Origin of the sequence: Rhizobium sp. FY34 (genome assembly GCF_005222845.1) — a bacterium.
GTDB lineage: Bacteria > Pseudomonadota > Alphaproteobacteria > Rhizobiales > Rhizobiaceae > Neorhizobium.
The window spans coordinates 236979-347842 of the sequence record NZ_STFZ01000036.1 but is presented as its reverse complement, the minus strand read 5'-3'; the positions used below and the strand labels follow the sequence as shown (position 1 = coordinate 347842).

General features: G+C 60.4%; 114 protein-coding genes, 1 tRNA gene and 2 pseudogenes (2 of these 117 cut by a window edge). 73 read left to right on the top strand and 44 right to left on the bottom strand.

Annotated features, from left to right (window positions below):
• From uvrC to E8M77_RS22820, 5 genes are all read left to right on the top strand, one after another.
• Nucleotides 1-1557: the 3' portion of an excinuclease ABC subunit UvrC gene (gene uvrC, locus E8M77_RS22840; protein ID WP_137132903.1), read on the top strand. The gene continues 483 nt to the left of window position 1, outside the view; only the last 1557 of its 2040 coding nucleotides appear in the window; the start codon falls outside the window, past its left edge; it ends in the stop codon at nt 1555-1557.
• Nucleotides 1558-1649: 92 nt separating this feature from the next.
• Complete coding sequence (pgsA, locus tag E8M77_RS22835; protein WP_137132902.1) at nt 1650-2237, top strand: CDP-diacylglycerol--glycerol-3-phosphate 3-phosphatidyltransferase; 588 nt, start codon at nt 1650-1652, stop codon at nt 2235-2237.
• Nucleotides 2237-2491, top strand: a complete 255-nt coding sequence (gene moaD / locus E8M77_RS22830; RefSeq protein WP_137133086.1) for a molybdopterin converting factor subunit 1 — start codon at nt 2237-2239, stop codon at nt 2489-2491. Before pgsA ends, moaD begins: the two co-directional genes overlap by 1 nt.
• A 7-nt stretch (nt 2492-2498) precedes the next feature.
• Nucleotides 2499-2960 carry a molybdenum cofactor biosynthesis protein MoaE gene (locus E8M77_RS22825; RefSeq protein WP_137132901.1) on the top strand — a complete coding sequence of 154 codons (462 nt, stop codon included), beginning with the start codon at nt 2499-2501 and terminating at the stop codon, nt 2958-2960.
• A gap of 30 nt (nt 2961-2990) precedes the next feature.
• Nucleotides 2991-3527, top strand: a complete 537-nt coding sequence (locus E8M77_RS22820; RefSeq protein ID WP_137132900.1) for a GNAT family N-acetyltransferase — start codon at nt 2991-2993, stop codon at nt 3525-3527.
• Here the strand turns inward: E8M77_RS22820 and E8M77_RS22815 are convergent.
• A complete protein-coding gene (locus E8M77_RS22815) occupies nt 3499-4395 on the bottom strand; it encodes a branched-chain amino acid ABC transporter permease (protein WP_137132899.1) in 897 nt (298 codons plus the stop codon). The two genes, E8M77_RS22820 and E8M77_RS22815, sit on opposite strands and share 29 nt — an antisense overlap.
• A gap of 57 nt (nt 4396-4452) precedes the next feature.
• On the opposite strand from E8M77_RS22815, the gene E8M77_RS22810 reads away from it, so the two are divergent.
• The 3 genes from E8M77_RS22810 (at nt 4453) to E8M77_RS22800 (ending at nt 6453) form a co-directional block, all read left to right on the top strand.
• Nucleotides 4453-5001, top strand: a complete 549-nt coding sequence (locus tag E8M77_RS22810) for a CGNR zinc finger domain-containing protein (protein ID WP_137132898.1) — start codon at nt 4453-4455, stop codon at nt 4999-5001.
• Complete coding sequence (locus E8M77_RS22805; RefSeq protein ID WP_137132897.1) at nt 4998-5498, top strand: hypothetical protein; 501 nt, start codon at nt 4998-5000, stop codon at nt 5496-5498. The genes E8M77_RS22810 and E8M77_RS22805 overlap by 4 nt, the downstream gene beginning before the upstream one ends.
• A 67-nt stretch (nt 5499-5565) precedes the next feature.
• On the top strand, nt 5566-6453 hold the full coding sequence (locus E8M77_RS22800) for a dihydrodipicolinate synthase family protein (protein ID WP_137132896.1): 888 nt from the start codon (nt 5566-5568) through the stop codon (nt 6451-6453).
• Nucleotides 6454-6455: 2 nt separating this feature from the next.
• Here the strand turns inward: E8M77_RS22800 and E8M77_RS22795 are convergent, their stop codons facing one another.
• From E8M77_RS22795 to E8M77_RS22785, 3 genes are all read right to left on the bottom strand, one after another.
• The gene (locus E8M77_RS22795) at nt 6456-7130 is read right to left on the bottom strand and encodes a hypothetical protein (protein WP_137132895.1); all 675 of its coding nucleotides are present in this window, start codon (nt 7128-7130) and stop codon (nt 6456-6458) included.
• Nucleotides 7131-7245: 115 nt separating this feature from the next.
• Nucleotides 7246-7668 (bottom strand): nucleoside-diphosphate kinase, encoded by a 423-nt coding sequence (ndk, locus tag E8M77_RS22790; protein ID WP_042618581.1) that lies wholly within the window; start codon nt 7666-7668, stop codon nt 7246-7248.
• Between the two features lie 146 nt (nt 7669-7814).
• On the bottom strand, nt 7815-8498 hold the full coding sequence (locus tag E8M77_RS22785) for a glutathione S-transferase family protein (RefSeq protein WP_137132894.1): 684 nt from the start codon (nt 8496-8498) through the stop codon (nt 7815-7817).
• Between the two features lie 143 nt (nt 8499-8641).
• Here E8M77_RS22785 and E8M77_RS22780 point away from each other — a divergent pair, with 143 nt between their 5' ends.
• The 6 genes from E8M77_RS22780 (at nt 8642) to E8M77_RS22755 (ending at nt 16447) form a co-directional block, all read left to right on the top strand.
• Nucleotides 8642-9151 carry a DinB family protein gene (locus E8M77_RS22780; RefSeq protein WP_137132893.1) on the top strand — a complete coding sequence of 170 codons (510 nt, stop codon included), beginning with the start codon at nt 8642-8644 and terminating at the stop codon, nt 9149-9151.
• Between the two features lie 48 nt (nt 9152-9199).
• Entirely contained in the window at nt 9200-11083 is a 1884-nt protein-coding gene (locus E8M77_RS22775) for an ABC-F family ATP-binding cassette domain-containing protein (protein ID WP_137132892.1), read from the top strand.
• 471 nt (nt 11084-11554) lie between these two features.
• Nucleotides 11555-13504, top strand: a complete 1950-nt coding sequence (locus tag E8M77_RS22770; protein WP_246659369.1) for a methyl-accepting chemotaxis protein — start codon at nt 11555-11557, stop codon at nt 13502-13504.
• Nucleotides 13505-13730: 226 nt separating this feature from the next.
• Nucleotides 13731-13976, top strand: a complete 246-nt coding sequence (locus E8M77_RS22765) for a type II toxin-antitoxin system VapB family antitoxin (protein ID WP_137132890.1) — start codon at nt 13731-13733, stop codon at nt 13974-13976.
• Nucleotides 13976-14368 carry a type II toxin-antitoxin system VapC family toxin gene (locus E8M77_RS22760; RefSeq protein WP_137132889.1) on the top strand — a complete coding sequence of 131 codons (393 nt, stop codon included), beginning with the start codon at nt 13976-13978 and terminating at the stop codon, nt 14366-14368. Before E8M77_RS22765 ends, E8M77_RS22760 begins: the two co-directional genes overlap by 1 nt.
• 36 nt (nt 14369-14404) lie before the next feature.
• Nucleotides 14405-16447, top strand: a complete 2043-nt coding sequence (locus tag E8M77_RS22755) for a prolyl oligopeptidase family serine peptidase (RefSeq protein ID WP_137132888.1) — start codon at nt 14405-14407, stop codon at nt 16445-16447.
• A gap of 62 nt (nt 16448-16509) precedes the next feature.
• Here the strand turns inward: E8M77_RS22755 and E8M77_RS22750 are convergent, their stop codons facing one another.
• Nucleotides 16510-16914 (bottom strand): host attachment protein, encoded by a 405-nt coding sequence (locus E8M77_RS22750; protein ID WP_137132887.1) that lies wholly within the window; start codon nt 16912-16914, stop codon nt 16510-16512.
• Between the two features lie 288 nt (nt 16915-17202).
• Between E8M77_RS22750 and E8M77_RS22745 the strand changes: the two genes are divergently transcribed.
• Complete coding sequence (locus E8M77_RS22745; protein WP_137132886.1) at nt 17203-18045, top strand: polysaccharide deacetylase family protein; 843 nt, start codon at nt 17203-17205, stop codon at nt 18043-18045.
• A gap of 77 nt (nt 18046-18122) precedes the next feature.
• Here the strand turns inward: E8M77_RS22745 and E8M77_RS22740 are convergent, their stop codons facing one another.
• The 3 genes from E8M77_RS22740 to E8M77_RS22730 all read right to left on the bottom strand — a co-directional run bounded on the left by E8M77_RS22740 (nt 18123) and on the right by E8M77_RS22730 (nt 20770).
• Nucleotides 18123-18716: a nitroreductase family protein gene (locus tag E8M77_RS22740; RefSeq protein ID WP_137132885.1), complete on the bottom strand. Its 594-nt coding sequence runs from the start codon at nt 18714-18716 to the stop codon at nt 18123-18125.
• Between the two features lie 105 nt (nt 18717-18821).
• Entirely contained in the window at nt 18822-19271 is a 450-nt protein-coding gene (locus E8M77_RS22735; protein WP_137132884.1) for a DNA polymerase III subunit chi, read from the bottom strand.
• A gap of 8 nt (nt 19272-19279) precedes the next feature.
• The gene (locus E8M77_RS22730) at nt 19280-20770 is read right to left on the bottom strand and encodes a leucyl aminopeptidase (RefSeq protein WP_137132883.1); all 1491 of its coding nucleotides are present in this window, start codon (nt 20768-20770) and stop codon (nt 19280-19282) included.
• A 394-nt stretch (nt 20771-21164) separates the two neighbouring features.
• Here E8M77_RS22730 and E8M77_RS22725 point away from each other — a divergent pair, with 394 nt between their 5' ends.
• From E8M77_RS22725 to E8M77_RS24325, 9 genes and pseudogenes are all read left to right on the top strand, one after another.
• The gene (locus E8M77_RS22725) at nt 21165-22343 is read left to right on the top strand and encodes an LptF/LptG family permease (RefSeq protein WP_137132882.1); all 1179 of its coding nucleotides are present in this window, start codon (nt 21165-21167) and stop codon (nt 22341-22343) included.
• Nucleotides 22340-23428, top strand: a complete 1089-nt coding sequence (lptG, locus tag E8M77_RS22720) for an LPS export ABC transporter permease LptG (protein WP_137132881.1) — start codon at nt 22340-22342, stop codon at nt 23426-23428. Before E8M77_RS22725 ends, lptG begins: the two co-directional genes overlap by 4 nt.
• Entirely contained in the window at nt 23428-25749 is a 2322-nt protein-coding gene (locus tag E8M77_RS22715; protein ID WP_137132880.1) for an LPS-assembly protein LptD, read from the top strand. Before lptG ends, E8M77_RS22715 begins: the two co-directional genes overlap by 1 nt.
• A gap of 125 nt (nt 25750-25874) precedes the next feature.
• A complete protein-coding gene (locus E8M77_RS22710; RefSeq protein ID WP_246659368.1) occupies nt 25875-26819 on the top strand; it encodes a peptidylprolyl isomerase in 945 nt (314 codons plus the stop codon).
• A gap of 11 nt (nt 26820-26830) precedes the next feature.
• A complete protein-coding gene (gene pdxA, locus E8M77_RS22705) occupies nt 26831-27850 on the top strand; it encodes a 4-hydroxythreonine-4-phosphate dehydrogenase PdxA (RefSeq protein ID WP_137132879.1) in 1020 nt (339 codons plus the stop codon).
• Nucleotides 27850-28680: a 16S rRNA (adenine(1518)-N(6)/adenine(1519)-N(6))-dimethyltransferase RsmA gene (rsmA, locus tag E8M77_RS22700; protein WP_137132878.1), complete on the top strand. Its 831-nt coding sequence runs from the start codon at nt 27850-27852 to the stop codon at nt 28678-28680. The genes pdxA and rsmA overlap by 1 nt, the downstream gene beginning before the upstream one ends.
• 431 nt (nt 28681-29111) lie before the next feature.
• Nucleotides 29112-30506 (top strand): MATE family efflux transporter, encoded by a 1395-nt coding sequence (locus tag E8M77_RS22695; RefSeq protein WP_137132877.1) that lies wholly within the window; start codon nt 29112-29114, stop codon nt 30504-30506.
• Nucleotides 30503-30925: a glyoxalase superfamily protein gene (locus tag E8M77_RS22690; RefSeq protein WP_137132876.1), complete on the top strand. Its 423-nt coding sequence runs from the start codon at nt 30503-30505 to the stop codon at nt 30923-30925. The genes E8M77_RS22695 and E8M77_RS22690 overlap by 4 nt, the downstream gene beginning before the upstream one ends.
• 129 nt (nt 30926-31054) lie before the next feature.
• Nucleotides 31055-31186: pseudogene (locus E8M77_RS24325) on the top strand (16S rRNA (adenine(1518)-N(6)/adenine(1519)-N(6))-dimethyltransferase); the annotation flags it as partial.
• 157 nt (nt 31187-31343) lie between these two features.
• Here E8M77_RS24325 and E8M77_RS22680 read toward each other — a convergent pair.
• The 10 genes and pseudogenes from E8M77_RS22680 to fabD form a co-directional block, all read right to left on the bottom strand.
• Nucleotides 31344-31940: an amino acid transporter gene (locus E8M77_RS22680; protein ID WP_137132875.1), complete on the bottom strand. Its 597-nt coding sequence runs from the start codon at nt 31938-31940 to the stop codon at nt 31344-31346.
• Between the two features lie 479 nt (nt 31941-32419).
• Nucleotides 32420-32860: pseudogene (locus E8M77_RS22675) on the bottom strand (SRPBCC domain-containing protein); the annotation flags it as partial.
• A gap of 20 nt (nt 32861-32880) precedes the next feature.
• Entirely contained in the window at nt 32881-33222 is a 342-nt protein-coding gene (locus E8M77_RS22670; protein WP_137132873.1) for a metalloregulator ArsR/SmtB family transcription factor, read from the bottom strand.
• Nucleotides 33223-33560: 338 nt separating this feature from the next.
• Complete coding sequence (gmk, locus tag E8M77_RS22665; RefSeq protein ID WP_137132872.1) at nt 33561-34232, bottom strand: guanylate kinase; 672 nt, start codon at nt 34230-34232, stop codon at nt 33561-33563.
• Between the two features lie 3 nt (nt 34233-34235).
• Nucleotides 34236-35123 (bottom strand): YicC/YloC family endoribonuclease, encoded by an 888-nt coding sequence (locus E8M77_RS22660; RefSeq protein WP_137132871.1) that lies wholly within the window; start codon nt 35121-35123, stop codon nt 34236-34238.
• Nucleotides 35124-35171: 48 nt separating this feature from the next.
• A complete protein-coding gene (mltG, locus tag E8M77_RS22655) occupies nt 35172-36371 on the bottom strand; it encodes an endolytic transglycosylase MltG (RefSeq protein ID WP_246659378.1) in 1200 nt (399 codons plus the stop codon).
• Nucleotides 36372-36516: 145 nt separating this feature from the next.
• Entirely contained in the window at nt 36517-37779 is a 1263-nt protein-coding gene (gene fabF, locus E8M77_RS22650) for a beta-ketoacyl-ACP synthase II (RefSeq protein WP_137132869.1), read from the bottom strand.
• A gap of 117 nt (nt 37780-37896) precedes the next feature.
• Nucleotides 37897-38133, bottom strand: a complete 237-nt coding sequence (locus E8M77_RS22645; RefSeq protein WP_137132868.1) for an acyl carrier protein — start codon at nt 38131-38133, stop codon at nt 37897-37899.
• Between the two features lie 285 nt (nt 38134-38418).
• Nucleotides 38419-39156, bottom strand: coding sequence for a 3-oxoacyl-[acyl-carrier-protein] reductase (gene fabG, locus E8M77_RS22640; RefSeq protein ID WP_137132867.1), 738 nt, complete (start codon nt 39154-39156; stop codon nt 38419-38421).
• A gap of 18 nt (nt 39157-39174) precedes the next feature.
• On the bottom strand, nt 39175-40119 hold the full coding sequence (fabD, locus tag E8M77_RS22635) for an ACP S-malonyltransferase (protein WP_137132866.1): 945 nt from the start codon (nt 40117-40119) through the stop codon (nt 39175-39177).
• Between the two features lie 246 nt (nt 40120-40365).
• Between fabD and E8M77_RS22630 the strand changes: the two genes are divergently transcribed.
• From E8M77_RS22630 to rplI, 6 genes are all read left to right on the top strand, one after another.
• Nucleotides 40366-41409 carry an aldo/keto reductase gene (locus E8M77_RS22630; RefSeq protein WP_137132865.1) on the top strand — a complete coding sequence of 348 codons (1044 nt, stop codon included), beginning with the start codon at nt 40366-40368 and terminating at the stop codon, nt 41407-41409.
• Between the two features lie 190 nt (nt 41410-41599).
• Nucleotides 41600-42484 carry an RTX toxin gene (locus E8M77_RS22625; protein ID WP_137132864.1) on the top strand — a complete coding sequence of 295 codons (885 nt, stop codon included), beginning with the start codon at nt 41600-41602 and terminating at the stop codon, nt 42482-42484.
• A gap of 300 nt (nt 42485-42784) precedes the next feature.
• A complete protein-coding gene (rpsF, locus tag E8M77_RS22620; protein ID WP_137132863.1) occupies nt 42785-43240 on the top strand; it encodes a 30S ribosomal protein S6 in 456 nt (151 codons plus the stop codon).
• A 25-nt stretch (nt 43241-43265) separates the two neighbouring features.
• Nucleotides 43266-43514: a 30S ribosomal protein S18 gene (gene rpsR, locus E8M77_RS22615; RefSeq protein ID WP_137132862.1), complete on the top strand. Its 249-nt coding sequence runs from the start codon at nt 43266-43268 to the stop codon at nt 43512-43514.
• Between the two features lie 161 nt (nt 43515-43675).
• Nucleotides 43676-44641 carry a DUF2232 domain-containing protein gene (locus E8M77_RS22610; RefSeq protein ID WP_170975972.1) on the top strand — a complete coding sequence of 322 codons (966 nt, stop codon included), beginning with the start codon at nt 43676-43678 and terminating at the stop codon, nt 44639-44641.
• A gap of 26 nt (nt 44642-44667) precedes the next feature.
• The gene (rplI, locus tag E8M77_RS22605) at nt 44668-45243 is read left to right on the top strand and encodes a 50S ribosomal protein L9 (protein WP_137132861.1); all 576 of its coding nucleotides are present in this window, start codon (nt 44668-44670) and stop codon (nt 45241-45243) included.
• A gap of 78 nt (nt 45244-45321) precedes the next feature.
• Here the strand turns inward: rplI and E8M77_RS22600 are convergent, their stop codons facing one another.
• The 3 genes from E8M77_RS22600 to E8M77_RS22590 are packed head-to-tail and all read right to left on the bottom strand — an operon-like array spanning nt 45322 to nt 48467.
• Nucleotides 45322-46374 (bottom strand): HlyD family secretion protein, encoded by a 1053-nt coding sequence (locus E8M77_RS22600; protein WP_137132860.1) that lies wholly within the window; start codon nt 46372-46374, stop codon nt 45322-45324.
• 10 nt (nt 46375-46384) lie between these two features.
• Entirely contained in the window at nt 46385-48016 is a 1632-nt protein-coding gene (locus E8M77_RS22595) for an MFS transporter (protein WP_137132859.1), read from the bottom strand.
• Nucleotides 48009-48467 (bottom strand): MarR family transcriptional regulator, encoded by a 459-nt coding sequence (locus E8M77_RS22590; RefSeq protein ID WP_137132858.1) that lies wholly within the window; start codon nt 48465-48467, stop codon nt 48009-48011. The genes E8M77_RS22595 and E8M77_RS22590 overlap by 8 nt, the downstream gene beginning before the upstream one ends.
• A 357-nt stretch (nt 48468-48824) precedes the next feature.
• Between E8M77_RS22590 and E8M77_RS22585 the strand changes: the two genes are divergently transcribed.
• A complete protein-coding gene (locus tag E8M77_RS22585) occupies nt 48825-50321 on the top strand; it encodes a replicative DNA helicase (RefSeq protein WP_137132857.1) in 1497 nt (498 codons plus the stop codon).
• A gap of 49 nt (nt 50322-50370) precedes the next feature.
• On the opposite strand, the gene E8M77_RS22580 is transcribed toward E8M77_RS22585, so the two are convergent.
• The 3 genes from E8M77_RS22580 to E8M77_RS22570 form a co-directional block, all read right to left on the bottom strand.
• On the bottom strand, nt 50371-50673 hold the full coding sequence (locus E8M77_RS22580; RefSeq protein WP_137132856.1) for an AzlD domain-containing protein: 303 nt from the start codon (nt 50671-50673) through the stop codon (nt 50371-50373).
• Nucleotides 50670-51371, bottom strand: a complete 702-nt coding sequence (locus E8M77_RS22575) for an AzlC family ABC transporter permease (RefSeq protein ID WP_137132855.1) — start codon at nt 51369-51371, stop codon at nt 50670-50672. Before E8M77_RS22575 ends, E8M77_RS22580 begins: the two co-directional genes overlap by 4 nt.
• Nucleotides 51372-51686: 315 nt before the next feature.
• On the bottom strand, nt 51687-52547 hold the full coding sequence (locus E8M77_RS22570; protein ID WP_137132854.1) for an AraC family transcriptional regulator: 861 nt from the start codon (nt 52545-52547) through the stop codon (nt 51687-51689).
• A 98-nt stretch (nt 52548-52645) separates the two neighbouring features.
• Between E8M77_RS22570 and alr the strand changes: the two genes are divergently transcribed.
• The 13 genes from alr (at nt 52646) to cimA (ending at nt 65919) form a co-directional block, all read left to right on the top strand.
• The gene (gene alr / locus E8M77_RS22565; RefSeq protein WP_137132853.1) at nt 52646-53836 is read left to right on the top strand and encodes an alanine racemase; all 1191 of its coding nucleotides are present in this window, start codon (nt 52646-52648) and stop codon (nt 53834-53836) included.
• A 52-nt stretch (nt 53837-53888) separates the two neighbouring features.
• The gene (locus E8M77_RS22560; protein WP_137132852.1) at nt 53889-54146 is read left to right on the top strand and encodes a type II toxin-antitoxin system ParD family antitoxin; all 258 of its coding nucleotides are present in this window, start codon (nt 53889-53891) and stop codon (nt 54144-54146) included.
• Nucleotides 54128-54445 (top strand): type II toxin-antitoxin system RelE/ParE family toxin, encoded by a 318-nt coding sequence (locus E8M77_RS22555; protein WP_348639913.1) that lies wholly within the window; start codon nt 54128-54130, stop codon nt 54443-54445. The genes E8M77_RS22560 and E8M77_RS22555 overlap by 19 nt, the downstream gene beginning before the upstream one ends.
• Before the next feature lie 6 nt (nt 54446-54451).
• Complete coding sequence (gene radA, locus E8M77_RS22550) at nt 54452-55855, top strand: DNA repair protein RadA (protein ID WP_137132850.1); 1404 nt, start codon at nt 54452-54454, stop codon at nt 55853-55855.
• Nucleotides 55856-55984: 129 nt separating this feature from the next.
• Nucleotides 55985-56575 carry a CvpA family protein gene (locus E8M77_RS22545; RefSeq protein ID WP_137132849.1) on the top strand — a complete coding sequence of 197 codons (591 nt, stop codon included), beginning with the start codon at nt 55985-55987 and terminating at the stop codon, nt 56573-56575.
• A gap of 131 nt (nt 56576-56706) precedes the next feature.
• A complete protein-coding gene (gene purF / locus E8M77_RS22540; protein WP_137132848.1) occupies nt 56707-58197 on the top strand; it encodes an amidophosphoribosyltransferase in 1491 nt (496 codons plus the stop codon).
• Between the two features lie 58 nt (nt 58198-58255).
• A complete protein-coding gene (locus E8M77_RS22535; RefSeq protein ID WP_137132847.1) occupies nt 58256-58996 on the top strand; it encodes an SDR family NAD(P)-dependent oxidoreductase in 741 nt (246 codons plus the stop codon).
• 39 nt (nt 58997-59035) lie between these two features.
• Nucleotides 59036-59923 carry a DMT family transporter gene (locus tag E8M77_RS22530; protein ID WP_137132846.1) on the top strand — a complete coding sequence of 296 codons (888 nt, stop codon included), beginning with the start codon at nt 59036-59038 and terminating at the stop codon, nt 59921-59923.
• A gap of 258 nt (nt 59924-60181) precedes the next feature.
• Nucleotides 60182-61927, top strand: coding sequence for a cysteine--tRNA ligase (cysS, locus tag E8M77_RS22525; protein ID WP_137132845.1), 1746 nt, complete (start codon nt 60182-60184; stop codon nt 61925-61927).
• A 198-nt stretch (nt 61928-62125) separates the two neighbouring features.
• The gene (locus E8M77_RS22515) at nt 62126-62605 is read left to right on the top strand and encodes a GFA family protein (RefSeq protein WP_137132844.1); all 480 of its coding nucleotides are present in this window, start codon (nt 62126-62128) and stop codon (nt 62603-62605) included.
• The gene (locus E8M77_RS22510) at nt 62602-63063 is read left to right on the top strand and encodes a GFA family protein (RefSeq protein ID WP_137132843.1); all 462 of its coding nucleotides are present in this window, start codon (nt 62602-62604) and stop codon (nt 63061-63063) included. The genes E8M77_RS22515 and E8M77_RS22510 overlap by 4 nt, the downstream gene beginning before the upstream one ends.
• A gap of 2 nt (nt 63064-63065) precedes the next feature.
• Nucleotides 63066-64025, top strand: coding sequence for a prolyl aminopeptidase (gene pip / locus E8M77_RS22505; protein WP_137132842.1), 960 nt, complete (start codon nt 63066-63068; stop codon nt 64023-64025).
• A gap of 277 nt (nt 64026-64302) precedes the next feature.
• The gene (cimA, locus tag E8M77_RS22495; RefSeq protein ID WP_137132840.1) at nt 64303-65919 is read left to right on the top strand and encodes a citramalate synthase; all 1617 of its coding nucleotides are present in this window, start codon (nt 64303-64305) and stop codon (nt 65917-65919) included.
• An 18-nt stretch (nt 65920-65937) separates the two neighbouring features.
• Here cimA and E8M77_RS22490 read toward each other — a convergent pair whose 3' ends face one another.
• Nucleotides 65938-66804: a methyltransferase domain-containing protein gene (locus E8M77_RS22490; protein ID WP_137132839.1), complete on the bottom strand. Its 867-nt coding sequence runs from the start codon at nt 66802-66804 to the stop codon at nt 65938-65940.
• 136 nt (nt 66805-66940) lie between these two features.
• Between E8M77_RS22490 and rarD the strand changes: the two genes are divergently transcribed.
• Nucleotides 66941-67852, top strand: a complete 912-nt coding sequence (gene rarD / locus E8M77_RS22485) for an EamA family transporter RarD (protein WP_137132838.1) — start codon at nt 66941-66943, stop codon at nt 67850-67852.
• Between the two features lie 13 nt (nt 67853-67865).
• On the top strand, nt 67866-68195 hold the full coding sequence (locus E8M77_RS22480; protein ID WP_137132837.1) for a DHCW motif cupin fold protein: 330 nt from the start codon (nt 67866-67868) through the stop codon (nt 68193-68195).
• Here E8M77_RS22480 and E8M77_RS22475 read toward each other — a convergent pair.
• Nucleotides 68192-68812: a TIGR00730 family Rossman fold protein gene (locus E8M77_RS22475; RefSeq protein WP_137132836.1), complete on the bottom strand. Its 621-nt coding sequence runs from the start codon at nt 68810-68812 to the stop codon at nt 68192-68194. The two genes, E8M77_RS22480 and E8M77_RS22475, sit on opposite strands and share 4 nt — an antisense overlap.
• A 154-nt stretch (nt 68813-68966) precedes the next feature.
• Between E8M77_RS22475 and E8M77_RS22470 the strand changes: the two genes are divergently transcribed.
• From E8M77_RS22470 to E8M77_RS24440, 7 genes are all read left to right on the top strand, one after another.
• The gene (locus tag E8M77_RS22470) at nt 68967-70736 is read left to right on the top strand and encodes a LysM peptidoglycan-binding domain-containing protein (protein WP_137132835.1); all 1770 of its coding nucleotides are present in this window, start codon (nt 68967-68969) and stop codon (nt 70734-70736) included.
• Nucleotides 70737-70868: 132 nt separating this feature from the next.
• Nucleotides 70869-72755, top strand: a complete 1887-nt coding sequence (locus E8M77_RS22465; RefSeq protein WP_137132834.1) for an ABC transporter ATP-binding protein/permease — start codon at nt 70869-70871, stop codon at nt 72753-72755.
• A gap of 137 nt (nt 72756-72892) precedes the next feature.
• Nucleotides 72893-73117: an antitoxin MazE family protein gene (locus tag E8M77_RS22460; protein ID WP_137132833.1), complete on the top strand. Its 225-nt coding sequence runs from the start codon at nt 72893-72895 to the stop codon at nt 73115-73117.
• On the top strand, nt 73114-73437 hold the full coding sequence (locus tag E8M77_RS22455) for a type II toxin-antitoxin system PemK/MazF family toxin (protein WP_137132832.1): 324 nt from the start codon (nt 73114-73116) through the stop codon (nt 73435-73437). The genes E8M77_RS22460 and E8M77_RS22455 overlap by 4 nt, the downstream gene beginning before the upstream one ends.
• Nucleotides 73438-73532: 95 nt before the next feature.
• Nucleotides 73533-74234: a phosphatidylserine decarboxylase gene (locus E8M77_RS22450; RefSeq protein ID WP_137132831.1), complete on the top strand. Its 702-nt coding sequence runs from the start codon at nt 73533-73535 to the stop codon at nt 74232-74234.
• A 16-nt stretch (nt 74235-74250) separates the two neighbouring features.
• Nucleotides 74251-75066 carry a CDP-diacylglycerol--serine O-phosphatidyltransferase gene (gene pssA / locus E8M77_RS22445; RefSeq protein ID WP_137132830.1) on the top strand — a complete coding sequence of 272 codons (816 nt, stop codon included), beginning with the start codon at nt 74251-74253 and terminating at the stop codon, nt 75064-75066.
• 216 nt (nt 75067-75282) lie between these two features.
• Nucleotides 75283-75411, top strand: a complete 129-nt coding sequence (locus E8M77_RS24440; protein WP_281408216.1) for a hypothetical protein — start codon at nt 75283-75285, stop codon at nt 75409-75411.
• Nucleotides 75412-75453: 42 nt separating this feature from the next.
• Here the strand turns inward: E8M77_RS24440 and E8M77_RS22440 are convergent, their stop codons facing one another.
• Entirely contained in the window at nt 75454-76224 is a 771-nt protein-coding gene (locus E8M77_RS22440) for an SOS response-associated peptidase (protein WP_137132829.1), read from the bottom strand.
• Nucleotides 76225-76318: 94 nt separating this feature from the next.
• Between E8M77_RS22440 and E8M77_RS22435 the strand changes: the two genes are divergently transcribed.
• From E8M77_RS22435 to E8M77_RS22405, 7 genes are all read left to right on the top strand, one after another.
• Complete coding sequence (locus tag E8M77_RS22435; protein ID WP_137132828.1) at nt 76319-76789, top strand: NUDIX domain-containing protein; 471 nt, start codon at nt 76319-76321, stop codon at nt 76787-76789.
• Between the two features lie 20 nt (nt 76790-76809).
• Nucleotides 76810-77238 carry a TIGR02301 family protein gene (locus tag E8M77_RS22430; RefSeq protein ID WP_246659367.1) on the top strand — a complete coding sequence of 143 codons (429 nt, stop codon included), beginning with the start codon at nt 76810-76812 and terminating at the stop codon, nt 77236-77238.
• 106 nt (nt 77239-77344) lie between these two features.
• Entirely contained in the window at nt 77345-77602 is a 258-nt protein-coding gene (locus tag E8M77_RS22425) for a hypothetical protein (protein ID WP_137132827.1), read from the top strand.
• A gap of 64 nt (nt 77603-77666) precedes the next feature.
• Nucleotides 77667-78383, top strand: coding sequence for a hypothetical protein (locus E8M77_RS22420; RefSeq protein ID WP_137132826.1), 717 nt, complete (start codon nt 77667-77669; stop codon nt 78381-78383).
• Between the two features lie 82 nt (nt 78384-78465).
• On the top strand, nt 78466-79308 hold the full coding sequence (locus E8M77_RS22415) for a folate-binding protein YgfZ (protein WP_137132825.1): 843 nt from the start codon (nt 78466-78468) through the stop codon (nt 79306-79308).
• Between the two features lie 35 nt (nt 79309-79343).
• Nucleotides 79344-79940 carry an HD family hydrolase gene (locus E8M77_RS22410; RefSeq protein ID WP_137133082.1) on the top strand — a complete coding sequence of 199 codons (597 nt, stop codon included), beginning with the start codon at nt 79344-79346 and terminating at the stop codon, nt 79938-79940.
• Nucleotides 79937-80455 (top strand): tyrosine phosphatase family protein, encoded by a 519-nt coding sequence (locus tag E8M77_RS22405; RefSeq protein WP_137132824.1) that lies wholly within the window; start codon nt 79937-79939, stop codon nt 80453-80455. Before E8M77_RS22410 ends, E8M77_RS22405 begins: the two co-directional genes overlap by 4 nt.
• A 70-nt stretch (nt 80456-80525) precedes the next feature.
• On the opposite strand, the gene E8M77_RS22400 is transcribed toward E8M77_RS22405, so the two are convergent.
• The 3 genes from E8M77_RS22400 to E8M77_RS22390 all read right to left on the bottom strand — a co-directional run bounded on the left by E8M77_RS22400 (nt 80526) and on the right by E8M77_RS22390 (nt 83359).
• Complete coding sequence (locus tag E8M77_RS22400) at nt 80526-81347, bottom strand: ABC transporter permease (protein ID WP_137132823.1); 822 nt, start codon at nt 81345-81347, stop codon at nt 80526-80528.
• Nucleotides 81344-82132 carry an ABC transporter ATP-binding protein gene (locus E8M77_RS22395; RefSeq protein WP_170975971.1) on the bottom strand — a complete coding sequence of 263 codons (789 nt, stop codon included), beginning with the start codon at nt 82130-82132 and terminating at the stop codon, nt 81344-81346. The genes E8M77_RS22400 and E8M77_RS22395 overlap by 4 nt, the downstream gene beginning before the upstream one ends.
• Before the next feature lie 195 nt (nt 82133-82327).
• Entirely contained in the window at nt 82328-83359 is a 1032-nt protein-coding gene (locus E8M77_RS22390) for an ABC transporter substrate-binding protein (RefSeq protein ID WP_137132822.1), read from the bottom strand.
• A 263-nt stretch (nt 83360-83622) separates the two neighbouring features.
• Here E8M77_RS22390 and E8M77_RS22385 point away from each other — a divergent pair, with 263 nt between their 5' ends.
• From E8M77_RS22385 to E8M77_RS22360, 6 genes are all read left to right on the top strand, one after another.
• The gene (locus E8M77_RS22385; protein WP_137132821.1) at nt 83623-86382 is read left to right on the top strand and encodes a DUF2339 domain-containing protein; all 2760 of its coding nucleotides are present in this window, start codon (nt 83623-83625) and stop codon (nt 86380-86382) included.
• On the top strand, nt 86375-87037 hold the full coding sequence (locus E8M77_RS22380) for an HD domain-containing protein (protein ID WP_137132820.1): 663 nt from the start codon (nt 86375-86377) through the stop codon (nt 87035-87037). Before E8M77_RS22385 ends, E8M77_RS22380 begins: the two co-directional genes overlap by 8 nt.
• Before the next feature lie 15 nt (nt 87038-87052).
• A complete protein-coding gene (locus E8M77_RS22375) occupies nt 87053-87898 on the top strand; it encodes an MOSC domain-containing protein (RefSeq protein ID WP_137132819.1) in 846 nt (281 codons plus the stop codon).
• A gap of 102 nt (nt 87899-88000) precedes the next feature.
• Entirely contained in the window at nt 88001-88873 is an 873-nt protein-coding gene (locus E8M77_RS22370; RefSeq protein ID WP_137132818.1) for a DMT family transporter, read from the top strand.
• Between the two features lie 165 nt (nt 88874-89038).
• Nucleotides 89039-90010, top strand: a complete 972-nt coding sequence (locus tag E8M77_RS22365; RefSeq protein ID WP_137132817.1) for a flagellin — start codon at nt 89039-89041, stop codon at nt 90008-90010.
• 102 nt (nt 90011-90112) lie between these two features.
• The gene (locus E8M77_RS22360; RefSeq protein WP_137132816.1) at nt 90113-91333 is read left to right on the top strand and encodes an MFS transporter; all 1221 of its coding nucleotides are present in this window, start codon (nt 90113-90115) and stop codon (nt 91331-91333) included.
• 3 nt (nt 91334-91336) lie between these two features.
• Here E8M77_RS22360 and recO read toward each other — a convergent pair whose 3' ends face one another.
• Entirely contained in the window at nt 91337-92110 is a 774-nt protein-coding gene (gene recO, locus E8M77_RS22355; RefSeq protein ID WP_137132815.1) for a DNA repair protein RecO, read from the bottom strand.
• Nucleotides 92111-92267: 157 nt separating this feature from the next.
• Between recO and E8M77_RS22350 the strand changes: the two genes are divergently transcribed.
• Nucleotides 92268-92660, top strand: a complete 393-nt coding sequence (locus E8M77_RS22350) for a hypothetical protein (protein WP_137132814.1) — start codon at nt 92268-92270, stop codon at nt 92658-92660.
• A gap of 32 nt (nt 92661-92692) precedes the next feature.
• Here the strand turns inward: E8M77_RS22350 and era are convergent, their stop codons facing one another.
• From era to rpoZ, 7 genes are all read right to left on the bottom strand, one after another.
• Entirely contained in the window at nt 92693-93661 is a 969-nt protein-coding gene (era, locus tag E8M77_RS22345; protein WP_170975970.1) for a GTPase Era, read from the bottom strand.
• An 8-nt stretch (nt 93662-93669) separates the two neighbouring features.
• Nucleotides 93670-94389, bottom strand: a complete 720-nt coding sequence (rnc, locus tag E8M77_RS22340) for a ribonuclease III (protein ID WP_137132813.1) — start codon at nt 94387-94389, stop codon at nt 93670-93672.
• A complete protein-coding gene (gene lepB / locus E8M77_RS22335; RefSeq protein ID WP_137132812.1) occupies nt 94386-95129 on the bottom strand; it encodes a signal peptidase I in 744 nt (247 codons plus the stop codon). The genes rnc and lepB overlap by 4 nt, the downstream gene beginning before the upstream one ends.
• Before the next feature lie 87 nt (nt 95130-95216).
• Complete coding sequence (gene acpS / locus E8M77_RS22330) at nt 95217-95633, bottom strand: holo-ACP synthase (protein WP_137132811.1); 417 nt, start codon at nt 95631-95633, stop codon at nt 95217-95219.
• 247 nt (nt 95634-95880) lie between these two features.
• Complete coding sequence (locus tag E8M77_RS22325) at nt 95881-96033, bottom strand: DUF3563 family protein (RefSeq protein ID WP_137132810.1); 153 nt, start codon at nt 96031-96033, stop codon at nt 95881-95883.
• Between the two features lie 144 nt (nt 96034-96177).
• Nucleotides 96178-98415: a bifunctional (p)ppGpp synthetase/guanosine-3',5'-bis(diphosphate) 3'-pyrophosphohydrolase gene (locus E8M77_RS22320; protein WP_137132809.1), complete on the bottom strand. Its 2238-nt coding sequence runs from the start codon at nt 98413-98415 to the stop codon at nt 96178-96180.
• Nucleotides 98416-98535: 120 nt separating this feature from the next.
• A complete protein-coding gene (gene rpoZ / locus E8M77_RS22315) occupies nt 98536-98949 on the bottom strand; it encodes a DNA-directed RNA polymerase subunit omega (RefSeq protein ID WP_137132808.1) in 414 nt (137 codons plus the stop codon).
• Nucleotides 98950-99235: 286 nt separating this feature from the next.
• On the opposite strand from rpoZ, the gene E8M77_RS22310 reads away from it, so the two are divergent.
• The 3 genes from E8M77_RS22310 (at nt 99236) to E8M77_RS22300 (ending at nt 101521) form a co-directional block, all read left to right on the top strand.
• Nucleotides 99236-99814, top strand: coding sequence for an NYN domain-containing protein (locus E8M77_RS22310; protein ID WP_137132807.1), 579 nt, complete (start codon nt 99236-99238; stop codon nt 99812-99814).
• Nucleotides 99815-99940: 126 nt separating this feature from the next.
• On the top strand, nt 99941-101020 hold the full coding sequence (locus tag E8M77_RS22305; protein WP_137132806.1) for a trifunctional transcriptional activator/DNA repair protein Ada/methylated-DNA--[protein]-cysteine S-methyltransferase: 1080 nt from the start codon (nt 99941-99943) through the stop codon (nt 101018-101020).
• Between the two features lie 207 nt (nt 101021-101227).
• On the top strand, nt 101228-101521 hold the full coding sequence (locus E8M77_RS22300; protein ID WP_137132805.1) for a hypothetical protein: 294 nt from the start codon (nt 101228-101230) through the stop codon (nt 101519-101521).
• 80 nt (nt 101522-101601) lie between these two features.
• Here the strand turns inward: E8M77_RS22300 and smpB are convergent, their stop codons facing one another.
• Both smpB and dapA read right to left on the bottom strand, forming a co-directional pair.
• Nucleotides 101602-102078: an SsrA-binding protein SmpB gene (gene smpB, locus E8M77_RS22295; RefSeq protein WP_137132804.1), complete on the bottom strand. Its 477-nt coding sequence runs from the start codon at nt 102076-102078 to the stop codon at nt 101602-101604.
• A gap of 139 nt (nt 102079-102217) precedes the next feature.
• Nucleotides 102218-103102, bottom strand: a complete 885-nt coding sequence (dapA, locus tag E8M77_RS22290) for a 4-hydroxy-tetrahydrodipicolinate synthase (RefSeq protein WP_137132803.1) — start codon at nt 103100-103102, stop codon at nt 102218-102220.
• A gap of 222 nt (nt 103103-103324) precedes the next feature.
• Here dapA and E8M77_RS22285 point away from each other — a divergent pair, with 222 nt between their 5' ends.
• Nucleotides 103325-105397 (top strand): lytic transglycosylase domain-containing protein, encoded by a 2073-nt coding sequence (locus E8M77_RS22285; protein WP_137132802.1) that lies wholly within the window; start codon nt 103325-103327, stop codon nt 105395-105397.
• Nucleotides 105398-105494: 97 nt separating this feature from the next.
• Entirely contained in the window at nt 105495-106382 is an 888-nt protein-coding gene (locus tag E8M77_RS22280) for an alpha/beta hydrolase (RefSeq protein ID WP_137132801.1), read from the top strand.
• A 113-nt stretch (nt 106383-106495) separates the two neighbouring features.
• Here E8M77_RS22280 and E8M77_RS22275 read toward each other — a convergent pair whose 3' ends face one another.
• On the bottom strand, nt 106496-107512 hold the full coding sequence (locus tag E8M77_RS22275) for a porin (RefSeq protein WP_137132800.1): 1017 nt from the start codon (nt 107510-107512) through the stop codon (nt 106496-106498).
• A gap of 634 nt (nt 107513-108146) precedes the next feature.
• On the bottom strand, nt 108147-109133 hold the full coding sequence (locus tag E8M77_RS22270) for a porin (protein WP_137132799.1): 987 nt from the start codon (nt 109131-109133) through the stop codon (nt 108147-108149).
• A 39-nt stretch (nt 109134-109172) separates the two neighbouring features.
• Between E8M77_RS22270 and E8M77_RS22265 the strand changes: the two genes are divergently transcribed.
• On the top strand, nt 109173-109484 hold the full coding sequence (locus tag E8M77_RS22265) for a hypothetical protein (protein ID WP_137132798.1): 312 nt from the start codon (nt 109173-109175) through the stop codon (nt 109482-109484).
• Nucleotides 109485-109517: 33 nt separating this feature from the next.
• On the opposite strand, the gene E8M77_RS22260 is transcribed toward E8M77_RS22265, so the two are convergent.
• Together E8M77_RS22260 and E8M77_RS22255 are read right to left on the bottom strand one after the other, a co-directional pair.
• A tRNA-Ser gene (locus tag E8M77_RS22260) sits at nt 109518-109607 on the bottom strand.
• A 116-nt stretch (nt 109608-109723) separates the two neighbouring features.
• Nucleotides 109724-110864, bottom strand: partial view of an FAD-dependent oxidoreductase gene (locus tag E8M77_RS22255; protein ID WP_137132797.1) — the 3' portion only. 77 nt of this gene lie beyond the right edge of the window; the window shows 1141 of its 1218 coding nt (coding positions 78-1218); the start codon falls outside the window, past its right edge — the gene reads right to left on this strand; the stop codon is at nt 109724-109726.

The following is a 110864-nucleotide window of genomic DNA, read 5'->3' as shown; positions in this document are numbered from 1 at the left end:
CCTGCCATCTACAAGCATCGCGGCGCCCGCGCCCGCAAGGGCGAGTATTTCGGCCCCTTTGCCTCTGCAAGCGCCGTTGGCCGCACGATCAATTCGCTGCAGCGCGCCTTCCTGCTGCGCACCTGCACCGACAGCGTGTTCGAAAGCCGCACGCGACCCTGCCTGCTTCATCAGATCAAGCGCTGTTCCGGCCCCTGCACGCATGAGGTCTCCGATGTTGACTATGCAAAGCTGGTGGACGAGGCGAAGGATTTCCTCTCCGGGCGCAGCCAGAATGTGAAGGCGACGATCGCATCGCAGATGGCATCGGCCTCGGACGATCTCGATTTCGAGCGCGCCGCCGTCTACCGCGACCGGCTGGCCGCACTCTCCCACGTCCAGAGCCACCAGGGCATCAACCCGGCGGGCGTCGAGGAGGCGGATGTGTTTGCCATCCATCACGAGGCGGGGCTGACCTGCATCCAGGTGTTCTTCTTCCGCGCCGGGCAGAACTGGGGCAACCAGGCCTATTTCCCGAAAGCCGATCCGCAACTGACCGGTGCCGAAGTGCTGAACGCCTTCCTGGCGCAGTTCTATGACGACAAGCCGGTGCCGCGGCAGCTTCTCCTCTCCGAAACCGTTGAGGAACAGGACCTGCTCGCCCAGGCGCTTTCGGAAAAGACAGGCCAGAAGATCGCCATTCTCGTGCCGCAGCGCGGCGAGAAAAAGGACCTGACGGATCATGTCCTCTCCAATGCCCGCGAGGCGCATGGCCGCAAGCTTGCCGAAACCGCCTCGCAGGAGCGCTTGCTGAAGGGCTTTGCCGAGACGTTCGGTCTTTCTTATGTGCCGCGCCGCATCGAGATCTACGACAACTCGCATATCATGGGCACCAATGCGGTGGGTGGCATGGTGGTCGCCGGGCCGGAAGGCTTCGTCAAGAACCAGTATCGCAAGTTCAATATCAAATCGACCGACATCACCCCCGGCGACGATTTCGGCATGATGCGCGAAGTCATGATGCGTCGCTTCTCGCGCCTCCTGAAAGAGGAAGGCCTGCCGGATCGCACCACCAGCCAGCCCGGCGGCGAGGATGCAGCAGACGCAGGCTTTCCGGCCTGGCCGGATGTCATCCTCATCGATGGTGGCCAGGGGCAGATGTCTGCGGTTCGCAAGATCCTCGACGAGCTGGGCATTCGCGACGTGATCACCGCCATCGGCGTTGCCAAGGGTGTCGATCGCGATGCCGGACGCGAACGCTTCTTTGCCGATGGGCGCCATGACTTTTCGCTGCCGCCGCGCGATCCGGTTCTGTATTTCGTCCAGCGCATGCGCGACGAGGCGCATCGCTTCGCCATCGGTTCGCATCGTGCACGGCGCAAGAGAGAATTGGTGAAGAACCCGCTGGACGAGATTGCCGGCATTGGCCCCGGCCGCAAGCGGGCGCTTCTGCAGCATTTCGGCACGGCCAAGGCCGTTTCGCGCGCCGGCGTGACCGATCTGATGACGGTCGAGGGCATATCCGAGACGGTCGCCAAGCAGATCTACAATCATTTCCATGAGAACCGCGCGGGCTGATGCACCATAAGGACATCTTTCTGCGCGAAATGGAGTTGACGCTTCGGCTTCCAGGCATCAACTAGACGCATATCCAAGGATACAGATTGACCATGGCATCGCGCGCATACAACATTCCCAATCTCCTGACCTATGCGCGCATCGTCGCCGTCCCGGTGATTGTCGGCTGTTTCTTTATCGAAGGGCAACTGGAAAGCTCCGATGTGGCGCGCTGGACGGCGCTCGTCCTGTTCGCTGTCGCGTCCATTACCGATTATCTCGATGGCTATTTGGCGCGCATCTGGAACCAGACGTCGAATATCGGCCGCATGCTCGACCCGATTGCTGACAAACTGCTGGTGGCCGCCGTGCTCTTGCTGCTGGCCGCCGACCAGACGATTGCTGGCTGGTCGCTCTGGGCAGCGATCACGATTCTATGCCGTGAAATCCTTGTATCGGGCCTGCGCGAATATCTGGCGGCGCTGAAGGTGTCCGTGCCTGTGACCCGCATTGCCAAGTGGAAGACGACGATACAGATGGTGTCGATCGCCTTCCTGCTGGCCGGCCCTGCCGGCGACAAAGTGCTGCCCTATACGACGCAGATGGGCATTGCCCTTCTGTGGTTTGCAGCGCTTCTGACCTTCTATACCGGCTATGATTATTTCAAGGCTGGCGTCAAACATCTGGTGGATGAGGAATGATGGTCAAGCTCGTCTATTTCGCCTGGGTGCGCGAGCGCATCGACAAGCCGGAAGAGGAAATCGAGCTTCCCGACAGCGTCGTGACGGCCCGTGACCTGCTCAACTATCTGAAGACGCTCGGCGAAGGCTATGAGGCGGCGCTGCAATATCCCGAGGTGATCCGGGTTGCCGTCAACCAGGAACATATCGACCATGACGAGCCGATTGCCGGCGCCCGCGAAATCGGCATCTTCCCGCCGATGACCGGCGGGTGAAGACGCCATGACGACGATACCGACTATCCGTGTCCAGGCTGACAGATTCGACCTCCAAATGGAGATCGACGCACTGACCGCCGGACGCCAGGATATCGGCGCCGTGGTCAGCTTCACCGGTCTCTGCCGCGATGAAGGCGGCAGCCTTGAGGCGCTGGAACTGGAACATTATCCCGGCATGGCGGAGGCTGAGATGCGCCGCATCGGCCTTGAAGCCATCGAGCGCTTCTCGTTGCTCGGGCTCACCGCCATCCACCGCTATGGCAAGATTGCGCCGGGCGACACGATCGTGCTGGTCGTGGCCTGCGCGCCGCACCGGCAGGCTGCCTTTGATGGCGCCAATTTCGTCATGGATTTCCTGAAAACCGCCGCGCCCTTCTGGAAGAAGGAGCATCTGGCGGATGGATCGACCGGCTTCTGGGTCTCGGCAAAGGATGCCGATGATGCGGCGCGCGACAAGTGGCGCTGACAGCTGGATGATAGAACGGCGGGAACGGGTATGATTCCGATACTTTTCACTGCCCAATGTATTCTTCGACCGCTGACGGCGCATGACCGGGACGGCCTCATCGACCTTAAAACCGATCCTGCCGTGAGGCAGTTTCTGGGAGGCCCTCAGAAGGAGATGGTAGCCAAGGCAAGCGCCGAGGCACTGATCTTCGGAAATACGCTCAGCCTGGCATGGGCCGTTCGGCTTCGCGAACAGAAAGAGGCGGGTTGCATTGGACTTGTCACTGTCGCTCCTCATCACAATGAGAGCGATCGTGAGCTGTCCTACCAATTTCTGCCGGCTTACTGGGGATTGGGCTTCGCGTTTGAATGCACGCAGGCGGTGCTCCGACACGCTTTCGATATCCTAGGACTGCCCCGCCTGGTCAGCGAGACCCAGGCTGCAAACCGGGCCTCCCGCTCCCTCCTCGAACGGCTTGGCATGCGCGAGGCCGGAACCGTCGAGCGGTTCGGGGAACCTCAGATAATCTACGACATCGTCAATCCGCTGACACCAATCATTTCAGCATCTGCTCCCGCCGGGTGACGATGAGCAGAACAACAAGCCCTGAAAAGACCGCCACATCCCGCCAGATGACCGGGCCATAGCCGCTCCACAGTGTTTCGGCAAAGCCCATCAGGGCTGCACCAAGTGCCGCACGGGCCGGATAGGCATGGCCGCCCGCCGCTGCAATCAGCACAACCTTCAGACCGAAGACGAGGCCTGCGCCGAAATCCATCGTGCCGTAATGGGCGCTGGCAAGAATACCGCAAAGGCAGGCGACGAAAGCGGCTCCAGCATAGGCACTGGCAGCCACAGCGCGGGCGCTGATACCGCAAAGCTCCGAGGCCAGGGGATCTTGCGCCACCGCACGCCACTGGCGGCCCCAGCGACTGATGGCGAGAAAGACGCTGCCTGCACCCACCAACAGCAGCAGAACCGCAACGACCAGAGCCTGAACTTCTGTCAGGCTGACGGTCTGGGCGCCGCTTTGCCAGAGGGTAATTTGCTCGTTGAGGAAGGGCGGCAACCAGAGTTCCCGCGTGCCGGACAGGAGCCGCGCCGCCTCCATCAGTACCAGCGCCAGACCCAGCGAGGCGACGGTGAGCGCATTCGGCGTTCTCGTGGCCAAGGGCGCGACGATCCGCCGGCCGATCAAGGCGCCGCATCCGGTCGTCACGATGATCGCTCCGAGCGCTGCCAGCCCAAGCGCTGCCGGAAAGGTGAGGAAGAGCCGGTTCCAGCCCATATGCGCCAGCAGCAGGAACACATGGCCGGAAAAGGCAAACAGCGCGCCATAGGTGACATCCGCCCGCTTGGTGATCGCAAAGGCCAGCGAATAGCCGAAGGCGAGCGCGGCATAGAGCGCGGCCAGCGGCAATCCGTTCATCGATTGTTGAAGCGCGTAGAACATGAAACCTCCACATGAAATTATAACTATCAAAATAGCTTTTACCAGTTATATTAAGTCATGAGCTTTTCCTGGACCCCACACCGTTTTGCCGGCGGCGCGCTGGCGCTGGATGTCGCCAACAGCGTGATCCTGCGGTTCGACGCAGCGCGCAGTCTGGACCGCTTTGCCGTGCCCGAGCAGTTGCAGACCTTTGCGCCGGCGGCCTGCGAATTTTCCGCCGAGCGCGCTCTGTTTGGCGAGATCGCACCGATAAGGGCTGAAAACGAGACGGCATTCCTGGCCTTGCGGGAGGCCATAGACCGGCATTTTCGCGCAGTCGTAAACCATCAGCCGCAGGCGCTGCTTCTGGCCGATCTTCTGGAACAGGCGGCATTGCTGCTGCGGCAGAACCCGGACGCCAAGGGGCTTGAGGCCGCGACCGTGCATTCGGCGCTGCGGCTTCTGGCACTGCCCGAGCCTGAGCGCCTGAAGATCTGCGGCCATTGCGGCTGGCTGTTTCTCGACCGATCGAAGAACAAGAGCCGTTTCTGGTGCGACATGGCCGTCTGCGGCAATCGCGCCAAGGCGGCCCGCCACTACAAGCGTAAAACAGGAGAAGCGGAATGAAGATGAGGATTGCAATGCTCGGCGCTGTTGCGCTTCTGGCCGCCGCCTGCCAACGCGAGGTGGGCAAGCTGGCGGAATTTTCCGGCCATCTCTTCGTCTTCAACTACCGGCTTTCCAAGGCCAATTACGTGGTAACGCTGCGCACGACCGCGCCCCTTCCGGAAGGCGGTGTGGCGATTGCCCGTTTTGAGAACCCGCGCGGCGGCGACATGCTGGTCAGCGAGGCAAAACTCTTTCCGAAGATGGAGAAGATCGTGCTGGAAAGCCCGGACCTGCAATGTGTGCGCGAGGGGCGATCCTACGCGGTGAAGATCGATCTGGCCGATGCGCAGGGCAAGATTGTGCAACAGCTTGAAACCAAGGTGCTTGCCACAATCGACCAAAGCATCCTGCCGGCCAATTCCATCGTCGTTGGTCCGGCCTATGACATGAACCCGAAGGTGTTCAAGGCCGGCGGCGTAGTGGATCTTTCACCGGTGCAGGATTGCCCGGCCTGAACCGCCGTCTTCACGCCGCGTCGTACCGGTGCTACCACAGACAGCAATTGCCAGATGAGGGTGCAACATGTTCCGTGGTCTCTCCGCCTTTCCGTCCACCCCGACCGATGACAGCGGCATCGTCGATACCGATGCCGTGGCGCGTCTGGCCGAACGACTGGCGGCGGCAAAAGTCGATTCGATCGGGCTTCTGGGGAGTACCGGCGGCTATGCCTATCTGTCGCGGTCCGAGCGCCGGCGGGCGGTTGAGGCCGCTGCCGAGAGTGTGGCGGGGCGCATTCCGCTCATCGTCGGCATTGGCGCCCTGCGCACCGACGAAGTCATGGCGCTGGCCCGCGACGCAAAGGCCGGTGGCGCCGATGCACTGCTGCTGGCGCCCATGTCCTATACGCCACTGACGCAGGACGAAGTGTTTGCGCATTTCGAGGCCGTGGCCGCAGTTACCGATCTGCCGATCGTCATCTACAACAATCCGGGCACAACGAAATTCACCTTCGGGCTTGATCTGATCGTGCGACTTGCAACGCTGCCGACAGTCGCCACCATCAAGATGCCGCCGCCGATCGATGCAAGCTTGGAGGCGGAGATTGCGTCGCTGCGCGCGCGCCTGCCGAACGGTTTTCCCATCGGCTATAGCGGCGACTGGGTCGCGGCAGAGGCGCTTCTGGCCGGCGCGGATGCCTTTTACAGCGTGGTGGCCGGACTTTTGCCGCAGCAGGCCTTGGCCATGACGCGTGCCGCGCAAGCGGGCGACGCCGCCAAAGCACGGCAGATCAACGAGAGTTTCGAACCACTCTGGGCGCTGTTCAAGGACTATGGCAGTTTCCGGGTGATGTTTGCGATCGCCGACAGGCTTGGTCTCTTCAAGGCGGCGCCACCCCGGCCCGTGCTGCCCATTCCCTCTGCCGCCATGCCGCGCTTGGAAGAGGCACTACAGGGTCTTTCAGCCATATAGTGTCAGGGCTTTGCGGCCATCCAGATCACATGCCGTGCACCGCTGCGCTTGGTGCTGGCACGAACGCTCAGGGCTTCGACTGAAAAGCCGCAATCCTTCAACCGGCGGGTGAATTTTTCGTCCGGCCCCGAGGACCAGACGGCCAGCACGCCCTTGGGTCGAATTGCCGTATGCGCCGCACGAAGACCATTGTGGTCGTAGAGGCTGTCATTGCTGGTGCGCGTCAGCCCGTCCGGGCCATTGTCCACATCCAGTAGGATGGCATCGAACTTTCCGGTCGATGCACGGATGAGCCCGCCGACATCGCCGACATGGATCGACACGCGCGGATCATTCAGGCAGCCCTGGAACACCTCGGCCATCGGTCCCCGCGCCCAGGCAACCACCGCCGGCACGAGTTCGGCGACAACAATTTCGGCCTCTGCCGGCAGGACGGCAAGCGCTGCGCGCAATGTGAACCCCATGCCGAGCCCGCCGATCAGCACGGACGGCTTTTTCTGATGCCGGATCCGCTCCTCGGCCAGCACGGCAAGCTGCTCTTCCGAGCCGCTCAACCGGCTGTTCATCAGCTCGTTTGACCCCAGCATGATGGAAAATTCCTGGCCGCGCTGCTTCAGGCGCAGTTCGGACGTATCGCCGGGCACTTTCGCGCTATCGAGCTGGATCCAGGGCAGCATGGGAAGATCCTCGTGAGGCAAAACCAAAACAGGAAAGCCGCCCGCAAGATTTTCCTGCGGGCGGCTTTTTCAAATTGAACTATGCTTTGCCATCCCGGAACCGGGCGGCGCGCAATCAGCCGACGATTTCGGTTTCGGCGAACCAGTAGGCGATTTCCTGGGCAGCGGTTTCCGGAGCATCCGAACCGTGAACCGAATTTTCGCCGATCGACAGGGCGAACTGCTTGCGGATCGTGCCTTCGTCAGCATTGGCCGGGTTGGTGGCGCCCATGATTTCGCGGTTCTTCAGGATGGCATTTTCGCCTTCGAGAACCTGAACGATCGTCGGGCCGGAGGTCATGCCTTCAACCAGTTCGCCGAAGAAGGGGCGTTCCTTGTGAACGGCGTAGAAGCCTTCGGCTTCGCGCTTGCTCATCCAGACGCGCTTGGAAGCGATGATGCGCAGGCCATTGTCTTCGAAGACCTTGGTGATGGCACCGGTCAGGTTGCGCTTCGTTGCATCGGGCTTGATCATGGAGAAAGTGCGTTCGATCGCCATTGCGAGAAATCCTTGGTTGTCTAGGGATAAGTGGGCGGTGTTTAGCCGCCCCGAATCACGAAGACAAGGGGGAGCCGCGAATTTCACGGCTCCGTCATATTCGCGGTTCGTCAGCGGGGGAGCCCGCCACAGCATGCTTGAGAACGTCAGGCGACTGCGCGGCCCATGGCCCCATGCAGATCCAGGCAGCGCTCGAACCAGTCAAGAACCGGATCACCAGCCGGCAGCAGATCGCGCCCGGTGGTGATGCGGGCCCACTGGAACGCACCAAACAGGATATAATCGGCAAACAGCGGGCTTTCACCACCCAGATAGGGCTGGAACTTCAGCATGTGACGCATGGGCTCAAGCTGCGCCCGCAGCGTGACAAGCACATCATCGCGGCCGGCCACGACATCCTCCAACGTGCGGCCAAACAGCGTTTCGCGACTTTGCCGGAAATAGGCCTGGTCAGGCTCGTCCAGCATATCGTGAATGTCCTTCAGCGCAATTCTTGCCAGAAGTGGATGAACGAGCATCTGGGAAAAGCCTTCGACGAAGCGCGCCAGTGCCTTGCCGCCCTCCCCGCCAAACAGCGTCGGGCGATCCGGATAGGTGTCTTCCAGATAGAGCGCGATATCAAAACTGTCGCGGATCAGTATCTGGCCATCCTTGAGGATCGGCACGGTCTTCGAAAATCCGTTTTCCAGCGTCGGGACCAGGGTAAACGGCACCGGCTTTTCGACGAAATCCAGCCCCTTATGGGCAAGCGCCATCGATGCCTTCCAGCAATGCGGTGAAAAGGGGCGGCTCTCGTCACGTCCGCAAAGCGAATAGAGAAGTCTGGTCATGGCAGGTAGCCTCATTGCAAATGGAGGTCATTCAACCGCGCAGGGCATAGAAGATCAAATCAGGAAATTTCATCGGAACTATCACCCCTTTTTGACCGCCACCGTTGTAAGAACAGATCTCAACCAATGACGGGAGAAAGATGATGATCAATCATTTCCGAATGTTTGCCGATTATAACTGCTGGGCCAATGCCCGCATTTACGATGCCTGCGGCCAACTGAGCGACGAGGAGTTCCGCGCAGACAAAGGCGCATTCTTCGGCTCTGCCCAAGGCACCCTCAACCATATTCTTGCGGCAGACCGGATCTGGCTGAAACGCTTCACCGGCACCGGCGATGTGCCGACATCGCTGGGCGCCACTCTCTATGAGAATTTCGCCGACTTGCGCGCCGCCCGTGCCGCAGAAGACCAGCGCATCGTCGACTGGTTGGACGGCCTCACCGATGCCGATCTCTCGGCGATCATTTCCTATACGCCCGTGACGACGCCGAATAAGATCGCGCTGCCGCTTGGACCGCTCCTGTCCCATGTCTTTAACCACCAGACCCACCATCGCGGGCAGGTTCACACTATCCTGACCACGCTCGGACAGCCCTCCGCGGTGCTCGATCTCGTCTATTTCCTGCTTGGTGATGGCAAGCGCTGGCAATAGGCGCCCGTCTCTCTTGCATCGCAGCACGACTTCGGCCAAAACCGCGCCATGATTACCATCAATGATCTTTCCGCGCGTATCGCCGGCCGCCTTCTTCTCGATCACGCCAGCATCAGCCTGCCGACCGGCATCAAGGCCGGTCTTGTCGGCCGCAATGGCGCAGGCAAGTCCACGCTGTTTCGCGTCATCACCGGCGATATGGGCTCCGAAAGCGGGTCCGTATCACTGCCCAAGTCCGCCCGCATCGGCCAGGTGGCGCAGGAAGCGCCGGGCACCGAAGACAGCCTGATTTCCATCGTGCTGGCCGCCGACAAGGAACGCACCGCGCTGATGGAGGAAGCGGAAACCGCGACCGATCCCAACCGCATTGCCGACATCCAGATGCGCCTCGTCGATATCGACGCGCATTCGGCCGAAGCCCGCGCCGCCAGCATTCTGGCCGGCCTTGGTTTCAATTCGGACGCTCAGCTTCGCCCGGCCTCGGCTTTTTCCGGCGGCTGGCGCATGCGCGTGGCATTGGCGGCGGTGCTGTTTGCCGAGCCCGATCTGCTGCTGCTCGACGAGCCGACCAACTATCTCGACCTTGAAGGCACGCTGTGGCTGGAGGACTATATCCGCCGCTATCCGCATACGGTCATCATCATCAGCCATGACCGCGACCTTCTGAACAATGCCGTCAATGCCATCGTGCATCTCGACCAGAAGAAGCTGACCTTCTATCGCGGCGGCTATGACCAGTTCGAGCGCCAGAAGGCCGAGAACGACGAATTGCAGATGAAGTCCAAGGCGAAGAATGACGCCGCGCGCAAGCATCTGCAGAGCTTCATCGACCGTTTCAAGGCGAAAGCCACCAAGGCCAAGCAGGCTCAGAGCCGCGTGAAGGCGCTGGAGCGCATGGGCACGGTGGCGGCTGTGATCGAAGACCATGTTCAGCCGATCACCTTTCCCGAACCGGAAAAGCAGCCCGCGTCGCCGATCATCGCCATCAATGGCGGCGCGGTCGGCTATGAGCCAGGCAAGCCGATCCTGAAGAACCTCAACCTGCGTATCGATGCCGACGATCGCATCGCGCTCTTGGGCTCGAACGGCAATGGCAAATCCACCTTTGCCAAGTTCATCTCTGGCCGCCTGGCCCCGGAAAGCGGCGACCTGCGCCTGGCCCCCAGCCTGAAGATCGGCTTTTTTGCCCAGCACCAGCTGGATGATCTCGTGCCGGAAGACACGCCGGTCGAACATGTGCGCCGCCTGATGCCGGCCGCGCCGGAAGCCAAGGTTCGCGCCCGCGTGGCACAAATGGGCCTTGCGACAGAAAAGATGAACACCGCCGCCAAGGATCTGTCGGGTGGTGAAAAGGCCCGCCTGCTGATGGGGCTTGCAGCCTTCCACGCGCCGAACCTGCTGATCCTCGACGAGCCGACCAACCATCTGGATATCGACAGCCGCCGCGCGCTGATCGAGGCGCTGAATGATTATGATGGCGCCGTCATCCTGATCAGCCATGATCGCCACCTGATCGAGGCAACCGTCGACCGGCTCTGGCTTGTCAATGACGGCACGGTCACCACATTCGAAGGTGACATGGAAGAATATCGAGATCTGATCGTCTCATCCGGTAAAAAAAAAGAAGAAAAAGTTGATATAGGTCTCGATGCCGGAAAAAAGGCCGAGCAGCGCAAGGCCAATGCCGAAAAGCGGGCCTCGTTGGCGCCATTGAAGAAAAAGATCAATGAAGCCGAAGCCTTGACGGCAAAGCTTGAAAAGCTGATCAAGGCGCTTGATGCAGAGCTTGCAGATCCGGCGCTCTATGAGAAGTCTCCGGCAAAGGCTGCCGACAAGGCAAAGCAGCGCGGCGAGGCAGCAGCCAAGCTTTCCCAGGTAGAAGAACAGTGGCTTGAACTGTCTGCGGAGTATGAAGAGGCCATGAACGCTTGAAGAGACTGGACAGTCTCTTGGCGTAATCCGAGCAGTATTCTACAATTACGCCCGTGCGGCCATTGAAACTGCGTGGCACACCGCGCTTCATCCGGCTTCGCTTACACTTATTCGAATATAATTTTATCTTTTCGTATTTTTAGCACAATCTTAAGTACAAGCCCCACATCATTATAGCGTATTTGAAAGCAGATACACGGATCCCGTGCCGATCACCCAGGCGCGGCACCGATGTTTTCGCTCGCCTGGCAGACCATGAAACGATCATCACGTACACATGAAAGCCGCGGTCGTCCCGTCCGCGGAAGATGACGCATGGCTGCCGATGACGGAGGACGGCATACGGCAGCTGCCGTTCCGCTTCTTCCACCGCATGGAAGTGGCAGATGCGTGCCATTTCATCTCGGATTTAGGGCCGGCCGTCATGAAGACGGTATGCCCCCTTTCTGGATAGGCAAGATGCTCCGTTCAATGTCTCTGAAGACTTCACTCACCTCCGCATTTGCACTTTTGCTGCTGCTCCTGGTCTTGCAGGGAGGATTTGCGCTCTCTTCGATGCGTGGCATCTTCACCAATGTCGATGGTCTGGCCAATGATGCCGTTCCAAGCGTCGATATCACCAACCGGCTGAATATCTCGATCGCCAATCTGCGTGGCCTCCAGACACGTCATATCCTGACGACCGAGCCGAAGGCTCTGGATGAAGCCGACAAGGTGCTGGACAAGGAGGTCAAGAAGCTGAGCGACCGGATGGCGATCTATGAGCCGATGATCCATATGCCGCAGGAGCGCAGCGCGTTTGAAGGCTTCAAGCTGGCCTCGGCGGAATATCTACGGCTGCATGAACAGCTCGTCGCCCTGTCCCGCGCCGGCAAGAAAGTGGAAGCCTCCGCCCTGCTGACCGGCGAGATGGTCAAGAGCTATGAACGGATGGACGACTTTGCCGATCAATTCCGCGATGTGAACGTGGCCGAGGCAAAGCGCATGTACGAAGACAGTGCCGACCAGTTCTGGCAGTCGATCATCCGCAACGCCGTCCTGCTGGCAGCCGGTGCCCTGGCCGGCATTGCCGCCATGATCTTCGTCTCGCGCGACGTATCGCGTCCCATCGAACGTATCACCAGGCTGATGCGCCGACTGGCCGATAGCGACCTGACCATCCAGATACCCTATCTTGATCGCAAGAACGAGATCGGCGAGATGGCTGGAGCCGTCGAAGTCTTCAAGACAAACGCCATTCGCGTGCAGGCGCTGAACGCCCAGGAAGAGCGTATGCACCAGAAATGCGAAGATCTGCGCAATGCGATTGGCGGCATGGTCGCGGCGGCCGTCGAGGGCGATTTCACCCTGCGCATGAACCAGGACTTCGGATTTGCAGACCTCAACGCCTTTGCCGGGTCTATGAATGAACTGGTCGAATCCATCGACACCGGCCTTGGCGAAACCCGTCGCGTCATCGGCCTGCTTGCGGATGGCGACCTGACCGGCAGCATGCGCGGCCACTATACCGGCGCCTTCGCCGAACTTCAGCACAATGTCAACAGCACGATGGATACGCTGCGCGCCATCATCAGCGAAGTCAGGCATTCGATCGACCAGATCAATTCCGGCTCCGGCGAATTGCGATCGGCCTCCGACGATCTGGCAAAACGCACCGAGCAGCAGGCGGCCGCACTGGAGGAAACTTCTGCGGCGCTCGAGGAAATCACCACCGCCGTTCGTCAATCCACCGAGCGTGCGACAGTCGCGACGCGCAAGGTGGATGATGCCCGCCGCAGCACGGACAATTCCAGCACTGTCGTCGGCGATGCTATTTCGGCCATGCAAAGGATCGAGCAGGCCTCGGGTCAGATCGGCCAGATCATCAATGTGATCGACGAGATCGCCTTCCAGACGAACCTTCTGGCGCTGAATGCTGGCGTCGAAGCCGCGCGTGCCGGCGAAGCTGGAAAGGGCTTTGCCGTCGTTGCGCAGGAAGTGCGAGAACTGGCGCAACGGTCCGCCGGTGCGGCAAAGGACATCAAGGCACTGATCACCAAGTCCAGCGAAGAGGTTGGTTCGGGCGTGCGTCTGGTTACCGCCACCGGCGAAGCCTTGGCGCAGATCCGCCAGCATGTCGAAGGCATCAATGACGAGGTGCACCAGATCGCCTCGACATCTGCCGAACAGTCGAGCAGTCTGCAGGAGGTCAATTCGGCCGTCAGCCAGCTGGACCAGGTCACACAGCGCAATGCTGCCATGGTGGAAGAAACCACTGCCGGCACCAATCGACTGGCGGATGATGCCTATAACCTGTCCATACTGATCGCCCGCTTCAAGCTGGAGCAAGGCGAGCGGCGGCTTCAGCCCATGCCGGCCAATACCAATCCCGCGACATCTGCATCTCGAAAGCTTGCGTCAGGCGGCGCAAGGGCGCGTTAAGATCAAGCATATAGTTCCGACATTTGCATCGCTCACCAGCATTTTCGCGGGCAAATGTCGGAACCACGATCAATGCCATGATTTTATTGGGATTTTCGAATTCTACATTTGATCGGCGAGCGTTCCGCAAGCGGATATCGACTATGAATTTCAATCCACCAGCACCGTCCTTGTTGTGGCGCTGAATATACATTACCTTCTTGGCGTATATTCACGAGGTGACGCCATGCCGCTCTATGTGCGCGATGAACAGGTGAACCAACTCGCCGAACAGGCCCGCAAGATCCTCAAGGCCCCGACCAAGACGGACGCCATCCGCCAGGCTCTCGAGCGCGTGGTGAACGAGGAGGAGCAGCGGGTGCCGCTTGCCGAGCGATTGGCAAGGATCAAGCAGCGTTACCAGAGCATGGGAAGCGTCGATCCCAATTTCGATGAGAAGGCATTCCTTGACGAGATGTGGGGCGATGTCTGATGTTCCTCGATACATCCGCCATCATTGAATATTTCCTCGATGGGCCGGACTATGAGCGGATTTCGACCGCCCTGGCCACGTCCCCAATGCCTTTTTTCACATCGCCAACCGTGCTGTTTGAAGCAACCTCCGTGCTTGCCGGCAAGCGACAGATTGGCGTGGATGAGGCCACCGCGCTGATCGAGGCATTCCTCGCCGAACTGAACGCCGAAATTCTACCGGCAACGCGCGAAACGGCCATCGCCGCGCTCGATGCATTTTCCCGCTTCGGCAAGGGGCGTCATCCGGCACGCCTTAATTTTGGTGATTGTTTTTCCTATGCAGGTGCCAAGGCGGCAGGCGCCGGTCTCTTGTATGTCGGCGAGGATTTTCGCCGGACGGACCTCGCCTGAGCCAATGTCAGTCATCAATTGCAGAGGAGCAGCGCCATGGATCTCTTTCTCGAAAAGGACGACGATCCGCAGACGCTGGACTTCGTGCGCGCGCGCAACGCCCTGTCTGAAACCGCCCTTCAATCGCCGGAGTTTGAAGCGGACCGCGATGCGATCCAGTCCATGCTGGAGCGGGAAGACCGGCTGATCGTGCCGTCTCGCCGTGGCGACTGGCTGTTTGATTTCCGCCGCTCTCGTGACAATCCTCTGGGCCTGTGGCGCCGGCTGCCGGCCGACCAGCCCGCCACACCGGATGCAGCCTGGGAAACCGTCTTCGACGTCGACGCCTTCTGCGTGGCTGAGGGAAAACGCTGGATCTTCGGCGGCGCGAAGACCTGCCCCTGGGAGCCGACGCGCGTGCTGCTGATGCTGTCTGACGGCGGATCTGACCTAACACGCCTGCTGGAATTTGACGCAGAGGAAAAGCGCATCGTGCCCGGCGGCTTCGATACGCCGGCCGTTCGCTGCCATGCCAGCTGGCTGAGCCGCGACGAAATCTGCTATTTCGGCTCGATAGACGAACGCTCCGCCACGCAGTCCGGCTGGCCAAGGGTGGGGCGGCGCCTGAAGCGCGGCCAGAACCCGGCGGATGCGGCCATTCTCTATGAGGCGGCCAAAAGTGATGTGACCGGCCATGCCTTCGTTCTGGATCCCGCTCTACTGGGCAGCAAGGAGCAACGACAGATCCGCGTGTTTACTGCCAGCCATGAAATCGGCAAGACCAGTGTCCATGCCGAGGATGCAGGCGGACAGTTGCGGCGGTTCGACCTGCCGGTGGATATCGATTTCGACCTCAACCACAGCCATATTCTCTGGCACGCCAAATCCGATGCTGAGGTTGCGACCGGCAGCCTCGTGCTGCAGGGGTTTACGCCGTTTGGCGCGGCACCACTGGAAGAGACGCGCCGCACTCTCGTGCCGGCGGCCGCTGGCCGTTCGATCCGCCAGTTTGTGCTGTTGCGCGAATGGGCCGTCTATATCGTCGAGGATATGCTGCAGCCGCGCCTCTATGCACTCGATCTGACAATACCCAATGCAGAACCTCTGGCAATCGACCTGCCGGCAGGCGTTGAATCGCTCTATGTCTCGCCCCTCTTTTCAAACCTTCATCTGGGAGATGACACGCTTTGGGTGGTCGGCCAGGGTTTCCTGATGCCGCCGACCCGCTATGAGCTGCGGCTACAGGACCGCCGTGTGCCGCCGGCGCTTACCCCGCGGCAATCAGCCCCGGCCTATTTCGATGCGGACGGCATGCAGAGCACGCTGCTGGAGGCGGTATCTGAGGATGGCACGAAGGTGCCCTATCGTCTGGTGCTGCCGAAGACATGGACCATGGGCGAACTGCCGGTGCTGATCTATGGCTATGGCGGCTTTTCCGTCTCGCTGGGGCCGACCTATTCCGGCGTGACGGGCCGTTTTCTGGCGGAGGGCGGCGCCTATGTGCAGGCCTATATCCGAGGCGGCAGCGAGTTGGGCCCCGATTGGCACAGAGCCGCCAAGCGCCACGGGCGGCACAAGGCATTTGAAGATTTCGTCGCGATTTCGCGCGATCTCGTCAAGCGTGGTTATTCGACACCGGCGCGCATCGCCTGCACCGGCGGTAGCAATGGCGGGCTGCTGACGGGTGTGATGCTGACGCGCTATCCGGATGATTTCGGCGCCATCTGGTGCCGGGTGCCGGTTCTCGACATGACCCGCTTCCACATCTTTCCGGCCGGCAAGGCCTGGATGGATGAATATGGCAATCCGGACGACGAAGCCGACCGCGCCTATCTGCTCTCCTATTCGCCGCTGCACACGATCAGGCCGGCAGCAGATACCACCTACCCTGCCATCTATATCGAAAGCTCCAGCAATGACGACCGCGTGCATCCCTCGCATGCAAGGCGGTTTGCCAAGGCGCTGGAGGAGGCAGGCCATTCGCCGCTGTTTCACGAATATGGCTCTGGCGGACACGGAGGTGCGGGCAATTCCGCCGAAATGGCCGCCCGCACGGCCATGGGCTACAGTTTCCTGCGGCAGACCATCATGAAAGCTTGATCGGCTTTTCCCCTTGCGCGGCGGCTGAAACGCCGTGCAAGGGATCGCTTAAACGTTAGAGATCAGGCCGCAGCCAGCGCCTTTTCGATATCCTGGATCGAATGACCGGTGAGGTCCTTGTCGAGTTCGCCAATCAGCACATCCGACAGCGACTTGTGATAGACCTTGCGCATTTCGCCGAGCGTGCGCGGCGAGGCAATGATGACGAGGTTCTTGATCTTGCCGCTCAGGACCTGCTTGTTGAGCATATCAACAACACCGGAGCCAAAGGCATCTTCGTTCTGCTGGCGGTCATCCGGGTTGGCCGCGCTGCTGGGATGGCGGGCGCCGGACGAAATGGTCGAGGCGTCGATCTCATCGGATGCCATGGCCTTCAGCTTGGGATGCATGGCATCGCCATCGTTCTGGAAAAGGCTGAGCTTTTCACCGTCAGCGACGGCAATGACTGTGTTCTGCGGAAGGTGCATCGGAGTTCTCCATGGTATCGAGCGCCTGTACCCATTGCGGGAATGGCACTGCCTGGTGCAGTTGGCACTGTAACCCTTCAGCCTTCGATGTGTTCCCTCACCGGCCAGAATTGCCACTGCCAGCGCGGCTCGACGGAGATGTCGGCAAACTCTTGTCCTGTCTGGTTGCGGAGACGTTCTATTGCAACGCTCTAAAATGAGTGCCTCCTATACTCCGCGTTAACTATGTTCGTTGAAAGTATATCAACCTTCGCCCGTTGATTCCCTTTCATCCAGAGTTCCCGCCCCATGTCATGTCGCGTTCTGTGTGCCGCAGCCGTCCTTGCTGGCCTTCTCACCTCCTGCGCCGGTCGCCCCATGGGTGAAGGCGGAACGCTTGTCTCAGCCTTTGCGCCCTCGCAGGCTCGCGATGCGACCGACAAATTCGATGCCGATCAACCGGTCGCACTGACGCCTGTCGCCTGGGGCCGGGTCAATAATCCCGCAGCGCTTGCCGGGCGCACAATCGAAGTCGCCTCGATCTCCGACATCGTGCTGCGCGACAAAGAGGTCGTGTTGACCTTTGATGATGGCCCGATGCCGAAGAAAACCGAGAAGATCGTCGGCATTCTCGACGAATATGGGGTGAAGGCGACCTTCCTGATGGTTGGTGAAATGGCAAAGGCGCATCCCGACATTGCCCAGCTGGTGGCGCGCCACGGCCATGCGATCGGCAGTCATACCTATCGCCATCCGAACCTGCGCAGCCTGTCCTTCGAGGCAGCCCTTGCCGAGATCGAGAAGGGCCAGCAGGCGGTGCGCCTTGCCACGCACCAGGAGCCCGGTTTCTTCCGCTTCCCCTATCTCGCCGATACGAAGAAGCTTCGCAGCGCAACCTCAGCCGAAGGCATGGTGGTGCTCGATGTGGAAATCGATTCGAAGGATTATTTCAGCGTATCGCCGGCTGCTGTCGCCACACGCACGATGAGCGCGCTTCGCGCCCATCGCAAGGGCATCATACTGCTGCACGATATCCATAACCGCACAGCCGCCATGTTGCCCGCGCTTCTCACGCAATTGAAGGCTGAGGGCTACAAGGTCGTCCACCTGCACCGGGCAAGACCGTCTCTGATGATGGCTTCGCTCGATTGAGTGATTGATTGCGGATGAACGCAAAACGGCCCTCCCGAAGGAAGGCCGTTGTTCATCTCATTGTCCTTGGGAACCTATCAGGCCTTGAAGCCGCCGCGTACCGCAGTCTCTGCCAGCGGCAGGCGCGGGCTTGGCATTTCGCGGCCCTGCAGCGCTTCCGGCAGAAGCGAGGCTTCGCCCTGCTTGCCGATGGCGACGGCTGCATGCAGCACATGGCCTTCCGGCAGGTTCACGGCCTTGGCCATGGCGGCCTTGTCGAAGCCGGCCATGGCATGCGAGGCAAAGCCTGCCATATGCGCCTGCAGCGCCAGATAGCCCCAGGCAGTGCCGGCATCGAAAGTGTGGCTGCCGTTCTCGGATGCTTCCGTCTTGCCGGGCGCAGTGAAAGTCGTAGCGCTGGCGACGATGACCAGGGCCGAGGCCTTCTGCGCCCAGCTCTGGTTGAAGGGAATGATGGCGTCGAGAATGGGCTGCCAGCCGTCATCGCCGCGCAGGGCATAGATGAAGCGCCAGGGCTGGGCGTTGAAAGCGGACGGCGCCCAGCGGGCGGCTTCGAGCAGGCCGAGCAATTCTTCTTCGCTCATCGTTGCCTCGGTAAAGGCACGCGGCGACCAGCGGGCGGTAAAGACATCGGCGACAGGGTGGTCGGCGGTGCGGATAGGTGCGGTCATGAGATCAAGGCTCCATTGTGCGATGCCATGAGCTAGCAAGCCGTTTCGCACCGCACAAGAGCTTCCCATGGCGCAATCATCACCGAGCGTTTCAAAGCCCTGGCTTCACGCCTTCTTGACCCAGCGCCCTTCCGGCGATTGCTGCCAATAGGTCAGGCCGTGGCCCTGACTTTTCAACCGCTTCCACTCGGCGCGCGCACCTTCCAGCTGGGCGGCATCATAGCCGTCGAACATGAAAACCACACGCTCATAACCAGCCAGATCCGGCGGCTCGGCACCGTCCACCAGAAAGCGGACGGTCGCGCCATTGGCATTGTCTCCGGTCACGGTGAGAAGCACCGGCTGCTCAGCCGGCATCTCCCCACGATCGGTACCATGCGGCAGAAAGCTCTCCTCGCGATAGGTCCACAGATGCTGGTCGAGCAGGTCGCGGCGTGCCTCCCCCACCGTCTGCAACACGACGCGCCAGCCCCGCTCGACGCTCTTTTCGAGGAGAGCCGGCAGCGCATCCTCGAGCTTCGATTCGGTCAGGTGGTAGAAGAGAACCTCGGTCATGGTCCGGATCAGGCCTCGTAACGATCGCGGACCAGCTGGTCGAGCAGGCGTACGCCATAGCCCGATCCCCAGGACTGGTTGATCTCGTTGAGCGGTGAGCCCATGGCGGTGCCCGCCACATCCAGATGCGCCCAGGGTGTATCGCCGACAAAACGCTTCAGGAACTGAGCAGCTGTGATCGATCCGGCATAGCGCCCGCCACTGTTCTTCATATCGGCGAATTTCGAATCGATGATCTTGTCGTAATCCTTACCGAGCGGCATGCGCCAGAGCGTCTCGCCACTTTCCTCGCCGGCAGCCAGAAGCGCATTGGCCAGTTCGTCATCGTTGGAGAAGAGACCGGCATGCTGGGTGCCGAGCGCCACGAGGATGGCGCCGGTCAGCGTGGCGAGATTGATCATGATCGACGGCTTGAAACGCTCCTTGCAATACCAGAGCGCATCCGCCAGCACGAGACGGCCTTCGGCATCCGTATTGATGATCTCGATCGTCTGGCCGGACATGGAGGTGACGATATCGCCCGGACGCTGGGCATTGCCATCCGGCATGTTTTCCACCAGACCGAGAATGCCGATGGCATTCACCTTGGCCTTGCGGGCAGCAAGCGTGTGCATGAGGCCGATCACGGCGGCTGCGCCACCCATATCGCCCTTCATGTCTTCCATATTGGCGGCAGGCTTGATGGAAATGCCACCGGTATCAAAGACCACGCCCTTGCCGACGAAGGCGACAGGGGTTTCGCCTTGCGTGCCGCCCTTCCACTGCAGGACAGCCAGCCGCGGCGGACGGGCAGACCCTTGCGCCACGCCGAGAAGCGCCCCCATACCCAGCTCGCGCATCTCGGTTTCGGTGAGGATCTCAACCTCGACGCCCAGCGTTTCCAGCGCCTTGGCATGACCGGCAAATTCGACGGGTCCAAGCACGTTCGGCGGCAGGTTGACCAGTTCGCGCGCCAGGTTGACGCCAGCGGCCACGGCCTGAGCCGCCTCGAAAGCGGCTGCCGCTTCGGCATGAACGGCAGTAACAATCGTTACATCTATGGATTGAGGCGCCTTGTCATCGTCATCGGCCTTCTTCGTCTTGTAGGCATCGAAGGAATAGGCGCGCAACAACATGCCGAGCGCCAGATCGGCGGCCTTTTGCGCCGTCACGTCCAGACCGGGCGCATCGAGAAACACGGTGACGCTTTTGGCGCGCTTGAAAATGCTGGCGGCCTTGCCGCCGGCGCGCAGCCAATCATAGGATTTCAAGTCATCCACCTTGCCGCAGCCCAGAACCACCAGCCGCCCGAAGGGCGACTGATGCGGCGCGACGATATCGAGAACCGTCAGCCGCTTGCCCGAAAAGCCGGCAATGCCGGAGGCCCGCGCAATCACGGCAGCCGGATCGGCCACGGCTGCACCGGCGGCAGGGCCATCGCCCACGAGCGTGAGGAGAATACCGAGGTCAGCCTCATGTTGGGATGCGGATGCAAAGCGGATGGTGAAATTCGAGGACATTTTTTCTCCGGAAGACAGAGGCTGGATATTTCAACGACGTCTATCGCATATCTGGGACAGCCAGCGTTCGGCGCAAGGGCCGATTGCCTGTTGCGCCAGGAGCGCCGCGATCTCGTCACGATGGGGTGCCAGTAACCGGCAGAGAGCACCGAGAAGCGAGGCATATCCCGTTTGGCATTGCACGGCCAGTCGTTGCGCATATTTTAGGGAGCCTGTTTCGAACCGATTGCGGGCACATTCAGAATGCCCACAGACTGCATCACCTTCAAAATGACACAGGGCTAAAAAAAACGGTGGCGGGGCACAGCTTTGTGAGCTCCTCTCTGTCGCCATCCTCCTCCAAATTGCTTAAGACCGCAGATATTGTCGGCAGCACCACAGCCACCGGAACAGAATGAAGATCATCGAAACGTACATATTTCGGCGCGCGCTCCAGATGTTTCTGGTGACCCTGTTGCCGGTGCTGACGATCATCTGGACGATTCAGGTGCTTGGGCGAATCAATCTGGTGACCGACACCGGCCAGTCGATCGGTGCCTTCATCACGCTTGCTACCTTCATCCTGCCGACGATCATTCCGGTCGTTCTGCCGTTCGCCATTGTGATCGGCGTCACCCAGACGCTGAACACGATGAACAATGATTCCGAATTCGCTGTCATCGATGCCGCCGGTGCGGCGCGCTCGATCATCTACCGGCCGGTCATCGTACTCGCCATCCTCATGGCTGGCGTGTCCTTCATCACCACGAATTTTCTCGAGCCTGCCTCACGTGTGCGGGCCCGCGAAATGGTGGCTGAAGCCTATGCCGACCTTCTGTCTTCGGTCATCGAGGAGAAATCGTTCCGCAGCATTGAGGATGGTCTGTTTGTGCAGATTTCCGAGCGCCATTCCGGCCGTGTGCTGATCGGAATCTTCATGGTGGACTACCGTGACCCGGCCTGGGATCTCATTTATTATGCGCGCGAAGGCTCGATCGATCCGAGCGGCAAGACGCTGACGATGCGAGACGGCGAAGTGCATCGCAAGTCCGCCGACGGGCGAATCTCCATCGTCAAGTTCGTCTCCTATGCATTCGATCTGTCGTCGATGACCGAATCGACGGGCACGTCCTCGATCTATGCGAGCGACCGCAGTCTCGCCTTCCTCATCAACCCGGATCCGACGGACAAGACCTTTCTCAGCCAGCCGGGCAGTTTCCGCTCGGAACTGCATCGCCGTCTGTCGGACTGGATCCTGCCGATCGTCTTTGCGCTGGTATCGCTTGTGGTCGCCGGGAGCGCCCGCTCAAGCCGTGCCGCGCGGCTGCATCCGATGGTCGCGGCACTATCGATCTGCTTCATGATTCGCTGGCTGGCCTTCTATCTCGGCAATCTGGCCACCTATGATGCTGCCATCGTTCCGCTGATCTACGGCATCCCGGTCGGCATCGGCGCGCTTGCCGTCTTCATGCTCGCCACAAATCGAAGGCTTGAATTGCCGGCTTTCCTGACCAACCGCACGGCGCGCTTGATGCGCAAGGCGCAGGCCAGCATTGAAAAGATCGGTCCCGGACCGACAGGAGGCGCGGCATGATGTCCCCGACCCTCTTCCGCTATTTTTTCAAGCGCTACATCGTGACCGCCTGCTGGTTCATGATCGGCGTATCGGGCATCATCTTTCTCGCCGATTTCAGCGAGACGAGCAGGCGCATGTCGGCTTTTGTCGGCTATACCGTGCCCGGCGGCCTGCTGATGACGGCGCTGCGGCTGCCGCTCATTCTCCAGCAGACCGTACCGACGCTGACGCTGTTCATCGGCATGACGACGCTGATAGCTCTCAATCGACGTTCCGAACTGGTGGTCGCACGCGCCGCAGGCCTTTCTGTCTGGCAGTTTGCCATGCCGTTCATAGCCGGTGCCTTCATGGTCGGCGTCGCCTCGACTGTCGTGCTCAATCCGCTGGCGGCCTGGGGACAGGATCGCGCCACCTCGATCGAGACCGACTGGCGCAAGGCAAGCAATGCAGCCAAGGCATCCAACTTCCTGCCATGGCTGCGCCAGATCAGTGATGATGACGACACGATCATCGGTGCGAAGAGCTTCGATAACGGCGGACGGCAGCTGTATAATGTCGTGCTGTTCCACTTCGACAGGAACGGCCAGGTGGTCCTTCGCCAGGATGCGGAGTCGGCCATCTTGGAGCATGGTTACTGGCAGCTTAACAACGTGCTGGAAACCCGCTCCGACTCCGCACCCCGGCGCCTTCCTACGGCGCAGGTTCGTACCAATCTGAGGCCGGAATTCTTGGAAGAATCGCTTTCGAAGCCCGAGGCCGTTGCTTTCTTTGACATTTTAAGAAAAATTGACGTAGCGCGCTCATTCGGCATTTCGACGAAGGCGCTGGAGACGCAGTTTCATTCGCTCTTGTCCTTGCCACTGCTTCTGGTGGCAATGACGCTCATCGCCGCCACCGTTTCCCTCCGCTTCAGCCGCGTTGCACAATCGCGCTCGGTGATTCTGGGTGGAATCGTTTGCGGCTTCGTGCTTTATGTTGTGACGGTGCTTGTGAAAGCATTCGGGAGCAGCGGGGTTGTTCCTCCCTTCGTGGCGGTCTGGATTCCAGTCGTCGTCGCGATGGCACTCGGGGCAACGATTCTGCTTCATCAGGAGGATGGCTAGTGGCGGTAATTGACCGCGGGAATATCAGACGGCTTATTGCGGCCCTGCTGACCGGCACGGCTGTGTGTATCGCAGTTGCTTACCCGTTTCCCGTTCTTGCCCAGGGGTCTCCCCTGGCACCTGAAGTCGCCGACGGAGCAAAACTGCTCCTGCGGGCGAACGAACTTACCTATAACAAGGATGCCGAGCGGGTGACCGCTGTCGGCGGCGTGCAGCTGGTTTACAATCGTCACCGCATGGTGGCCCAGCGCGTGGAATATGACCAGAAGACTGGCCGCGTGATGGCGACCGGTAATATCGAACTCGTCGAGCCCGACGGTAACCGCATCTATGCGGATTCGCTGGATGTGACGGACAACTTCTCCGAAGGTTTCGTCAATGCGTTGCGCGTGGAGACGACCGACAATACCCGCCTGATCGGTGAAAGCGCCGAACGACTTCCCGACGACAAGATGGTGCTGAACAACGGCGTCTATACCGCCTGCCTTCCCTGCGCCGCCAATCCCGGCAAGGCGCCTCTCTGGCAGGTGAAGGCCCAGCGCGTCATCCGCGATGGCCAGTCCCACACGATTCGCCTGGAACACGCCAGGTTTGAGCTCTTTGGCATGCCGATCGGCTACCTGCCCTTCATCACGGTTCCCGACGAAACGGTCGAGCGCAAGTCCGGCTTCTTGTTTCCGCGCATGGCCATGACCGACAAGCTCGGCTTCGGCATGACAGTGCCCTATTATCACGTCTTCTCGCCCAGCATGGACGCGACGATCAGCCCGACCTATTACACCAAGCAGGGCCTTCTGCTGCAGGGCGAGATCCGCAACCGTTTCGAGACGGGTGACCATACGCTGCGCTTTGCCGGCATCAGCCAAAAGAGCCCCAGTGCATTCGACGCGGGAACCAGCGATGCCCGCGCGGAGCAGCGCGGCATGATCGCCTCGACCGCGACATTCGAGATCAATCCGCGCTGGACCTTCGGCTGGAACGTAATGGCCCAGACGGACAACAACTTTTCCAAAACCTACAGGCTGAACGGCGTCAATGCCAGCCCGTACACCAATGAGATCTATCTGACGGGCATCGGCGCCCGGAACTATTTCGACCTGCGCAACTACTATTTCGACATTCAGGACACTGACCACGAGCGCACCGCCGAAAAGCAGCAGGCCATCGTATACCCGTCACTCGACTATACCTATTACGCGCCGGACCCGGTGGCTGGTGGTGAATTTTCGATCACCACCAACTTCACCAATCTGTCGCGCAGCCGTGACGATTTCTACACGGAAGGCAATTCGACACGCTATCGCGGCGTCGAAGGCGGCTACACCCGTTTCACTTCGGAAGCGGAATGGAAGCGCACTTTCACCAGTGACGAGGGGCTGCTGCTGACACCGCTTCTGGCCGCGCGGGGTGACGGCCTGCGCCAGACGGATACCGGCGTACCAACATTCAACGGCGTCAGCTATGACGGAAACTACTCAGATTCCAGCGGCAACAGCCGCTACATGGTCACCGCTGGCCTGGAGGCCCGCTTCCCGATCCTGATGTCGACCGCGACCAGCACGCATATCATCGAGCCTATGGCGCAGATCTTTGCCCGTCCCAACGAGCAGCTCGCCGGCGCACTGCCCAACGAGGATGCGCAAAGCTTCGTCTTCGACGCGACCTCGCTGTTCGAGCGCGACAAGTTCTCCGGCTATGACCGGACCGAAGGCGGTACGCGCGCCAATGTCGGCATTCGCTATAGCGGCTCGTTCGACAATGGCATCGGCCTTCGCGGCATTGTCGGCCAGTCCTACCAATTGGCCGGTATGAACTCCTTTGCCACGTCCGACCTGGTCAATGCCGGTGCAGATTCGGGCCTGGAGACCGATGTGTCGGACTATGTCACCATGGCGGCCATCGACCTACCGAAGGGCTATAGTATTCAGGGCCAGGGCCGTTTCGACGAAAAGACGCTGGAACTGCGCCGGGCGGATGCTTCGTTCAGCTACAATCTGCCGCGGGTCAGCGGATCACTGGTTTACACGAACATTGCCCCGCAGCCGGAATATGGTTCCACGGATCAGAGCGAGTATCTGAAGGCGACCAACTCGGTGCGAATCAACGAGAACTGGTCCGTGACGGGCACCGCCACCTGGGACATGAACCGGGATGACCTGATCCGTCGCGGGGTTGGCTTCACCTATGCCGACGAGTGCACGATCTTCACTGTGGCCTATTCGGATGAACCGGCCAGCACCGACGCCAATGACTGGACGGTGACGGCACGCCTGACCTTCCGCACAATCGGTGAAATTGCGGTCGGGACAGAGACCGAATAGCGGGGTTGCCACGCTGCATGCCCGGATCGTCATTGTTTCGCCGCATGAAGTATGCAATCGAAACGGCAGATTGAAATTCGCGACAGCGGACGGCCTTTGGGCCGTCCCTGCATGAGGAGGGGAAAATGATGTTTGCAAGCGTCGCATTGCGCCGTGCCGCCCTTGCCGCCACGGTTCTCGCTGCATCTTTCGTGGTCGAACCGGCAGCACATGTTGCCATGGCCGCCAGCGAAGTGGTTGCCGTCGTCAACAAGACCCCCATTACCAATACGGATGTTGCCAAGCGCGCCGCCTTCCTGCGCCTGCAGCGCAAGGGCGGCAATCTGCCGAAGATCGCGCGCGACGAACTGGTCGATGAAGCGCTGAAGCGCGAAGAAATCGCCCGCGTTCGCATGTCCGTCAGCACCGAGGATGTGGATCGGTCGTTTGCGCGCTTTGCCGCAAGCAACAAGATGACAGCCGAGCAGATGACCAAGGTTCTCGATCAGGCCGGCGTGACCGCCGAGCATTTCAAGGCCTTCATCGCCGTGCAGATGAGTTGGCCGCGTCTGGTCAATGCCCGTTACGGCAGCGGCAAGATCTCCTCGGAAGAACTGGTCAAGCGCATGATGGAGAACAAGGAAAAGCCGGTCACCACCGAGTATTTCCTGCAACAGATCATTTTCGTCGTGCCGGATTCCAAGCGCGCCGCCATCCTCAACAAGCGCAAGGCCGAAGCGGAAAAATCGCGCAGCAGCTTTCCGGGCTGCGACCAGTCCAAGGAATTTGCCAAGACCATGCTGGATGTTTCCGTGCGCAGCCTTGGGCGCGTGATGAAGCAGGAACTGCCGGAAGAGTGGAAGCCTCTGGTGGAGAAGGCTTCGCCGAACGGTACGACGGGCACCCGCGTGACGGAGCGCGGCGTGGAATTCATCGCCATCTGTAAGCAGCGCCAGGTTTCGGATGATACCGCCGCCGAAGTCGTGTTCCGCGCCGAGGATATCGGCAAGGAAAAGCAGTCTGGCGAGAACCCGAACGAGGTCAAATACCTCGAAGAGCTGCGCAAGAAGGCGCAGATCGTGTTTCCCTGATCGGATTGCAGATGCCGAATTTGCCGCTTGCCCTGACCCAGGGCGATCCCGCCGGGATTGGTCCTGACATTTCCATTTCCGCATGGCTGCGCCGTGCGGAGCTTGGCCTTCAGCCTTTCCTCTATATCGGCGATCCGGTAGCGCTTGCCGCCCGCGCCCGCATGATCGGCGTTGATGTGCCGATCCGCGAGGCGACGGCCGAGACGGCCTGGGATCTTTTCGATACCGCCCTGCCCGTTTTCTCCGTGCCGATCGGCGCGGAAATCGAGGCCGGCCGTCCGCATGTGGCCTCGGCCCGCAGCACGATCAGCGCTATCGAGACTGCGGTGGCGCTCTGCCTTGCCGGCAAGGCTGCGGCAACCGTGACCAATCCGATCGCAAAATCCGTGCTCTACGAGGCTGGCTTCGGCTTTCCCGGACATACCGAATTTCTGGCGGATCTTGCCTCCAAGGCGACCGGCAATCCCTGCAGGCCGGTGATGATGCTGGCCGGACCGAAACTACGCACCATTCCGGTGACCATCCATATTCCGCTGAAGGATGTAGCCTCGACGCTGACAGAAGACCTGATCATCGAGACCTGCCGCGTCGCCGACCATGATCTTCGCACCCGCTTCGGCATGGCGCAGCCGCGTCTGGCCGTCGCCGGCCTCAACCCGCATGCGGGCGAGGACGGAGCAATCGGGCTTGAAGACCGCGATCTCATCGAACCGGCCATCAGCATGCTGCGCGCCGAAGGCATCAATGCCTTCGGGCCTCTGTCTGCCGATACGATGTTTCATGACGAGGCGCGGGCCCGCTATGATGTGGCGATCTGCATGTATCACGATCAGGCGCTGATCCCGGCCAAGGCGCTGGGCTTTGACGATTCGGTGAATATCACGCTCGGCCTGCCCTTCATCCGCACCTCGCCAGACCATGGCACGGCCTTTGGCCTTGCAGGCCAGGGCATTGCGCGCGAAACGAGCCTGGTGGCGGCCCTGAGAATTGCCAGCGAGCTTGCGGGCCATGCTGCCGGTTCCCCCCGCTGATGGCAACGCTGGACGGACTGCCGCCGCTGCGCGATGTCATCGATCGCCATGGACTGGATGCGCGCAAGGCGCTTGGCCAGAATTTTCTGCTCGACCTGAACCTGACCCAGAAGATTGCCCGCACCGCAGGTCCGCTGGAAGGCGTCACCGTGTTCGAAGTGGGGCCAGGACCGGGAGGCCTCACCCGCGCCATCCTGTCGCTTGGGGCCCAAAAAGTGATTGCGGTGGAGCGCGATGCGCGCTGCCTGCCGGCTCTGGCCGAGATCGAGACCTATTATCCCGGCAGGCTCGAGGTGATCGAAGGCGATGCGCTGAAGACCGATTTCTCGGCGCTGGTGCCGCAAGATGGCCCGGTCAGGATCATCGCCAACCTGCCCTATAATGTCGGCACGCAACTTCTCGTCAACTGGCTTCTGCCGCCGGTCTGGCCGCCCTTCTGGCAGTCAATGACGCTGATGTTCCAGAAGGAAGTCGGCCAGCGGATCGTCGCCAAGCAGGATGACAACCATTACGGTCGCCTCGGCGTGCTGGCCGGCTGGCGAACGGAAGCCCGCATGGCTTTCGATGTGCCGCCACAGGCCTTTACGCCGCCGCCGAAGGTGACCTCCACCGTGGTGCATCTGACGCCGCGCGAGACGCCCTTGCCCTGCGATGTGGCAAAGCTGGAGCGCGTGACGCTGGCAGCCTTTGGACAGCGCCGCAAGATGCTGCGCCAGAGCGTCAAGTCGCTGGGCGGCGAAGCGCTGCTCACCCGCGCCGAGATCGATCCGGCGCGCCGGGCCGAAACGCTGTCGATCGAGGAATTCGTCCGGCTCGCCAACCTGATCTGAGGCAGACAGGCTCGGATTTGAAGGCCTCTCCGGGGGCAAACTCCTGAAACATAGCGGGCTGATAGCTGCTTCGGGTCGCGAGATTCAGAGCTATGCGACCGGATTTTGCGGCAGGCCGTCAGCTTTGCGCCAGAAGCGGGCTATTCACCGAAGGATGTCGAATGGTAGCGCTTGACCCGTTGAAGGTCGTCGTCCACTGGGCGGTCAAGAGGCAGCCGCCCTTGGGCCGCGTGCAGAATTCTCACGCACGCTCCTATTGACAATCTGTGAGTTTGCTGGCTTTTCTCGCGAAGGTTCCGAGCACCTGCCGCCTGCAGACGCAAGTCACGGTAAAGCCCGGCATATGACGATTTTTCTCACCCTCGAAGCATTTCGTCGGTGGCAATGCAGGCTCCCATCACAGTCGAAATGCCTCTTTGGAGGAGTGAGTGATGTCTTTGCGACAATCGCCCGAAAACCGTTTTTTGACTGCCTCGCCCAGCAGAATTTTTGCCGCAACCGCACTGCCTATGATCGCCATCATGGTGATGAACGGGATGCTGGGTATTATCGACGCCGTCTTTCTGGGACATATCGTCGGTGCGGACGCGATGGCGGCCGTCGGCATGGCCTTCCCAGTTCTGATGCTGACGATCGCGCTTTCGACCCTTGTTAGCGGGGGAATGTCCAGTCTGCTGGCTCGCCAGCTCGGCGCCGACGACCGTAACGCGGCCAACGCGACCTTCGCCGGTGCGCATGGACTTGCGTTGACGATCGCTTCAATGCTGATCGTGATCTTCTGTGCGGGCGGGTGGGGCTTCTCCCTGCGCATAGCGGGCTCCGATGGCGCGGTTGCCGAAATGGTGTGGATTTTCCTGGCAATCACCATATTCGGAACCCCGGTACAATTTCTGCTGGGTATTCATACCGATGCCTGGAGGAACGAAGGACGGGCCGGATTGATGGCGCTGATGTCGCTTGGGGTCACGCTCATCAACATTCTGCTGAACTACATCCTGGTTGCGGTGCTGGAGCTCGGTGTTGCGGGTTCGGCCACTGGCACGGTTCTGGCGCAGGCGCTGGGACTGGTGCTTCTGGCCGGGCTGCGCCCGTTTCTTGGGGGCATGATGCCGCTCAACAGTCTCTGGCGGAACCGATGGACCGGTAGTTGGAGGCGTATTGTTGCGCTGGGTGCCCCCGTCAGTCTGGGTTTTATCGGAATGGCGCTTTCGGCCGCCAGCGTGGTTCTCGCCCTCCGTATAGGAGGCGCCACCGATTACGCCACGACTATTGCCGCCTACGGCATCGTGACACGCATTTTTGGTTTTGCCTTCCTGCCAATCATGGCGATCGCGATGGCGATGCAGAGCATCGTCGGCAACAATGTCGGTGCGCGTCTCTACACTCGCTCGGATGCGGTCCTGCGGATCGCTGCGGCAACAGCATTTCTCTATTGTTTTGCAGTCGAGGTTTTGTTGCTGAGCAAAGGCACAGTCGTCGGAGCAGCCTTTGTCGCTGATCCGGATGTGATCGGCGAGGTCGGCCGATTGCTTCGTCCCATGGCAGCCGTCTATCTCTTTTCCGGGCCAGTTCTTGTGCTCGGGCTATATTTCCAAGCCATCGGCCAACCGGCCCGCGCGGCTCTTCTGACCATGGTCAAGCCGCTTATCCTGTTGCCTGTCTTGGTCACGATCGCTGCGGCAATGTTGGGCGCGGATGCGATTTGGTTCGCCTATCCTTTGGCCGATGGCGTGGCCGCAGTCATCGCAACTCTTGTGCTCGCCGTCGCCCTGAATGCGCGGGGAACCGCCGGTATCGGGCTCAAGGCCCTGGGGAGCATGTCATGACAGTCAGAAACATCGCAGAAGCCAAGGCGCATGCAAAATCTCTGAGGAATGCACTTGCCGCCGACGGCACCGTGTTGGGCCATGCCCAGGCACTGGAACTGGTCGCCCGGCAGAACGGCGCGCGCGACTGGAACACCTTGTCCGCCCGCCTCGCTAACGCTGCTCCTCCTCCGTTCCATTTGCACCAAAGGGTGCAGGGTCGGTATCTTGGGCAATCCTTCAAGGGCGAAATCAGCGCATTATCATCCTCGGGCTCGCTCTATTCCGTGACTGTCCGTTTCGATGAACCGGTGGACACGGTCACCTTTGACAGCTTTTCCAATATGCGCCGAGTGGTAAGAGCTACGGTGGATATCAATGGAACGTCCGTACGCAAGACATCAAACGGCACACCGCATCTGATACTAAGCGCATTATGAACCCCGGTGAGTTGGCCGCGTCCGACTTTTGCGGTGGCCAATGACCGCTTCGGGCCGATTGTGTTGAAAAACTCGGGTGTTGCCTACTGGTCGAATTGCTGATTCAGTTCGAATATCGAAAGTGGAGCGAAGCAGACGCTGCGCCAGAGCGTCAAGTCTCTGGGCGGCGAAGCGCTGCTGACCCGCGCCGAGATCGATCCGGCACGCCGGGCCGAAACGCAGTCGATCGAGGAATTCGTGCGCCTCGCCAACCTCATCTGAGGCATAGACAGGCTCGGGTTCGAAGGCCTCTCCGGGGGCAAACTCCTGAAACATAGGTGAGCTGATAGCTGCTTCGGATAGCGAGATTCAGAGCTATGCGACCGGATTTTGCGCCAGGCCGTCAGCTTTGCGCCAACAGCGGTCATCCTGCCTTTCCTTAAAGCTGTGTGATCCATTCATGACCGGGATACATCGCCTCCAGCCAACTTCGTAGGTCGGCTTTTTCCTGAACGTGAAGCTTCGGCAACGCAGCCTGGAAGTCTGCTGCATCTTTGGGACGAATGTGTTTTGCCTTAAACATAAGGACGAGCGCAGGAGCGAGATAAGGAATTCCGGAGGGTGTTTCTCGAACGACAGTCGACCTGGGCAACCGGAACGATGGGTCGCGCTTATAAATCCAGATTTCGGGGGTGCCATGTTCGAGCATCATGTCTATTCGCCAGCAAGCGTTGGCCGTGTCGGCTCCCCACAATTGGTAGGTCTCTGGTCGAGGCCTCATTTCAGGAGCAAGATAAGCAAACGTGCCGTTATGGACCTCGAAAAAATCTAGGTCGGATAACTGGGCGCGAAAAAGATCGATATCCTCCGAAAGTATGCAGAACTCCAGGTCCTCATGATCACGGGTCTGGTAGCCATGCCACAGGTCCAGTGCCCAGCCACCGACAATGTACCAGGGCGAACTCTGATAGCGGAAGCGCTGAAAAAGCAGTTCCGGTGTCCAGGCATCCCACGCATCATCGGGAATATGCTGCATCCCCATCCTCTGCCTTTCCATCTACTCGACTGCCGCATTACTCAGTTAGGAATAACGGCCCTTCGCGTCGCGGACGATGATATCATTGATGCGTCTAGCTTTCCGATATCACATACCGCCAACGTCCGCTCCAGGCCGGGAGGCGTCTGCCGCTTTGCGGTAGCCACCACTAGACGCCGACATTCCTTGCTTGGGGGCTTATGCCCCTGGAAAGCAGTGTCTGCTGCGGTGCATGCCTCCAATGACCGGTTCTACGTAAGAGCCGCGGCGCTGACCATATCCACTACATGACCATTGGTGATGGCGACGCGAGGCAGCGACCGTAATCTGACAAAACGCGTAGGTCATGCACGCAGTCTTTCGGCAAATCTATAATGTCGCCCTCGCCAGTTTCGAAGATTTAATCATCGCACCCGCCGACCCATTGTGCTGGCGATCCAACGAGCACGAATCCACAAAAGGCATACATACCGTGTGCGTCAGTGCGAAGCCGCGAAACGTTCAAGTTTGGCAAGCGTTTGCTGCCCGAGTTCTTCAGCTCCAAAGCCCTTGGCTGTTTGGTATTCTGCAGTTGTGCTGAAGACCATCGTCAGCGTCACCTTGGTTGCACAATCTTGTTCTTCCATAGCAACGACGGCGTCAGCATGCTTGGGTCCGTTCTCGCCCCAAAGAAGCGTGTAGCCTATCCGGTTTTCGGGCCACACCTCGTTGTAAAGGTGGTGATTTGGGAAAACCGTTCCATCTGGCGCGATCATGTCGAAGATCCATTCACCGCCACTGCGCAGGTCGATCTTCCTCGTTCGGCAGGAAAACCCTTCCGGTCCCCACCAGAGAGGCAGCGTCTCCGGGTTCATCCACACGCCCCAAACGACGGATCGCGGCGCCTTGACGATCCGCTGCAGCACCATGGTCCGATCCGCTTCACTTTCAATATCGTGGGTCATTCCTCGCGTCCTTTCATTTTCTTCATCACAAATGCGTCCAGCCGGTCGAGTTGTGCTTCCCAAAGAGCTTCTTGTTGGTCGAGCCATGTTCGTGCAGGACCCAGAGCCTCGGGTACAATGGCGCAGGTGCGAACCCGCCCATCCTTCGCCGTGGTGATCAACCCGGCTTCCTCCAGCACCGACAAGTGCCGCATCACGGTTGGCAGCCGCAATCCCGTGGGCCCGGCGAGATCGGTCACGCTGACCGGACGCGCGGCGAGCTTCGTCAACATTGACCGACGCGTCGCATCGGAGAGTGCATGGAACAACAAAGAAAGAGCGGGTTCATGCTTAGCCATATTGCTAAGTTAACAAAATGGATACAGTGCGCAAGAAAAAACTTCGTCATTTTGCTAAGTGTTAGGCTGCCTGTCGACCAGACCAGATGTTCAGGCTTGCTTTCCCGATATCTTTTGCCCGACCGGACTTTGTGCCTTCTGCCGCCGTCGGCTTCAAGCAATCCGGCGGTTGGCTTGAACGTCAGAAATGGCGGCGCAAAACTGGATTCAGCGCTTCAAGCCGCATGTCCGCTTCGGCCCCAAAACGGACTTTACCTCTGCCGCACCGTTCCGCCTTAATCGCTAGGGCACGATGCTGTCTCGAATGGAAAACGGCCCCACCAGGGGCCGTAAACGCATCAGCGCGGTGTGAGGCTGGGTTCTTCCTTCAGCAGGCTCTCGACAAAGTCAAACAGGCCGAAGCGCCGGTCGCGGCGGATGCGCTCGGCATTGACGATGCAGGAGACATGGCCGAAGGCCTCGTCGAGATCATCATTGACGATGACATAATCATATTCGCGCCAGTGTTCGATTTCCGAGCGGGAATTGAGGAGACGCGTGCGGATAACCTCTTCCGTATCTTCGGCGCGGCGGTGCAGGCGTGATTGCAGTTCCGTCATCGAGGGCGGCAGCACGAAGATGGAGACGATGTCGGCCTTCATCTTGTCCTGCAATTGCAGCGCGCCCTGCCAGTCGATATCGAACAGCATGTCGCGGCCTTCCGCCATGGCGGTCTCGACGGGCTCGCGTGGCGTACCGTAGAAATTGCCGTGCACTTCTGCCCATTCCAGCAATTCGCCATTGTCGCGCATGCGTTCAAACTGCGGAATGGTGATGAAATGATAGTGCTTGCCACCGATCTCGCTGGCGCGCTTGGCCCGCGTGGTAACGCTGACAGAAATCTCGAGACTATGATCGTCGCGCAGCAGGTTGCCGGCAATCGTTGATTTTCCAGCGCCGGACGGCGATGACAGGACCAGCATCAACCCGCGACGGGCGATCTTGACGGGCGATGACGGCGCCGGGCTCATGCTCTACTCCAAATTCTGGACCTGTTCGCGGAACTGGTCGATCACGACTTTCAGTTCGATACCTGCCGCCGTTACCGCAGCCGAGTTCGATTTGGAACAGATGGTATTCGACTCGCGGTTAAATTCCTGTGCAAGAAAGTCGAGGCGCCGGCCAACCGGCCCACCTTTGGCTAGAAGCTCATCGGCAGCGGCAATATGGGCCTTCAACCGGTCGATCTCCTCGCGCAGGTCCGCCTTGGTGGCCAGAAGCACGGCTTCCGCATAGAGCCGGTCGCGATCAAGCCCGCCGGCCGCCTCCATCAGCATGGCGATCTGCGCCTGGAGGCGCCTGGCGATCTCTTCCGTGGAGCGGGCAGGATCGGCCTCCACCACGCCGACAAGCTGGCCGATCATCCGCACATGCTGGGAGAGAATGGCGGCCAGCGCTGCCCCTTCGCCAAGCCGCATGGCGACCAGATCATCCAGCGCCAGATCGAGCCCATCGACCACCGCCAGATCGCGCGCCGCCATGGCTTCGGGCAGATCTTCGGTCTCCTTGATTTCCACGAGACCGCGGATCGAAAGAAGGCTGTCGAGCTTCAGCGGTGCCTGATCAACCAGATCGCCCAATTGCTGGCGAAGGACGAGAACCGCATCCAGTGCATCCTGATTGAGGACGGCTTCGACCTTTGCCTCGGCCACAGAGACCGACAGCGAGGCCTGGATATTGCCACGGTTGAGTTTTGAGGAGACGCGCTTGCGCACATCCGCTTCCAGCGCCTCAAAGCCTGGCGGCAGGCGTAGCCTCAGATCCAGACCCTTGCCATTGACGGAGCGCAGTTCCCAGGCCCAGCGATATCGGCCCACTGCCCCTTCGCGACGGGCAAAACCCGTCATGGACTGCACACTCATACCCCTGACCCCTTTTGGAAAACGGACCGCCTTATGGCAGCCGTTCAATCAATTGCCTTTCGGCGGCTTTTCCGCGTCAGCGCCGCCGGGTAGGCCATCCTGCATATCGGCCTGACCTGCCGTTGCCCCGCCACCACCTGCACTGGCGCGATCCGCCTCGATCTTGCGCCAGCGCCTGACATTGGCATTGTGCTCATCCAGCGTCTGAGCAAAGGCATGACCGCCGGTACCATCGGCCACGAAGTAAAGGTCGTTCGTGCGCCAGGGATTGGCGACGGCCTCCAGCGCGGCACGGCCTGGATTGGCAATCGGCGTCGGCGGCAGGCCCTTGATCTGATAGGTATTGTAGGGCGTCTGCCTGTCGAGATCGGCCTTCATGATCGGCCGCTCGGACGGTTTTCCCGCCCCGCCGAAAATGCCGTAGATGATCGTCGGATCCGATTGCAGGCGCATGCCCTTGTTGAGGCGGTTGATGAAGACGGAAGCGACATGGGCGCGCTCATCGTCCTTGCCGGTTTCCTTCTCGACGATCGAGGCCAGCACGACAAATTCCTGCTTGGTCTTGATCGGCAGGTCCGGATCGCGCTTCTCCCATATCTGATCGACGAGACGCTCCTGTGCGGCGCGCATCTGTGAGAGGATCTCTGCGCGCTGGGTACCGCGCGAAAACTTATAGGTATCGGGCCGCAGAGTGCCTTCAGCCGGCTGTTCTCTCGGCAGGTTGCCTTCCAGCACGGGATCATCTGCCAGCCGTGCCATCATCTGATGAACGGTCAGGCCCTCCGGCATGGAGACGGAATAGAGGATGGACTTGCCCGATTCCAGAAGGTTGGCAACCTCCTTCATCGAGACACCGGCCTTGATCTCATATTCGCCGGCCTTCAGCGTCTGGCCGTCGCGCAGATAGCTGATGGTCATGTAGCGGAAGACGCGCGCATCCGAAACGATACCATTGCGCTCCAGGCTCTGGGCGATTTCCGCAAGCCCTGCGCCTTCGCGCACGATGAAATGCGTGTTCGTTTCCAGCGGACCGGGGTTCTGATAGGCTGAGATGACATAGTAGAAACCAGCGACGGCAATGACGCAGGCAAACACGATCATCGTCATTACGAAGTTCAGGAAGATGACGATCTGACTGCGGGCTTTCCTGGACCGGCGCGGTGGTTCAGGCACACGCTCGGGCTTCAGCGCCTCGTTCGGAGACTTCGGAATGATGGGCGCGCCGCCGGATGTGGCGTCGCGGCCAATTTCCCTATCGCTGTTGCTGTTCGTGTCGGTCACCGGCACTCCTTCTGATAGTCGAACATTCCGCGGTCAATGACCTTGCAATGCGGCGAAAACAGGGTTCAGAAGACGACAGCCCGGCTCTGTGCCCGGCAGAACCGTCTCGCTATCAGCCTTCGAAACGGCGCAGGACCAGGGAAGCGTTGGTTCCGCCGAAGCCGAAGGAATTGGACAGAGCAACATTGATCTCGCGCTTGCGTGCCACATGCGGCACCAGATCGATCGCCGTCTCCACATCGGGTGTGTCGAGATTGAGCGTCGGCGGCGCCACATTGTCACGGATCGCCAGCACGGAAAAGATAGCTTCCACAGCTCCGGCCGCGCCCAGAAGATGACCGATGGCGGATTTGGTGGACGACATCGAGATCTTTGAGGCAGAACTGCCGACCAGACGCTCGACAGCCCCCAGTTCGATTGTGTCGGCCATGGTCGAGGTGCCATGCGCGTTGATATAATCGAGATCGGCCGGTGTCAGGCCGGCCCGCTTGAGGGCAGCCGTCATGCAGCGAAACGCACCGTCGCCATCCTCGGACGGCGCGGTGATATGGAAGGCATCGCCCGACAGGCCATAGCCGACCACTTCGGCATAGATCTTGGCGCCGCGCGCCTTGGCATGCTCGAGTTCTTCCAGCACGACGATGCCGGCGCCCTCGCCCATCACGAAACCGTCGCGGTCGCGGTCATAGGGGCGCGAGGCCTTTTGGGGATCGTCATTGTATTTTGTCGACAGCGCCTTGCAGGCTGCAAAGCCGGCCAGCGAAATACGGCTGATCGGGCTTTCGGCCCCGCCGGCAACCATCACGTCTGCATCGCCCAGCGCAATAAGCCGGCTTGCATCGCCAATGGCATGGGCGCCGGTCGAACAGGCTGTGACCACCGAATGGTTCGGGCCGCGCAGCTTGTGCTTGATCGACACATGGCCCGAGATGAGATTAATCAGGCGGCCGGGAATGAAAAATGGAGAAATGCGGCGCGGACCCTTATCGCGCAGCGTGTAGCCCGCCTCGACAATGCCTTCAATGCCACCAACGCCCGAACCGATCAGCACGCCCGTGGCGCATTGGTCTTCATCGGTCTTTGGGTGCCAGCCGGCATCGGCCAACGCCATGTCGGCAGCGGCCACGCCATAGACGATAAAAGTATCGACCTTGCGCTGCTCCTTGGGCTCCATCCAGTCATCCGGATTGAACGCACCGTCGGTGCCAGCCTCGGTCGGAATACGACAGGCAATCTTGGCGGGGAGGTCTTCGACCTCGAACTCGGTGACCCGGCGAGCAGAGTTATGGCCAGCGATCAAGCGCGACCAGCTGATTTCCGTACCACAGCCCAGAGGAGATACCATTCCGGTACCGGTGATAACGACACGCCTCATGCCAGCGCCCCACCCCGCACGTCTATTCCAACATCATCGTAGTGAAACGGCCCGAACATGCCGGGCCGTCGATGAGCCTGCCCTTCACAGGACGGCTCTCTCATATCTCAATCGAGATTAAGCCTGAGCCTTCTCGATGAACTTCACAGCGTCGCCGACCGTCAGGATCGAGTCAGCTGCGTCATCGGGAATTTCAACGCTGAATTCTTCTTCGAAGGCCATGACGAGTTCGACGGTGTCGAGCGAGTCGGCGCCCAGGTCATCGATGAAGCTTGCGCCTTCGACAACTTTGTCGGCATCGACGCCGAGATGATCAATGACAATTTTCTTAACGCGCTCTGCGATATCGCTCATGTCGGTTTCCTCGACCTTTATCTTTCGGACTGCCTCACCGGCATCCGCACCCTGTTGGAACCCGTGACCGCCTTTATAAGGCCGGCTCTGGGCAAACTCGCTCACCCGAGACAAGACTGCGGACTTCTGATGCGCAAAAGGCGTCGAGTACGTCAGCATTCGGGGTGACTGTTCACAGTCATGGCCCGCTTAACACGGTTTCACCGCGCCGCAAAGCCAGAAAATGGCCCGCCATGCCGCCGCCAACAGGCAATGCTGTGGCAGGACGCAGCGGGCGCAACCCATTCAGATCATTGCCATGCCGCCATTGACGTGCAGGGTCTGCCCGGTCATGTAGCCGGCCTCGTTGGAGGCAAGGTACAATACAGAAGCCGCAATGTCTGCGCCGGTGCCCATGCGCTTCATCGGGATGGCGCCCAGAATGGCATCCTTCTGCTTGTCGTTCAGCTTGCCGGTCATCGCGCTTTCGATAAAGCCCGGCGCCACGCAGTTCACCGTCACGTTGCGCGTGGCGATTTCCTGGGCAAGCGACTTCGAAAAACCGATCATACCGGCCTTGGAGGCGCAGTAATTGGCCTGGCCCGGATTGCCGGTCACCCCGACGATCGAGGTGATGTTGATAATGCGGCCAAAACGGCGGCGCATCATCGGATGGGTCAGTTCGCGCGTCAGGCGGAAGGTGGCTGTAAGGTTGACTTCCAGAACCGCATCCCAGTCCTCATCGCTCATGCGCACGAAAAGGCCGTCCTTGGTGATGCCGGCATTGTTGACGAGGATATCCACGCCACCCATGTCGGCTTCGGCCTTTTCGCCCAGCGCCTTCACTTCGGCGCGGTCGGCAAGGTTTGCCGGAAACACATGCACCCGCTCGCCAAGTTCTGCCGCCAGCGCCTCAAGCTTTTCGGCGCGCGTGCCGTGCAGGCCAACGGTTGCCCCTTGCTTGTGCAGCAAGCGGGCAATCTCTTCGCCGATGCCGCCGGTGGCGCCTGTCACCAAGGCCTTGCGGCCGGTCAGATCAAACATAGTCTTATCCCTTTGCGTTCAGCCGAGGAGTGTCTTCAGCGCAGCCTCGATATCGGCTGGCGTATTGATGGCAATGCCCGTGACGTTCTTGTCAATGCGGCGGGCAAGACCGGTCAGCACCTTGCCGGTGCCAACCTCGTAAAGCGTGGTGACGCCATTGGCGCCGAACCATTCCACCGTTTCGCGCCAGCGCACCTGGCCGGTCACCTGGCTGACGAGAAGCTGGGCGATTTCACCCGCATCACGAACCGGCGCGGCGCGCACATTGGCAATCAGCGGCACGACCGGATCGTGTTTGACAACCTGGTCCAGCGCATGGGCCATGGCATGGGCGGCCGGCGCCATCAGGTCGGAATGGAAGGGCGCCGAAACCGGCAGCATGATGGCGCGCTTGGCTCCCTTTTCGGTGGCCAGTGCCGCAGCCTTTTCAACGGCCGCCTTGGAACCCGAAATCACCAGCTGTCCGCCGCCATTGTCATTGGCGATCTGGCAAATGCCACTGTCGCGAGCAGATGCACAGGCGGCTTCGACATCGGCCTGTTCCAGGCCGATGATGGCCGCCATGGCGCCTTCGCCCACCGGCACGGCCGATTGCATGGCATCACCACGGATGCGCAGCAGGCGTGCCGTATCAGCAATCGTGAAAGTGCCCGCAGCACAGAGCGCGGAATATTCGCCAAGCGAATGGCCCGCCACATAGGAAACCTTGTCAGCAAGCTTCAAGCCGCCGACTTCCAGCACGCGCATGACGGCCATGGATACGGCCATCAGCGCCGGCTGCGCATTGGCGGTCAGCGTCAGATCGGCTTCCGGTCCATTCCACATGATGTCGGAGAGCTTCTGGCCGAGCGCCTCGTCGACTTCCTGGAAAACGGCGCGCGCCTGCGGAAAGGCTTCGGCCAGGTCCTTGCCCATGCCGACGGCCTGGCTACCCTGGCCGGGGAATGTAAATGCGATGCTCATGGGATCAGTCCTTCCCTTTTTTGCCTTTCCATTCACATTCTCCACCGCCAAGTCAAGGCCGCCGGGCACTTGCAGCCCAGCGAAGCGGGCGATGCAGGCATTGATACACAGGTCTGTCGGCAAATGGGCCGGCGAAATTGCGGCACGACAACCCGGCGCCATTTCTCTTGCGTTGCAGCAAAAGCGGCCTACATTTGCGCGGCCCTTTATAAAGCCTGCCACAGCCTGCAAGACGGGAACACTCTCATGAAATTCAAGACACTCGGCCGCACCGATATCACGGTGTCCGAAATCTGCCTCGGCACAATGACCTGGGGTTCGCAAAACACGGAGGCCGAAGCCTTCGAGCAGATGGACTATGCGCTCGACCACGAGGTCAACTTCTTCGACACAGCCGAACTCTACCCCACCACGCCGCTTTCGCCCGAAACCTATGCCGATACCGAAAGGCTGATCGGCAACTGGTTCGAAAAGACCGGCAAGCGCGACAAGGTGGTTCTGGCGACCAAGGTGGCAGGTGCCGGTCGACCCTACATCCGCGACGGTCAGCCAATCACCGCCAAGGCCATTCACGAGGCGGTCGATGCCAGCCTTAAGCGCCTGAAGACCGACTATATCGACCTCTACCAGATCCATTGGCCGAACCGCGGCCATTTCCACTTCCGCGCCGCCTGGACCTACAATCCCTTCAACCAGGACAAGGCGCAGACCAAGGACGAGATTGCCGAAAAGCTCGAAGCGCTCGGCGCCTGCGTGAAGGCAGGAAAAATCCGCGCCATCGGCCTCTCCAACGAAACCACCTGGGGCACGCAGCAATTCCTCACCCTGGCCGCAGAGAAAGGCCTTCCACGGGTTGCCACCGTGCAGAACGAATACAGCCTGCTCTATCGCCACTTCGATCTCGACATGGCCGAAATGGCGCATCACGAGGATGTCGGGCTTCTGGCCTATTCGCCGCTTGCCGGCGGTATTCTGTCGGGCAAATATCTCGGCGGCACCAAACCGGCAGGCTCGCGCGGCGCCATCAATGGCGATATCGGCGGACGGCTGGTGCCCGAACAGGAGGCGCCGACAGGCGCCTATGTCACCCTTGCCAGGGACCATGGCCTTGACCCGTCGCAGATGGCGCTCGCCTTCTGCCTGACGCGTCCCTTCATGGCGGCCGCCATCATCGGCGCCACCTCGATGGAACAGCTGAAGCTGAATATCGGCTCCGCCGATGTGACGCTGTCGGACGAGGTGATGAACGCCATTGCCAAGATCCACCGGCAATATCCGATGCCGATCTGACATCCTCGTGCCGGGCTGCAGCTGCCCGGCACGACCCACCAATGCCGATTCACGGATCACTAACCCTGCCACCGCAATAGACTCGCTTTGCCCGCCGCTTCTGCCTTAAGGGTTTCTTTGGGTCCGCGAGCGTAGAATGTTAGGCGATCGAGATGTTCTTCGAACATCGCATCGCCGAAGGCGGGGAATCATGAGCGCAGTCAACAGCTTCTTCTCGAATGCCAATGCGGCATCCTATGTCGATACGCTGTTTTCGGCGTCTCGCCCGCCCGCTGGTGCGGGCTTTTCCACTATCAGCGGCTATACCAATTCCGTAGGTAATTCCGGCAATGATACAGCAGCACAGCGTGCGCTGTCGCGTATTGTCGAGATCCTGACGCTCGGCGGCGGCGACACTGACGATACTGCCAATATCGACGAACAGCTCGGCTATATCACAGGCGGCAGCGGAACCGATGCCGCCGATCAGATGACCGTGACCGGTCGCGCCATCTACAATATCGAGACAGGCGCCGGCGACGACGTGCTGACGATGAAAAGCGCCGATATTTCCGCAGTAAACCTTGGCGACGGCAAGGACACGCTGAAGACCGCCGGCTCGTTTGTCGGCAGCGTCGATGGCGGTGAAGGCGACGACGACATTCAGATCAAGGCCATGCTGGCGCTCGATATTCTGGGCGGTGCCGGCAATGACACATTGAAAGTTGCGGCCGACACCATTATCGGCCTGGATGGCGGCGATGGCGACGACACGCTGAACCTTGAAGGCAATCGTATCTTTGCAACAGGCGGTGCCGGCAATGACAGTGTCAGCATCCGCACGAGCAGCCCCGATGCCGTTGTCGAATACGGTTTTGGACGCGGCGGCGGACAGGACAAGCTTGCCAGCACGGGCGCCTTGAGCCTGCAGCTCGGCGGGCTCACCGAAAGCGACATGAGGCTGTCGGTGAGCGGCAATACGCTGTCGGCGAAAATCAATGGCAGCGACGACATGATTACGGTGACGCTCGACAGCGAGGCGCTCACCTATCGCTTTGCCTCCGAGAACGGCCAGACCGTTCTGAAGATCGGCTGATCTCCACACGGAGCTCATCCCCATGGAATATCCGGCCTCACCCTTGCATTCTCGGGAAATGCGCGTATAAGCGCGCCTGTTCGAACTGCCCGGTCTTCTGGCTGGTGGCTGTACGGAGGGTAGGTGCGCTGCAAGGCGAACCGCAGGAACCGCAGGGGTTCCGGCCTCCCGTGTCTCCGCTCTCGACCGTCTCGATCGTAACGCTTTTCTTGCAGGGGCCTCCCCCTTCACAAGACCAGTCGTTGAGGCTTAGCCGCCGGAACCGGGCATAGACAAAACGCAAGAAAGGCAAAGCTTACAATGGCTCTTTACGAACATGTATTCCTTGCCCGGCAGGATATGTCCGCTCAGCAGGTTGATGCCCTCGTAGAACAGTACAAGGGTGTCCTCGAAGCAAACGGCGGCAAGGTCGGGCGCGTAGAAAACTGGGGCCTCAAGTCCCTGACCTATCGCATCAACAAGAACCGCAAGGCTCATTACGCCCTGATGGACATCGATGCACCGGCAGCTGCCGTGCATGAGATGGAACGTCAGATGCGCATCAACGAAGACGTTCTTCGCTACATGACGATCGCCGTCGAGAAGCATGAAGAGGGCGCGTCTGCCATGATGCAGAAGCGCGACCGTGACGACCGTCCGCGTCGTGATGGCGACCGTCCCGAGCGTTCGTTCGGCGATCGCGATCGTGGTCCGCGTCCGGACCGTGGCCCCCGTGAAGGTGGCTTCGAGCGCCGTCCGCGCGAAGACCGTGCGTAATTCGAGAGCTTAAGGAGAAAACACCATGGCTGATGCATCCTCTGCTCCGGCACGTCGTCCCTTCCACCGTCGCCGCAAGACCTGCCCCTTCACCGGTGCAAACGCTCCGCGGATCGACTACAAGGACATTCGTCTGCTGCAGCGCTACATTTCCGAGCGCGGCAAGATCGTTCCTTCGCGTATCACCGCAGTATCGCAGAAGAAGCAGCGCGAGCTGGCCCAGGCCATCAAGCGCGCCCGCTTCCTCGGCCTTCTGCCTTACGTTCTGTCGTAAGATCTGACCTTCGAACCCGCCGGTTTCAACGACCGGCGGGTTTCACCCCTTTCGCGATGGGCGCGGATCGGAACCCTTGAAATTCCCATGTTGGGGATGAAGTACCTGAAACATTGATTCAGGTTCTATCCCCTAACTGCTCGACAGCAGGACAGCGAGACGTGACCGGATTGAACCAGACAGTGCTGACCACCGGCATCCTTGCCGGCATTGCCGCCGCCCTGCTCGTGCTGGGCGCGAATGCGCAGCCGTCGTTTGCCTCCGTGCTCTATGCGTCCTCGGCGCTTCCAGTGCTTGTCGCCGGCCTTGGCTGGGGCAACCGCACTGCCATCATTGCCATCATCACCGCCGCCATCATCGGAGCACTGCTCGTTTCGCCGATGTTTGCTCTGGCCATGACCATATTCACGCTGGTGCCGGCCGGCTGGCTGTCGCATCTCGCCAACCTGGCGCGGCCGGCCTCTGAAATCGGCGGCCCCGACGATCTTGTGGCCTGGTACCCGATCTCCGACATTCTCCTGCATCTGTGCGGCCTCGTGACGGTTGCGGTGATCATCCTGGGCGCCGTCATCGGCTATGGCCCGGAACTGACCGACCGCATGGTCGATGCCATGGTGGAGAGCTTCCAGCAGCAGAATTCCGCCATGGTGCCGGATGCGGCAGCGCTGGCGCAGACGAAATCGATGATCGTGCTGATGCTGCCGCTGATCCAGGGCGGTATCTGGGTGACACTACTGTTTACCGCTTTTTACGTGGCTGTGCGTATCGTGTCGCGCAGCGGCCGTGCGCTTCGCCCGCGCGAAGACATGCCGTCTGCCCTGCGCATGAACCGCAATGCGATGTTCGTCTTTCTCGCCGGTATTCTACTGACCTTCCTGGGCGGCGTGCCGGCCATGATCGGCGCCACGATCTGCGGCACGTTCGGTGCGGGCTTTCTGCTCTCAGGCTTTGCCTCCCTGCATCTGCGCACCAAGGGCAAGGACTGGCGCTTTCCCGCGCTGGTGCTCGTCTATCTCTCCTCTGTGATGCTGCTGCCGCTTTTGGCGGTCTTTGTCATCGGCCTCACCGATACGCGCCGGACGATCGCTTTGACGCCCGCCCGCAATACCGACACACCCAACACCTGATCTGACTTTCGAAAGGATATAACACCATGCACGTCATTCTTCTTGAACGCGTCGCCAAGCTCGGCCAGATGGGCGAAACCGTCAAGGTTCGCGACGGTTACGCCCGTAACTTCCTGCTGCCGCTCGGCAAGGCCCTGCGTTCGAACGCGGCCAACAAGGCCCGTTTCGAAGCCGAGCGTTCGACGCTCGAAGCCCGTAACCTCGAGCGCAAGTCGGAAGCCCAGAAGGTTGCCGAAACGCTTGACGGCAAGTCCTTCATCGTCGTTCGCGCCGCCGGCGAAACCGGCCAGCTCTACGGTTCGGTTGCCGCTCGCGACATCGTCGACGTTCTGGCCGCTGAAGGCTTCAACATCGGCCGCAGCCAGGTTGACCTCAACAACCCGATCAAGGCCATCGGCCTGCACACGGTTGTTCTGCACCTGCATGCCGAAGTCGAAATCTCGGTTGAACTGAACGTTGCCCGCACGCCGGAAGAAGCCGAGCGCCAGTCCAAGGGCGAAAGCCTGACCTCAGTTGACGCCATCTACGGCGTTGACGAAGACGCTCTGCGTCCGGAAGACTTCTTCAACCCGGATGCCGACGATCAGGACGAAGACGCCTGAGATTTTAGTTTAGCCACATGAAAAAGGGCCCGGATCTTATTGATCCGGGCCCTTTTTTATGTGCTCACACTGAGAATCTCAATTGGCGCGTGGCTTGGATGCCTTGTCCACCCGCACCACTACCGACAGGCCGGGATCAAGCTGGCCGGCCAGTTCCTGTCCCGGATCGATAGAGATCCGTACGCCGACGCGCTGGGCGATCTTGACGAAATTGCCGGTCGCATTGTCCGGCTTGATGACGGCAAATTCCGAAGCAGCAGCGGGCGAAAAGCGTTCGATATGGCCGGCGATGGCCCGGTTGCCAAGCGCATCGACCGTGATGCTGACCGGCTGGCCGACCTGCATGCCTTCCAGCTGGGTTTCCTTGAAATTAGCAATCACCCAGGCCTCGTCGGGAACAACCGACATCAGCTGGCTGCCGGCCGTGACATACTGGCCAAGCCGCGTGGCCACTTCGCTCACCCGTCCCTTGCCCGGTGCGCGGATCTCGGTATTGCCGAGATCGATCTTGGCAAGCTCGACCGAGGCCTCCGCACCGCTGACGGCGGCTTCCAACGAGCCGCGATTGACGAGAATGGTCGTCAACTGCTGGCGCGAAACCTCCAGCGCTGCCTTGGCCTGCGCCATGCCGGCATGGGCCTTTTGCAGTTCAGCCGACGTCTGTTCCTGAATGCTGGCGGTGCCCACGCCGTTACGGGCGAGGTTCTCCTGACGTTCTTCGGCGAGCCGCGCCTGGGTGAGAGCCGCATCGGCGCTGGTGACTGCCGCCTCGGCGGAGGCAATATTTGCCTGGGCGGTGACTTCCTGTTGGCGTGAATTCTCCAGTCCCGCCTTCTGGCTGGCAAGCGTGGCTTGCGCCTGCGCCAGCTTCTGCACGTAAATGCGATCATCGATCTTCACCAGCACTTCACCTTCTGTGACGGTCTGGTAGTCCGCGACCCGCACATCGACGACATAACCGCTGACCTGTGGGCTGAGCGTCGTCACGTAACCGCGCACATAGGCATTATCGGTCATCTCGACCGTGCTGTTGAAGGGCGGCAGACGCCAAGCATAGAGCACAAGGCCAAGCCCGATCAGGCCGACAAGGAGGATCATCAGGGTTGCGGGAGAAAAAAAGCGTTTGAACATGATGGAAAACCTAGTTGGATGCGTCCGTTGTCAAGGCTGTTGCGGATCGCGCTGCAAAAGCAGGCTTCCACTGGTCCCAGGCAAGGTGAAGAAGAAGAGCGGCAAGGCTAAAGGCGGTTATGACGAACAGCACGAAGAATGTATCGTTATAGGCGAGCACATAGGCTTCGCGCTGCACCTGCTGGGCGAGGAGTTGCAGTCCTTCGGCTTGCAACAGTGCGGGATCGGTAATGGTCTTTGCATAGCCCGCCGAAAGCTGCGAAACGCGCGCGGCAACGACCGGATTGCTGAGCAGCACATTCTCGACCAGCACCGCGGAATGAAACTTCTCGCGGATTGTCACGAAACTGCCAAGCGCTGCGGTTGTGACCAGCAGACCAGTGATCTGGGTAAACAGGAAGATGGCGATGAAGTTGACCAGATAGGCAGGCCCCTTCTTCAACGAGGAGCCAAAGCCTCTGGACATGACCGGCGGCAGGAACATCGCCGCGCCAAAGGCGATCATGCCCTGGCTCAGAAACATCTGTTCCGGCCGCGTCAGATTGTTGGACTGGCTGTCGAGAAAGGCACCGGCGGCAATCAGCACAAGCGCGATGACATGCGCCGTGCCCTGGAGATCCCGAACCATCAGGCGTGCGCAGACGGCGCAGCCAGCAAAGGTGGCCGCCAGAACGACGCCATAGAGCATCTGCATCTGGTCATTCTGCAGGCCAAGCTGCTGGAAGAAGCTGACAAGGGTGATCGATTGTTCCGACGAGATCGCCCGGAACATGATCATCACCGCGATCAGATGCAGGTTGGTCGGTGAGAAGATCCAGCGCAGATCCAGCAAGGGACTGTCCCGCCGCAGTTCGAACACGGCAAACAGTGTCAGGAAAACAATGGCAATGGCCAGAAGCACACCGAGCCATGGCGCCTCGAGCCACCAGTAGAAGCGGCCCAGCGTGAAGAACACCGCCAGGCATCCAAGCCCGACACCGAGCAGAAGATAGGTGAAGATATCCATGCGCTCCAGGACAGCGGTCCGAGGCGGCGCGGTCAGCGGCAAAAGGTAGATAATCGGCAGCGCCATAAGCGCAAGCCCGAGCTCCATCGTATAGAGCGACTGGTAACCGTCGAGCTCCATCAAAGGCGGGGAAATGATCCGCGCGACCGGTGCCGCGAGCAATGTGCCGATGACCGCGATGCTGAGGCCGGTGGTCAGCTTGCGCTCAGGCGTGAAAGCCTCCAGCACATAGAGGAAGCCGAGAGAGGATAGCGGGGCTGCCGCCATGCCGCTGACAAAACGCACAGCCAGCGCCGAATGCAGGTCGCTGGCCACGAGATTGAGGCCGGCGGCCAGTACCATGGCAACGATGCTGAGCTCGGCAAAGGGGCGAAGGCCATATTGCACGCGGATCTTGAACAGGGCGAGCGACAGGCTGACATAGGGCGCCATATAGGCGGCAGACAGGGCCGCGACTTCCGCCGTGGTGGCGGAGAACGTACCCTGCAACTGAGACAGATTGACCTGCACGAAATTCAGGCCGAGCCCCTGTACCAGGAACATGAACAGACCTGATGCAATGTAGAGCACGTTCTGCCAGGGCGATCTTTCCTCCGGCGGCTTTGGCTGGGCGGCAAGAATGGTCAGCTTAGGCATGGGCTGCCCTCCCCTGCCCGATGGCTAGGAGGTTGCGGTTCAACTGCGTCAGGACGCGCAGCGACACGGCGAGATCCTCTTGCGAAATACCGGCCACAAGCTCCATCCGAACACCGTGGGCAAAGGCTTGTGCCTTGATGCACGCCGCGTCGCCCTCCTTCGTCATGTGGATTTCCTTGGCGCGACGATCACTGTCGTCCGTGCGCCGCTCGATCAACTGCTGCTTTTCCATGCCATCGAGAATGCGCACGAGCGTCGGAGTTTCGATCTCCATCTCCTGCGCCAGATCCCTCTGGTTGAGACTTCCCCGCCGGCTGAGCGCAAATAGCACACGCGCACGCGTCAGGGTCAGGCCGGTTTCCTCGCTTTTCAGGTCAAAATACGATCTCAGGCGGCGGCTGAAAGCCGTCATCTCGTCAAACAACCTCTCGATCACGGTATGGCGCGACATTGGTAATCCAGACTTATAATTAGCTTCCTATCTATTATGGAGACAATTATTCCGCTGCCGCGATTTTTTCAAGCAACGCTTGCGGCAGGTCAGCCATGCCGCAGACGCAAAGCTGGTAGGTATGGCACGGGAGAAGCGCATTGCTGAAAAGCCGATGCAAGGGCTCATAATCGGCAGGCCGTATCCGGGTGATTCGCTGCAAGCCGGAGTCAACCGGATTCAGCGCAAGAGCTGGTATATTTCTTTTCCGACCGATCGGGCCTGTGAATCGGTGTGAGTTGCCGTTACACGCCTATCCTCTTTCCCGCGCTTGGCTACAGTGCGGCGCTGGCAGACAAGACAGATGGATCGAATGACATGAACGAAGTTGCGCGCAAACTTGGCAATGCAGCGCCGCCAGAGCCGCATTATCGCGAGGCTCCCAACAATATCGAAGCCGAACAGGCACTTCTCGGCGCGATCCTCGTCAATAATGATGCCTATTACCGTGTCTCCGACTTCCTGAAGCCGGTGCATTTTCACGAACCCCTGCACCGCAAGATCTTCGAAGTGGCCGGCGACATCATTCGCATGGGCAAGATCGCACATCCGGTGACGATCAAGACCTTCCTGCCGGCTGATACAAGGGTCGGTGACCTGACATTGGCGCAATATCTCGGGCGGCTGGCCGGCGATGCGGTGACGATCATCAATGCCGAGGATTATGGCCGCGCGATCTACGATCTGGCGCTACGCCGCGCGCTGATCACCATCGGCGAGGACATGGTCAATATCGCCTATGACGCGCCGCTCGACATGCCGCCGCAAACGCAGATCGAGGATACCGAACGGCGCCTGTTCGAGCTTGCCGAAACCGGCCGCTACGACGGCGGTTTCCAGACCTTTTCCGATGCTGTGGCTCAGGCCATCGATATGGCCGGGCAGGCGTTCGAGCGCGACGGCCACCTCTCGGGCATCTCGACCGGCATCATGTCTCTCGACAGCAAGATGGGCGGGTTGCAGCGCTCCGACTTGATCGTGCTTGCCGGACGTCCGGGCATGGGCAAAACCTCGCTTGCCACCAATATCGCCTATAATATCGCCGCCTCCTATGAGCCGGAAGTGCAGCCGGACGGCTCGTTCAAGGCGAAAAACGGCGGCGTTGTCGGCTTCTACTCGCTCGAAATGTCGTCCGAACAGCTGGCAACGCGTATCATTTCCGAGCAGACGGAAGTCTCCTCCTCGAAGATCCGCCGCGGTGACATTACCGAGGCCGATTTCGAAAAGCTCGTGGCCTGCAGCCAGATGATGCAGAAGGTGCCGCTTTACATCGACCAGACCGGTGGTATCTCGATTGCCCAGCTCTCTGCCCGTGCCCGCCGCCTGAAGCGCCAGCGCGGCCTTGATTGTCTGGTGGTGGACTATATCCAGCTGATGACGGGATCTGGCAAATCCGGCGAAAACCGCGTGCAGGAAGTCACCCAGATCACCACCGGTCTGAAGGCGCTCGGCAAGGAGCTGAATGTGCCGATCGTGGCGCTATCGCAGCTCTCGCGTCAGGTGGAAAACCGCGAGGACAAGCGCCCGCAGCTCTCCGACCTTCGCGAATCCGGTTCGATCGAGCAGGACGCCGACGTGGTGCTCTTCGTGTTCCGCGAGGAATACTATGTGAAGAACCAGGAACCGCGCGACCTGAACGATCCGAAATACCCGGAATGGGAACAGCTGTTTGAAAAGGTAAAGGGCACGGCAGACGTGATCATCGCCAAGCAGCGTCACGGACCGACCGGCACCGTCAAGCTCGCCTTCCAGTCGGAATACACACGCTTTGCGGATCTGGCCGATCCAAGCTTCACGCAATACGAAGAGCCTTGATCCCGAAACGCCCGGCAGATGCCGGGCGTTTTGGTTTTGTAGGCGTCAGCTAAAACCCGAAAGCGCGTAAGGCCGCGACGGTCAAAACACCCAGTCCGGCTGCTGGCAGCAGCGAAAGGCGCAAGGCGGCCAGTGCCGTGACCGCGCAGGCCAAGGTTTCCGCCAGACCCGTGGCCAGCGCCGTGGGTGCCACCACCGCCATCAGCACGGCGGGCGGCACGGTGGACAGCGCCTTCTGCGTCTTGTCGCTCAGGGTCAACCGCCGCACGAGAACCGCGCCGAACAGGCGTGTGAATGCGGTGGCCACCATCATGGCGAGGATGGCGGCAAGTGTTGCGGGGTCAAGGCTCATGCCGCCTGCTCCTGTCTGCCAAGCGGAATGAAGGCGGCGGCAAGCCCGGCCAGGGCGCCTGCGGCGATATACCAGGCGCCGGGGACCAGCGTGTGAACGGATAGCGAGGCAATCGCACTTGCCAGGAGCACGAGCCCCGTCTCGGTACCCTTCCAGAAGCCCATCAGCAGTACGATGAAGACGGCGGGAAAGGCAAAATCCAGGCCATAGACCGCCACATCGCCGATCAGAGCGCCAAACAGCGCGCCGGCAAGACTGGAGAGGATCCAGCTGAGATAGAAGGGAAGCGCCAGCCCGAGATAATAGGCTGGCGTCAAGGGCGTGAGCCGCGCTCTTGACTCGGCAAGCGCCCAGTTTTCATCGGCCATCACCAGAAGGGTCGGTATTTTCTGCCAGGGGCGAAACCGGCCAAGGCTGCGCTCAAGCGAAGCGCCCATCAGAACATGGCGAAGGTTGACGAGCAGCGCTGCAAAGCCGAGCGCCGTCCAGGACGCCGGATGCGTCCACAGGTCCATGGCGACGAATTGTGAGCCGCCGGCAAACACCAGCGTGCTCATCAGCGTGACTTCCGCGGCCGAAAGCCCTTTGCCGGCGGCCACTGCGCCAAACACGAAACCGATCGGCACGGCGGCCAGCACCAGCGGAACGATGTCCCGCAAGCCGTGCAAGATTTCGGCCCTTGTCGAATAATATATCATGAAGACCTCCTGGTGGCGCAGGGTTTACCGGCTTGGACAGGCGGCGTCTTGAAGGAAAGTGACCGGATCAGCCGGTCCAGCTCGGCTCGGATCACCCTATCGGCACCGGCGGCATCCGTGGTTTCCCCCCTCTGGCTGCCGCCATCTCCCCCACAGGTGGGGAGACGGCAAGACGAGATGCCGCCATCCGGCCATTGACGAAAGAGAGTGCTTGGATCTTGTTGATGGAACCTGTCATTGGCCACACGGGATCTCCCCCCTTGTGGGGGAGATGGCGGCAGCCAGAGGGGGGTACCGCAAAAATCGACGGTTGCGTCAGCCGGCGCGGAAGACGGCAGGCGTCAGGCCGGAGCGCGCCTTGAAATGGCGTGTCAGATGCGCCTGATCGGCAAAGCCGCAGGCAAGCGCCGTGTCGGTCGGGGTCGCGCCATTGCGCAGCAGATGGCGGGCATGGCGCACGCGCAGATCCGTCTGATAGGCATGCGGCGTTATGAAATATTGTTTGCGGAACGCCCGGATCATATGAGCGCGGCTGAGACCGGCCACCTTGGCCAGTGCCTCCAGCCCGACATCCTCGTTGAAATGTTCGGTCAGATAGGCGCGCACGCGGCGCATGGCGAGCGGTTCGGCATGCGTGGGCGCGCGAATGATATCGCTGCCGTGGCGGGCAAACATGGCAGCAAGAACGCCATACATGCTCTCCTCGCCCTCCAGCGTTGCCGCACCCTCCTCAATCGCGCGGTGGGCCCGGTTGAAGGCGCCGGCCAACGGCGCATCTGTGAGCAGCTGGCGGGCGAAACTGGGCGAGCCGTTGAAGGCGCGGCCCGTCACATCCTCGATGATCTCGGTCAGCATCTCCATGTCCGGATAGATCATCCGGTAGCGATAGCCTTCCGGCGCGCCGGGCTGGCCGTCATGCACCTCGCCCGGATTGATCAGATAAAGCGCGCCGGGACCGGTATGCTCGCGCGTTCCACGGATCATCGCCACCTGGCAGCCACGCTCGATCGCACCGATGGAGAACGTGTCATGCGAATGCGGCGAGAACTCGTGCGTGATAAAGGAGGCCGTCAGGCATTCCATGTCGCGGAAACGCCGGTCGCGCCAGAACCGCGTGTTTTCCGACCTGGATACCGGTGTCGCCTCGGCGGCCTGTTGCTGCGAAACATTGTGCATGACCGCAGATTAGCCTGCTTCGTCATGACCGTCTTGAACAAAAGTGATAGGTGATGGTCAAGATCCGACCACCCCGCCCGGCGACACGCAAACCATGGATGCCAAACGACATGACCATCGAAGACACCGTTCAAGAACTCGATTTTACCGAACTGGACCCCTTCGATGTCGCACCGCTTCGCCTGACGGTCGATCTTCAGGCGCTGACCGACAATTGGCGTGATCTTTCGGCCCGTTCAGGCCGGGCACGCGCGGGCGCCGTGGTAAAAGCCGATGCCTATGGGCTCGGCATAGAGGATTGCGGCACGGCACTTTATCACGCCGGCGCGCGCGACTTCTTCGTGGCCGTGGCCTCCGAAGGCGCAACGCTTCGCCCTTATGCGCCGGAAGCCCGCATCTTCGTGCTCTCCGGCATCTGGCCGGGCCAGGAAAGCCTGTTCTTCGATCATGATCTGGTGCCGGTTCTCGCATCCGAAGAACAGCTGGCCTTCTGGATGTCGGTGCTGTCGGAGCGTGGGCCCTATCCTTGCGCGCTGCAGGTGGATACCGGCTTCAACCGGCTTGGACTGTCTGTCGATGAAGCCATCGCGTTGGCGCAGGACGTCTCGCGCCCGGCAAGCTTTTCGCCCGTCCTCATCCTCTCGCATCTCCACAGCGGCGATACGGCAACCGCTGAAAGCAACCAGGCGCAGCTTTCCACCTTTGGCGAGGTCAGCCGTGCCTTTGAAGGCGTCGAGGCAAGCCTATCGGCATCGGCCGGCATCTTTCTCGGACAAGACTATCATTTCGACCTGACGCGTCCGGGCATTGCACTCTATGGCGGCGAGGCGATGAATGCCTTGGCAAACCCCTTGCGCCCGGTTGCCACCGCAGAGGCGCGCATCGTGCAGATCCGCGACGCCAAGGCAGGCGAAACGGTGAGCTATGGCGGCACGCACCAGCTTTCCCGTGACAGCCGGCTTGCCGTGGCAGCCGTCGGTTATGCCGATGGCTATCTGCGCAATCTCTCCGGCTCCGGCATTGCACTTCGCGAGACGGTCCCCCTTGGCGCCTTCGGCTTTGTGGCGGGCGAACGCGTGCCAGTCGTTGGCCGCGTGACCATGGATCTCACCATTTTCGACGTGACCGATATTCCCGCCCGCGACATCCAGGCAGGCGACTATATCGAGCTTTTCGGCCAGAACATGCCCCTTGATGAGGTTGCCCGTGCTGCCGGCACCATCGGCTATGAGCTGTTGACCGGTCTTGGTCTGCGCTATGAACGCCGCTACATTGATCCCGAAATTTGACCTCTGGTCAGCGGCCACGTGCCGCGCTATAAGAGAACAAAGGGAGATCGAAATGACCGAGATCCACCTGACCGAGGAAGAGCAGGCCTTTATCGACAGCAAGCTGCAAAGCGGTGTCTACAAAAGCGCCGAGGACGTGGTGCGCGCAGCGCTGCATTCGCTTGAATACAGCGATGAATTGACCCGGCAGATGATCGATGCGGCAGATGCGCAGGTCGCTGCTGGCGAAACGATCCGGTTCGAAAGCGCGGAGGCGGTGGCCGACTCGATCATTGAACGGGGGATGCGGCGATTAAATCGAAAGAGCTGATCTACGCCCTGCTGGCCGATCAGGATCTCCTCGAGATGTTCGTCTATATCGGTGAAGACGACATCATAGCCGCCACACGGCTCATTCGCCAGATTACCGCCAAGATCGAATGGATCGCCGCAAGTGGCTTCCCCGGCGTAGCTCGCGACGATCTACGCCACGGATTGAGGGCGCTTCCGTTTCGCAGGCGCTGCATCTACTTCCGCACCACTCCTGAACAAGTGATCATCCTGCGCGTGCTGCACGGTCATCAGCAACTCTCCTCCGATCTGTTTCCCGAAGAAGAACAAGAAGACTGACATTTCATGGCAAAGACCAAGACCCAATTCGTGTGCCAGAACTGCGGCACGATCCACACCCGCTGGGCCGGCAAATGCGATGGCTGCGGCGAGTGGAACACGATCATCGAAGACGATCCGATGGGCGGTATCGGCAGTGGACCCGGCAAGGTGCCAAAGAAAGGCCGGGCCGTCACGCTCACCACCCTGTCGGGCGAAACGGAAGAGGCGCCGCGCATCTATACCCGCATTGGCGAGCTGGACCGGGCCACCGGCGGCGGTTTCGTGCGCGGCTCGGCTGTGCTGGTTGGCGGCGATCCGGGCATCGGCAAATCGACGCTGCTGATGCAGGCCGCCGCTGCCCTGTCTCGCGAGGGGCATCGCGTCATCTATGTGTCTGGCGAAGAAGCGGTGGCGCAGGTACGTCTTCGTGCGCAGCGCCTGGGCGCTGCCAATACCGACGTGCTTCTGGCGGCGGAAACCAATGTCGAGGACATTCTGGCAACGCTTGCAGAGGGCAAGCGACCGGATCTCGTCATCATCGATTCGATCCAGACACTGTGGAGCGATACGGCTGATTCGGCACCCGGCACCGTCACCCAGGTGCGCACCGGCGTGCAGGCGATGATCCGCTTTGCCAAGCAGACGGGTGCCGCCATGGTTCTGGTCGGGCATGTGACGAAGGAAGGCCAGATCGCCGGACCGCGCGTCGTCGAACACATGGTCGATGCCGTACTCTATTTCGAAGGCGATCGCGGCCATCACTACCGCATTCTGCGCACCGTGAAGAACCGTTTCGGCCCGACCGACGAGATCGGCGTGTTCGAAATGTCGGACAAGGGCCTGCGCGAGGTTTCCAACCCATCCGAACTGTTTCTCGGCGAACGCAATGACAAGGCGCCGGGTGCAGCCGTTTTTGCCGGCATGGAAGGCACGCGTCCGGTTCTGGTCGAGGTGCAGGCGCTGGTTGCGCCCACCTCGCTCGGCACGGCACGCCGTGCCATTGTCGGTTGGGATTCGGCGCGTTTATCGATGATCCTGGCAGTTCTGGAAGCCCATTGCGGCGTGCGGCTTGGCCAACATGACGTCTACTTGAACGTTGCCGGCGGCTACCGCATTTCCGAGCCGGCGGCCGATCTGGCGGTGGCCGCAGCGCTGGTCTCTTCGCTGGCCAATACGCCGCTTCCAGCCGAATGCGTCTATTTCGGCGAGGTCAGCCTGTCGGGGGCGGTGCGCCCCGTCTCGCAGACGGCGCAGCGCCTGAAGGAGGCCGAAAAGCTCGGCTTTTCCAATGCCGTTCTGCCGTCCTCTTCCGCCGAAATGCCCAAGGGCAGCAAAAGCCGCTGGAACGAGATCGATGGCCTGCCGGATCTGGTGGTCATGATTGCCGGCTCGGCAAAGAACCTGGGGAAACCTGCGGAGGAGGATTGATCTTCCACCGGCGGGCTCGCTGATGTAAGAGGTGGCCGCATAAGGCAGCGCCAGGGCATAATCTGGCGCTTCCTCAGCCACCACAGCACCTTCCCGGCCAAACCGGGGCAGTCTTGGAGTAGACCATCCATGCCCATCACGATTTTCGACGGCATCGTCCTCGGCGTCACATTGTTCTCGGCCGTGCTTGCCATGGTCCGTGGCTTTTCCCGCGAGGTGCTGTCGATCGCCAGCTGGGCCGGTTCGATTGCCGCGGCCTATTACCTCTATCCGGTGCTTCTGCCTTACGCGAAGAACTACACAGCCGATGAACGCATAGCGCTGGCCGGTTCCGCCGGTCTGATCTTCATCGTCGCGCTGATCATCATCACCTTCATTACCACCCGGATTGCCGATTTCATCATCGACAGCCGCATCGGCGCGCTGGATCGAACGCTGGGCTTCCTGTTCGGTGCCGCGCGCGGCATTCTGCTTCTGGTAGTGGCCGTTGCATTCTGGAACTGGCTGGTGGATATCCGCTCACAGCCGGCCTGGATCACGCAGGCCAAGTCCAAGCCCTTCCTCGACACGCTAGTGTCAAGGCTGGAAACCGTCTTGCCGAGGGATATCGAGCCGCAGATCCGCGCCCGCATTCTTGGCCGTGGCGATGCAGCACCGGCAGCCGGCACGGATGCGGCGCCATCCGATGACGCTCCGGCAACCACGACGCCAAATAATTGACGCTTTGTCTCGATTGAGAGAGAGCCAGACGCCACCTTTTATGGTATGCACCCATCACAGGCCGGACCACGGGAACAAGCGATATCGCCCCTTCCGGCCTATTTCTGTTTTGGCACGACAAGGACCTGCAGATGAATCAGCCGGTTTCACATGATGTTTTTCTCGATCTGGATGGCGATACCCTGCATGAGGAATGCGGCGTGTTCGGCATTCTGGGTCATCCAGACGCCGCAACGCTGACGGCGCTCGGGCTGCATGCCCTGCAGCATCGCGGCCAGGAAGCGGCGGGCATCGTATCCTTCGACGGCACGCAGTTTCATACCGAAAAGCATATGGGACTGGTCGGCGACCATTACACAAACCCGGTGACGATCGCGAAACTTCCCGGCAATATGGCCATCGGACATACGCGCTACTCCACGACCGGCGAAGTGGCGCTGCGCAATGTGCAGCCGCTGTTTGCCGAACTGGAAGTCGGCGGCATTGCCGTTGCCCATAACGGCAACTTCACCAATGGCCTGACCCTGCGTCGTCAGCTGATCGCCGGTGGCGCCATCTGTCAGTCCACCTCCGATACGGAAGTTGTGCTGCACCTGATTGCCCGCTCGCGCTACGCCTCCACCACCGACCGTTTCATCGACGCCATCCGCCAGATGGAAGGCGGCTATTCGATGCTGGGCATTACCCGCACGAAGCTGATTGCCGCGCGTGACCCCACCGGCATTCGCCCGCTGGTGATGGGCGAACTGGACGGCATGCCGATCTTCTGTTCGGAAACCTGCGCACTCGACATCATTGGCGCGAAATTCATCCGCGACGTGGAAAATGGCGAAGTGATCATCTGCGAAATCCAGCCGGATGGCTCGATCGCGATTGAATCGCGCAAGTCCACCAATATGCAGCCGGAACGTCTCTGCCTGTTCGAATATGTCTATTTCGCCCGCCCCGATTCCGTCGTTGGCGGCCGCAGCGTCTATGTGGCGCGCAAGAACATGGGCATCAATCTGGCCAAGGAATCGCCGATCGAAGGCGATGTCGTCGTGCCCGTGCCGGATGGCGGAACACCAGCGGCGCTGGGCTACGCGCAGGAAAGCGGCATTCCCTTCGAATACGGCATCATCCGCAACCATTATGTCGGGCGCACCTTCATCGAGCCGACGCAGCAGATCCGCGCCTTCGGCGTGAAGCTGAAGCACTCGGCCAACCGCGCCATGATCGAGGGCAAGCGCGTCATTCTGGTGGATGATTCGATCGTGCGCGGTACAACCTCGCTCAAGATCGTGCAACTGATCCGCGATGCCGGCGCCAAGGAAGTTCACCTGCGTGTTGCCTCGCCGATGATCTATTATCCTGACTTCTACGGCATCGCCACGCCGGACGCCGACAAGCTGCTCGCCAACCAATATGACGATGTGGAAGCCATGTGCCGCTATATCGGCGCCGATTCGCTGGCCTTCCTCTCCATCGACGGCCTGTATCGCGCCGTTGGCGGCGAAGAACGCAATGCGGCCCGGCCGCAATTCACCGACCATTACTTCACCGGCGACTATCCGACCCGCCTGCTTGACAAGGATGGCGAACCGATGGGACGGAAGATCTCGGTGATGGCCAGCAACGGCTGAGGAGATCCGGTGCGAGCGCGGACAAGCGCTCCACCGTATGGGGTGAACGGGACATATCATGACAATCGACCTCACGGGCAGGATCGCGCTGGTGACCGGCGCATCGCGCGGCATCGGCTATTTCACGGCGCTGGCACTCGCCAAGGCTGGCGCGCATGTGATTGCCTGCGCCCGCACGGTGGGCGGACTTGAGGATCTGGACGACGCGATCCAGGCCGCAGGCGGCACCGCCACCCTGGTTCCCTTCGATCTCACTGACATGGCAGCCATCGACAGGCTCGGCGCCTCGATCTTCGAGCGCTGGGGCAAGCTCGACATTCTAGTGGCCAATGCCGGCATTCTCGGCGTCATTTCGCCGGTAGGCCATATCGAGGCAAAAGTGTTCGATAAGGTGATGCTGACCAATGTGACAGCCACCTGGCGGCTGATCCGCTCGGTCGAGCCGCTGCTCTTGAAATCAGATGCCGGTCGCGCGCTTATCCTGTCTTCGGGTGTGGCGACCGATGCGCGGCCCTTCTGGGGCGCCTATGCCACCTCAAAAGCTGCCGTCGAAATGCTCGGGCGCACCTGGGCTGCCGAAACCAAGCAGACGAAACTGCGCGTCATCAATGTCAATCCGGGTGCCACCCGCACCGCCATGCGGGCTCAGGCCATGCCCGGCGAAGATCCGACAACGCTGCCGCACCCCTCCGAAGTGGCCGAAAAGCTGCTGCCGCTCTGTGCGCCGCAGATGACGGAGACCGGCAGGCTCTATGTCGTGCGGCAGGACAAGTTCGTCGATTACCGCCTGCCGGAATAGACCACGACATCGCTCTTTCACGCCAATCAAGCAGTGCCCATGCGCCCCCGCGATCTTGCCGCCTATCTGTTCCTCGCCATTGCCTGGGGCCTGTCCTTCCTACTGCTTCTGAAGGTGGTTGCCGCCTTCGGCTGGGTGGGCGCCGTGACCTTCCGCTGCTTCATTGCCGCCGCCATCCTGATGGTGCTGGCGCGCACGACGCGCCGCCGCCTGGCCTTTCCGCAAAAATGGATGCCGCTGGCGATCGTTGGTGCCACGACGGTTGCCGGCCAGCTGATCGGGCTTTCCTATGCAACGCCGCTGATCGGCACGGCGATGGCCGCCATTTTCGTCGCCTCCATCCCGCTGTTTTCCATGGTGATTTCGCGGCTCTGGGGGCTTGAGCCGATCACACCGGCGCGGGTGGCCGGGCTGACGCTTGGCACGATCGGGCTTTTGATGCTCGTCGGCTTTCCGGCCGTGCCGATCACCACGCCCTTCCTGCTCGGCTGCGCGGCCATGCTGTTTTCCACCTTCTCGGCGGCCTTTGGCAGCAATTATGCCAGCCGACATCTGAAGGAGACCGGCCCCTGGGAGGTGACCATCGGCGCATTTCTCGCCGGCGGTATCATCGCCCTGCCGCTGCTGGCCGTGGTGCCGGTGCCCGGCGTGCCGCAGCCGATCGATTATCTCTATCTGGTCTGTCTTGCCGGCCTGATGAGTTCGCTGACCTATGTGCTCTATTTCGGCCTCGTTTCCTCGATCGGCGCAACGCGGGCGATCAGCGTGGAATTTGCCGTGACGGTGGTTGCCGTGCTGATCGGCGCGCTGGTGCTGGATGAACCGCTGACGCTGATCCAAATTGCCGGCGGCGTGGTGATCATCGCCGGCTGTGCGCTGGTGCTCGGCCTGATGCCGGCCAAGGCGAAGATCCCGCTACAACCCTGATCCGTTCCGCGCCACGCCCGCCTGCCGAATGAATATTTCACCTCGGCCTTTCTTGGCGAACATTTGCGCCTTGCCCTCCCCTTGACCGGGCCACGGTTGCGCGCCATAAGCTTTCCCATGAACACGGCCCTCTGCACCATCTGCGGGATCATTATTCGCTAGCGCACCGCTGGCCTGGCCGTTCTCGTCTCTCGACAGTCTTTAAAAGACACAGAACCGGTCAGGCCGGTCACGATCTGTATCGGGAGACTTTCGTCCATGAGCCATATGCTCAAGCTCACCAACACGCTGACCCGCGAAAAGGCGGAGTTCCAGCCGATCGATCCTGAAAACGTGCGCATGTATGTCTGCGGCCCGACGGTCTATGACTTTGCCCATATCGGCAATGCCCGTCCGGTGATCGTCTTCGACGTGCTGTTTCGCCTGCTGCGCCACATCTATGGCGAGGCCCACGTCACCTATGCCCGCAACATCACCGACGTGGACGACAAGATCAATGCCCGCGCACTGCGCGATTTCGGGGCGAAGATTGCCGATGGCTCGATGAGCCTCAACGAGGCGATCCGCGCCGTCACCGGCAAGACGGAAAGTCAATTTCAATCAGACGTGAAGGCTCTCGGCTGCCTTGAGCCGACGCATCAGCCACGCGCCACCGACAATATTGCCCAGATGATCGAGATCATCCAGCGCCTGCTGACAAAGGGCCATGCCTATGTGGCCAAGGGTTCGGAAGGCCACGAAGTGCTGTTTGCCACAGCCTCCATGGCCGATTACGGCCAATTGTCCAAACGCAAGCTGGAAGACCAGCAGGCCGGCGCGCGCGTGGCCGTGGAAGCCCACAAGACCAATCCCGGCGATTTCGTGCTGTGGAAGCAATCGGCCGATACAGAACCGGGCTGGGCCGCCCAATTTACCTTCGAGGGCGAAACATACGCAATCTATGGCCGCCCCGGCTGGCATATCGAATGCTCGGCCATGGCCAACCGCTATCTGTGGGAAGAGATCAAGGACAGGCTTTCGCCCAAGGGCAAAGCCCGCCCGCATGAATTCGATATCCATGGCGGCGGGCTGGACCTCATCTTCCCGCACCACGAAAACGAGATAGCCCAATCCTGCTGCGCCTATGACACCGATGTGATGGCGAGTGTGTGGATGCACAACGGCTTCGTGCAGGTGGAAGGCCGCAAGATGTCGAAATCGGACGGCAATTTCGTCACCATCCATGAACTCTTGGCAACTGAAAAATTCGGCGGCCGCACATGGCACGGTGGTGTTCTGCGACTAGCTCTTCTAAAGACGCACTATAGAGAGCCTTTGGATTTCACTGTTTCTAGTTTGGTAGACGCCCGGAAGGATATGGAGCGTTTTTTCAACGCAGGATCGCGCTACAACGCTTGGTCATTTGTGGGCGACTGGATGCGTGCGGGGCTGACAGAGCCGTATCCGGAAGTGCTGGAAGCTCTTTCTCAAGACCTTAACACGCCACTGGCGATTAGCATTTTGCGTCAGAAAGCCGGAACGAGTTTTAGTTTTGACAAAAACGAGGCAGTCCAGTTTGCTTCAACAGTTCAGTTCCTTAGCCTAATGAATCCCCAAAATGCTGGGAGCTTCGCTTCGAATGGACCATTGTCGGATAGCGTATCCATGGCTGCCCTGCGGATCCCGAATTACTGGGAAATGGTGGAGAGTTTACGCGTTTCTTTTAGCAACGGTGATCAAAATGCGATTGATCGGATAACCGAAGTTTTCAAGAACGAGGGCGAGCAGGTTGTCTTGACCGGTGACGGAGACTTTAGGCTTGAAGCTCTAAATCCCAACGAACGTGGTGAACAAGAGTTACAGGTCCAATATGCAATTGACCAACGCCTTGAACTGCTGAAAGCGAAAAACTTCGCCGAGGCCGACCGCATTCGTGATGAGCTGCTGGCCAAGGGCATCCAGTTGAAGGACGGCAAGGATGCGGCAACCGGCGAACGGGTGACGACCTGGGAGGTGAAGCGGTAACATGCTGCACCTGGTGGTCGGTCATACCCCCCTCTGCCCTGCCGGGCATCTCCCCCTCAAGGGGGGAGATCGATATGCCGCGCTCTCCTGTTCCTCTCTTGAAGATAAACCGGTGGCCGTTCTGCCGATCTCCCCCCTTGAGGGGGAGATGCCCGGCAGGGCAGAGGGGGGTATCCCGTCCAAATGGAGGCCGATAGCATGACTGAGATCCACACCGGCGGCTGCCAGTGCGGCGCCATCCGCTTTCGGGTCAGTGGCCCGCTGAAGAATGCCTCGATCTGTCACTGTCGCATGTGCCAGAAAGCGTTCGGCGCCTATTATGCGCCTCTCGTCTCTGTGAGGGGCACGGATTTCCAGTGGACACGCGGGGAGCGAAAAATCTTCCAGTCGAGCAATGTCGTGTCACGCGGTTTCTGCGCAGACTGCGGCACACCGCTGACCTATGAGGCACCGGATGGCATGGCCGTGGCAGCCGGCGCCTTCGATGATCCATCCACGCTGCCGCCCACCACCCAGTTCGGCACCGAAGCCAAGATCGTCTTTGTCGATCATCTGCCAGACCTGCCCGGCCACCCGACGGACGAAGACCTTGAACAGGCGCCGTTCCTGATCGACATCGTCTCCTACCAGCATCCAGACCATGATACGGCCGAATGGCCACCGGAGAAGCAGCCATGAGCATGACGGGGAATTTTACCGGTGGCTGCCAATGCGGCGCCATCCGCTTCCGGGCGGAAAAGCTCGGGCGCCCGTCGATCTGCCATTGCCGCATGTGCCAGAAGCAGTTCGGCAGCTTTTTCGGTGCCTTTGTCACCGCCGACCAGGCGCATCTGACCTGGACACGCGGCCAGCCGAGCCTGTTCCGCTCTTCGGCCAAGGTGAAGCGCGGCTTTTGCAACAAATGCGGCACGCCGCTCACCTATCACCATCCGAGTGGGGTGGAGATTGCCATCGGCGCCTTTGACCATCCGGAGCTTCTGGAACCGCAGGTGCAGGTGAACCATGACAAGCGCCTGCCGTGGATCGACAGACTGTTTGAGAAACGGGCCACCGGCCAAAGCCTCGACGAAACGGATATGGTCTCCTACCAGCATCCAGACCATGATACGGCCGAGTGGCCGCCAAAGGACGCATGAGCATGACCGATACCTTGCGCACATTCTATCCCGAAATCGAGCCCTATGAGACGGGCATGCTGGATGTCGGCGACGGGCACAGCGTCTATTGGGAACGCGTCGGCACGAAAGGCGCAAAGCCCGCCGTTTTCCTGCATGGCGGCCCCGGCGGTGGCATTGGCCCAACACAGCGTCGGCTGTTTGATCCGGCGCTTTATGATGTGATCCTGTTCGATCAGCGCGGCTGCGGCAAATCTACGCCCAACGCCTCGCTGGAGGCGAATACGACCTGGCATCTGGTCGCCGATATCGAACGGCTGCGCGTGTTGATGGGCGTCGAGCAATGGCTGGTCTTCGGCGGCTCCTGGGGCTCGACGCTGGCATTGGCTTACGCCGAGACGCATCCGGAACGGGTGTCGGAACTGGTGCTGCGCGGCATCTATACGCTGACGAAAGCTGAGCTGGACTGGTATTATCAGTTTGGCGTGTCGGAAATGTTTCCCGACAAGTTCGAGCGTTTTCAGGCACCGATCCCTGAAGGCGAGCGCCACGAGATGATGGCGGCCTATCGCCGCCGCCTAACGGGGGAAGACCGCGACGAGCAGCTGGCCTGCGCCCGCGCCTGGAGCCTCTGGGAGGGCGAGACGATCACGCTTCTGCCCAATCCCGCCTATTCCAGCAGCTTTGAGGAAGACCAGTACGCGCTGGCCTTTGCGCGCATCGAAAACCATTATTTCGTGCATGCCGGCTGGCTGGAGGAAGGTCAGTTGCTGCGCGATGCGCATAAGCTTCAAGACATTCCGGGCACCATCATCCATGGTCGCTATGACATGCCCTGCCCGGCGAAATATGCTTGGGACCTCGCCAAGGCCTGGCCGAAGGCGGATTTCCATCTGATCGAGGGCGCCGGCCATGCCTATCTGGAGCCCGGCATTCTCGACCAGCTGATCCGCGCCACGGATCGGTTTGCGGGAAAGAACTGAGAACGATGAGTAGCCTGGTTACCCCCCTCCGCCCTGCCGGGCATCTCCCCCTCAAGGGGGGAGATCGATTTGCCGCACTGGCAGCGGCCATTCTCAGGCGCGGAGTCTTTAGCCCTATGGCTCTAACCGCCAAGGATGACGGCAGAGGGTATTTGGGGCCGATTTGGGGTGGCAAGCGTACCGTTCTGCCGATCTCCCCCCTTGAGGGGGAGATGCCCGGCAGGGCAGAGGGGGGTAACGGCGGTCTGAAGATGACATGCCAGAGAGAGGCACTGACATGACACGGGAAAAGATCTATCTCTTCGACACGACCCTGCGCGACGGGCAGCAAACGCCCGGCGTGGATTTTTCCGTCGAAGACAAGATCGCCATCTCCAAGCTGCTGGACGACTTCGGCATCGATTATGTCGAGGGCGGCTATCCGGGCGCGAACCCGACGGATACGGCCTTTTTCGACAAGAAGCGCACCCGCGATGCCAAATTCGTCGCCTTCGGCATGACGAAACGCGCAGGGGTCTCTGCCGCCAATGATCCGGGTCTGGCCGCACTGTTGCAATCCAAAAGCGATGCCATCTGTCTTGTGGCAAAAAGCTGGGACTACCATGTGCGGGTGGCGCTCGGCTGCACCAATGAGGAAAATCTCCAATCGATCCGCGACAGCGTCGAGGCGGTCATCGCCTCAGGTCGCGAGGCGCTGATCGATTGCGAACATTTCTTCGATGGCTACAAGGCCAATCCGGATTATGCGCTGGCCTGCGCAACGACGGCGTACCAGGCCGGCGCCCGCTGGGTGGTGCTGTGCGATACCAATGGCGGCAGCCAGCCGCATGAGGTGCGCGCCATCGTCTCGGCCGTGATGGCCGCCGGTATTCCGGGCGATCACCTCGGCATCCATGCGCATGACGATACCGGCCAGGCGATTGCCAATTCGCTTGCCGCCGTGGAGGCTGGCGTGCGCCAGATCCAGGGCACGCTGAACGGTATCGGCGAGCGCTGCGGCAATGCCAATCTCATCACGCTGATTCCGACGCTGTCCCTGAAGGAAACCTATGCCAGCCGCTTCGAGACCGCGATCGATGCCGAGCGGCTGACGGAGCTGACGAAACTGTCGCACGCCTTCGACGAGCTGCTCAACCGCTCGCCCAATCATCAGGCGCCTTATGTCGGCGCCTCAGCCTTTGCCACAAAGGCCGGCATTCATGCTTCGGCGCTTCTGAAAGACCCGCGCACCTATGAACATGTGGTGCCGGAAAGCGTCGGCAATTTCCGCAAGGTCATGGTGTCGGATCAGGGCGGAAAATCAAACTTCCTCAACGCGCTGAAACGCCGCGGCATCGAGGTTTCCAAGGATGATCCGCGTCTCGACAGGCTGATCACCATTGTCAAGGAGCGCGAATCGGAAGGCTATGCCTATGAAGGGGCGGATGCGAGCTTTGAGCTTCTAGCCCGCCGCACGCTTGGCACCATTCCGGATTTCTTTGCCGTCGATGGTTTCCGCGTCATGGTGGAGCGGCGCTTCGATGCCAATGGCAAGATGAAGACCGTCTCGGAAGCCGTGGTGCGGCTTGTCATCGATGGCGAGCCGGTGATGTCGGTGGCGGAAGGCGACGGCCCGGTCAATGCGCTGGATCTGGCGCTGCGCAAGGATCTCGGCAAGTTCAACCGCGAGATAGAGGATCTGGAACTGGTGGATTACAAGGTGCGCATCCTGAACGGCGGCACCGAAGCCGTGACCCGCGTGCTGATTGAATCCATGGATGGCGATGGCACCCGCTGGTGGACGGTCGGCGTATCGGAAAACATCATCGACGCCTCTTTCCAGGCGCTGATCGATTCGATCGTCTACAAGCTGATGAAGAACCGCCACATGGCGGGGCGGCTGGCAGCGGAATAGTCAAATGGCCCTACAGGATCAAAGGACATTGAAGGAGAGGCCCCAGCCCTCCTCGCCATACCAATCCTGATCGGGTGCCACATCGCCCCAGCGCAGGCTGCGAACCTTCATATGTCCGCCGCCGCGAAAGGCGCGCATCAACCCCTCATGGCGACCTGGCGTCTCCTCCAGCCCTTCAGCCCAGACAAAGCTGACGCCCTGCAGGAAGCGCGCCTCGAAGCCGAATGTCCGGCGCTCGATCATCAGCATGCCGGCACGAGCCGTCACGCCGGTTCGGCGACCCGACGCATCAACGGCCGGAACTCCAAAGGGAAACAGCAGCCGGCCATTGAGGTGAAGACTGTCCACCCAGCGCGCCGGCGGATGATCGAGCGCGAAGTTGACATAGAGGACATCGGCCGGCTGCTGCGGCCAATCAAAGGCGCTGCCATGCACGACCGTCACCTGCGGGTAATGGGCAAGTGCAGCTTTCGCCATCTGCGCCAGTTTCGCGTCATATTCTACCGCCGTGACATGCCCGCTCTGTCCCACAAGCTCGGCCAGAATGGCCGAATAATAGCCGCTGCCGGCCCCCAGATGCACGACATGCTCGCCTTCCGTCACACGCAACTGGTGCAGAAGACCAGCATGCAGAGACGGGCTGCCATTGTTGACCGAACGCGACATATCAAGCCCGAGCAACACATCCTGATAGAGCACCACCGGATCCGCCGAGGGCAGCGCCCGGTAACGGTCCTGATCGCGGATATGCCATGGCGGTGGCCCGGCAAAGGCCTCTCGCGGCACACGGGCAAAGGCCTGCGCCAGCGGTTCATCTTGCTCGACAAAGGCGCGCGCCAGCATTTGCTGAGCATAGATACTGCGATGAAGGGGAATGCCACTCATTCGTGCTACTTCCGTTTGTGATCACGCGCAAAAGGTGTCGGATGAACGGCATTGATGCAAGCAGCAAACGAATGAATTGGCAGTGGCGGCTGTTCCGGCCTATGCAGGGGCCAAAGCAGCAAGAGGTCTCACGCATATGGCAACAGAAACGGCACAAGCGCCGGCACAGACCGGCGATACGCCGCAGGGCTTTGCCTATGCGCTCGCCGCCTATGGAATATGGGGCTTTCTACCGCTCTATCTGAAGGCGCTCGGGCATATTTCACCCTTCGAGGTTCTGGCGCATCGCGTCGTCTGGTCGCTGCCGTTTGCGGCCCTGATCCTGCTGATCACCAGGCGTTTCGGTGATATTCGGGCTGCCATGCGCTCTCGCCGCACCATGCTGATGGCGGCACTGACGGCAACGCTGATTACCATCAACTGGGTGACCTATGTCTACGCTGTCGGCTCAGGCCACGCGGTCGAAGGAGCGCTCGGCTATTTCATCAATCCGCTGTTCAGCATTCTTCTGGGCTCGATCCTGCTGAAGGAGCGGCTTGCGCCGGTGCAGATGGCGGCCATCGCGCTTGCTTTCGTGGCAGTCGGGATTCTCACCTGGGATGCCGGGCGCCTGCCGTGGATCTCGCTGACGCTGACCTTCAGCTGGGGTGCCTATGCCTTTTTGCGCAAGACGCTGCCGGTCGGCCCGAACCAGGGGTTTTTCCTCGAAGTGGCCATCCTGAGCTTTGCCGCCCTGCCCTATATCCTGTGGCTGGAGGCAAGCGGCACAGGGCATTTCACCCACGGAACAACATCCGATACCTGGCTGCTCGCCGCCGCTGGCATTGCGACCGCCGTGCCGCTGATGATCTATGCCAATGCGGCCAAGCTTCTGCGCCTCTCCACCATCGGGATCATGCAATATATCACGCCGACCATCATCTTCCTCATCGCCGTCTTCATCTTCCATGAGCCGATGAACCCGGTGAAGCTGTTTGCCTTTTCGCTGATCTGGGCAGCGCTGGCGCTCTACAGCTGGTCGATGCTGAAGGCCTACCGCGCCCGCTAAGAAAGGAATATCGATGCGTATCCTGGACATTCCCTTCGGCACCACCGATTGGGCGACCATTGCACCGACACAGCATGCCGGTGACACCGGCATGGCGACATGGCGAACGCAGAGATTCGGAGACATTCGCGTGCGGATGGTCGAGTACACGCCGGGCTATCTCGCCGACCACTGGTGCGAGAAAGGCCACATCCTCTTGTGCCTCTCCGGCGAACTGACGACGGAACTGGCGGACGGGCGCATCTTCGTTCTAAAGCCCGGCATGAGCTACCAGGTGGCCGATGGTGCCGAACCGCACCGGTCTTCGACCAAAACCGGCGCGACACTGTTTATTGTCGACTAAAGCTTTTCGATGACCGCCTCCTGCCCGTCATCCACCCGCTCGTCACCCACGGCATCGAGAATGGCCGGCACGATATCCTCGACCCGGTCGATGACCAGCGGCTGCACGAGATTGGCATTGTGGATGAAGCCCTGGCGCTTCATGTGGTCGATCAGTTCCAGCATCGGATCCCAGAAGCCGCCGATATTGGCAAATACCATCGGCTTGCGATGCCGGCCAAGCTGCGCCCAGGTCATGATCTCGACGATCTCTTCCAGCGTGCCGATGCCGCCCGGAAGCGTCACGAAAGCATCGGCGCGCTCGAACATCTTGTGTTTGCGCTCATGCATGTCCCTGGTGATGATCAACTCGTCCAACTGGCCGAGCGAATGGCGGGTCGCTTCCATATCGACCAGAAACTCGGGGATGATGCCCGTCACCTGCCCGCCATGCGACAGGACGCCCGACGCCACAGCCCCCATAATGCCCTTGGTGCCACCGCCATAAACGAGTCGCAGACCATGGGCGGCAATGGACTTGCCAAGCCCCCGGCCCGCCTCGAGATAGGCAGGATCACGGCCCGGCTGGGAGCCGCAGTAAGCGCAAATGGATCGAATTGGCACAGGATTCTCCGTCATTCATCACAGGCAACGACTAAGCGAGCCGTTCGACCTGCAAAACTGGCGGGAAATCAAGCTGTGAGCAAGTGCAAAACGGCCGGCATGCTTGTGAAGGCGGTGTGAAACCTGTAATTCCAAGAGAGTTTGGCGGTGATCCGTCTGGAGAGGTGCAATGATGAAAAACCGCGCTGGTTGGCTGGCGATTTCCGTGCTCGCGATTGCGACGATCCTGATGGTTTTCTTCGTCATGCCACGCCTTTCATCCGATACCAAGCCTGTCGGCGAGGTCATCAATGCGGCTGGACAGGAAATCAAGGATGCCGTCACGCAAGGTGGCGATGCCGCCCGCCAGCTCGTTGATCCCACACCGGAAAAGGCACCTGCCCAGGCCGCAAAGACCGATAGCCTGCCGGCACCGCAACCCGCAGCATCTAGCCCGGCCAAGACGGCGCTGATCATTCCAACCTTCGATGTTCTGCGCGTCGAGCCTGACGGTTCGACCGTGATTGCCGGTCGCGCCGAGCCGAAGGCCAAGCTCGAAGTGGCCGATCAGGTGGAAACCGTCGCAACGACCGGCGTAGACAAGGCCGGCGAGTTCGTCGCCATTCTCGACCAGCCGCTCGCGCCCGGCGACCACCAGCTTGTGCTGAAAGCAACCACGGAAGATGGCCGCACGGTGATGTCGGAGGAGATTGCCACCGTTTCCGTACCGGTAACCAAGGATGGCGAGCTGCTGGCGCTCGTCACCAAGCCCGGCGAAGCCAGCCGCATCCTTGCCATGCCGAATGTCAATCAGAAGACCAAGACCGAGCGCGTAGCGCTGGGCGGTGCGGAAACGGCCGCTCCCGCCCTGCCAGCGCCCGCTGCGCAGGCGTCGGCTGGCGTGGCAGCCGCACCGGTGGCGAGCCAGCCTGTGGCCCAGGTGGCAAAGCCGGTCGAGAGCGCTGCCGCTCCGGCCAACCCGGTACCGGATGCCGGCGATAAGCCGGCATTACAGGTAACTGCCGTCGAAATCGAGGGCGACCGCCTGTTCATCGCCGGCATTTCCAAGACCGGTGCGCGGCTGAAGGGCTATGCGGATGACCAGGCGATCGGTGAAGCGACCGCCGGCAGCGATGGCCATTTCGTCATCGACGGCATTATGCCGCTTTCCGTTGGCGAACACCGGATTGCCGTCGATCAGATTGGCGCCAATGGCAAGGTAATCGTGCGGGTCGAAGTGCCGTTCAACCGGCCGGCGGGCGAGCAGGTGGCAGCCGTGGCCACCGCACCGCAGGCTGGCGCATCAACGCTGACACAGATCGATGACGGCGCCTTTGACCGGCTGCGCAATGATGTCTCGCGCGCCTTCCAGCTGCTTGTCGCGCTTTATGCCGATGGCAAGATACCGACCGACGAACAGGTGGCGGCGGCGCGGTCCTCGATCTCCATAGCGTTGCGGTCGCTCAGCGAATACCGCCTGCCGGCTGGCGTCGATGCCAATACCAGCATGATTGCCGAAAATACGGTGAAGCAGGCCGCTGCAGCGCTTGCCGCGCTCGATGCCCTGCCCCGCGATGTTGCCTCGGTCGGCCAGAACCTCAAGGCAATCGGCGAAATGATTGCCCGTGCTGTCGGCCCCGTGCTGCCAAATGGTACGGTTGCACCGCTTGCCGCCGCCGCGACCGCTACGTCACAGCCATTGGCCAGTCGTACAATTGCACAGGCACCTTTGACGCAGAGCGAGGCTTCCTCTGTCATCATCCGCCGCGGCGACACGCTCTGGCAGATCTCGCGCCGCGTTTATGGACAGGGCGTGCGCTACACGACGATCTATCTCGCCAACCAGGACCAGATCGCCAATCCGAACCTGATCGAGCCCGGCCAGATCTTTGGCGTGCCGAAGGATGCGCTGCCGGATGATGAGGCGGAAAAACTGCATCGGCGCCTGAACCGCAGCTGATAAACAGCCACAATCGGCATGGCATTGACCGGAAGGCGTCGCGCAAGCGGCGCCTTCTCTACATGCGGACTTGCCATTCGTTGCAAAGTGCCTGGGTAAGGAATATGTGCAGGTCTCCTTCCGGAGGCATTCATGGCAGACAGACGCAAGACCGTATCGGCGGATTCAGGCAATCCGCTGGCAACGCTCGTAAACCTTTGGCCCTATATGTGGCCGTCCGGCCGGGCGGACCTGAAAGCGCGCGTGGTCTGGGCGACGGTCTTCCTGCTAATTGCCAAGCTGGTGCTGATAGGCGTTCCCTATTTCTTCAAATGGGCAACCGATGCGCTGAACGGAAAGCTGGACATGGTGGGCCTGCTGCCGGCCTTTCTGCTCGGCGCCGTGGCACTCGTCATCGCCTATAACCTCACGCGCATCGCGCAGCTGGGCCTCAACCAATTGCGTGATTCGCTGTTTGCCAGCGTCGGCCAGCATGCGGTGCGCCAGCTGGCCTACAAGACCTTCGTGCATATGCACCAATTGTCGCTGCGCTTTCACCTGGAGCGCAAGACGGGCGGCCTGTCACGCATCATCGAGCGTGGCACAAAGGGCATCGAAACGATCGTCCGGTTCACGATCCTCAATTCCGTGCCGACGCTGGTCGAGTTCCTGCTGACGGCAATCATCTTCTGGCATTCCTACGGCTTTGCCTATGTGGCGGTCACCGGCGTCACGGTCTGGGCCTATATCTGGTTCACCGTGAAGGCTTCCGACTGGCGCATCGCCATTCGCCGCTCGATGAATGCCAGCGATACGGATGCCAATACCAAGGCAATCGATTCGCTGCTGAACTTCGAGACGGTAAAATATTTCGGCAATGAAGACATGGAGGCCAGCCGCTTCGATGCCTCCATGGCCCGCTATGAGAAATCGGCCACCCAGGTCTGGACTTCGCTTGGCTGGCTGAACTTCGGCCAGGGGCTGATTTTCGGCCTTGGCACGACGGTGATGATGGTGATGTCGGCGCTGGCCGTGCAGCGCGGCGAACAGACGATTGGCGATTTCGTCTTCGTCAATGCGCTTTTGATCCAGCTGTCCGTGCCGCTGAATTTCATCGGCTTCGTCTACCGCGAAATCCGCCAGGGCCTCACCGATATTGAGCAGATGTTCGACCTTCTGGAGGTGGAAGCCGAGGTGGTGGACAGGCCGGATGCCAGGCCGCTTGCCATCCAGAACGGCAGCATCTCGTTCAAGAATGTTCACTTTTCCTATGATCCAGAGCGGCCGATCCTGAAGGGCGTCTCCTTCGAAGTGCCAGCCGGCAAGACGGTCGCCATTGTCGGCCCGTCGGGGGCTGGCAAATCCACCATATCGCGCCTGCTCTACCGCTTCTATGACGTGCAGTCGGGCTCGGTCGAAATCGACGGGCAGGATGTGCGCGACGTGACGCAGAAGAGCCTGCGCGCGGTGATCGGCATGGTTCCGCAGGATACGGTGCTGTTTAACGATACGATCGCCTACAATATCCGCTATGGCCGCCTGAGCGCTACGGAAGAGGACATGCTGGCCGCCGCCGACATTGCGCAGATCGGCCATTTCATCACCACCCTGCCCGATGGTTTCCAGACCATGGTGGGCGAGCGGGGTTTGAAGCTTTCCGGCGGCGAAAAGCAGCGTGTGGCCATTGCCCGCACCGTGCTCAAGGCGCCGCCGATCCTCATTCTCGACGAGGCAACCTCGGCGCTCGATACGACGACCGAGCAGGAAATCCAGGATGCGCTCGACCTTGTGTCGAAGAACCGCACGACGCTGGTGATTGCCCACCGGCTATCGACCGTCATCAATGCCGATGAAATCATCGTGTTGCGGGCCGGCGAGATTGCCGAGCGCGGTACGCATGCAGCGCTTCTGGAGCAGAACGGTCTCTATGCCTCGATGTGGAACCGCCAGCGTGAAGCAACGCAGGCCGAAGAGCATCTGCGCCAGGTGCGAGAAAGCGACGACATGGGCGTTGTGGTGCGGAAAACTCCAGCCGTTTGAGGCGTTTGGCACAGAGGCCGATCGGTCCAAGCGGCAACTTAGATCTTACTGCTTGCCGATGACATCCAACAGCGATCCGCTTGACCAGACTGCGACACGCGCCTACAGTTACATGTAACAGCTGTTGCGAGGTCGCCATGCCGACGCCTGTCAATCAAAGAGTGCAAAAGCGCAGGCAAGCATTGCGCGCAGCAGGCTTACGCCCGGTGCAGGTCTGGCTGCCGGACACCCGCCGGCCAGGGTTTGCCGAGGAATGTCGACGCCAGGCCCAGGTTACCGCTCATGCAGACGAAAGCGATCTGGATCTCAACATCTTTCTGGACGCTGCACTGTCAGAAATCGATGACGAGGAGCCTGCGTGAAGCGCGGCGATCTTGTCACCGTTGCTCTATCCGGTGATTTTGGCAAGCCTCGCCCGGCCCTCATCATTCAGGCGGATGCCTTCAACGAAACGGCAACAATCACCGTGCTTCTCCTCTCGGGCACGCTGGTGGATGCACCGCTGCTACGCCCTGAAGTCAATCCGACACCGGATAACGGGCTGAGAAAGCCGTCGCAGGTGATGATCGACAAGGTCATGACCGTGCAACGCGGTCGCGTAGGCGCACCCTTCGGCAGGCTCGACGATGAAACCCTGCTCTCCGTTACCCGTTCTTTGGCCGTCTTTTTCGGGATTGGGTAACGCATGTCGTAAACGGAACCACATTGCCCCCGGATGGGTTTGCCTGTAGTCAGCTAGGATCACGATCCAAGGCCGGACAATCTGGAGAACACCCGTTGGGCAATCTTTTCGACACTATCCGCAACACGCTCGTTCCGATCCACAAGGAAGGCTATATCTTTGTCATCGCCTTCTTCGTCGTATCCCTCGTTCTGGGGTTGATCGCGGCACCACTGTTCTGGATCGGCCTCATTCTGACGCTTTGGTGCGCCTATTTCTTCCGCGACCCGGAACGCGTCATTCCGCAGGATGACGATATCATCATCAGCCCGGCCGATGGCCGCGTGTCGTCTGTACAGATGGTGGTGCCGCCAGCCGAACTGGAGCTGGGCTCTGCGCCGATGCTGCGCATTTCCGTATTCATGAATGTGTTCGACTGCCATGTGAACCGTGCACCGGCGCGCGGCCGCATCAAGCAGATCGTCTATCGCCCCGGCCAGTTCGTCAATGCCGAACTCGACAAGGCAAGCGTCGACAACGAACGCAACGGTCTCGTTATCGAAACCAAGCATGGTGATCTGGGCGTAGTGCAGATCGCCGGTCTCGTCGCCCGTCGCATCCTGTGCTTCGTCCATCCCAACGAGCCGCTCGATGCGGGCGAGCGCTTCGGCCTCATCCGCTTCGGTTCGCGCGTCGATGTCTATGTGCCCGAAGGTGGCCAGCCGCGCGTTGCGCTCGGCCAACGCTGCATCTGCGGCGAAACGGTGATTGCCGAGTTCGGCTCGCCCAAGGGTCCGACCGTCAGCCGCCGCAACTGAGTGAACGGAGACTAGCATGCAGCCGAATGGCCATCCCGAACCGAACGACGACGATGCGGCCCGCGGCCCACGCCTGAGAGAGATCCCCCTTCGGCTGATGGTGCCCAACCTCATCACCGTGCTGGCGATCTGCGCCGGATTGACCGGCATTCGGCTGGCCTTCGAGGGGCGCTTCGAGCTTGCGGTCTCCATGGTGCTGCTTGCTGCCTTTCTCGACGGCATTGATGGCCGCGTGGCACGCGCGCTGAAAGCCACGTCGAAATTCGGCGTCCAGATGGATTCGCTGGCCGACATCATCAATTTCGGCGTGGCGCCGGCGCTGGTCCTCTATGTCTATATTCTCGACCGGGTCGGCTCGATCGGCTGGATCGCAGCACTTATCTACGCCATTGCTGCGGGCTTGCGGCTTGCCCGTTTCAACGTGATGGCGGACCGGGAATACAAGGCGAAGTGGCAGTCGGAATTCTTCGTCGGCGTTCCGGCGCCGATGGGCGCACTGCTCGTGCTTTTGCCGGTCTATCTCGGCTTTCTCGGCATGGAAGTGACCCGCCCCATCGCCTTTGCCGCCACCGCCTATACGGTGCTGATGGGCTATCTGCTCGTCAGCCGACTGCCCGTCTGGTCCGGGAAGTCCGAAACGCGGGTGCGCCGCGACCTCATGCTGCCGGTCCTGCTCTGCGGCGTGATCTATGTGGCGCTGCTGATGAGCTATACTTGGGAAGTGCTCTGCGTCACCACGCTCGCCTATCTGTGCATCCTGCCCTTCAGTGCGCGCGCCTGGAAGCGTCGCTATGGCACGCTGACCATCGAAGACGACCACGCAAACGTATAGTGCGTCGCAATAAGATAGCACTTAAAAAGCTTCGATTTATATTGCGCTGCAAAATAAAGCGTTGTTTTCACAACAGTTTGCGGCAAACAATGGTTAACGCATTACTGAAATATACAAGTTTTCTTGCCTGACAAAATTCCGCCCTGTTTTCTGACGATCAGGCCCACCGAACGCGATCACCAACAGAATCGCGCCGGCCTTTGGAGGAAAACAGTCATGGCAACCGAAAAGAAGAACACCCACACCGCCAAGCAGGATCTGCATGCACCGCTGCGTCCTCTGGGCATCAAGGCCGTTGTTGCAGCAGCATTGATGCTGAAGCGCAAGACCCTGAAATCGGCTTGAATTTTGGCGATCACCAGCGCGCGTTTGCGTAGAGCGGTGTTTTCAAAATAGCGAAAGCTGGCCGCCGTCTCCGGATGAGGCGGCCTTTTTTACCTTTGGCAGCGGCATAAGCGGCGCCACGGGCAATTGCAGGTCCGGCCCCATATTGGCAACCTTGTTGACCAGATCGGCAACCGGAATGGCCTCGAACAGATCATCCTGTGCCGGCTTCATCAGGGAGGCGACATCGCGCGGCTCCTGCGTCTTGCAATCCAGCCAGCGCGTAAAGTCCTGCGGATCGATCACCACCGGCATGCGCTCGTGAATGGGCGAGATGGCACCATTGGCACGGGTTGTCAGAATGGCTGCCGTGTCGACTTCCGATCCATCCGCCGATGCATAGGTTTCCATCAAGCCTGCAAAGGCCACCAGGCCACCGTGCTTCGGCCTGATCCAATAGGCCTGCGACTTGCCGCCTTCTTCCTTGGACGGGCGATGCCATTCGTAAAAACCTGAGGCCGGAACCAGCACGCGGCGATGGCGCATGGCGGCGCGAAACGAAGCCTTCTCGGCAGCCGTTTCGGCGCGCGCATTGATGAGCAGCGGAAAATCCTTCGGGTCCTTCACCCAACCCGGCAGAAAACCCCAGCGGGCCAGCATGGCGCGGCGGGACGGCAGATTGCTGCCGGGCGCCTGTCGCTCGCTTTCAACGACCAGCAAAATCGGCTGCGTCGGCGCGATATTATAGCGCTTGGGAAAATCGTCGATCTCGATGACGCTCAGAAATTCCAGGATGTCTTCCGGCGTCGCGGTCAGGGCGTAGCGTCCACACATGCAGGAGAAATGGCACCGGCCCTGCGCGGGGTCAAGCGTACAGCACAGACATGAAATGCTTGCGCGCGCGCAAGCCGCCTTTATGCTGGCCTGCATGACAATATCCGCTGCGTCTTTACCCGATCTGCAACTCGCCAATCCCTGCCCTGCCTCTTCCGCCATTCTGGAGCGCGACGGGCGTTACCTCTTGATCCGCAGGCGCAATCCGCCGGCGGCCGAACTGTTTGCCTTTCCGGGCGGACGCGCCGAACCGGGAGAAACGCCGGAAGAAACGGCGCTGCGCGAATTTCTGGAAGAGACCGGCATTGCCGCCCGCGAGCCTGAACTGTTTGCCACCTATGACTTGGAAACGCGCGATGAGGCGGGCCGGCTGATCAGCCACTTCTTCCTCTCGGTGTTTCGTGTCGTGGCGGATGGGGAGGTGGAAGCAATCGCCGCCGACGACGCGACGGATGCCGGCTGGTATAGCGTGGACGAGATCCGCCGCCTACCGGTGCCAGACAGCGTGCTGGAATGCGCCGAACGGCTGGCGGCACTGGAAAAGGCTCGCGAAGCCTCACCATAATATGCGGAAAATTGAAGCCCATGCCCCTCACCACCCGTCTTCTGCCGTTTGTCGTCATGTGCGCGCTCGCGGGCACCGCCTTTGCGCAAAAACCCGCCGCTGCGCCGAAGACCGCCCCGGAAGTAACCATACCGACAGAAGAAAAGCCCACGCCCTATGACGGACAGCTGTTGCGGCTTGCGGAAATTCTCGGCTCCGTCCACTACCTCAGAACGCTTTGCGGAGCCGATTCGGCCGATTGGCGCACCTCCATGCAGACACTTCTGGATGCTGAGACCGTCAATGAACCGCAGCGGCGTGAGAGACTGACGGCGTCGTTCAACCGGGGTTATCGGGCCTTTGCGGCAGTGCACACATCGTGCACGCCGGCTGCCCGGACGGCGGAAGAACGCTACCGTAACGAAGGTGCAACACTGGCTGGCGAAATCGCGGCACGCTACGGAAATTAGGTCTTTATTTACCTGTTTGACCGGGCGGGCGTGTCGTTTTGATAAAAGGCTGCTAGTGTTGTTAACGTGCCGGTAACAACAGGCACCCCTTGAAAGAGGACGTAACATGCAGACAGCGCGCAACGACATCGACGACATGATTGTGCACGAAAAGATGCAGGCAGCGCTGGAATACCAGAACGAAGCCTGGGCTGACGGGCGTGCAGACGGCATCGAGCCGGAAATCATCGCAGACGCAGCTATTGCGCTTGCCATGCGCGAAACCATCCGCATTCACGGTGAAGACGGTGCGGAAGCCATGCTGGAATCGCTGCGCGCCCGCATGCTTGCCGGCGAGTTTTCGCCTGAGCGGACCGTGCAGTAAACCATTGAACTGACTTATCATCCGACTTTGCAGCAGACTGGCCATCATTCCTGAAAGACGACCCATGAACACCGATGTGGCGATCAAGGCTGGCCCCTTTTTCCGGACCCTGGCGCTTGCGGCCGGCCTTGCCGGCAGCGTGCTGATGGTAAGTGTCGCAGGCCCGGCGCTTGCGCTGTCCGGCACAAGCGTGCCGGAAGCGGCACCGGCCGAGGAAAAGGCTCCGGCAACGGGACTTCCCCTGCCCGAGCCTCTGGTCAAGCCGAGCAGCGCACAGGCCGCAACGAACGACAGCGGTAGTGACGCGTCCACACCGAAGATCGAGATCCTGCAGGATCTGAGCAAGCTTCCGGAAGCGGTGCGCAAGACGCGCCAGGCGCTGGTCGAGGCGGCTGCTTCCGGTGATGTGGAACGGTTGCGCCCGCTGATGGCCTTTGATCCGGATGTGATGCAGCAGCTGGAGGCCGATGGCGGCAATCCGGTCGAATCCTTCAAGAGCCTGTCGGGCGATCCCGATGGACTGGAGATCCTTGCCATCATTCTCGACATACTGCAGACGGGTGCCGCCCATGTGGGCATCGGTACGCCGGACGAGATGTATGTCTGGCCCTATTTCGTCGGGAAACCGCTGGCCGGGCTCAGCGCGCCGGAAAAGGTGGAGCTGCTGCGTATCATCACCGCCGGCGATCTGGTGACCATGCAGGAAACCAACAATTACAATTTCTACCGCGTCGGCATCGCAGTCGATGGCCGGTGGCGACTGTTTGCCGGCGGCGACTGATATCGCTCGGCCACGCCCAAGCGACTTGCCTTGGCTTTCGCTTGTGCCTATCTCTGGCGCACAGAACCGGATTCATCCTGCCATGCCCGTCGCCTTCCTTGCCCATCGCAGTCTTGTCCTTGTTGAAGGCACAGATGCGCAGACCCTGCTCCAGGGTATCATCACCACAGATGTCGACAGTCTGGCCACCGGCGAGGCACGCACCGGTGCACTTCTCACGCCACAGGGCAAGATCCTGTTCGACTTCATCATCTGGCGCACGGCTTCAGGCTTTGCGCTGGAATGCGACAGCGCCCAGCGCGAGGCCCTGCTGCGCCGACTGACCATGTACAAGCTGCGCGCCGCCGTGACCCTGTCTCCCGGTGATGATGGCGTCACCGTCACCTGGGGTGATCACCCAGACTCTGCGGCAGGCGTGGCCGATACGGCCTTCGCAAAGGCCGGCATTGTGCTGCAGCGCATGCCCGGCGGGTCCGGCCCCGATGGCAGGGCGGACTACGATGTCCTGCGCATCCAGGCCGGCCTCGTCTCATCTGGCGCCGACTACGCGCTGCAAGACGCCTTCCCCCACGATATCCTGCTCGATCGCGATGGCGGGCTCTCCTTCCGCAAGGGCTGCTATGTCGGCCAGGAAGTGGTGTCGCGCATGCAGCATCGCGGAACGGCACGCCGCCGCGTGGTGCAGGTGTCTGCCGAAACGGAACTGCCAGCCAGCGGCACCGAATTGATGGCCGCCGGAAAGCCGGTCGGCACGCTTGGAACCGTTGCGGGCGCGCGTGGCCTTGCCATTGTGCGCATAGACCGGGTCGGGGACGCATTGGCACGCGGCGTTCCAGTCACTGCCAATGATGTCGCCGTCACGCTGTCGCTCCCGGCATGGACAGGGCTTGCCTTTCCGGTTGAGGCGCAAGAGGCAGAGACGTGAGCGGTAGCCTGTCCTCTGCCCGCGCCTGGCAGCGCATGCTATCCGGCCGGCGCCTCGACCTGCTCGACCCGTCACCGCTTGACGTGGAAATCGCCGATATTGCCCATGGTTTGGCCCGCGTTGCGCGGTGGAACGGCCAGACACGCGGCGACCACGCCTATTCGGTGGCGCAGCACAGCTTGGCGGTGGAGGAAATCTTTCGCCTCGCCAACCCTAACGCCTCGACGACCGACCTGTTGATGACGCTGCTGCATGATGCGCCGGAATATGTGATCGGCGACATGATCTCGCCCTTCAAGGCCGTCGTCGGTGGCGGCTACAAGGCGGTTGAAAAGCGGCTGGAAGCGGCGGTGCATCTGCGGTTCGGCCTGCCGCCGCATCCCACGGCGACGCTGAAGACACGCATCAAGAAGGCCGATACGATGGCCGCCTTCTTCGAAGCAACCGAGCTTGCCGGTTTTTCGACGGAAGAAGCCCAGAAATTCTTCGGCACCCCGCGCGGCGTGACCCGCGACATGCTGCGCATCGAACCGATGGCGGCAACCGAGGCGCAAAGCCTGTTTCTGGCACGCTTCCAGGCGCTCGATACCTCCCGCCTGCAGGAAACCTCTACCGGAGCGCGCCCCGCATGAGAGCCATCATCGTCTGCCCGCTCTCCCATATTGCCGAGCTAGCGGTGCGCCACCGCGCAAGCGAAATGGTCAGCCTGATGGCGGAAGGCCAGGATTTCCACCGGCCGGGCGTCATTCGCGCCGAACGCCACCTGAAGCTTGCCATGAACGATATCGCCTTTGCTGGTACCGGCGATCTGATTGCGCCGAGCACGCAGCATGTGGAGGAGCTGATCGCCTTCGTGAAGGACTGGGACCAGACGGCGCCGCTCGTCATCCATTGCTGGATGGGCGTATCGCGCTCGCCGGCCGCTGCCGTAATCGCATCCCTGTCGCTTGATCCGGACCAGGATGAATTTGCACTGGCAAACCGGCTGCGGCAGGTTGCCCCGCATGCGACGCCCAATAGCCGGCTGATCGAATTTGGCGACAAGGCGCTTTCCCGCAATGGCCGGCTGGTCGCTGCGATCAAGTCCATCGGCCGCGGTGCTGAAACGGATGGCCGGGCAAGCTTCGTTCTGCCGCTGACAGACTGATTGGAAATGCATTCAGCATTGATAGAGTGCCAGCCGTCACCGAAGATATCAGTGACGGCGGGCTGGCCTTTTACTGCGCCATCGTCGAGCGGTGCGCCCAGCCGGTCATGCGCTTTTCGATCCAGGCCATCAGCGCGTACATGACGATACCTTCGAAGGCGAGCATCAAGAGGCCCGCAAACACCAGCGGCACGTTGAACTGGCTCTGCGCCGAGCTCATCATATTGCCAAGACCGTAATTGGAGGCGACGGTTTCCGAGACGACCGAACCGACGAAGGCGAGCGTGATCGCCACCTTCAGCGAGCCGAAAAAGTAGGGCATGGAGCGCGGAATGCCGACTTTCAGCATGATATCCATCTTGCGGGCGCCGAGCGCACGCAGAACGTCCTCGGTTTCCGGCTCGATCGTGGCAAGCCCGGTCGCGACATTCACAACGATGGGAAAGAAGGAGATGAGGAAGGCCGTCAGCACCGCCGGCACTGTGCCAATACCGAACCAGATGACGAGGATGGGCACCAGCGCCACTTTCGGAATGGCATTAAAGCCGATCATCAGCGGATAGAGCCCCGCATAGATGGTCTTCGACCAGCCGATGAAGAGGCCGATGCCAAGCCCGGCCACAACGGCAATCGCAAAACCCATGGTCGTGGTGTAAAGCGTCTGGACAGAATTCTTCCAGATCGGCGACCAATATTTGACGATGGCGGCAAACACATCGGTCGGGGCCGGCAGAATGGTCGGTGGCATATCGAGGGCGATGACCAGCAGTTCCCAGAGGACAAACAGGCCGATCGTGTAAAGCCAGGGGGCGGCACGCACCCAGTTGATGCGGGCCATCACCGGCTTGCGCGGCGTGGCAAGGCTTGCGGAATTGTCTGAAAGCGCGCTCATGCCACTACCCTCGCCTTGGCGATTTCCCCGTGCAACTCATGCACCATGTCGTTGAAGCGCGTCTCGTACATGATCTCCAGATCGCGCGGACGCTCGAAGGGCACATAGTGTTCTTTCAGGATCCGGCCCGGACGCGCTGTCATGACGAAGATCTTGTCGGCAAGGAAGACCGCCTCGCGCAGGTCATGCGTGACGAGCACGATGGTGACGCCCTGGGCCGCATGCAGATCGCGGATGACGCACCAGAGTTCCTCGCGGGTAAAGGCATCCAGCGCGCCGAAGGGCTCGTCCAGCATCAACAGGTCCGGCTCATGGATCAGGGCGCGACAGAGATTGGCGCGCTGCTGCATGCCGCCCGAAAGCTGCCAGGGAAATTTCGAGCCGAAACCCTTCAAGCCGACGATCTCCAGCAGGTTTTCCGCCTTCTCGACATATTCTATCTTGTTGGCGCGCAGGCGATGGCGGTGCCTTTCGACAATTTCCAGCGGCAACAGGATGTTTTCGAGCGTCGTGCGCCAGGGCAGCATTGTCGGGTTCTGGAACGCCATGCCGACGATGGAGACGGGTTTCGTCACCTGCTGACCGGCCACGACGACAACACCGGTCTGGGGAATATGCAGACCGGTCACCAGCTTCATCAGCGTGGACTTGCCGCAGCCTGACGGCCCGACCACAGCGGTAAATTCACCCTTATCGACCCGCATGGTGAGGCCGGCAACGGCCAGCGTGCCTTCCGCGCCGCCATAGCGCATATCGACATTATCGATGGAAACGAGGTGGGACATGTTTTCTCCGTCCAGTCTCATGCAGGCCCAAAGACCCCCTCTGGCCTGCCGGCCATCTCCCCACAAGGGGGGAGAAGACGCGGGGCACCCGCCCAACCCGTGCTCCACCCACATTCGCGCTCGAAATGCGCAAACCCGTGCGGCAGGTTAAGCCCCTCCCCCTTGTGGGGAGGGGTTTGGGGCGGGGTTTTACGTTCAGGGCAGCATGCGTGCCGACTTCTCCGGCAGGTAGCTGGCATCGAACACGTCTTCCGCCTTCACATTGCCCTTCAGCCCCATGGAGACTTTCAACGTATCGATGGAGGCGCCGAGGCGGGTCATATCGACGCCACCAAAGCCGTTTGCGACCACGTAAGGCGTCTTGATGTTCATGGCATTTGCCATGTTGAGGCGTTCCAGCTCGATGGCGCTATCCAGCGTCTCGTTGCGCTTCAGAACGGCGGCGACGCCCTCGTCCGGCTTGGCCACGGCATCGGCAAAGCCCTTGGCCAGCGCCTTGAGGAACCCCTTGACCGCAGCCGGGTTCTTTTCAGCGAAATCCTTGTTCACCAGCACGGCGTTGCCGTAGAGGTTGAGTCCATGCTCGGCCATCAGGATGGTGGCGATGTCCTCGTCCTTGATGCCCTGCTTCTTCAGGTTCAGGATGACGGAGAAGGCGAACCCGAAGACCGCGTCGACATCGCCCTTGGCGAGCATGGGCTCACGCACCGGAAAGCCGACCGATTCGATCTTGATCTTGCTGTCGTCGATCTTCGCGACCTGCTTGAAGGCCTTCCACTGGGCAAAGGCGCCATCCGGCGGCGGAGCGCCGAGCTTCTTGCCTTCCAGCGACTTCGGATCGGTGGTGATGCCGAGCGACTTGCGGCCGACGACCGCAAAGGTGGGGCGCTCATAGACCATCATCACGGCCTTGATCTTCTGGCTCGGATCCTCGTCGAGGAACTTGATGACCGAGTTGATATCGCCAAAGCCCATCTGGTAGGCGCCGGTGGCAACGCGCGGAATGGCTTCCACGGAGCCGTTGCCACTATCGATCGTCACGTCCAGACCTTCGGCCTTGAAGTAACCCTTGTCGAGTGCCAGCAGGAAGCCCGCGGCTGGGCCCTCGAACTTCCAGTCGAGCGTGAACTTGATGGCAGTATCGGCAAAGGCAGGTGCAGAAAAACCGGTAGCAAGCGCCAATGCGGCGACGGCCGGAAGCTTGGCGAAAAGGCGGCGGGTCAGCATATCTTGGTTTCCCCCTGGAATGTTCTTGAGACACAGATCATCAAAGCCATTCTTGCCGCCGCTTGCAAGTCGAAATTGCACATTATGTGACCACATATTCTCCATTGCCTACGCATTGAGCGCAAGCCATGTAAACTTGCATGATCTGCCGCAAGTTTCAGCATATCCGGTCGCCCGCCAGCACCAACCACAGCTCGAAGCGCCTTTCCTTTTGCAGGCTTGGGGCGATATAACCGGGCTCCAAACATCTCGGCGGGGCCTTCATGCTGGAACTCATTCTGATCGCTTTGCTTTTTGCGCTGCTATTCTGGCAGCGCCAGCTTTCGCACCGTCTGAAGACGCTGGAGAAAGAGGTCAAGGCCCTGAAGAAGAGCCTGGCAGCACCCCTCTCCATAGCCGTGCCAGCGGTGCCAGAACCGGTGGCGCAAAAGCCGATCGAGACAGCGAAAGCTCTGCCATCTTCCGATATCAAGACGGCAGCACCCCAGACCATGGAGCCGAAGCCGCAGAAAACGCCCGCCCCCGCAATATCAACGCCGAAACCGGCCGCAAAACCGGCACCAAAACCGGTAAGCCACAAACCGGGCGAAAGCTTCGAAAGCCGGCTTGGGGCGCGCTGGACCGTGTGGGTCGGCGGGTTGGCACTGGCGCTCGGCGGCGTGTTCCTCGTGCGCTATTCGATCGAAAGCGGTCTGCTTGGCCCCGGCACGCGGCTTGTGCTGGCAGCCCTCTTCGGGCTCCTGCTGGCGGGTGCCGGCGAAGGTCTGCGCCGCCGGGCTCTGCCGAACCTGCCGGCCATCTATACGAATGCCATGGTGCCGGGCATGCTGACGGCCGCGGCCAGCGTAACGCTGCTTGCCACCCTTTACACTGCACATGCTTCCTATGGCTTTATCGGCACGACGCCCGCCTTCGTTCTTCTGGCGCTGGTATCTCTTTCAACCATAACCCTCTCGCTTCTGCATGGACAGGCGCTGGCCGGGCTTGGCCTGATCGGTTCGCTGATCACGCCGGCATTGGTCACATCGGATGCGCCCAATATCGGCGCCCTCTTCGGCTTCCTGTCACTGGTCTGGCTGGCCAGCAATGGCGCAGCCCGCATCCGCCGCTGGTTGCTGGTGCCTGCTCTTGCCAATTTCGGCATGCTTGCCTGGGTTGTTGCCTATGCAGTAAATGCAAACGTGCTGGATAGCGTGCCGCCAGGCCTGTCGCTGCTTGTCATGCTAACCGGCACCGCATTCCTCTGGCCCGGCCGTGCCTTCGAAGACACGGTCGAAGCGGCACCGGCGCCGGCCGGCGCCTTGCGGCGCCTGTTTCGGCTTCTCGGGCGCCGGCCACGTGGCATCATGATGTCAGTCTCGCTGGCAGTCATGTTCGGGGCGCTGACGCTGCTGCTTGTCGATACACCAGCATTCACCCACCCGGTCCTGATTTTCGTGGCCGTGACCGGCCTTCTGGCAGGTCTCGGTGCGGGGCGCCGCGCCGGCGCTTGGCCGGCACTGCTTGCCAGCACCGCGGCCATATGGGGTGTCGGGCTGACGGCGCTGTTTGACCTGTCGGACCTGTCACCGACGACAGCCGAGACCCAAGGCATGCTCGCCGCCATCGGGCCGGACGTGCTCGGGGCACTGGTTCTTGGCGCCATATTCACCGCCTGCGGCCTGCTTTTCCTGCGCCGCAAGGGCCAAAGCGATCCGGACATGGCCGCAGTCTGGGCCGTGCTTGCCTCCGCCGTGCCGGTGACGCTGGCCAGCATTACCTTCCTGAATTACGGCACGCTCGGGCGCGACTGGTTGCATGGCCTCTATGCTCTGGCGATTGGCGCAGCCCTGCGGTTTGTCGCCTTCCATCTTGCAAAGACAGACGAAGATCCTGCCGCCCCGAACCTTGCCCGCGACCTGCTGCTCATCGGCTCCTTTGCCGCCTTCACGCTGTCGCTGCATGCGCTGACCCATGGTCTTGCAACGACGATTGGCGTGTCCCTCCTCGGCTTCGCCTATGTGGTCCTCACACGATCCAGGCCCTGGCGCGGCCTGCCCTGGATGATGGTTGCCGCCACACTGGTGGTGTTCTTCCGCATCGGATGGGACCCCACAATTGTCGGCCCAGACCGGCTGGGCACGACACCGCTCTTCAACGCACTTTTGCCCGGCTATGGCATCCCGGCTATATTGCTGATTGCCTCTGCCTGGTTGCTGCGCCGCTGGCCGGGACGGCGGGTGCTGAATGCGCTGCAGGGGCTGGCAGCACTGATGGGTTTTCTCACCCTTGCCATCCTCGTGCGTCATGCCATGAGCGGCGGCGTGCTGGATGACCGTGCGCTGACGCTTGGCGAACAGTCGATCTATACGCTGCTGACCGTTGGCCTCTCCGGTGTGCTGATGACGCTTGACCTCAAGAGCCCGAGCACGGTCTTCCGCGATGGTTCGATCCTCGCCGGCGTTATCGCCACTATCAATGTGCTGGTACTGCATCTGGGCTCACTGAACCCTTACTTTTCAGGCGAACTCATCGGCAATTGGCCAATCGTCAACCTGCTCCTGCCGGGCTATCTCCTGCCGGCATTCGCCTATGCAGGCCTTTCCCTTTATGCGCGCAACAAGCGTCCCGGCCCCTACATGGTACTGCTGGCGCTGACGGCTGCGCTGCTCGGCTTCGCCTGGGCGACACTTTCGGTGCGCGGTGTCTGGCAGGGCACCAATATTGCCGATTGGAAGGGCTTTCTGGAGGGAGAAACCTATACCTATTCCGTGGTCTGGCTGGCGATCGGCGTCGGCCTGCTGACGCTCGGCTCAAGACGTGATGCGCGCTTGCTACGGCTGGCCTCGGCAGGCCTGGTACTGGTCTCGGTGCTCAAGGTCTTTCTCATCGACATGGCCAATCTCGAAGGCATCCTGCGGGCGCTGTCCTTCATCGGGCTTGGCGGGGTGCTGATCGGGATCGGGCTGTTCTACCAGCGTGTTCTGGCGCAGAAGACGGCAGTGACAACCCCCGCCGATTCGAAAGACATGCCGGATGCCTGAATTGCCGACGGACGCGCTTGCCGCGCGTTTCGCCCCGTTTGAAGCGCTTGCCGCCCAGTTGATAGACCATGCCACCGACAGCGATGATGGCGCCCATGATCTGGCGCATATCCTGCGCGTGTTTGGCAATGCTTTCAGCATCCAGAGCAGCGAAGGCGGCGATGGCGAGGTGCTGGCCGCCGCCGTTCTGCTGCATGATTGCGTGGCCGTCGAGAAGAATGCGCAGAACAGAGCGCAAGCATCAGCGCTTGCGGCGGACAAGGCAAGCCGTATCCTCTCAGAGCTTGGCTGGGCAAAGGCGCGAATAGCATCTGTCGCGCATGCCATTCACGCGCACAGCTTTTCCGCCAATGTGGCGCCGCAGACGCTGGAAGCGAAAATCCTGCAGGATGCGGACCGGCTGGATTCGCTTGGCCTCATCGGCGTGGCGCGCACCTTCTACATTGCCGGGCGCATGGGCTCGCAACTTTATCATGCCGGCGATCCATCCGGGATGAAACGTGACCTTGACGACCGAACCTATGCGCTCGATCATTTTCAGACAAAGCTGCTCAAGCTTGCCGATGGTTTCCGGACGCCGGCGGGTCGGCTCCTGGCGCAAGAGCGGCACCGCCAACTCGCTGCCTTCTACGACGCGTTCCTCTACGAAATCTAACCAAGGCATTTCCCCATGCGCATTGCAGAACTCAACATCTTTCCGCTGAAAAGCGCCCGCGGCATTGCCCTTCAACAGTCATCGATCAATGCCCTGGGGCTGGAGGGGGATCGTCGCTGGATGATCATTGATCCCACCGGCCATTTCATCACCCAGCGCGAAATGCCACTTCTGGCGCAGTTGCAAACGGCGACAGGCACGCAGGGTCTACGATTGAGGATGGAGGGCAAGGGCGAGATGGAGGTTGCCGCCCCGGCACCGGACAGGCGCCAGGATGTCGTCGTCTGGCGCTCCACGGTCAGCGCAGCACTTGCACCGGATGCCGTCAATGCCACGCTCTCGGCCTGGCTGTCGCGCGAAGTGCGCCTCGTGCATTTCGATGCCGATGCAAAACGCGAGGCCAGCGCCGAATGGGCCGGCCCCGGCACGCCGGTTTCCTTCGCCGATGGCTATCAGGTTCTGGTCACCACCACCGGCTCGCTTGCCGCATTGAATGCCGATATGGCAGCGCATGGCGAAGCGTCGGTCAACATGGATCGTTTCCGCGCCAACATCGTTCTCGACCATGCGGAGGCCTGGGCGGAAGACGGCTGGGGCTCGCTCGAAATCGGCGGGCTCGTGCTCTATCTCGTCAAGCCTTGCGCCCGCTGCATCATGACGACGCAGGACCAGGAGACCGGTTCGCGCGAGGGCGCAAGCCCGATGCCGGCCATGGGCCGTATCCGCATGTCGGCAGATCGGCGGGTACCCGGCCCGCTGTTCGGCTGGAATGCCGTGCCGGTGGGCTCAAGCCTTTTGTCCGTCGGTGAGGAGGTGCGTGTTCTCGACCGCCGCCAACCCTTTGCGATCAAGCATCGCTGACGCTCTCTGCATGCCCGTCATCTTGGCGGGCCGGCCCTATCCCCTGCCCCCGCGGCCCCTGAGCTTGCGGTGGCCAGCCTGTTTGAAATGCCGAGACACAACATGACTGGAAGAACCACTGGCCTTGTATTTTCCCTTGCAGCGGTAACCATCTTTGCCGCGCAGGATGTGGTTTCCAAGCATCTCGGCTCGCTTTATCCGCCGATCTTCATCATCATGATCCGCTACTGGGCCTTTGCCCTCTTCGTCATTCTCCTCAGCGCTCGCATGCCGGGCGGCATTGCCGGCGTAGCAAAAAGCCGGCGGCCTTTCCTGCAAATCACGCGTGGCGTGATCCTGGTGGTGCAGATCTGTTTTGCCATCACCTCTTTCGTGCTTGTCGGCCTGTCGCAGACGCAATCGATCTTTGCCGCAACGCCGCTGGTGGTGGCCGCGCTCTCAGTGCCGCTGCTCGGCGAAAAGGTCGGCTGGCGGCGCTGGACAGCCATTGCGGTGGGCATGTTCGGCGTGCTGATGATCATCAACCCGACGAAGGCCCATCTCGACGCCCGCATCATCCTGCCGGTGATCGGCTCGGTGATCTTTGCGCTTTATGCCATTACCACGCGGCTTGCCGGTCGGGTGGACAGCTCGGCTACCAGCTTTTTCTATACGGGCGTGGCCGGCGCCGCCGCCATCAGCTTTGTTGGCCCCTTCTATTGGACGACGCTGGCACGTGAGGACTGGATCTGGATGGCGGCTCTATGCCTGACGGGCATGAGCGGGCATTACCTGCTGATCCGCGCCTATGATCTGGTCGATGCCGTAACCGTGCAGCAGATCGGCTATGTACAGGTGGTTCTCGTCTGCGCACTCGGGGTGCTGATCTATGGCGAGGTGCTGACGATCAACATGATCCTCGGCGCACTTCTCGTCATCAGTGCCGGGCTGTTCACTATCTGGCGGGAAAGCCGGCGCGCGCGTCTTCAAAGATAACGGCATCCATCTTTCAAATAGGACAACCTTTTTTGCCCGGCTTTAAACCGGCATTAAGGTTAGCAATGCTTGAATGAAGCTCAGATCAGGCGACGGTCCGGTAACCATGTTCAAGGTGCCTGCTGTTGTATCAATGCGTGTATTTTGTACTGAGTAGAGCGTATTATGTCGAGTATTCACACCAATTTCGGCGCAACCGCGGCGCTTGCGACGCTGCGCGATGTATCCAATGATCTTGCCGTGACGCAAGGGCGGATGTCGAGCGGCCAGCGCATCGACCAGGCATCCAAGAATGCCGCCTATTGGTCAATCGCCACCACGATGCGCTCCGATGACAAGGCATTGGCAGCCGTCGAGGATGCGCTGAACCTGGGCTCTGCCACCGTCGATGTTGCCTATGAAGGGCTGGAAGCCGCAATTTCAGTGACTGACGAGATCAAGGCCAAGCTCGTCTCCGCTTCGGAACCGGGCGTCGACAAGCAAAAGGTCAACTCGGAAATCACCCAGCTCAAGGAGCAGCTGCAATCGATCGCAAGCTCAGCGAGCTTCAACGGCGTCAACTGGCTCAATATCAGCGACAGTTCGGACAATACGGCCGAACTTGCGGCCTCCTTCTACCGCGACACGAATGGCGGTGTGTATATGGAGACAATTGACATGGAACTGTGGACATCGGGCGGCAGCATCAGCCCGCTGATCGATGATCGTTCAACCAATACGGGTGGCGAAGCCGGTATTTTGACCAGCACACAATTTGCCGTAGATGCCGGTGCCGCGACCAATTACGTGCTCGTCGTGAATGACAGCAACAGCGCGACGGCGACGGAAATTGCTCTCACCAAGGACACAACATCCGACGAACTGGACGACATGATTGCCGTCGTCGACGGCATGGTGCAGATGCTGGCCGATTCCGGCGCCGGCTTCGGTGCGGTCCAGTCGCGCCTCGAAATCCAGACAAGTTTCGTGCATGATCTGCGTGACTGGATGGATCGCGGTATCGGCACGCTTGTCGATGCCGACATGGACGAAGAGGCAACCCGCCTCAAAGCGCTGACAGCGCAGCAGCAACTAGCGATCCAGGCGCTTTCCATCGCCAATAACGAACCGCAGAACATTCTCCAGCTGTTCAACTGACGGCGAAACATCACGCGCTCGAATAGCAAACAGCAATAAAACTCGCTTGGCTTATCGATAGCAGGATCTATGCTTGATGGTGACGTGAGCGAGGATTGCCCGATGACGCAGAAAAGCGCTGCCACCATGCCCTGGCTGATTATTGCCAGCGGCTCGCTGATTGCCATGCTGACCTTTGGCCCGCGCTCAGCCATGGGCTTTTTCCAGCTGCCCATGCTGGCCGATACCGGCTGGGACCGATCGACCTTCGGTCTCGCTATGGCCCTGCAGAACCTGTTCTGGGGTCTCAGCCAGCCCTTCTTCGGCGCGCTTGCCGATAAATATGGCACCGGCCGGGTGCTGGCCATGTCCGGCCTTCTCTATGCAGCAGGTCTGAGCGTCATGGCCCATGCGGCCGCGCCGATCTGGCTGCATGTCGGCGGCGGCATGCTGGTCGGCATGGCCATCGGTGCCGGCTCCTTCAGCGTCGTTCTCTCCGCCTTCGCCCGCAATGTCACCCCGGCACAGCGCTCCATGGCATTCGGCATCGGCACGGCTGCCGGGTCTGCCGGCATGTTCCTGTTTGCGCCGCTCAGCCAGACGCTGATCAATGCCTATGGCTGGTCCGACAGCCTGGTGCTGATGGGTGTGCTGATGCTGGTCGTGCCGCTTCTGGCCTTTCCGCTGCGCGGCAATTCCTCCTCGGGCACGCAGAAACAATCGGATGTGGAACAGAGCATTGCGCAAGCCCTCAAAGAAGCCTTTGGCCATCGCAGCTATCTGCTTTTGGTCTCCGGCTTTTTCGTCTGCGGCTATCAGGTGGCTTTCATCACCGCGCATTTTCCAGCCTATCTCGGCGATCTGGGCATTGATGCGCGCTATGCGGTGATTGCCATGGCGCTGATCGGCTTCTTCAACATCATTGGCTCGCTGGCTGCCGGCTTTATCGGCCAGCGCTATTCCAAGCCCTATTTTCTGGCGCTGATCTATATCGGCCGCTCGATTGCCGTCACGGCCTTCCTGCTCCTGCCGCAGACGCCCCTCTCGGTCATTCTGTTTGCCGTGGTGATGGGGCTTCTCTGGCTATCGACAGTGCCACCCACCAATGCACTGGTTGCCATCATGTTCGGCACCCGGCATCTGGGCCTTCTGGGCGGCATGGTCTTTCTCGGCCATCAGATCGGCTCCTTCCTCGGCGTATGGATGGGCGGCTATCTCTATGACCATTTTGGCTCCTATGATCCGGTCTGGTGGATCGGGGTAGGCCTTGGCCTGTTTGCCGCCGCCGTGCATTGGCCGATCCGCGAGCGGCCGGTCGACAGGCCTCTTGCATTGGCTACTTGAGGCTTATGCCGTCAGCTGCGCGCGCCTGTCCGTCTCTATACGGCCAAGCGCCTTCAGCGCGGCCTGCACGAAGCCATCGCGTGCGGCAATCTCCGTCATGCCGCGTGGCTCATAGACATGCCGGTGCAGGAAAAAGCCGCTGAGTCGAAAGGCCGCCGTCAGGGTCTGACAATTGGCGCCCTTGGTCGGCTCACCCGTCTGGGGACCGAGAAACGCCGGCAAAGGCAGGAGACGATCAGCATAGGGCGCGCCAGCCGCCGCCGAAACGGCCCGGCCGCTTTTCGGCGAGACATAGATCAGATCCTCGCGGGTGCCGGTGGCTGCACATTCGGTGAGGTCAAGCCCGAAGCCGAGATCGTTGAGCACGGCGAGTTCAAAGCGCACGAACAGCTCGCCCGCCCCTGCCGGATCGTCCATGTGGTCGAGGATCACGTCGAGCGCATCAAACAGATGCGGATGCGGATCACGCTCCGGCAACAGGCGCAAGAGAGCCCCCATGGCCTGTACGCCATAAACGGAGGTTGCACTTTCCATAAGCCGTGCGGCCCTTAGATGCACGGGCTCCAGCCGGTAATCGCCAAGATGTTCATCGAGCCTTGCGCGCCAGACGGCTTCCACCCGGTTTCCCGGTTGCAGCACCGGCTGCATGCTGCGCGAGCGGCCACCGCGCACGAGCCCCATATGGCGGCCGCGCTCGCGTGTCATCAGCTCCGCCACCACGCTGGTTTCCCCATGGCGTCGAACACCGATGACGATGCCTTCATCCTGCCATTGCATGGCGCACGCTCATTTCATGTTGAATTGCGACGCTATCTGACAAGTGCCTGCAATTGAATCGGAGTTTTACCGCATTTCGACAGCTGTCGGCCATAGGCGATGGAACAAACCGGCCGCCAGCGCTGTTGCTGGCCGCAAAACAATTTCCGGAGATCCCATGCGCCATATTCTGCTTTTAGCCACGGCCCTCGCCCTGCCCGCGACCCTTGCCCTGTCGGCACCACCCGCGGCCGCCCAGTCGCCCGACCTTGAGGCGGCTTGCGTCAATGTCGCCAAGAGCTTTCTGCTGTCTCCGGTCCTCAACACCGGTATCGTACAATCGTTCCCGGAACTCACCCCGCCCGGCGCACGCCTGACCTATACGACACGCCAGAACCCTGAGCCGACCGATTTCAACGACGAAGTGGAATGCACTTTCAAGAACAATACGGCGCCGCTGGAACTGGTGCAGTTCTGCATGTCGGACACCTGCTATTCGCAGGCCGCGGAAGAGCCGGAGCAGCGCCGGCGCTTCGAAGAGATCAAGGTGCTGATGATGCGGCGCAAATAACCGAGGCGCCGCAAATCCTGCCTTTTTGGGCATCAGCCCTTTGGGAATTCCAGACCCATTTCGCGGAACCGCTCCGGATCATCGCCCCAGTTTTCGCGCACCTTGACGAAGAGGAAGAGGTGCACCGGCTGTTCGAGGATCTCGGAGATTTCCTTGCGGGATGCGGTCGAAATCGCCTTGATGGCATCGCCGCCCTTACCAAGTGCGATCTTCTTCTGGCTGTCGCGCTCGACATAGATCACCTGCTCGATGCGCACCGAGCCGTCCTTGCGCTCTTCCCACTTTTCCGTTTCCACATGCGAGGAATAGGGAAGTTCCTGATGCAGGCGCAGGAAAAGCTTTTCGCGGGTGATTTCGGCAGCGAGCTGGCGCATCGGCAGGTCGGAAATCTGGTCCTCGGGATAATACCAGGGGCCTTCCGGCAGTTGCTTGGCCAGATAGTCCATCAAGTCATTGCAGCCGGAACCGGTCGTCGCCGAGATCATGAAGGTCTCGATGAACGGGATTTTTTCATTGGCCGCCTGCGCCAGCTTCAACAGATCTTCCGGGCGAACCTGGTCGATCTTGTTGAGCACAAGGATCTTCGGCTGATAGACTTCCTTCAGACCTTCCAGAATGGCATCCGCATCGCCCTTCAGGCCACGCTCGCTATCGACCAGAAGCACGATGAAATCGGCATCCTTGGCGCCGCCCCAGGCGGAGGTGACCATGGCGCGGTCCAGCCTGCGGCGCGGCTTGAAGATGCCGGGCGTATCCATGAACACCATCTGCGTGTTGTTATGGATGGCGATGCCCCGCACGATGGCGCGTGTTGTCTGCACCTTGTGGCTGACGATCGACACTTTGGCGCCGACCAGCCGGTTGACCAGCGTCGATTTGCCGGCATTGGTCGCGCCGATCAGCGCCACGAAGCCGGAGCGCGTGGGGCCGGTGCGGGTCGGGTCCACCGGTGTGGAGGGTGCCGCCTCGGGAAGGCCGGCCGTGTTTTCTTCTTCGCTCATCTGATCCTTCAGCCTTCGTCGGCGGGCTTTTGCCACACGCCTTCACGTTCCAGCATTTTCGTGGCGGCCACCTGTTCGGCGGCGCGCTTGGAGCGTTCCACGCCGGTTTCCGGCAGAACGCCTTTGACTTCCACCGTCACCGTAAAGCGCGGCTCATGATCCGGGCCGGACCGATCGTCGATCCGGTATACGGGGGTCAGCCCGAAGCGGGCATGCGACCATTCCTGCAGCTCGGTCTTGGCATCGCGACGGGCGGCATCGGCATGTGTTGCGCGGCCCTTCCAGTTGCGCAGGATGAAGCTTCGGGCTGCATCCAGGCCGCCATCGAGGTAAAGTGCGGCAATCAAGCTTTCTACCACATCGGCGCGCACATTCAGCATGCGCTTTCCGGTCAGCTTCTTCACATCGGCGCCGGTGCGAATGAACTGGTGAAGTCCAAGCTCATCGGCAATGCCAGCGCAGCTTTCAGCGCTCACCAGCTGGTTCAGGCGCACGGACAATTCGCCTTCCGCCGCATCGCGGAACGTGGCGAACAGAAGTTCGGCCACGCACAGGCCCAGAACGCGATCGCCAAGAAATTCCAGACGCTCGTAATTGGCAACCTTGGCCCCGCCAGTGCTGGCATGGGTCATGGCACGGTCAAGCCATTGCTTGTCGGCAAACTCGTACCCGATGACCTTTTCAAGCCGGGCGCGCTGATCTGCCGACAATGTCGTGCTGCGCATCAGTCAACCACCTTGAACAAGCGATCCCAACGCATGTTGGCCGGCCATTTCCAGATCTCGCGGAACGAGGTGTCATTGCCCAGCGAGAAGAAGATCATGCTGGCGCGGCCCACCAGGTTTTCCGCCGGAACATAGCCCACATCGAAGCGGCTATCGAGGGAATTGTCGCGGTTATCGCCCATGAAGAAATAGTGGCCTTCGGGAACGATGAATTCGCGGGTATTATCCCCGCGCGACACGGGCGACTGGTCGAGCGTGTCATAGGTTCGGCCATTGTCCAGCGTTTCACGGAACACGGGAACGTCAGAGCCCGGATCGAGGCGGTAATCGGAGGTGAAATTGCCGTCGGCCATTTTGGGAACCGGCTGGCCATTCAGCTGCAGAACACCGTTGATCATCTGCACGCGGTCACCCGGCAGGCCAATCAGGCGCTTGATATAATCGACATCGGGATCAGTGGGCAGGCGAAAGACGATGACGTCGCCGCGCTTGGGCTCACTGGCCAGGATGCGGCCGGAAAACAGGTCCGGCGAAAACGGCATGGAATAGCGGGAATAGCCATAGGCGAACTTGTTGACGAAGATGTAATCGCCGACGAGCAGAGTCGGCATCATCGAACCGGAGGGAATGGTGAAGGGCTGAAACGCCACCGTGCGGATGACCATCGCCAGCAGCAGCGCCTGGATGATGACCTTGATGTTTTCCCAAAGGGCGCTCTGCTTCTTCTCGACTTTTTCGGACACGTGCACGTCTCTCGCTTTCAACAGTTTCGGCTTCTCTAAACTCTTCCCCGCAAGCGGGCAATGGCATCAATCGGCAAGGATGCGCCGTCACGGCACAGCCGGACCGTCCAGCGGACGCGCCTCAATGACCACGAAGGCCTGGGCATAGGGAAATTCATCGGTAATGGTGAGATGGATGATGGCGCGATGCCCGGCGGGCATGAGTTCGGCCAATTTTTCGGCCGCGCCGCCGGTCAGGTGCATCGTCGGCTTGCCGCTTGGCAGATTGACGACACCCATGTCCTTCCAGAACACGCCTTGCGCGAGCCCTGTGCCGAGCGCCTTGGAACAGGCTTCCTTGGCGGCAAAGCGCTTGGCATACGAGGCGGCCCGTGTCTTGCGACCGTCGGACTTGCCTCTTTCAATATCGGTGAAACAGCGATGCGTGAAACGGTCGCCAAACCGCTCGATCGACTTCTCGACCCGTCTTATATCGATCAGGTCGCTGCCCATGCCAATGATCATGCGGTTCCTCTCGCCTGCCTCGGCACAATCCATGTCAGACCGAGGCGAAATTGTCGACCATCCGGCGCGGTGTCGGCGCGGAAACTAAATGTTCCCCGACACGGCGCGCATCATCTTAAATGCCGACAATCATGGCGATATCGCAGCAGAGCCGCGACTTCTACAGGCAGTGGGCGCATATCTGCGTCATGAAGCGCGAGGCTTCGCGACGGACAGAAGAAAAGCGCCTTGTCTTCAGCGCGATATTTCAGAGACCCTTGCGGAACATGCCGCGATCGATCTGGCGCATGCGGTATTCGAGTTCGATCGCATCATGCGATTCATTCAGATAGGCCATTTCGCGGTCCTGGACGCTGGGAGCACGGAGAGCGCGGGCGAAAGTCTTGAGCGGCTTAAACATGATCTTTTCCTTATGTTGCTATGCACAAGATACGATCAGTCGCGCTCGAGCACCACCGCTGGCTTGCCTCGGCAGCCCTGCGCCAGACGCATAGCAATGCGGCCATGCCTTGGCCGCATTGCTTAACAAATGCCCAAAAAGGCATCAGTCATAGACGCGCTTCACGGTCGAAACGCAGTCGAGATCCTTCAATTGCGCCAGAAGCTGGTTCAACTGGCGCAGATCCCAGACCTCCACTTCAAGGGCGAACTCGGAAAAATCCGCCTGTACATTGCCCATGGTCATCAGCCGGATATTGATTTCCAGCCGGGCAATGGTCTGGGCAATCGTGGCAAGCGTCCCCGGTTCATTGAGCGCCGTGATGGTGATCTTGGCCGGAAAGCGGGACTTGTTGGCCTCGTCCAGATCCCAGCGCACGTCCACCCAGCTTTCCGGCTGGTCATCGAACTTCTGCAGCGCAGAGGCCTGGATCGGGTAGATGGTCATGCCCTTGCCCTCCTCCATGATGCCGACGATACGATCGCCGGGCACGGCGCCCGCTGGTGCAAAACGCACCTCGACATTGCCGGCCAGTCCGCGGATCGGCAGGGGTTCGGGACCGCCGGACGGGATGGCGGCTTCGGTCGCCTCGCTCAGCGTGCGTTCATTGCCCGGCAGGCGGAACATCATGCCTGAGGCACTTTGCATATTGAACCAGCCCTGATCAGCGGCGGGCTTGATGGTGGTGCGCTCGTCCTTGTATTCGGGGAAGACGGCCTTCAGCACATCGAGCGACGACATTTCACCGCGACCGACGGAGGCTATGGCATCCTCGACATCCTTCTGGCCGAGCCTGTAGAGCGCCGGCTTCAGGATTTCGCGGGTAAAGGCCTTGCCGGCACGCTCAAAGGTGCGCTCCAGAATGCGATAGCCAAGGCCGGCATATTGCTTACGGATGGCCATGCGGGTGGCGCGGCGAATGGCGGCGCGCGCCTTGCCGGTCACAACGATTTCCTCCCAGGCCGCCGGCGGCACCTGTACGCCCGACCGGATGATCTCGACTTCATCGCCATTGGAAAGGCGTGTGACGAGCGGCATGATGCGACCGTTGATCTTGGCGCCGACCGTGGTGTCGCCGATATTGGTGTGCACCGCATAGGCAAAATCAATGGGTGTCGCGCCGCGCGGTAGCGCAATCAGCTTGCCCTTCGGCGTGAAACAGAACACCTGATCCTGGAAAAGCTCAAGCTTCGTGTGTTCAAGGAATTCTTCCGGATTGTCGCCTTCCGCCAGAGCCTCAATCGTGTGCCGCAGCCAGTTATAGGCGTTCGATTCCTTCGACAGAAGCTCGCCTTGCTCGCCGCCCTCGCCGTCCTTGTAGAGACTGTGCGCGGCAATGCCGAATTCGGCGATCTCGTGCATGCGCTTGGTGCGGATCTGCAACTCGATGCGTTGGCGCGATGGTCCGACAATGGTGGTGTGGATCGAGCGGTAGTCATTCTGCTTCGGCGTCGAGATGTAATCCTTGAACCGGCCCGGCACGACGCGCCAGCGCGTGTGCACGATACCAAGAGCCCGGTAGCAGGCAGGAATATCATCCACGAGAATGCGAAAGCCGTAGACATCCGACAGCTGCTCGAAAGAGAGCGACTTCGACTGCATCTTGCGGAAGACGGAATAGGGTTTTTTCTGCCGGCCCTTGGCAGACGCGTTCAACAGACCATTGGCGATCAGCAGGTCACGCAATTCGTCCTCGATCTTGGTGATCAGGCCCTCGTTGCGCGCCGAAAGCTCGGCCAGGCGCTTCGTCACCGTCTCATAGGCTTCCGGGTTCATGTAGCGGAAGGAAAGCTCTTCCAGCTCCTCGCGCATATCCTGCATGCCCATGCGGCCGGCAAGCGGCGCATAGATATCCATGGTCTCTTCGGAAATGCGGGCGCGCTTTTCCTGCGACATGTGCTCAAGCGTGCGCATATTGTGCAGGCGGTCAGCAAGCTTGACGAGCAGGACGCGCACGTCGTCGGAAATCGCAAGCAACAGCTTGCGCAGGTTTTCCGCCTGCTTGGCCTTTTTCGAGACAAGGTCGAGCCGCTTGAGCTTGGTCAGCCCCTCGACAAGCCGGCCGATATCCTCACCGAACAGTTCGTCGATCTCGGCACGGGTCGCCGTCGTGTCCTCGATCGTATCGTGCAGCAGCGCCACCGCAATGGTGGATTCGTCCAGATGCATGTCGGTGAGGATGGCGGCCACTTCCAGCGGATGCGAAATATAGGGGTCGCCACTGGCGCGCTTCTGCTGGCCATGCTTCTGCATGGCATAGACATAGGCCTTGTTCAGAAGAGCTTCGTTCGCTTCGGGCTTGTATTTCTGAACCCGCTCGACGAGCTCGTATTGCCGCATCATGCCGTGGGAGTTCCTTACAACACACTAGAAAATAAAAATGGCGCGCCAATCGGGAGACTGGCGCAGCCATGAGCATATAGACAAGCGATTTAATGCGACAGCATTGACGATTGGTAATCGTCAGTAATCGTCGCTCTTTTCCGGCGGAACCAGACCTTCGATGCCAGCCAGCAGCTCTTCTTCCGACATCTGGTCGAAAGTAACGGTTTCCGGCATGTCGTCTTCGTCCAGACCCTTGTCTCCACCAGCCGATGCGCCGCCATTGGCGGAAATCAGGCTCGACGGATCGGGCTCGGGCTCGTCGACTTCCACATGCTTCTGCAGCGAGTGGATGAGGTCTTCCTTCAGGTCGTCGGGCGACAGGGTTTCGTCGGCGATTTCGCGTAGCGCCACAACCGGATTCTTATCGTTGTCGCGATCGATCGTGATCGATGCGCCCTGGGAGATCTGCCGTGCGCGGTGGCTAGCAAGCAGCACCAGCTCGAAACGGTTATCGACTTTGTCGATGCAATCTTCTACTGTGACACGGGCCATTGCCTGTCCTTTGCGGTCGCTATTTCAGGATTTAGCATGCCCGATACAGGGATTGAACGCTAAATTCAAGTTTTTCCTCCGCCACCCCTGAATAGCAGAGCCACGGCCTCAAAATCTCCAGTAAACTCAACCTGCGGTTGCTTGGAGTTTTCCGAATCGTCACGTAAATGAATTTATATGAATAAGTCATAATGTATCGCGCTTAATCTTGTCCCGAAACGTAAAGTTTCGACAAACTATTTCATACTGAGCGATACCCAATGTATTTTAGGGGGATGGAGGACATATGTTCGACCCAAGAGAGAAGATTGCACTCTTCATTGACGGCGCAAACCTTTATGCGGCATCGAAAAGCCTTGGCTTTGACATCGATTATCGCAAACTGCTGAAAGCATTTCAGAAGCGCGGCTACCTGCTGCGAGCCTATTATTACACCGCCCTGATAGAGGACCAGGAATATTCGTCGATTCGCCCGCTGATCGATTGGCTGGATTACAACGGCTATAAGGTTGTCACCAAGCCCGCCAAGGAGTTTACCGATTCCATGGGCCGCCGCAAGGTGAAGGGCAATATGGACATCGAACTGGCCATCGACGCCATGGAACAGTCGGAGACCGTCGATCACCTCGTACTGTTTTCCGGTGACGGCGATTTCACCACGCTGGTCGAGGCGCTTCAGCGCAAGGGCCGCAAGGTCTCCGTCGTCTCCACCATGGCAACCCAGCCGCCGATGATTGCCGATGACCTGCGCCGCCAGTCGGACCACTTTATCGACCTCATCTCGCTGAAGGCGGAAATCGGTCGTGATCCTTCCGAGCGCGTGCAACGTGTGCCGGAGCCGGTCGTGGAACCCACGGAAGACTAATAGGATCTGGAGGCTCCCGGCGGTTGCTCGTCCTCCGCCGGGGCTTTCGTTCATTACGATGAGATTTGCACAGTAGGCGCCCGATTTTCGGCGGCGGGTGCAATCGCATGGCGCTAGAGTGACATCATGATGCTCACTCGCCCCGATGACGACACCCTTTATCAAGCGCTTCTCTGCCGCGATGCAGCCTATGAAGGCTTTGCCTTTGTCTGCGTGACCTCGACCGGCATTTTCTGCCGACTCACCTGCCCTGCACGGAAACCGCGCCGGGACAATTGCCGCTTCGAGACAGCAATTGCAGCCTGCCTGGAGGCCGGCTTTCGTCCCTGCAAGCGTTGTCGTCCCATGCTGCGCTACGGCGATACGGATCCGGCAGTGACCGGGCTTCTGTCCGCGTTGGATGCCGAACCGGCAAGACGCCGGACAGAGAGAGACATCGTCGCGCTTGGCCATGACACGTCCACGGTCAGGCGAGCCTTCAAACGGCGTTTTGGTATGAGTTTTCTTGAGATTGCCAGGTTACGGCGTATCAGCTCGGCCACCATGACATTGCATGAGGGCGCATCCGTGATCGAAGCGCAACTCGATGCCGGATTTGAGTCCGGTAGCGGCTTTCGCAGTGCCATCAATCAGTTGCTGGGAGCCACGCCTCAGGCTATTCGCTCCCAGAGCCTGATGAAGGCGCATTGGATCGAGACGTCGATCGGGCCAATGCTGTGCATTGCCTGCGAACATGCTCTGCATCTGCTGGAATTTGCCGATCGCCCCGCCTTGCCTACCGAGTTGAAGCGCCTGCAACAGCGCTCCGGTCATGGCATCATCATGGGCCGTACCATCGTCACAGAGCAGGTCGAAGAGGAATTGGCAGACTATTTCGCCGGACGCGCGGGCACGTTCACGGTGCGAATCGGAAGCCATGGCACGCCATTCGAACGTGATGTCTGGCGCGCCCTGCAGGCAATTCCTGCCGGTCAGAGCCAGAGTTATTCGAGCCTTGCCGCGTCACTGGGCAGACCGAGCGCTGTCAGGGCTGTTGCCCGCACCAATGGCGCCAATCAGATCGCTGTGATCATTCCCTGCCACCGCGTCATCGGCGCCGACGGAAGCCTCACCGGCTATGGCGGCGGTCTCTGGCGCAAGCAATGGCTGATTCGGCACGAACAGCAGATGCAAGGGATGGCAGCCGGAACCCATCAAATCCGCTGATCAAAAGCATTTCCAACATTCACTGGACGAATGCCCCCTTGTGCGGCAGTTTGCCGCCGTCACAGAAGATGTGAATTTCCTCCCACAAATTCACCTTTTGGCTGTACTTAACCCCTTCATCAACCCTCAAACCTTCACCCGTTTCCTTTCTGCCTGACCGGCGGAGAGGTTGCCCGTTTTCGTGCCTCACCGACAAGGATCAGGATCATGTGCACGACCGACCAAGCCGATCAAAGCCCCTCCGACCAGGCCCAGCGGAACACCCGCAATCAAGTGACCTTGGGCATGCGCTGGCTGAGCCTGGTTGTGCGAGGCCTGACACGGCGCCGGACCGGTAATTCCATCCGTGATCTCAGCGACTATCAGATGCAGGATATCGGGCTGGATGACGGACATCCGACCGTGCATGAAGCTATAAGCCGCAGCGCCCGGCAGGAAGCCCGGCTGCGGCAGGCGCATCAGGACGCACTCTATCTTGCCATCGGCATGAGAGGTCGCTGAGGCCTTGATTTGAAACGACAAAAGCCGGAATGCGCGCATTCCGGCTGATCATTTCCGAAGTCGATATAGGGAGCGGACCGTCAGCCGGTCTTCAAGAGCCGGCTCTTCTGCCGGTTCCAGTCGCGTTCCTTCTCAGTCTCGCGCTTGTCGTGCAGCTTCTTGCCCTTGGCCAGCGCCAGTTCCAGCTTCGCACGGCCCTTCTCGTTGAAGTAGATCTTCAACGGCACGAGCGTCATGCCTTCGCGGTTAATACCGACACGCAGACGATTGATCTCGCGCTTGCCGAGCAGCAGCTTGCGGCGCCGGCGGGGCTCGTGGTTGAAGCGATTGGCCTGCAGATATTCCGGCAGATGCGAATTGATCAGCCAGATCTCATTGCCTTCATCAGAGGCATAGGATTCGGCAATATTCGCCTTGCCTTCGCGCAGAGACTTGACCTCGGTGCCCGTCAGAACGATGCCCGCTTCATATGTATCGATGATTTCATAGTTGAAGCGCGCCTTGCGGTTTTCCGCAACGATCTTGTTGATGGTGCGCTGGCTGCCTTTGGGTGCCATGGATGTCTGGTTATCTCCGCCCGCTTGGGGTCTGGTGGCCCGATGTGCCGCCGGAATGGCAGCTGTTTTCACCTATGTAGTGTGTCGAGCGCCCAAAGGGAAGCCGGACATCCGCAGGGCAGCGTCCGGCCTCATAGGTTCAGTTCAACAGGCCCGCATGCTGAAGCGCTGCATCGATCGCAGCTTCCGTGCCCGGCTCCAGAGTCGACATCAGCGGCGAGCGCACCGTGCGGTTCAGCCCGCGGGTGCGCGCCAGCGCATATTTGGCGCCGCAGACGCCCGGCTCAAGGAAGATCGCCTTGTGCAGCGGCATCAGACGGTCCTGGTATTCGAGCGCCTTGGCGTAATCACCGGCAAGGGTTGCCTGCTGGAATTCAGCGCAGAGGCGCGGCGCGACATTGGCCGTGACCGAAATGCAGCCGACGCCGCCATGGGCATTGAAGCCAAGCGCAGTGCCGTCTTCACCGGACAGCTGGATGAAATCCTTGCCGCAGGTGATGCGCTGCTCGGACACGCGCTCCAGCTTGCCGGTGGCATCTTTCACGCCGACAATGTTCTTGTGTGCCTTGACGAGCGCGCCCATGGTTTCCGGCGACATGTCGATGACCGAGCGCGGCGGGATATTGTAGATGATGATCGGCAGATGGACAGCTTGCGCAATCGCGCTGTAATGCGCAAACAGGCCCTTCTGCGTCGGCTTGTTGTAATAGGGCGTGACGACCAGAAGACCATCGGCGCCCTGCTCCTGCGCATGCTGGGCAAGCTCGATCGCCTCGCGCGTATTGTTCGAACCGGCGCCGGCAATCACCGGCACGCGCTTGGCCGCCACTTCGATACAGATCTCGATCACCCGCTTATGCTCATCATGCGAGAGCGTCGGCGATTCGCCTGTCGTGCCGACAGGCACAAGACCGGTGCTTCCCTCGGTGATCTGCCACTCGACGTGGGCAGCGAAAGCCGCCTCGTCAACCGCACCCGCGTCGGTGAAAGGTGTGACAAGCGCGGGCATGGACCCTTTGAACATGCGAAGACTCCCCATCGACCGCACTTCATTGTTCGGCCGTATTAATTGCTTATGAGGGGCGCACCATAAAGCGGTGCCCATGGGACGACAAGCGTGGTCTTTGGTGTTTTGCAACAGATCGTGATGGCGCAATCGGTCGGCTTGCGGCATTCTGGTAAGGTTCCGTTAAGCAGACCGACGGCTAAGTAAACATACGGATTACGTCGTGTCGCGGGTGAGTGGATGAGAAAGTCGCTTTGGATAGCTGGCCTGCTGCTTTCAGCAAGCGCAGGCGCTCTTGCGGCAGCAACGCTGCCGGATGGAAGGCTTCCTTTGCCTTTGACCCGGCCCGATACCGTACGGTCCGCCGCCATGCCATCCCCGGAGATTACCGGCGCCATTCCACGCCCTTCCGCCCAGGGTGCGCCACAGGCTTCGGCGCAGGTCTTGGCATCGGGCCTTGATGCGCTATCGGCCCGCGATGCAGAAGGCGCACTTTCCGTACGCGATTCGCTGCCGCAGGGTTCGCTCGATCGGCATCTTCTCACCTGGGCCATCGCCACATCGGGACTGCGCAGCGTGCCGTCGCACGAGATTGCTGCCGCCCGCCAGGAACTGGTTGGTTGGCCCGGCTTGAACCGGCTGCGCGCCAATTCCGAACGGGCGCTGTTTCAGGAAAATCCGCCAGCCGCCGATGTTCTGGCAGCCTTTGGCCGCACCAGTCCCGAAACCCCGCAGGGCGCCATCACGCTTGCCCGTGCCTTGGTGGCCACAGGCAAGAGCAGCCAGGCCGCAACGGTTCTGCGACCCTTCTGGGTCGGCAACGCGCTCGACAAGGAGTTGGAAGATGCGATCCTGAAGGAATTCGCCGGCTTGATCACACCTTCCATGCACAAGGCGCGTATGGATTACCTTATGTATCGCGGCCGCACGGCACAGGCGAAACGGTTTGGCGATCTGGGCAAGGCGCAGTCGCTTTATGCGGCCTGGAGTGCCGTTGCGGGGCGTGCCAAGAATGCCGAAGCCCTGATCAACGCCGCAGCCCCCGCCTGGGGACGCGACACGGCCTATCTTTTCGTGCGCATCGAGTTTCTGCGCCAGCAGGATCGCTATAGCGAGGCAGCACGTCTACTGGAAGCTGCACCACGCGACACATCCGAACTGGTCAATGCCAGCGAATGGTGGAACGAGCGGCGCATCGTGGCGCGCGGCCTTGCCGACCAGGGCGATTTTCAAAACGCTTACCGGATCGTGGCCGGCCATACGGCAAAAAGCGCTGCCGACATTGCCGATGCCGAATTTCATGCCGGCTGGTATGCGCTGCGATCTTTGCGCGATCCCGCCACCGCCTCCCGCCATTTCGAGCGCATTCTTGCCGCCTCCTCGCGGCCGCTCTCTGCGTCGCGCGGGCTCTACTGGCTTGGCCGCTCGGCAGAGGCTGGCGGGCCTGGCAAGGCCGCCGACTATTATCAGAAAGCAGCGCGCTATTCGGCGACCTTTTATGGGCAGTTGGCCGCCTCGCGGCTCAACATGAAGACACTCGATGTCTCCTACCCCTCCCCGACCGAGGCGGACCGTCGCGACTTTGCCTCGAGAGAAGCCGTGCGCGCCATCGACCGGCTGGACGCGGCAGGCCATAGCCAACGAGCCGATGCGCTCTACCGCGCGCTTGCCGACGATATGACCAGCCCCGGCGAACTGGCAATCCTCGCCGCCCGTGCAGAACGCAACCGCAACCACGCGCTGTCCCTGGAAATCGGCAAGACGGCTTTCAACCGCGGCATCGATGTCGCAGCGCTCGCCTTCCCCGTTGGCGTTATTCCCCCGACGGCCAATATCGAAGGCTCAGGCAAGGCGCTGGCCTATGCCATTGCCCGCCAGGAAAGCGCCTTCAATCCGGCGGCCATATCGCCCGCCGATGCACGCGGCCTCCTTCAGATCCTGCCCGGAACGGCAAAGGGCGTCGCGAGCCGGCATGGCATTGCCTATACGGCGGCCAAACTGACCACAGATCCCGGCTATAACGCAACGCTTGGCGCACATTACCTCGGCGAACAGATCGATGCCTTCGGTGGCTCTTATATCCTGACTTTCATCGCCTATAATGCCGGCCCGCGCCGGGTGCCCGAATGGATCGAACGCTATGGCGACCCGCGCGGCAAGTCGATCGATGAGGTTGTTGACTGGATCGAACGGATTCCCTTCCCCGAAACCCGCAACTACGTGCAGCGGGTCATGGAAAACTATCAGGTCTACAAGGTACGGCTGGGACAAAGCGCGGATATTGAAAACGATCTGCGTTACGGTCGCCGCTGAGCCCTGCCTCGTCAGACACACCGCCTGATTCGTTTTAGCCTCCCCATGGTGCTCCCGATTCGCTAGACTGCCGCGATCGGTAGGGAGGGACGCGACCATGCAGAATTTCCAGCAGGGCTATATAACCGCTGCCGACGGCACCCGTCTGGCCTATCGCGACTATGGCACAGACACCGAATCGGATGTCAACCACGCACTGCCGCTGGTGTGCCTACCCGGCCTGACCCGCAACGCGCGGGACTTCCATAAGCTGGCGCTGGAGATTTCCGCATCGCAGACGAAGCCACGCCGAATTGTCGCAATCGATTATCGCGGCCGCGGCCTCTCCGACAGGGTGGAGGACAAGGCCAGCTACACCATCGTCACCGAAACGCAGGACCTCTGCGCGCTCCTCGATGTATTGGGTATCGAAAGAGCCGTCTTTATCGGCACATCGCGCGGCGGGCTGATCCTGCATGTGCTCACAAGCGTGGCGCCCGAGCGCATTGCCGGCCTCATCTTCAACGATGTCGGCCCGGAACTGCCCTTGCAGGGGCTTCTCGACATTCAGGCCTATCTGAAAACCGCACCGCGTCTCAGCCATTGGGATGATGCCGTCACCCATCTGACACAGATCCATGGACCGGCCTTCCCCGCTCTTTCGGACGGGGACTGGCAGGATATGGCCCGCGATCTGTTTGTCGAGACGGACGATGGTATCGTCGCAGATTGCGACCCGGAGATTGCCCGTGCCTTCAGCGCTGCCGATCTTGGCGCCCATCCGCTACCGTCACTCTGGGAACAGTTCGATCAGTTTCCAGATGTGGCCATGATGGTGGTGCGGGGAGAAAATTCGACGCTTCTGATGAGCGAGACAGTCAATGCCATGCAGGCAAGACGCCCGGCATTGAACAATGTCATGGCCATCGGCCAGGGCCATGCGCCACTGCTGCATCTGGGTTCAGTCAGCCGGGCTATCGCAGACTTCCTCAAAGAGGCTCCCTGACGACAGGCCAACAGCCGAAAAACATCATCACGTCAGATACATAGATCACACAACAAAAAACCCGCCTCAAAAGGCGGGTTTTTCGATCTTAGAGCAAACCGCTCAGGCGCAAATCAGAATGCGCGCTGCAGACGGAAGAAGCCGGTCCAAGTTTCGCCACCAGCAACCGTAGCCGAAGAGTCGGCATCCTGGTAGTTGGCAGTGATCTTGGTGCTGAGGTTTTTCGCGATCTGGTAGTCAACAGTCAGACCAGCGCGCCATGCATCGCGGCTGCCGGTGAAGTCGCCAGAGCCATTCGTGTCAAGCGTACCGAAGTACTGGAAAGCCGGAGTAACGGTGAGCTTGTCGTTGACGGCGATTGCGTATTCAGCAGCAACCGTCCACTCGGACTCTTCGTAGTAAGCGTTGGCGCCAGAAGCCCATGCACCGGAGAGACCGATCGTGCCCGGACCAACCTTTGCGTAGACGATTGCGCGCAGAGCGCCATTTTCCGTGTCGGTGTCGTAGGAACCGAGCAGGTTGCCGTTTACAACGCCTTCAGACAGACCAACGATGCCGCTGATGCCAACGTTGTTCGGGGTGCCGGAAAGGGCTTCCAGCTCTTCTACGCCGAGACCAGCGAAGAATGCGCCGCTCGTGTAGGTGTAGCGGATAGCGTTTGCACGCGTGTCGTTGGACGACAGGATGTCGGTTTCGCCGGAGAGATCGTCATCCCACCAGGTGTAGTGGAAGCCAACCTTCAGGCCGCCAACTTCGATGAAAGCCTGATCGATCTGGGCAGAGCGGCTGGTCGTGTTGTCAGCATCGCCACGCAGACCGATGAAACCGCGCAGAGCGCCGAATTCAGTGTCCGAACGTGCATCGACGTTGAGCTGCGCACGGGTGAAGGAATCCCAGTCAGAAGAACCCGATTCGTCCGGACCAACATTGGTCTGGAAACGAACGTAACCACCGATCTTGAGGCAGGTTTCCGTGCCCGGAATGTAGAAAAAGCCAGTGCCGAACGCGTCGCAAACGCGTACGTATTCCATCGGCTCCGGCTCGGCAGCGACAATCGCGTCGGCGGAATAAGCAGCGGTGCTGAAGGACAGAGCCGCAGCAGAGCTAAGGACGAGAGCTCTCAAGTTCATGTTGTTTTCCTCGGGACAATGTGGATAGCCATCAAGCAAACGATGCCGCCTGAATTGATTTTATTTAAACACCAATTCACCCGAGGCAGAACATAAATATGCATCAGAAGTGGTTCATCCGGTATCAGATGACAGCGAGTGTTGCGCATTCGTGACACAGTGCAGCACGGGCACGGCAGCCAGGTACCGTCCCCGTCCGCCCCACCTGATCCTGTGAACACGATTTGACCTAAGAGGTTAAAAAATCAGCAATTTTTGTTAACTGACGGAGCACTGAAGAATCGCTGCGCACGTTCGGATAGCGAGTCGCAAGGCTCAGTGTGGCGGCAATGCAGGTGCAAGCCGGCCCCTGATGGTGACGGCAAACGTAGGCGGCACCGAAGATGACGAGATGGAAGAGCGGCGAAAAGGAGAATCAGGCTAGCGCGGCAGGCGCTCACACGGCCGGAGAGAATCGCAAGCCCTGAGCCAACGCATCACGCCCAAGCATCAGATTGTGACAAGACTCAAGGCAGGGGGCGTGGCGAATACGGCCCTGCCCGACGCCGCGACGGAACGGTAAAAACCAACCGCTCCTAAAACGCAAAAAGCCCGGCACGAAGCCGGGCTTTCCGCAAATCCAGTCTAGGCTGAATTAGAACGAACGCTGCAGACGGACAAAACCCGTCCAGGATTCGGTTGCATTGTCCGGATCGAGATACTGTACCGTACCCTTGGCAGAGAAGTTCTTTGCCAGCTGGTAGTCCAGCGTCAGGCCAGCCTTCCAAGCGTCGACGTTGTTGGCAAAGCCGTAATCGCCGTAATACTGGAAGCCGGGGGTGACCTTCAACTTGTCGGTAACCTTGACAGCGTATTCGGCGGCAACAGCCCATTCCGAGACGTTGTAGTAGGCGTTTCTGCCGCTTGCCCATACGCCAGCCAGGCCGAGCGTGCCGGGGCCGAGATCAGCCGTTGCGATAACGCGAACAGCGCCTTCTTCGCGGTCGGTGTCGTAACCGCCGAGCAGAGCAACCTTAGCAGGACCGAATGCGCCGCCGACGATGCCGGAAATGCCGACGTTGTTCGGCTGGGTCGTGGTGGTCAGGCCTTCGAGTTCGTCAGCCGACAGACCAGCGTAGAATGCGCCAGCGGTGTAGGTGTAACGTACCGAGTTGAACAGGGTGTTGGAAGCCAGTTCGTCGGTTTCGCCAGACAGACCGTCATCCCACCAGTTGTAGAAGTAACCAACCTTCAGGCCGCCGAGCTCGATGAAAGCCTGGTCGATAAAGGTGTTGCGGTTGGTGGTGTTGTCAGCATTGCCACGCAGGCCGATGAAGCCGCGCAGAGCGCCGAATTCTGTGTCCGAACGTGCGTCGATTTCGAACTGGCCACGCGTGAAAGCGTCCCACTCCGACGTGCCGGCCTTGTCCTTGCCGATATCAACCTGGAAACGAACATAGCCGCCGATCTTCAGGCAGGTCTCAGTGCCAGGAATGTAGAAGAAGCCAGCGCCGAAAGCGTCGCAAACGCGAACGTATTCCATGGGCTCCGGCTCAGCAGCAACGATAGCGTCTGCAGCCTGGGCGCCAGATACTGCTGCGAGAGCAGCAGCGGAGCCGAGAAGAAGGCTCTTGATGTTCATAATGACCTCCAGTCAAGTTTCGTTAGGGTCTGGGTTAATTTGGCTGAAGGACAGCATCCCCTGCCCCATCCCCGTCGGTTATTAGAAGACAGACGATCCACCGCCTCGCTTCTGATGGAGAACATACAAGAGGAGTTGGTCTATGCAATCGCGAACTGCCCGGCCGGACCACTCGCACACCTGCTTCAACGGGCGCTGTTGCTGAAAGGACACAAAAGCGTGAGGGCGATTGTTCAATTTTTACATTTCGTTAAGAAAATCGTTGAGAGACAGGTATTTAGCGGGAAGCGCTCACAAAGCGCAGGTCAGGCGCTGCTTGCGGATGCTGGCGATGATGCGATTCTTCGATGAATGTTCGGGAGGGTTTCGCGACGTTTCGCGTAATGGCGGAGAGGAAGGGATTCGAACCCTCGATACCATTTCTGGTATACTCCCTTAGCAGGGGAGCGCCTTCGACCACTCGGCCACCTCTCCGGTGCGGTGGTGATTATTGCGGTCGGCTGGCGATTGCAAGGCATTTTCCGCATTGGCGGGCTTTTCCTACAGGAAAGTCCGCAAATCCCGCATCCATCAGCGCCAGCAATGGCTATTCAGCCCAGCAATTGCTTCAGGTCAGCCTCCGGATCGAGGAGAATCGCCCGATCCGGCTGGCGATCTGATTCCAGAAGCTTCTTGGCCGTCACATAGGCCTTGGCATCATTGATTGCATCGGCCGCCAGGAATCGATTCTGTCGGAAATACCAGACTGAATGGCTTCCTTCGCGCGCGCCGGGCCGCAGCAGAGTTTCGTCATAGCCGAGATTGAGGCCAGCAGTCTGAAGCTTCACATCATACTGATCCGACCAGAACCAGGGCTTGGGCACATAGGGCTCCGTTCCGCCGGCAATCGCTGCGGCGGCCGATTCTGCCTGGTCCACGGCATTCTGTACCGATTCTAGCCGGATGCGGGCATCGCCCCAGGGAAGACTTGCGCAATCGCCGACGGCAAAGATGCGACGATCGGATGTTCGCGCCTGACGATCGACCAGTATGCCGTTGCCAATCTCGAGGCCCGCCCTCTCGGCAAGCTCCCCATTCACCGTCACACCGATGCCGACAATTACCAGATCCACGTCAATCACGCTGCCATCCGACAATTCGGCGGAGGTTACGCGCCCCTTCTCTCCATTGAGGCGCTTCAAGCCGGTCGATTCACGAATGACGACACCTTTCTCCACATGCACGGCGCGGATGATCTCTGCCGTCTGAGGCGCGGCGACACGTTGCAGAATACGATCGGCCATTTCGATAAGCGTCACTTCCAGGCCCTTGTGGCGGGCAACGGCTGCCGCCTCGAGACCGATATAGCCGCCGCCGATGATCAACACGCGCTTGCCCGGCAGCAGGTCCTGCGCCAGACGATCGGCATCGCGCTTGTCGCGCATCACATAGACGCCCTGAAGATCGCCGCCCAGAGCCGCCGGCAGATGCCGCGGCGTCGCGCCGGTTGCCAGTACCAGCGTCTCGTAGCCGATGAAGGAGCCATCCTGCAGTCGCAGCCGGCAGCCGGTACGGTCGATCTCCTCTACAAACACCGAGAGCTTCAGATCGATATTGTTTTCGCCATACCAGCTTTCGGGACGCAGCAGCAGGCGGGGAAATTCCATTTCACCCAGCAGATATTTCTTCGATAGCGGCGGGCGCTGATAAGGTGCCACATCCTCGGCACTGAGAATTGTGATCGGTCGCTCG

What these genes read in the sequence shown, in the direction of transcription:
- rpsF (WP_137132863.1), top strand. Translation starts at nt 42,785, where the DNA reads ATGGCTCTTTACGAACATGTATTCCTTGCCCGGCAGGATATGTCCGCT.
- radA (WP_137132850.1), top strand. Translation starts at nt 54,452, where the DNA reads ATGGCAAAGACCAAGACCCAATTCGTGTGCCAGAACTGCGGCACGATC.
- E8M77_RS22370 (WP_137132818.1), top strand. Translation starts at nt 88,001, where the DNA reads ATGACTGGAAGAACCACTGGCCTTGTATTTTCCCTTGCAGCGGTAACC.
- E8M77_RS22320 (WP_137132809.1), bottom strand. Translation starts at nt 98,415, where the DNA reads ATGATGCGGCAATACGAGCTCGTCGAGCGGGTTCAGAAATACAAGCCC.
- E8M77_RS22310 (WP_137132807.1), top strand. Translation starts at nt 99,236, where the DNA reads ATGTTCGACCCAAGAGAGAAGATTGCACTCTTCATTGACGGCGCAAAC.
- E8M77_RS22515 (WP_137132844.1), top strand. Translation starts at nt 62,126, where the DNA reads ATGACTGAGATCCACACCGGCGGCTGCCAGTGCGGCGCCATCCGCTTT.
- ndk (WP_042618581.1), bottom strand. Translation starts at nt 7,668, where the DNA reads ATGGCGATCGAACGCACTTTCTCCATGATCAAGCCCGATGCAACGAAG.
- E8M77_RS22695 (WP_137132877.1), top strand. Translation starts at nt 29,112, where the DNA reads ATGTCTTTGCGACAATCGCCCGAAAACCGTTTTTTGACTGCCTCGCCC.
- E8M77_RS22365 (WP_137132817.1), top strand. Translation starts at nt 89,039, where the DNA reads ATGTCGAGTATTCACACCAATTTCGGCGCAACCGCGGCGCTTGCGACG.
- rplI (WP_137132861.1), top strand. Translation starts at nt 44,668, where the DNA reads ATGCACGTCATTCTTCTTGAACGCGTCGCCAAGCTCGGCCAGATGGGC.
- E8M77_RS22570 (WP_137132854.1), bottom strand. Translation starts at nt 52,547, where the DNA reads ATGCACAATGTTTCGCAGCAACAGGCCGCCGAGGCGACACCGGTATCC.
- E8M77_RS22580 (WP_137132856.1), bottom strand. Translation starts at nt 50,673, where the DNA reads ATGAGCCTTGACCCCGCAACACTTGCCGCCATCCTCGCCATGATGGTG.
- E8M77_RS22470 (WP_137132835.1), top strand. Translation starts at nt 68,967, where the DNA reads ATGATGAAAAACCGCGCTGGTTGGCTGGCGATTTCCGTGCTCGCGATT.
- E8M77_RS22385 (WP_137132821.1), top strand. Translation starts at nt 83,623, where the DNA reads ATGCTGGAACTCATTCTGATCGCTTTGCTTTTTGCGCTGCTATTCTGG.
- pip (WP_137132842.1), top strand. Translation starts at nt 63,066, where the DNA reads ATGACCGATACCTTGCGCACATTCTATCCCGAAATCGAGCCCTATGAG.
- rpsR (WP_137132862.1), top strand. Translation starts at nt 43,266, where the DNA reads ATGGCTGATGCATCCTCTGCTCCGGCACGTCGTCCCTTCCACCGTCGC.
- E8M77_RS22625 (WP_137132864.1), top strand. Translation starts at nt 41,600, where the DNA reads ATGAGCGCAGTCAACAGCTTCTTCTCGAATGCCAATGCGGCATCCTAT.
- E8M77_RS22420 (WP_137132826.1), top strand. Translation starts at nt 77,667, where the DNA reads ATGAACACCGATGTGGCGATCAAGGCTGGCCCCTTTTTCCGGACCCTG.
- rsmA (WP_137132878.1), top strand. Translation starts at nt 27,850, where the DNA reads ATGGCAACGCTGGACGGACTGCCGCCGCTGCGCGATGTCATCGATCGC.
- E8M77_RS22750 (WP_137132887.1), bottom strand. Translation starts at nt 16,914, where the DNA reads ATGCACCTTCCGCAGAACACAGTCATTGCCGTCGCTGACGGTGAAAAG.
- E8M77_RS22575 (WP_137132855.1), bottom strand. Translation starts at nt 51,371, where the DNA reads ATGATATATTATTCGACAAGGGCCGAAATCTTGCACGGCTTGCGGGAC.
- pssA (WP_137132830.1), top strand. Translation starts at nt 74,251, where the DNA reads ATGCAGCCGAATGGCCATCCCGAACCGAACGACGACGATGCGGCCCGC.
- E8M77_RS22800 (WP_137132896.1), top strand. Translation starts at nt 5,566, where the DNA reads ATGTTCCGTGGTCTCTCCGCCTTTCCGTCCACCCCGACCGATGACAGC.
- E8M77_RS22765 (WP_137132890.1), top strand. Translation starts at nt 13,731, where the DNA reads ATGCCGCTCTATGTGCGCGATGAACAGGTGAACCAACTCGCCGAACAG.
- E8M77_RS22820 (WP_137132900.1), top strand. Translation starts at nt 2,991, where the DNA reads ATGATTCCGATACTTTTCACTGCCCAATGTATTCTTCGACCGCTGACG.
- E8M77_RS22745 (WP_137132886.1), top strand. Translation starts at nt 17,203, where the DNA reads ATGTCATGTCGCGTTCTGTGTGCCGCAGCCGTCCTTGCTGGCCTTCTC.
- E8M77_RS22670 (WP_137132873.1), bottom strand. Translation starts at nt 33,222, where the DNA reads ATGGCTAAGCATGAACCCGCTCTTTCTTTGTTGTTCCATGCACTCTCC.
- E8M77_RS22285 (WP_137132802.1), top strand. Translation starts at nt 103,325, where the DNA reads ATGAGAAAGTCGCTTTGGATAGCTGGCCTGCTGCTTTCAGCAAGCGCA.
- E8M77_RS22730 (WP_137132883.1), bottom strand. Translation starts at nt 20,770, where the DNA reads ATGTCCTCGAATTTCACCATCCGCTTTGCATCCGCATCCCAACATGAG.
- E8M77_RS24440 (WP_281408216.1), top strand. Translation starts at nt 75,283, where the DNA reads ATGGCAACCGAAAAGAAGAACACCCACACCGCCAAGCAGGATCTGCAT.
- E8M77_RS22725 (WP_137132882.1), top strand. Translation starts at nt 21,165, where the DNA reads ATGAAGATCATCGAAACGTACATATTTCGGCGCGCGCTCCAGATGTTT.
- dapA (WP_137132803.1), bottom strand. Translation starts at nt 103,102, where the DNA reads ATGTTCAAAGGGTCCATGCCCGCGCTTGTCACACCTTTCACCGACGCG.
- E8M77_RS22535 (WP_137132847.1), top strand. Translation starts at nt 58,256, where the DNA reads ATGACAATCGACCTCACGGGCAGGATCGCGCTGGTGACCGGCGCATCG.
- E8M77_RS22660 (WP_137132871.1), bottom strand. Translation starts at nt 35,123, where the DNA reads ATGAGTGTGCAGTCCATGACGGGTTTTGCCCGTCGCGAAGGGGCAGTG.
- E8M77_RS22595 (WP_137132859.1), bottom strand. Translation starts at nt 48,016, where the DNA reads ATGCCTAAGCTGACCATTCTTGCCGCCCAGCCAAAGCCGCCGGAGGAA.
- moaD (WP_137133086.1), top strand. Translation starts at nt 2,237, where the DNA reads ATGGTCAAGCTCGTCTATTTCGCCTGGGTGCGCGAGCGCATCGACAAG.
- E8M77_RS22490 (WP_137132839.1), bottom strand. Translation starts at nt 66,804, where the DNA reads ATGAGTGGCATTCCCCTTCATCGCAGTATCTATGCTCAGCAAATGCTG.
- E8M77_RS22735 (WP_137132884.1), bottom strand. Translation starts at nt 19,271, where the DNA reads ATGACCGAGGTTCTCTTCTACCACCTGACCGAATCGAAGCTCGAGGAT.
- E8M77_RS22300 (WP_137132805.1), top strand. Translation starts at nt 101,228, where the DNA reads ATGTGCACGACCGACCAAGCCGATCAAAGCCCCTCCGACCAGGCCCAG.
- E8M77_RS22380 (WP_137132820.1), top strand. Translation starts at nt 86,375, where the DNA reads ATGCCTGAATTGCCGACGGACGCGCTTGCCGCGCGTTTCGCCCCGTTT.
- pdxA (WP_137132879.1), top strand. Translation starts at nt 26,831, where the DNA reads ATGCCGAATTTGCCGCTTGCCCTGACCCAGGGCGATCCCGCCGGGATT.
- E8M77_RS22680 (WP_137132875.1), bottom strand. Translation starts at nt 31,940, where the DNA reads ATGCAGCATATTCCCGATGATGCGTGGGATGCCTGGACACCGGAACTG.
- gmk (WP_137132872.1), bottom strand. Translation starts at nt 34,232, where the DNA reads ATGAGCCCGGCGCCGTCATCGCCCGTCAAGATCGCCCGTCGCGGGTTG.
- E8M77_RS22590 (WP_137132858.1), bottom strand. Translation starts at nt 48,467, where the DNA reads ATGTCGCGCCATACCGTGATCGAGAGGTTGTTTGACGAGATGACGGCT.
- E8M77_RS22460 (WP_137132833.1), top strand. Translation starts at nt 72,893, where the DNA reads ATGCCGACGCCTGTCAATCAAAGAGTGCAAAAGCGCAGGCAAGCATTG.
- E8M77_RS22710 (WP_246659368.1), top strand. Translation starts at nt 25,875, where the DNA reads ATGATGTTTGCAAGCGTCGCATTGCGCCGTGCCGCCCTTGCCGCCACG.
- rpoZ (WP_137132808.1), bottom strand. Translation starts at nt 98,949, where the DNA reads ATGGCCCGTGTCACAGTAGAAGATTGCATCGACAAAGTCGATAACCGT.
- E8M77_RS22430 (WP_246659367.1), top strand. Translation starts at nt 76,810, where the DNA reads ATGCCCCTCACCACCCGTCTTCTGCCGTTTGTCGTCATGTGCGCGCTC.
- E8M77_RS22740 (WP_137132885.1), bottom strand. Translation starts at nt 18,716, where the DNA reads ATGACCGCACCTATCCGCACCGCCGACCACCCTGTCGCCGATGTCTTT.
- fabG (WP_137132867.1), bottom strand. Translation starts at nt 39,156, where the DNA reads ATGTTTGATCTGACCGGCCGCAAGGCCTTGGTGACAGGCGCCACCGGC.
- E8M77_RS22325 (WP_137132810.1), bottom strand. Translation starts at nt 96,033, where the DNA reads ATGTTTAAGCCGCTCAAGACTTTCGCCCGCGCTCTCCGTGCTCCCAGC.
- E8M77_RS22400 (WP_137132823.1), bottom strand. Translation starts at nt 81,347, where the DNA reads ATGAGCGCGCTTTCAGACAATTCCGCAAGCCTTGCCACGCCGCGCAAG.
- fabD (WP_137132866.1), bottom strand. Translation starts at nt 40,119, where the DNA reads ATGAGCATCGCATTTACATTCCCCGGCCAGGGTAGCCAGGCCGTCGGC.
- E8M77_RS22560 (WP_137132852.1), top strand. Translation starts at nt 53,889, where the DNA reads ATGACCGAGATCCACCTGACCGAGGAAGAGCAGGCCTTTATCGACAGC.
- E8M77_RS22645 (WP_137132868.1), bottom strand. Translation starts at nt 38,133, where the DNA reads ATGAGCGATATCGCAGAGCGCGTTAAGAAAATTGTCATTGATCATCTC.
- E8M77_RS22585 (WP_137132857.1), top strand. Translation starts at nt 48,825, where the DNA reads ATGAACGAAGTTGCGCGCAAACTTGGCAATGCAGCGCCGCCAGAGCCG.
- E8M77_RS22425 (WP_137132827.1), top strand. Translation starts at nt 77,345, where the DNA reads ATGCAGACAGCGCGCAACGACATCGACGACATGATTGTGCACGAAAAG.
- lptG (WP_137132881.1), top strand. Translation starts at nt 22,340, where the DNA reads ATGATGTCCCCGACCCTCTTCCGCTATTTTTTCAAGCGCTACATCGTG.
- E8M77_RS22600 (WP_137132860.1), bottom strand. Translation starts at nt 46,374, where the DNA reads ATGTTCAAACGCTTTTTTTCTCCCGCAACCCTGATGATCCTCCTTGTC.
- E8M77_RS22545 (WP_137132849.1), top strand. Translation starts at nt 55,985, where the DNA reads ATGCCCATCACGATTTTCGACGGCATCGTCCTCGGCGTCACATTGTTC.
- E8M77_RS22360 (WP_137132816.1), top strand. Translation starts at nt 90,113, where the DNA reads ATGACGCAGAAAAGCGCTGCCACCATGCCCTGGCTGATTATTGCCAGC.
- E8M77_RS22760 (WP_137132889.1), top strand. Translation starts at nt 13,976, where the DNA reads ATGTTCCTCGATACATCCGCCATCATTGAATATTTCCTCGATGGGCCG.
- E8M77_RS22270 (WP_137132799.1), bottom strand. Translation starts at nt 109,133, where the DNA reads ATGAACATCAAGAGCCTTCTTCTCGGCTCCGCTGCTGCTCTCGCAGCA.
- E8M77_RS22775 (WP_137132892.1), top strand. Translation starts at nt 9,200, where the DNA reads ATGATTACCATCAATGATCTTTCCGCGCGTATCGCCGGCCGCCTTCTT.
- E8M77_RS22395 (WP_170975971.1), bottom strand. Translation starts at nt 82,132, where the DNA reads ATGTCCCACCTCGTTTCCATCGATAATGTCGATATGCGCTATGGCGGC.
- E8M77_RS22280 (WP_137132801.1), top strand. Translation starts at nt 105,495, where the DNA reads ATGCAGAATTTCCAGCAGGGCTATATAACCGCTGCCGACGGCACCCGT.
- pgsA (WP_137132902.1), top strand. Translation starts at nt 1,650, where the DNA reads ATGGCATCGCGCGCATACAACATTCCCAATCTCCTGACCTATGCGCGC.
- E8M77_RS22510 (WP_137132843.1), top strand. Translation starts at nt 62,602, where the DNA reads ATGAGCATGACGGGGAATTTTACCGGTGGCTGCCAATGCGGCGCCATC.
- E8M77_RS22780 (WP_137132893.1), top strand. Translation starts at nt 8,642, where the DNA reads ATGATCAATCATTTCCGAATGTTTGCCGATTATAACTGCTGGGCCAAT.
- E8M77_RS22275 (WP_137132800.1), bottom strand. Translation starts at nt 107,512, where the DNA reads ATGAACTTGAGAGCTCTCGTCCTTAGCTCTGCTGCGGCTCTGTCCTTC.
- E8M77_RS22815 (WP_137132899.1), bottom strand. Translation starts at nt 4,395, where the DNA reads ATGTTCTACGCGCTTCAACAATCGATGAACGGATTGCCGCTGGCCGCG.
- E8M77_RS22390 (WP_137132822.1), bottom strand. Translation starts at nt 83,359, where the DNA reads ATGCTGACCCGCCGCCTTTTCGCCAAGCTTCCGGCCGTCGCCGCATTG.
- E8M77_RS22530 (WP_137132846.1), top strand. Translation starts at nt 59,036, where the DNA reads ATGCGCCCCCGCGATCTTGCCGCCTATCTGTTCCTCGCCATTGCCTGG.
- E8M77_RS22480 (WP_137132837.1), top strand. Translation starts at nt 67,866, where the DNA reads ATGCGTATCCTGGACATTCCCTTCGGCACCACCGATTGGGCGACCATT.
- E8M77_RS22350 (WP_137132814.1), top strand. Translation starts at nt 92,268, where the DNA reads ATGCGCCATATTCTGCTTTTAGCCACGGCCCTCGCCCTGCCCGCGACC.
- E8M77_RS22825 (WP_137132901.1), top strand. Translation starts at nt 2,499, where the DNA reads ATGACGACGATACCGACTATCCGTGTCCAGGCTGACAGATTCGACCTC.
- cimA (WP_137132840.1), top strand. Translation starts at nt 64,303, where the DNA reads ATGACACGGGAAAAGATCTATCTCTTCGACACGACCCTGCGCGACGGG.
- E8M77_RS22795 (WP_137132895.1), bottom strand. Translation starts at nt 7,130, where the DNA reads ATGCTGCCCTGGATCCAGCTCGATAGCGCGAAAGTGCCCGGCGATACG.
- E8M77_RS22690 (WP_137132876.1), top strand. Translation starts at nt 30,503, where the DNA reads ATGACAGTCAGAAACATCGCAGAAGCCAAGGCGCATGCAAAATCTCTG.
- E8M77_RS22475 (WP_137132836.1), bottom strand. Translation starts at nt 68,812, where the DNA reads ATGACGGAGAATCCTGTGCCAATTCGATCCATTTGCGCTTACTGCGGC.
- E8M77_RS22375 (WP_137132819.1), top strand. Translation starts at nt 87,053, where the DNA reads ATGCGCATTGCAGAACTCAACATCTTTCCGCTGAAAAGCGCCCGCGGC.
- E8M77_RS22805 (WP_137132897.1), top strand. Translation starts at nt 4,998, where the DNA reads ATGAAGATGAGGATTGCAATGCTCGGCGCTGTTGCGCTTCTGGCCGCC.
- alr (WP_137132853.1), top strand. Translation starts at nt 52,646, where the DNA reads ATGCCAAACGACATGACCATCGAAGACACCGTTCAAGAACTCGATTTT.
- rarD (WP_137132838.1), top strand. Translation starts at nt 66,941, where the DNA reads ATGGCAACAGAAACGGCACAAGCGCCGGCACAGACCGGCGATACGCCG.
- era (WP_170975970.1), bottom strand. Translation starts at nt 93,661, where the DNA reads ATGAGCGAAGAAGAAAACACGGCCGGCCTTCCCGAGGCGGCACCCTCC.
- cysS (WP_137132845.1), top strand. Translation starts at nt 60,182, where the DNA reads ATGAGCCATATGCTCAAGCTCACCAACACGCTGACCCGCGAAAAGGCG.
- purF (WP_137132848.1), top strand. Translation starts at nt 56,707, where the DNA reads ATGAATCAGCCGGTTTCACATGATGTTTTTCTCGATCTGGATGGCGAT.
- E8M77_RS22785 (WP_137132894.1), bottom strand. Translation starts at nt 8,498, where the DNA reads ATGACCAGACTTCTCTATTCGCTTTGCGGACGTGACGAGAGCCGCCCC.
- E8M77_RS22415 (WP_137132825.1), top strand. Translation starts at nt 78,466, where the DNA reads ATGCCCGTCGCCTTCCTTGCCCATCGCAGTCTTGTCCTTGTTGAAGGC.
- E8M77_RS22770 (WP_246659369.1), top strand. Translation starts at nt 11,555, where the DNA reads ATGTCTCTGAAGACTTCACTCACCTCCGCATTTGCACTTTTGCTGCTG.
- E8M77_RS22440 (WP_137132829.1), bottom strand. Translation starts at nt 76,224, where the DNA reads ATGTGTGGACGCTACGCCCTGACCGCGACGCCGGAAGACATCCTGGAA.
- E8M77_RS22465 (WP_137132834.1), top strand. Translation starts at nt 70,869, where the DNA reads ATGGCAGACAGACGCAAGACCGTATCGGCGGATTCAGGCAATCCGCTG.
- smpB (WP_137132804.1), bottom strand. Translation starts at nt 102,078, where the DNA reads ATGGCACCCAAAGGCAGCCAGCGCACCATCAACAAGATCGTTGCGGAA.
- E8M77_RS22755 (WP_137132888.1), top strand. Translation starts at nt 14,405, where the DNA reads ATGGATCTCTTTCTCGAAAAGGACGACGATCCGCAGACGCTGGACTTC.
- recO (WP_137132815.1), bottom strand. Translation starts at nt 92,110, where the DNA reads ATGCAATGGCAGGATGAAGGCATCGTCATCGGTGTTCGACGCCATGGG.
- fabF (WP_137132869.1), bottom strand. Translation starts at nt 37,779, where the DNA reads ATGAGGCGTGTCGTTATCACCGGTACCGGAATGGTATCTCCTCTGGGC.
- E8M77_RS22630 (WP_137132865.1), top strand. Translation starts at nt 40,366, where the DNA reads ATGAAATTCAAGACACTCGGCCGCACCGATATCACGGTGTCCGAAATC.
- E8M77_RS22305 (WP_137132806.1), top strand. Translation starts at nt 99,941, where the DNA reads ATGATGCTCACTCGCCCCGATGACGACACCCTTTATCAAGCGCTTCTC.
- E8M77_RS22410 (WP_137133082.1), top strand. Translation starts at nt 79,344, where the DNA reads ATGCTATCCGGCCGGCGCCTCGACCTGCTCGACCCGTCACCGCTTGAC.
- E8M77_RS22810 (WP_137132898.1), top strand. Translation starts at nt 4,453, where the DNA reads ATGAGCTTTTCCTGGACCCCACACCGTTTTGCCGGCGGCGCGCTGGCG.
- E8M77_RS22435 (WP_137132828.1), top strand. Translation starts at nt 76,319, where the DNA reads ATGACAATATCCGCTGCGTCTTTACCCGATCTGCAACTCGCCAATCCC.
- acpS (WP_137132811.1), bottom strand. Translation starts at nt 95,633, where the DNA reads ATGATCATTGGCATGGGCAGCGACCTGATCGATATAAGACGGGTCGAG.
- E8M77_RS22405 (WP_137132824.1), top strand. Translation starts at nt 79,937, where the DNA reads ATGAGAGCCATCATCGTCTGCCCGCTCTCCCATATTGCCGAGCTAGCG.